Origin of the sequence: Streptomyces sp. NPDC046197, assembly GCF_040646295.1 — a bacterium.
Taxonomy (GTDB): Bacteria; Actinomycetota; Actinomycetes; order Streptomycetales; family Streptomycetaceae; genus Streptomyces.
In genome coordinates, this window is sequence record NZ_JBEYZY010000002.1 from 1 (window position 1) to 114,962 (window position 114,962).

At 70.2% G+C, this 114,962-nt stretch carries 103 protein-coding genes and 3 pseudogenes (1 of these 106 running past the window's edge); 62 read left to right on the forward strand and 44 right to left on the reverse strand.

From position 1 onward, the window contains the following. Positions 1-91: 91 nt before the first annotated feature. Entirely contained in the window at positions 92-1,018 is a 927-nt protein-coding gene (locus tag AB0A61_RS02700) for an HAD-IB family hydrolase (RefSeq protein WP_361285021.1), read from the reverse strand. Positions 1,019-1,239: 221 nt separating this feature from the next. On the opposite strand from AB0A61_RS02700, the gene AB0A61_RS02705 reads away from it, so the two are divergent. The 6 genes from AB0A61_RS02705 to hemB all read left to right on the forward strand — a co-directional run bounded on the left by AB0A61_RS02705 (position 1,240) and on the right by hemB (position 8,194). Continuing rightward, positions 1,240-1,524: a glutaredoxin family protein gene (locus tag AB0A61_RS02705; protein ID WP_361285024.1), complete on the forward strand. Its 285-nt coding sequence runs from the start codon at positions 1,240-1,242 to the stop codon at positions 1,522-1,524. A gap of 289 nt (positions 1,525-1,813) precedes the next feature. Beyond that, the gene (locus AB0A61_RS02710; RefSeq protein ID WP_361285027.1) at positions 1,814-2,578 is read left to right on the forward strand and encodes a redox-sensing transcriptional repressor Rex; all 765 of its coding nucleotides are present in this window, start codon (positions 1,814-1,816) and stop codon (positions 2,576-2,578) included. Next, positions 2,575-4,350, forward strand: coding sequence for a glutamyl-tRNA reductase (locus AB0A61_RS02715; protein WP_361285030.1), 1,776 nt, complete (start codon positions 2,575-2,577; stop codon positions 4,348-4,350). Before AB0A61_RS02710 ends, AB0A61_RS02715 begins: the two co-directional genes overlap by 4 nt. Further along, complete coding sequence (hemC, locus tag AB0A61_RS02720) at positions 4,347-5,372, forward strand: hydroxymethylbilane synthase (protein ID WP_361285033.1); 1,026 nt, start codon at positions 4,347-4,349, stop codon at positions 5,370-5,372. Before AB0A61_RS02715 ends, hemC begins: the two co-directional genes overlap by 4 nt. Then, positions 5,369-7,075: a uroporphyrinogen-III synthase gene (locus tag AB0A61_RS02725; RefSeq protein WP_361285036.1), complete on the forward strand. Its 1,707-nt coding sequence runs from the start codon at positions 5,369-5,371 to the stop codon at positions 7,073-7,075. Before hemC ends, AB0A61_RS02725 begins: the two co-directional genes overlap by 4 nt. Before the next feature lie 126 nt (positions 7,076-7,201). Then, complete coding sequence (gene hemB, locus AB0A61_RS02730) at positions 7,202-8,194, forward strand: porphobilinogen synthase (protein WP_361285039.1); 993 nt, start codon at positions 7,202-7,204, stop codon at positions 8,192-8,194. Positions 8,195-8,215: 21 nt separating this feature from the next. Here the strand turns inward: hemB and AB0A61_RS02735 are convergent, their stop codons facing one another. The 7 genes from AB0A61_RS02735 to AB0A61_RS02765 form a co-directional block, all read right to left on the reverse strand. Beyond that, the gene (locus tag AB0A61_RS02735) at positions 8,216-8,407 is read right to left on the reverse strand and encodes a hypothetical protein (protein ID WP_361285042.1); all 192 of its coding nucleotides are present in this window, start codon (positions 8,405-8,407) and stop codon (positions 8,216-8,218) included. Between the two features lie 305 nt (positions 8,408-8,712). Then, positions 8,713-10,692 (reverse strand): glycoside hydrolase, encoded by a 1,980-nt coding sequence (locus AB0A61_RS02740; protein ID WP_361285045.1) that lies wholly within the window; start codon positions 10,690-10,692, stop codon positions 8,713-8,715. Between the two features lie 33 nt (positions 10,693-10,725). After that, positions 10,726-12,132, reverse strand: coding sequence for a HAMP domain-containing sensor histidine kinase (locus AB0A61_RS02745; RefSeq protein ID WP_361285049.1), 1,407 nt, complete (start codon positions 12,130-12,132; stop codon positions 10,726-10,728). After that, positions 12,129-12,815, reverse strand: coding sequence for a response regulator transcription factor (locus AB0A61_RS02750; protein WP_361285052.1), 687 nt, complete (start codon positions 12,813-12,815; stop codon positions 12,129-12,131). The genes AB0A61_RS02745 and AB0A61_RS02750 overlap by 4 nt, the downstream gene beginning before the upstream one ends. 40 nt (positions 12,816-12,855) lie before the next feature. Beyond that, positions 12,856-13,641, reverse strand: a complete 786-nt coding sequence (locus tag AB0A61_RS02755) for a DUF4253 domain-containing protein (RefSeq protein WP_361285055.1) — start codon at positions 13,639-13,641, stop codon at positions 12,856-12,858. Positions 13,642-13,693: 52 nt separating this feature from the next. Beyond that, on the reverse strand, positions 13,694-13,936 hold the full coding sequence (locus AB0A61_RS02760) for a DUF397 domain-containing protein (protein ID WP_361285058.1): 243 nt from the start codon (positions 13,934-13,936) through the stop codon (positions 13,694-13,696). After that, entirely contained in the window at positions 13,933-14,760 is an 828-nt protein-coding gene (locus AB0A61_RS02765) for a helix-turn-helix transcriptional regulator (protein ID WP_361285061.1), read from the reverse strand. The genes AB0A61_RS02760 and AB0A61_RS02765 overlap by 4 nt, the downstream gene beginning before the upstream one ends. 112 nt (positions 14,761-14,872) lie before the next feature. On the opposite strand from AB0A61_RS02765, the gene AB0A61_RS02770 reads away from it, so the two are divergent. Continuing rightward, on the forward strand, positions 14,873-15,277 hold the full coding sequence (locus AB0A61_RS02770) for an ATP-binding protein (protein WP_361285064.1): 405 nt from the start codon (positions 14,873-14,875) through the stop codon (positions 15,275-15,277). 52 nt (positions 15,278-15,329) lie between these two features. On the opposite strand, the gene argS is transcribed toward AB0A61_RS02770, so the two are convergent. Continuing rightward, positions 15,330-17,099, reverse strand: a complete 1,770-nt coding sequence (gene argS, locus AB0A61_RS02775) for an arginine--tRNA ligase (protein ID WP_361285067.1) — start codon at positions 17,097-17,099, stop codon at positions 15,330-15,332. Between the two features lie 226 nt (positions 17,100-17,325). Between argS and lysS the strand changes: the two genes are divergently transcribed. Further along, complete coding sequence (gene lysS, locus AB0A61_RS02780) at positions 17,326-19,068, forward strand: lysine--tRNA ligase (protein ID WP_361285070.1); 1,743 nt, start codon at positions 17,326-17,328, stop codon at positions 19,066-19,068. An 89-nt stretch (positions 19,069-19,157) separates the two neighbouring features. On the opposite strand, the gene AB0A61_RS02785 is transcribed toward lysS, so the two are convergent. From AB0A61_RS02785 to AB0A61_RS02795, 3 genes are all read right to left on the reverse strand, one after another. Further along, positions 19,158-20,396 (reverse strand): DUF2637 domain-containing protein, encoded by a 1,239-nt coding sequence (locus tag AB0A61_RS02785; RefSeq protein WP_361286200.1) that lies wholly within the window; start codon positions 20,394-20,396, stop codon positions 19,158-19,160. 131 nt (positions 20,397-20,527) lie between these two features. Further along, complete coding sequence (locus AB0A61_RS02790; RefSeq protein ID WP_361285073.1) at positions 20,528-21,421, reverse strand: DUF3558 domain-containing protein; 894 nt, start codon at positions 21,419-21,421, stop codon at positions 20,528-20,530. Between the two features lie 133 nt (positions 21,422-21,554). After that, positions 21,555-22,436 (reverse strand): DUF3558 domain-containing protein, encoded by an 882-nt coding sequence (locus AB0A61_RS02795; RefSeq protein ID WP_361285076.1) that lies wholly within the window; start codon positions 22,434-22,436, stop codon positions 21,555-21,557. A 202-nt stretch (positions 22,437-22,638) separates the two neighbouring features. Here AB0A61_RS02795 and AB0A61_RS02800 point away from each other — a divergent pair, with 202 nt between their 5' ends. Then, positions 22,639-23,832, forward strand: a complete 1,194-nt coding sequence (locus tag AB0A61_RS02800; protein ID WP_361285079.1) for an RtcB family protein — start codon at positions 22,639-22,641, stop codon at positions 23,830-23,832. A 58-nt stretch (positions 23,833-23,890) separates the two neighbouring features. Here the strand turns inward: AB0A61_RS02800 and AB0A61_RS02805 are convergent, their stop codons facing one another. From AB0A61_RS02805 to AB0A61_RS02820, 4 genes are all read right to left on the reverse strand, one after another. Then, positions 23,891-25,156, reverse strand: a complete 1,266-nt coding sequence (locus tag AB0A61_RS02805; RefSeq protein WP_361285081.1) for a GNAT family N-acetyltransferase — start codon at positions 25,154-25,156, stop codon at positions 23,891-23,893. A gap of 35 nt (positions 25,157-25,191) precedes the next feature. Further along, entirely contained in the window at positions 25,192-25,374 is a 183-nt protein-coding gene (locus AB0A61_RS02810) for a hypothetical protein (RefSeq protein ID WP_361285084.1), read from the reverse strand. A 2-nt stretch (positions 25,375-25,376) separates the two neighbouring features. Next, on the reverse strand, positions 25,377-26,150 hold the full coding sequence (locus AB0A61_RS02815; protein WP_361285088.1) for an SDR family NAD(P)-dependent oxidoreductase: 774 nt from the start codon (positions 26,148-26,150) through the stop codon (positions 25,377-25,379). Between the two features lie 89 nt (positions 26,151-26,239). Further along, positions 26,240-26,578 carry a YnfA family protein gene (locus AB0A61_RS02820; RefSeq protein ID WP_361285091.1) on the reverse strand — a complete coding sequence of 113 codons (339 nt, stop codon included), beginning with the start codon at positions 26,576-26,578 and terminating at the stop codon, positions 26,240-26,242. Positions 26,579-26,808: 230 nt separating this feature from the next. Between AB0A61_RS02820 and AB0A61_RS02825 the strand changes: the two genes are divergently transcribed. From AB0A61_RS02825 to AB0A61_RS02840, 4 genes are all read left to right on the forward strand, one after another. Beyond that, positions 26,809-27,999 (forward strand): LLM class flavin-dependent oxidoreductase, encoded by a 1,191-nt coding sequence (locus AB0A61_RS02825; RefSeq protein WP_361285094.1) that lies wholly within the window; start codon positions 26,809-26,811, stop codon positions 27,997-27,999. Then, positions 27,996-28,619 carry an FMN reductase gene (locus AB0A61_RS02830; protein ID WP_361285097.1) on the forward strand — a complete coding sequence of 208 codons (624 nt, stop codon included), beginning with the start codon at positions 27,996-27,998 and terminating at the stop codon, positions 28,617-28,619. The genes AB0A61_RS02825 and AB0A61_RS02830 overlap by 4 nt, the downstream gene beginning before the upstream one ends. A gap of 246 nt (positions 28,620-28,865) precedes the next feature. Further along, positions 28,866-29,585 (forward strand): response regulator transcription factor, encoded by a 720-nt coding sequence (locus tag AB0A61_RS02835; protein WP_361286203.1) that lies wholly within the window; start codon positions 28,866-28,868, stop codon positions 29,583-29,585. After that, complete coding sequence (locus tag AB0A61_RS02840) at positions 29,586-31,085, forward strand: HAMP domain-containing sensor histidine kinase (RefSeq protein ID WP_361285099.1); 1,500 nt, start codon at positions 29,586-29,588, stop codon at positions 31,083-31,085. A 205-nt stretch (positions 31,086-31,290) separates the two neighbouring features. Here the strand turns inward: AB0A61_RS02840 and AB0A61_RS02845 are convergent, their stop codons facing one another. Both AB0A61_RS02845 and AB0A61_RS02850 read right to left on the reverse strand, forming a co-directional pair. Then, positions 31,291-33,102: a phosphatidylglycerol lysyltransferase domain-containing protein gene (locus tag AB0A61_RS02845; RefSeq protein WP_361285102.1), complete on the reverse strand. Its 1,812-nt coding sequence runs from the start codon at positions 33,100-33,102 to the stop codon at positions 31,291-31,293. Positions 33,103-33,307: 205 nt separating this feature from the next. Beyond that, positions 33,308-33,673: a hypothetical protein gene (locus AB0A61_RS02850; protein ID WP_361285105.1), complete on the reverse strand. Its 366-nt coding sequence runs from the start codon at positions 33,671-33,673 to the stop codon at positions 33,308-33,310. A 280-nt stretch (positions 33,674-33,953) separates the two neighbouring features. On the opposite strand from AB0A61_RS02850, the gene AB0A61_RS02855 reads away from it, so the two are divergent. Genes AB0A61_RS02855 through AB0A61_RS02865 form a run of 3 tightly spaced genes read left to right on the forward strand, consistent with a single transcriptional unit; the run spans position 33,954 to position 38,682 of the window. Further along, positions 33,954-36,332 carry a toll/interleukin-1 receptor domain-containing protein gene (locus tag AB0A61_RS02855; protein ID WP_361285108.1) on the forward strand — a complete coding sequence of 793 codons (2,379 nt, stop codon included), beginning with the start codon at positions 33,954-33,956 and terminating at the stop codon, positions 36,330-36,332. Between the two features lie 41 nt (positions 36,333-36,373). After that, positions 36,374-36,784 (forward strand): hypothetical protein, encoded by a 411-nt coding sequence (locus AB0A61_RS02860; RefSeq protein WP_361285111.1) that lies wholly within the window; start codon positions 36,374-36,376, stop codon positions 36,782-36,784. Then, on the forward strand, positions 36,781-38,682 hold the full coding sequence (locus AB0A61_RS02865) for a hypothetical protein (RefSeq protein ID WP_361285114.1): 1,902 nt from the start codon (positions 36,781-36,783) through the stop codon (positions 38,680-38,682). Before AB0A61_RS02860 ends, AB0A61_RS02865 begins: the two co-directional genes overlap by 4 nt. A gap of 27 nt (positions 38,683-38,709) precedes the next feature. Here the strand turns inward: AB0A61_RS02865 and AB0A61_RS02870 are convergent, their stop codons facing one another. Beyond that, positions 38,710-38,865: a hypothetical protein gene (locus tag AB0A61_RS02870; RefSeq protein ID WP_361285117.1), complete on the reverse strand. Its 156-nt coding sequence runs from the start codon at positions 38,863-38,865 to the stop codon at positions 38,710-38,712. A gap of 1 nt (position 38,866) precedes the next feature. Between AB0A61_RS02870 and AB0A61_RS02875 the strand changes: the two are divergent. Both AB0A61_RS02875 and AB0A61_RS02880 read left to right on the forward strand, forming a co-directional pair. Further along, positions 38,867-39,081: pseudogene (locus tag AB0A61_RS02875) on the forward strand (undecaprenyl-diphosphate phosphatase); the annotation flags it as partial. Between the two features lie 125 nt (positions 39,082-39,206). Next, positions 39,207-40,340 (forward strand): MFS transporter, encoded by a 1,134-nt coding sequence (locus AB0A61_RS02880; RefSeq protein WP_361286205.1) that lies wholly within the window; start codon positions 39,207-39,209, stop codon positions 40,338-40,340. Between the two features lie 183 nt (positions 40,341-40,523). On the opposite strand, the gene AB0A61_RS02885 is transcribed toward AB0A61_RS02880, so the two are convergent. Continuing rightward, positions 40,524-40,796 carry an SHOCT domain-containing protein gene (locus AB0A61_RS02885; protein WP_361285120.1) on the reverse strand — a complete coding sequence of 91 codons (273 nt, stop codon included), beginning with the start codon at positions 40,794-40,796 and terminating at the stop codon, positions 40,524-40,526. Positions 40,797-40,883: 87 nt separating this feature from the next. On the opposite strand from AB0A61_RS02885, the pseudogene AB0A61_RS02890 reads away from it, so the two are divergent. The 4 genes and pseudogenes from AB0A61_RS02890 to AB0A61_RS02905 form a co-directional block, all read left to right on the forward strand. Continuing rightward, positions 40,884-41,252 (forward strand): annotated as a pseudogene (locus AB0A61_RS02890) (FAD-dependent monooxygenase); the annotation flags it as partial. Positions 41,253-41,932: 680 nt separating this feature from the next. Next, a complete protein-coding gene (locus AB0A61_RS02895; RefSeq protein ID WP_361285123.1) occupies positions 41,933-42,697 on the forward strand; it encodes a nuclease-related domain-containing protein in 765 nt (254 codons plus the stop codon). A 337-nt stretch (positions 42,698-43,034) separates the two neighbouring features. After that, a complete protein-coding gene (locus AB0A61_RS02900) occupies positions 43,035-47,414 on the forward strand; it encodes an AAA domain-containing protein (RefSeq protein WP_361285126.1) in 4,380 nt (1,459 codons plus the stop codon). A 1-nt stretch (position 47,415) separates the two neighbouring features. Then, on the forward strand, positions 47,416-48,378 hold the full coding sequence (locus tag AB0A61_RS02905) for a hypothetical protein (RefSeq protein ID WP_361285129.1): 963 nt from the start codon (positions 47,416-47,418) through the stop codon (positions 48,376-48,378). Between the two features lie 101 nt (positions 48,379-48,479). Here the strand turns inward: AB0A61_RS02905 and AB0A61_RS02910 are convergent, their stop codons facing one another. From AB0A61_RS02910 to AB0A61_RS02950, 9 genes are all read right to left on the reverse strand, one after another. After that, positions 48,480-49,832, reverse strand: a complete 1,353-nt coding sequence (locus AB0A61_RS02910; RefSeq protein ID WP_361285132.1) for a hypothetical protein — start codon at positions 49,830-49,832, stop codon at positions 48,480-48,482. A 175-nt stretch (positions 49,833-50,007) separates the two neighbouring features. Further along, positions 50,008-52,893 carry a TrlF family AAA-like ATPase gene (locus AB0A61_RS02915; RefSeq protein ID WP_361285135.1) on the reverse strand — a complete coding sequence of 962 codons (2,886 nt, stop codon included), beginning with the start codon at positions 52,891-52,893 and terminating at the stop codon, positions 50,008-50,010. A gap of 121 nt (positions 52,894-53,014) precedes the next feature. Beyond that, on the reverse strand, positions 53,015-54,067 hold the full coding sequence (locus AB0A61_RS02920) for a serine hydrolase domain-containing protein (RefSeq protein ID WP_361285138.1): 1,053 nt from the start codon (positions 54,065-54,067) through the stop codon (positions 53,015-53,017). Positions 54,068-54,155: 88 nt separating this feature from the next. Beyond that, positions 54,156-55,253: a glycosyltransferase family 4 protein gene (locus AB0A61_RS02925; RefSeq protein WP_361285141.1), complete on the reverse strand. Its 1,098-nt coding sequence runs from the start codon at positions 55,251-55,253 to the stop codon at positions 54,156-54,158. Continuing rightward, the gene (locus AB0A61_RS02930) at positions 55,250-55,786 is read right to left on the reverse strand and encodes a deoxycytidine triphosphate deaminase (protein ID WP_120051345.1); all 537 of its coding nucleotides are present in this window, start codon (positions 55,784-55,786) and stop codon (positions 55,250-55,252) included. The genes AB0A61_RS02925 and AB0A61_RS02930 overlap by 4 nt, the downstream gene beginning before the upstream one ends. Continuing rightward, positions 55,783-56,322 (reverse strand): dCTP deaminase, encoded by a 540-nt coding sequence (gene dcd / locus AB0A61_RS02935; RefSeq protein ID WP_120051344.1) that lies wholly within the window; start codon positions 56,320-56,322, stop codon positions 55,783-55,785. The genes AB0A61_RS02930 and dcd overlap by 4 nt, the downstream gene beginning before the upstream one ends. Further along, a complete protein-coding gene (locus AB0A61_RS02940) occupies positions 56,319-57,548 on the reverse strand; it encodes a metallophosphoesterase (protein WP_361285144.1) in 1,230 nt (409 codons plus the stop codon). Before AB0A61_RS02940 ends, dcd begins: the two co-directional genes overlap by 4 nt. Beyond that, positions 57,545-58,828 (reverse strand): UDP-N-acetylglucosamine 1-carboxyvinyltransferase, encoded by a 1,284-nt coding sequence (locus AB0A61_RS02945; protein ID WP_361286208.1) that lies wholly within the window; start codon positions 58,826-58,828, stop codon positions 57,545-57,547. The genes AB0A61_RS02940 and AB0A61_RS02945 overlap by 4 nt, the downstream gene beginning before the upstream one ends. Before the next feature lie 35 nt (positions 58,829-58,863). After that, the gene (locus tag AB0A61_RS02950; RefSeq protein ID WP_120051342.1) at positions 58,864-59,301 is read right to left on the reverse strand and encodes an ATP-binding protein; all 438 of its coding nucleotides are present in this window, start codon (positions 59,299-59,301) and stop codon (positions 58,864-58,866) included. A gap of 175 nt (positions 59,302-59,476) precedes the next feature. On the opposite strand from AB0A61_RS02950, the gene AB0A61_RS02955 reads away from it, so the two are divergent. Together AB0A61_RS02955 and AB0A61_RS02960 are read left to right on the forward strand one after the other, a co-directional pair. Then, entirely contained in the window at positions 59,477-60,751 is a 1,275-nt protein-coding gene (locus AB0A61_RS02955; RefSeq protein WP_361285147.1) for a helix-turn-helix transcriptional regulator, read from the forward strand. Next, entirely contained in the window at positions 60,748-61,302 is a 555-nt protein-coding gene (locus tag AB0A61_RS02960; RefSeq protein ID WP_361285150.1) for a flavoprotein, read from the forward strand. The genes AB0A61_RS02955 and AB0A61_RS02960 overlap by 4 nt, the downstream gene beginning before the upstream one ends. Here the strand turns inward: AB0A61_RS02960 and AB0A61_RS02965 are convergent, their stop codons facing one another. From AB0A61_RS02965 to AB0A61_RS02980, 4 genes are all read right to left on the reverse strand, one after another. Beyond that, positions 61,303-62,979, reverse strand: coding sequence for a mobilization protein (locus AB0A61_RS02965; protein WP_361285153.1), 1,677 nt, complete (start codon positions 62,977-62,979; stop codon positions 61,303-61,305). A gap of 4 nt (positions 62,980-62,983) precedes the next feature. Then, positions 62,984-63,385, reverse strand: coding sequence for a MobC family plasmid mobilization relaxosome protein (locus AB0A61_RS02970; protein ID WP_174856918.1), 402 nt, complete (start codon positions 63,383-63,385; stop codon positions 62,984-62,986). 388 nt (positions 63,386-63,773) lie between these two features. Further along, entirely contained in the window at positions 63,774-65,099 is a 1,326-nt protein-coding gene (locus AB0A61_RS02975) for a DUF3631 domain-containing protein (RefSeq protein WP_361285156.1), read from the reverse strand. A gap of 520 nt (positions 65,100-65,619) precedes the next feature. Next, a complete protein-coding gene (locus AB0A61_RS02980; protein WP_189783312.1) occupies positions 65,620-65,862 on the reverse strand; it encodes a helix-turn-helix domain-containing protein in 243 nt (80 codons plus the stop codon). Positions 65,863-66,329: 467 nt separating this feature from the next. Here AB0A61_RS02980 and AB0A61_RS02985 point away from each other — a divergent pair, with 467 nt between their 5' ends. Then, positions 66,330-66,647: a helix-turn-helix transcriptional regulator gene (locus AB0A61_RS02985; protein WP_189783311.1), complete on the forward strand. Its 318-nt coding sequence runs from the start codon at positions 66,330-66,332 to the stop codon at positions 66,645-66,647. A 1-nt stretch (position 66,648) separates the two neighbouring features. Then, positions 66,649-68,004, forward strand: coding sequence for a tyrosine-type recombinase/integrase (locus tag AB0A61_RS02990; RefSeq protein ID WP_361286210.1), 1,356 nt, complete (start codon positions 66,649-66,651; stop codon positions 68,002-68,004). 66 nt (positions 68,005-68,070) lie between these two features. Here AB0A61_RS02990 and AB0A61_RS02995 read toward each other — a convergent pair whose 3' ends face one another. After that, the gene (locus tag AB0A61_RS02995; protein WP_361285160.1) at positions 68,071-68,709 is read right to left on the reverse strand and encodes a hypothetical protein; all 639 of its coding nucleotides are present in this window, start codon (positions 68,707-68,709) and stop codon (positions 68,071-68,073) included. Positions 68,710-69,091: 382 nt separating this feature from the next. Between AB0A61_RS02995 and hemL the strand changes: the two genes are divergently transcribed. The 8 genes from hemL to AB0A61_RS03035 all read left to right on the forward strand — a co-directional run bounded on the left by hemL (position 69,092) and on the right by AB0A61_RS03035 (position 77,608). Further along, positions 69,092-70,411 (forward strand): glutamate-1-semialdehyde 2,1-aminomutase, encoded by a 1,320-nt coding sequence (hemL, locus tag AB0A61_RS03000; protein WP_361285163.1) that lies wholly within the window; start codon positions 69,092-69,094, stop codon positions 70,409-70,411. Between the two features lie 89 nt (positions 70,412-70,500). Continuing rightward, positions 70,501-71,148, forward strand: coding sequence for a histidine phosphatase family protein (locus tag AB0A61_RS03005; protein WP_361286213.1), 648 nt, complete (start codon positions 70,501-70,503; stop codon positions 71,146-71,148). Between the two features lie 239 nt (positions 71,149-71,387). Beyond that, positions 71,388-72,671 carry a hypothetical protein gene (locus AB0A61_RS03010; RefSeq protein WP_361285165.1) on the forward strand — a complete coding sequence of 428 codons (1,284 nt, stop codon included), beginning with the start codon at positions 71,388-71,390 and terminating at the stop codon, positions 72,669-72,671. 66 nt (positions 72,672-72,737) lie between these two features. Beyond that, positions 72,738-73,382 (forward strand): TlpA disulfide reductase family protein, encoded by a 645-nt coding sequence (locus AB0A61_RS03015; protein ID WP_361285168.1) that lies wholly within the window; start codon positions 72,738-72,740, stop codon positions 73,380-73,382. Positions 73,383-73,388: 6 nt separating this feature from the next. Continuing rightward, positions 73,389-74,159 (forward strand): cytochrome c biogenesis protein CcdA, encoded by a 771-nt coding sequence (locus AB0A61_RS03020; protein WP_361285171.1) that lies wholly within the window; start codon positions 73,389-73,391, stop codon positions 74,157-74,159. 3 nt (positions 74,160-74,162) lie between these two features. Beyond that, positions 74,163-75,992 (forward strand): cytochrome c biogenesis protein ResB, encoded by a 1,830-nt coding sequence (locus tag AB0A61_RS03025; RefSeq protein WP_361285174.1) that lies wholly within the window; start codon positions 74,163-74,165, stop codon positions 75,990-75,992. Next, a complete protein-coding gene (gene ccsB / locus AB0A61_RS03030; RefSeq protein WP_361285176.1) occupies positions 75,989-77,092 on the forward strand; it encodes a c-type cytochrome biogenesis protein CcsB in 1,104 nt (367 codons plus the stop codon). The genes AB0A61_RS03025 and ccsB overlap by 4 nt, the downstream gene beginning before the upstream one ends. A gap of 114 nt (positions 77,093-77,206) precedes the next feature. Beyond that, positions 77,207-77,608, forward strand: coding sequence for an SRPBCC domain-containing protein (locus AB0A61_RS03035; protein WP_361285179.1), 402 nt, complete (start codon positions 77,207-77,209; stop codon positions 77,606-77,608). A gap of 72 nt (positions 77,609-77,680) precedes the next feature. On the opposite strand, the gene AB0A61_RS03040 is transcribed toward AB0A61_RS03035, so the two are convergent. The 3 genes from AB0A61_RS03040 to AB0A61_RS03050 form a co-directional block, all read right to left on the reverse strand. After that, entirely contained in the window at positions 77,681-78,655 is a 975-nt protein-coding gene (locus tag AB0A61_RS03040) for a 2-oxoglutarate and iron-dependent oxygenase domain-containing protein (RefSeq protein WP_361285182.1), read from the reverse strand. Then, positions 78,648-78,908 carry a hypothetical protein gene (locus AB0A61_RS03045; protein WP_361285185.1) on the reverse strand — a complete coding sequence of 87 codons (261 nt, stop codon included), beginning with the start codon at positions 78,906-78,908 and terminating at the stop codon, positions 78,648-78,650. Before AB0A61_RS03045 ends, AB0A61_RS03040 begins: the two co-directional genes overlap by 8 nt. A 134-nt stretch (positions 78,909-79,042) precedes the next feature. Beyond that, positions 79,043-79,819: a MerR family transcriptional regulator gene (locus AB0A61_RS03050; protein ID WP_361285188.1), complete on the reverse strand. Its 777-nt coding sequence runs from the start codon at positions 79,817-79,819 to the stop codon at positions 79,043-79,045. A gap of 227 nt (positions 79,820-80,046) precedes the next feature. Between AB0A61_RS03050 and AB0A61_RS03055 the strand changes: the two genes are divergently transcribed. From AB0A61_RS03055 to AB0A61_RS03095, 9 genes are all read left to right on the forward strand, one after another. After that, the gene (locus tag AB0A61_RS03055) at positions 80,047-81,504 is read left to right on the forward strand and encodes a menaquinone biosynthesis decarboxylase (RefSeq protein WP_361285191.1); all 1,458 of its coding nucleotides are present in this window, start codon (positions 80,047-80,049) and stop codon (positions 81,502-81,504) included. Then, positions 81,501-82,403: a menaquinone biosynthesis prenyltransferase MqnP gene (gene mqnP / locus AB0A61_RS03060; protein ID WP_361285194.1), complete on the forward strand. Its 903-nt coding sequence runs from the start codon at positions 81,501-81,503 to the stop codon at positions 82,401-82,403. Before AB0A61_RS03055 ends, mqnP begins: the two co-directional genes overlap by 4 nt. 47 nt (positions 82,404-82,450) lie before the next feature. Beyond that, the gene (locus AB0A61_RS03065; RefSeq protein ID WP_361285197.1) at positions 82,451-83,122 is read left to right on the forward strand and encodes a flavoprotein; all 672 of its coding nucleotides are present in this window, start codon (positions 82,451-82,453) and stop codon (positions 83,120-83,122) included. A gap of 103 nt (positions 83,123-83,225) precedes the next feature. Further along, a complete protein-coding gene (locus AB0A61_RS03070) occupies positions 83,226-83,681 on the forward strand; it encodes an Lrp/AsnC family transcriptional regulator (RefSeq protein ID WP_356632422.1) in 456 nt (151 codons plus the stop codon). Positions 83,682-83,762: 81 nt separating this feature from the next. Then, entirely contained in the window at positions 83,763-84,926 is a 1,164-nt protein-coding gene (mqnE, locus tag AB0A61_RS03075; RefSeq protein ID WP_361285201.1) for an aminofutalosine synthase MqnE, read from the forward strand. A 107-nt stretch (positions 84,927-85,033) separates the two neighbouring features. Continuing rightward, positions 85,034-85,720, forward strand: coding sequence for a UdgX family uracil-DNA binding protein (locus tag AB0A61_RS03080; RefSeq protein ID WP_361285204.1), 687 nt, complete (start codon positions 85,034-85,036; stop codon positions 85,718-85,720). 16 nt (positions 85,721-85,736) lie between these two features. Beyond that, on the forward strand, positions 85,737-86,261 hold the full coding sequence (locus tag AB0A61_RS03085; RefSeq protein ID WP_361285207.1) for a GNAT family N-acetyltransferase: 525 nt from the start codon (positions 85,737-85,739) through the stop codon (positions 86,259-86,261). Positions 86,262-86,440: 179 nt separating this feature from the next. After that, positions 86,441-86,740 carry a DUF4229 domain-containing protein gene (locus AB0A61_RS03090; protein WP_361285209.1) on the forward strand — a complete coding sequence of 100 codons (300 nt, stop codon included), beginning with the start codon at positions 86,441-86,443 and terminating at the stop codon, positions 86,738-86,740. Positions 86,741-86,810: 70 nt separating this feature from the next. Next, positions 86,811-87,584 (forward strand): TetR/AcrR family transcriptional regulator, encoded by a 774-nt coding sequence (locus tag AB0A61_RS03095; protein WP_361285212.1) that lies wholly within the window; start codon positions 86,811-86,813, stop codon positions 87,582-87,584. A 108-nt stretch (positions 87,585-87,692) separates the two neighbouring features. On the opposite strand, the gene AB0A61_RS03100 is transcribed toward AB0A61_RS03095, so the two are convergent. Together AB0A61_RS03100 and AB0A61_RS03105 are read right to left on the reverse strand one after the other, a co-directional pair. Then, on the reverse strand, positions 87,693-87,962 hold the full coding sequence (locus tag AB0A61_RS03100) for a hypothetical protein (protein ID WP_361285215.1): 270 nt from the start codon (positions 87,960-87,962) through the stop codon (positions 87,693-87,695). A gap of 350 nt (positions 87,963-88,312) precedes the next feature. Beyond that, positions 88,313-89,212 carry a MaoC/PaaZ C-terminal domain-containing protein gene (locus AB0A61_RS03105; RefSeq protein WP_361285218.1) on the reverse strand — a complete coding sequence of 300 codons (900 nt, stop codon included), beginning with the start codon at positions 89,210-89,212 and terminating at the stop codon, positions 88,313-88,315. 316 nt (positions 89,213-89,528) lie between these two features. Here AB0A61_RS03105 and AB0A61_RS03110 point away from each other — a divergent pair, with 316 nt between their 5' ends. Further along, complete coding sequence (locus AB0A61_RS03110; RefSeq protein ID WP_361285220.1) at positions 89,529-91,514, forward strand: AMP-binding protein; 1,986 nt, start codon at positions 89,529-89,531, stop codon at positions 91,512-91,514. A gap of 158 nt (positions 91,515-91,672) precedes the next feature. Then, entirely contained in the window at positions 91,673-93,472 is a 1,800-nt protein-coding gene (kstD, locus tag AB0A61_RS03115) for a 3-oxosteroid 1-dehydrogenase (protein WP_361285223.1), read from the forward strand. Positions 93,473-93,509: 37 nt separating this feature from the next. Here kstD and AB0A61_RS03120 read toward each other — a convergent pair. Beyond that, positions 93,510-93,737 (reverse strand): annotated as a pseudogene (locus AB0A61_RS03120) (SAM-dependent methyltransferase); the annotation flags it as partial. 90 nt (positions 93,738-93,827) lie between these two features. On the opposite strand from AB0A61_RS03120, the gene AB0A61_RS03125 reads away from it, so the two are divergent. After that, positions 93,828-94,166 carry a hypothetical protein gene (locus AB0A61_RS03125; protein ID WP_361285226.1) on the forward strand — a complete coding sequence of 113 codons (339 nt, stop codon included), beginning with the start codon at positions 93,828-93,830 and terminating at the stop codon, positions 94,164-94,166. A gap of 125 nt (positions 94,167-94,291) precedes the next feature. Here AB0A61_RS03125 and AB0A61_RS03130 read toward each other — a convergent pair whose 3' ends face one another. Then, a complete protein-coding gene (locus AB0A61_RS03130; RefSeq protein WP_003992177.1) occupies positions 94,292-94,495 on the reverse strand; it encodes a cold-shock protein in 204 nt (67 codons plus the stop codon). A 298-nt stretch (positions 94,496-94,793) separates the two neighbouring features. Between AB0A61_RS03130 and AB0A61_RS03135 the strand changes: the two genes are divergently transcribed. From AB0A61_RS03135 to AB0A61_RS03155, 5 genes are all read left to right on the forward strand, one after another. After that, the gene (locus tag AB0A61_RS03135) at positions 94,794-95,642 is read left to right on the forward strand and encodes a menaquinone biosynthesis protein (RefSeq protein WP_361285229.1); all 849 of its coding nucleotides are present in this window, start codon (positions 94,794-94,796) and stop codon (positions 95,640-95,642) included. Positions 95,643-95,712: 70 nt separating this feature from the next. Next, on the forward strand, positions 95,713-97,533 hold the full coding sequence (locus tag AB0A61_RS03140; protein ID WP_361285232.1) for a protein kinase: 1,821 nt from the start codon (positions 95,713-95,715) through the stop codon (positions 97,531-97,533). Between the two features lie 121 nt (positions 97,534-97,654). After that, on the forward strand, positions 97,655-98,869 hold the full coding sequence (gene mqnC / locus AB0A61_RS03145; protein ID WP_361285235.1) for a cyclic dehypoxanthinyl futalosine synthase: 1,215 nt from the start codon (positions 97,655-97,657) through the stop codon (positions 98,867-98,869). Between the two features lie 7 nt (positions 98,870-98,876). After that, positions 98,877-99,326: a hypothetical protein gene (locus AB0A61_RS03150; RefSeq protein WP_361285238.1), complete on the forward strand. Its 450-nt coding sequence runs from the start codon at positions 98,877-98,879 to the stop codon at positions 99,324-99,326. A 113-nt stretch (positions 99,327-99,439) separates the two neighbouring features. Then, a complete protein-coding gene (locus AB0A61_RS03155) occupies positions 99,440-100,135 on the forward strand; it encodes a demethylmenaquinone methyltransferase (RefSeq protein ID WP_361285241.1) in 696 nt (231 codons plus the stop codon). Positions 100,136-100,335: 200 nt separating this feature from the next. Here the strand turns inward: AB0A61_RS03155 and AB0A61_RS03160 are convergent, their stop codons facing one another. Together AB0A61_RS03160 and AB0A61_RS03165 are read right to left on the reverse strand one after the other, a co-directional pair. Beyond that, positions 100,336-100,647 (reverse strand): PASTA domain-containing protein, encoded by a 312-nt coding sequence (locus tag AB0A61_RS03160; RefSeq protein ID WP_361285244.1) that lies wholly within the window; start codon positions 100,645-100,647, stop codon positions 100,336-100,338. A 120-nt stretch (positions 100,648-100,767) separates the two neighbouring features. Continuing rightward, positions 100,768-101,274, reverse strand: a complete 507-nt coding sequence (locus AB0A61_RS03165) for a GNAT family N-acetyltransferase (protein ID WP_361285247.1) — start codon at positions 101,272-101,274, stop codon at positions 100,768-100,770. A gap of 97 nt (positions 101,275-101,371) precedes the next feature. Between AB0A61_RS03165 and AB0A61_RS03170 the strand changes: the two genes are divergently transcribed. Then, positions 101,372-102,655, forward strand: coding sequence for a geranylgeranyl reductase family protein (locus tag AB0A61_RS03170; RefSeq protein WP_361285250.1), 1,284 nt, complete (start codon positions 101,372-101,374; stop codon positions 102,653-102,655). A gap of 513 nt (positions 102,656-103,168) precedes the next feature. On the opposite strand, the gene AB0A61_RS03175 is transcribed toward AB0A61_RS03170, so the two are convergent. Continuing rightward, complete coding sequence (locus tag AB0A61_RS03175) at positions 103,169-103,984, reverse strand: C40 family peptidase (RefSeq protein ID WP_361285253.1); 816 nt, start codon at positions 103,982-103,984, stop codon at positions 103,169-103,171. A gap of 863 nt (positions 103,985-104,847) precedes the next feature. Here AB0A61_RS03175 and AB0A61_RS03180 point away from each other — a divergent pair. The 10 genes in view from AB0A61_RS03180 to AB0A61_RS03225 are tightly spaced (at most 53 nt apart) and all read left to right on the forward strand, a layout consistent with a single transcriptional unit that may run on beyond the window. After that, the gene (locus tag AB0A61_RS03180; protein WP_007383963.1) at positions 104,848-105,207 is read left to right on the forward strand and encodes an NADH-quinone oxidoreductase subunit A; all 360 of its coding nucleotides are present in this window, start codon (positions 104,848-104,850) and stop codon (positions 105,205-105,207) included. A gap of 15 nt (positions 105,208-105,222) precedes the next feature. Then, a complete protein-coding gene (locus AB0A61_RS03185) occupies positions 105,223-105,777 on the forward strand; it encodes an NADH-quinone oxidoreductase subunit B family protein (RefSeq protein WP_361285256.1) in 555 nt (184 codons plus the stop codon). Between the two features lie 53 nt (positions 105,778-105,830). Further along, positions 105,831-106,568 carry an NADH-quinone oxidoreductase subunit C gene (locus AB0A61_RS03190; protein WP_361286216.1) on the forward strand — a complete coding sequence of 246 codons (738 nt, stop codon included), beginning with the start codon at positions 105,831-105,833 and terminating at the stop codon, positions 106,566-106,568. Next, positions 106,565-107,896 (forward strand): NADH-quinone oxidoreductase subunit D, encoded by a 1,332-nt coding sequence (locus AB0A61_RS03195; RefSeq protein WP_361285259.1) that lies wholly within the window; start codon positions 106,565-106,567, stop codon positions 107,894-107,896. The genes AB0A61_RS03190 and AB0A61_RS03195 overlap by 4 nt, the downstream gene beginning before the upstream one ends. Then, a complete protein-coding gene (gene nuoE / locus AB0A61_RS03200) occupies positions 107,893-108,765 on the forward strand; it encodes an NADH-quinone oxidoreductase subunit NuoE (RefSeq protein WP_361285262.1) in 873 nt (290 codons plus the stop codon). The genes AB0A61_RS03195 and nuoE overlap by 4 nt, the downstream gene beginning before the upstream one ends. Then, a complete protein-coding gene (gene nuoF / locus AB0A61_RS03205; RefSeq protein ID WP_361285265.1) occupies positions 108,762-110,111 on the forward strand; it encodes an NADH-quinone oxidoreductase subunit NuoF in 1,350 nt (449 codons plus the stop codon). The genes nuoE and nuoF overlap by 4 nt, the downstream gene beginning before the upstream one ends. Then, a complete protein-coding gene (locus AB0A61_RS03210) occupies positions 110,108-112,612 on the forward strand; it encodes an NADH-quinone oxidoreductase subunit G (protein WP_361285268.1) in 2,505 nt (834 codons plus the stop codon). The genes nuoF and AB0A61_RS03210 overlap by 4 nt, the downstream gene beginning before the upstream one ends. Beyond that, positions 112,609-113,970: an NADH-quinone oxidoreductase subunit NuoH gene (nuoH, locus tag AB0A61_RS03215; protein WP_361285271.1), complete on the forward strand. Its 1,362-nt coding sequence runs from the start codon at positions 112,609-112,611 to the stop codon at positions 113,968-113,970. Before AB0A61_RS03210 ends, nuoH begins: the two co-directional genes overlap by 4 nt. After that, positions 113,963-114,613, forward strand: a complete 651-nt coding sequence (gene nuoI / locus AB0A61_RS03220; RefSeq protein ID WP_361285274.1) for an NADH-quinone oxidoreductase subunit NuoI — start codon at positions 113,963-113,965, stop codon at positions 114,611-114,613. The genes nuoH and nuoI overlap by 8 nt, the downstream gene beginning before the upstream one ends. Continuing rightward, positions 114,610-114,962 carry the 5' portion of an NADH-quinone oxidoreductase subunit J gene (locus AB0A61_RS03225; RefSeq protein WP_361285276.1) on the forward strand. Its footprint extends 490 nt past the window's final position, so only the first 353 of its 843 coding nucleotides appear in the window; the start codon lies at positions 114,610-114,612; its stop codon lies off the right edge, out of view. Before nuoI ends, AB0A61_RS03225 begins: the two co-directional genes overlap by 4 nt.

Sequence of the window (114,962 nt, forward strand, 5' to 3'; positions counted from 1 at the left end):
CCTCATCGGACAGCACAACTTCGATGGCACGAGGACCCCGAGACATGAAAACAGGCTACAGACTTAACCGTGCAATTTCTGGCGCATCACACTAGCGACGGCGGCGGTGCAGTGCGATCGCCGCTGCCGTGCCGCCGGCGACCGCGCCGACTCCGGCCGCCGCCGGGATGCCGACCTTGGCCGCCTTCCGGCCCGTGCGGTAGTCGCGCAGGCGCCAGTCCATGGCGCGGGCATGGCGGCGCAGTTTGGCGTCGGGGTTGATGGCGTAGGGATGGCCGACCAGCGACAGCATCGGAATGTCGTTGTGGGAGTCGCTGTAGGCGGCGCACCGGGTGAGGTCCAGGCCCTCCGCCGCGGCGAGCGCCCGCACCGCCTCGGCCTTCGCCGGGCCGTGCAGCGGTTCGCCGACCAGCCGGCCCGTGTAGACGCCGTCGACCGACTCCGCGACCGTGCCCAGGGCGCCGGTCAGGCCCAGTCGGCGGGCGATCACCTGCGCGATCTCCACCGGCGCCGCGGTCACCAGCCACACCTTCTGGCCCGCGTCCAGGTGGGCCTGGGCCAGCGCGCGCGTGCCCGGCCAGATCCGCTCGGCCATGTACTCGTCGTAGATCTCCTCACCGATCGACGTCAGCTCGGAGACCCGGTGGCCCTTCACGATGGACAGCGCCGAGTCGCGCGCGTCCTGCATGTGCTCGGGGTCCTCGACCCCGGCCAGCCTGAACCAGGCCTGCTGCCAGGCGAACTTGGCCAGGTCGCGCGTCTCGAAGAACTTCCGCTTGTACAGGCCCCGGCCGAAGTGGAACAGCGCGGCGCCCTGCATCACGGTGTTGTCCAGGTCGAAGAAGGCGGCGGCCTTCTCGTCCCCGTGGACCGGGAACTCCGGTTCCGGCGCCGCGGGCGCCGAGACGTCCCCTTCCTGCGAGGACTTGCGCGCTGCCTCCGCAGAGGCCTCGCCTGCCAACACGCTCCGCGCCGTGGCGGAGCGCCTACGGGGAGTGAGCCATCCGAGAGCGGCCATGGCGTGAGCATAGCCAGTTTGTTCGGTGGTTCCGGAGTCGAGAGGTTTGAAGGCTGTGAACTCTGCGCGACCCTGCCGTTAAAGAAGTCACGCGGACGGCGTGTCGCGTACGTCCCGGACGGGGTGGCCCTCTCCGCCCGGCGCGGTGCGGGCGGGCCGAGGCGGCCCTGTGTGCACGGTGTTGTGCGGCTGGGGTTCCGTGAGGGCGTGACCGCGCGAGAATGGCCGACATGAGTTCCCTCTTCCGCCGTAGGTCCCCGGCTCCCCAGGACCGGCTGGTCACCCTCGTCCGCAAGCCCGGCTGCCATCTGTGCGACGACGCACAGCTCGTCGTCGAGAAGGTGTGCGGCGATCTCGGTGTGCCGTGGGAGCAGAAGGACATCACCCAGGATTCCCGGCTGCACGACCAGTACTGGGAGCAGATCCCCGTGGTGCTCGTGGACGGGGAGCAGCACACGTTCTGGCGCGTCGACGAGGAGCGCCTGCGCAAGGCCCTGACCGGCTGACCGACGAGTCCGAACTGGCCGGAAAGTCGCTTAGGATCGTCGGCGTTCTGGTCTCGGGGGTGGTGATCATAGAGGAGAGTGTGCGGTTTTGCCCCCAACAAGAAAGGAACGCGGGCGCGGGTGCGCCGGTTCCCCACGTCTGCGCCGGGGGCGCGTGACCCCGGTCACGTTGGCCGGGCAAATCGGACACCATCTTTGTGCACGCGTTCACAAAGACATAGCCTGCTGTCGACGGGGCGGTCCGGGAACGTATGACCGCCTGCAGCCCCGCTCTACCCGCAGGAGCACCGTGGCAACTGGCCGAACTCACCGACCGGCGACCCGCAGCCGAGGGATCCCCGAGGCCACCGTCGCCAGGCTTCCGCTGTACCTCCGAGCCCTGACCGCACTGTCGGAGCGCTCGGTACCCACGGTCTCCTCCGAGGAGCTGGCGGCCGCGGCGGGGGTCAACTCCGCCAAGCTGCGCAAGGACTTCTCCTACCTCGGCTCCTACGGGACCCGGGGTGTCGGCTACGACGTCGAGTATCTCGTGTACCAGATCTCCCGCGAGCTGGGTCTGACCCAGGACTGGCCGGTTGTGATCGTCGGTATCGGTAATCTCGGCGCCGCGCTCGCCAACTACGGCGGCTTCGCCTCCCGCGGCTTCCGGGTCGCCGCGCTCATCGACGCGGACCCCTCGATGGCCGGGAAGCCCGTCGCCGGGATCCCCGTCCAGCACACCGACGACCTGGAGAAGATCATCCAGGACAACGGCGTCTCGATCGGCGTGATCGCGACCCCCGCGGGCGCCGCCCAGCAGGTCTGCGACCGCCTCGTGGCCGCGGGTGTCACGTCCATCCTGAACTTCGCGCCGACCGTGCTGAGCGTCCCGGACGGCGTCGACGTGCGCAAGGTCGACCTGTCCATCGAGCTGCAGATCCTCGCCTTCCACGAGCAGCGCAAGGCCGGCGAGGAGGCCGCGACGCCCGACGGCGCCCACCCGGCCGCCGCCACCCGCAAGGAGTCCGCCGACCAGGGGCCCGACGGGGACGTACCCGCCGTGATGCCGGCATGAGTCTCCTCGTCGTCGGACTGAGTCACCGCAGCGCCCCGGTCAGCGTCCTGGAGCGCGCCTCGCTGAACGCGGAGGACCTGACCAAGCTGCTGCAGGACACCGTCGCCGCCGAACCGGCCGCCGAGGCCGCCGTGCTGGCCACCTGCAACCGCATCGAGCTGTACGCGGACGTGGACAAGTTCCACGCCGGTGTCGCCGAGCTGTCCACGCTGCTCGCCCAGCACAGCGGGGTCGGCCTGGAAGAGCTCACCCCTTATCTCTACGTGCACTACGAGGACCGGGCGGTCTTCCACCTGTTCTCGGTGGCCTGCGGGCTCGATTCCATGGTCGTCGGCGAGGGCCAGATCCTCGGCCAGATAAAGGACTCCCTCGCCAGGGCGCAGGAGCTGCACACCGTCGGCCGCCTCCTGAACGACCTGTTCCAGCAGGCGCTGCGGGTCGGCAAGCGCGCCCACTCCGAGACCGGGATCGATCGCGCCGGGCAGTCCCTGGTGACCTTCGGCCTGGAGCAGCTGTCCGGGGGCGCCGACGTGCAGACCTGGGCGCGCGGCAAGAAGGCCCTGGTCATCGGCGCGGGCTCGATGTCCTCGCTGGCCGCGGCCACGCTCGCCCGCGCCGGGGTCGCGGAGGTCGTCGTCGCCAACCGCACCTATGAGCGCGCCGAGCGGCTGGCCCGGATACTCACCGAGGGCGACGACACGGACGTGCTGGCCCGCGCGGTACCGATGGACGCGGTGCCGCTCGAGCTGACACGTGCCGACGTCGCCGTTTCCTGTACCGGCGCGACGGGCGTCGTACTGACGGCCGAGTCCATCGCCACCGCGGTGGAGGGCCGTACCGGCGCGGACGTCGAGGGCGCGGACCGCGAGAACGCGGGGAACGCCGAGGCCGCCGAGAGCGCGGGGGGCCGTCGTACGACGGCGAAGGCGGATCTGCGGGACACCCCGCTGCCGCCCACCAGCGTCGGCGCCGAGGAGGGCTGCCCGCTGGACCTGACCGCCGTGGAGCCCGGCTTCTCCCTGCTGGGCGAGTCCGCCGTCGCCGGCATGGACGCGGCCACCCTGGAGCAGCACGCCACCTGGGTCGACAACGGCACCGTCGACCGCCGGGAGGCGGCCCGCCGCAGCGCCGAGGCCGACGCCGAGCTGATCACCGCGCTCGCCGTGACCGCGGCCACCGTCGGCCGCATCCCCGAGCGCCGCAGGCCGGAGCCGGTCGTCGAGGCCCCGCGGCCCGAGCCGGCGCTGTTCGTCCTCGACCTCGCCATGCCGCGGGACGTCGACTCGGCGGTGCACCGGCTGGCCGGGGTCCGCCTGGTGGACATCGAGTCGCTCGCCGAGGCCTCCGCGGACGCACCGATGGCTGCCGACGTGGACCAGGTGCGGCGTATCGTCTCCGACGAGGTCGCGGCTTTCGGGGCGGCTCAGCGGGCGGCACACATCACACCGACCGTCGTCGCCCTGCGCACCATGGCCGCAGACGTCGTGGCGGGCGAGATCGCCCGCCTGGAGGGGCGGCTGCCCGGCCTCGACGACAAGCACCGGGCGGAGATCACGCAGACCGTGCGGCGCGTCGTCGACAAGCTGCTGCACGCGCCGACCGTCAGGGTCAAGGAGCTCGCGGCCGAACCCGGCGGCACCGGGTACGCGGACGCGCTGCGCACCCTGTTCGACCTCGACGCCGAGACAGTTGCCTCCGTCTCCCAGGCGGACGGCGAAACGAACGGCGAAAAGAACATGGACACGAACGGCAAGAACCGAGGGCCGGCATGAGTAGCAAGGCAGGGGGGCCCCGCAGTCGAGCACATGGGGCGCTGCGGCTGGGGACCAGGCGGAGCAAGCTCGCCAAGGCCCAGTCCGGGCAGGTGGCGGACGCCGTGAGCCGGGTGACCGGACGGCCCGTCGAACTCGTGGAGATCACCACGTACGGCGATGTGTCCCGCGAGCACCTCGCGCAGATCGGCGGCACGGGCGTGTTCGTCACGGCGCTGCGTGACGCGCTGCTGCGGGGCGAGGTCGACTTCGCGGTTCATTCGCTCAAGGACCTGCCCACCACGCAGCCCGACGACCTGGTCCTGGCCGCCATTCCGGAGCGTGAGGACCCGCGCGACGTGATCATCGCCCGGGACGCCCTGAAGTTCACCGACCTGCCCCGCGGGGCGCGCATCGGCACCGGCTCGCCGCGCCGCATGGCGCAGCTGAACGCGTACGCGCGCAGCCACGGGCTGGACATCGAGACGGTCCCGATCCGGGGCAACGTCGACACCCGCATCGGCTTCGTCCTCGGCGGCGAACTCGACGCGGTCGTGCTGGCCGCCGCCGGCCTGAACCGGATCGGCCGGATCGACGAGGTGACCGACTTCCTGTCGGTCGACACGGTTTTGCCCGCCCCCGGCCAGGGGGCACTGGCGATCGAGTGTGCCGCGGACAACGCTGACCTCGCCGCCGCGCTCGCCGAACTCGACGACCCGTTCACGCGGGCCGCCGTGACGGCCGAGCGCTCACTGCTCGCCGCCCTGGAGGCCGGCTGCAGCGCCCCCGTGGGCGCGCTGGCCGACCTTTCCCCACTCTCGGCTCCGCTCGAGCGGGGGGACCCCCAGGCCGACGGGCAGATTGTCAAGGAAATGCGCCTGCGCGGCGTCGTCGGCACGACCGACGGCAGCGCGCTGGTGCAGCTGTCCACCACCGGTCCCGTGCCCGAGACGCACGACCAAGCGCTGGCGCTCGGTCGCGAACTCGCCACCGAGATGCTTGCCCAGGGCGCGGCCGGTCTGATGGGGGAGCGAGCACATTGAGCCCCACCACCCTTCCCGCCGGTCCGGAACACGGGCACGTCACCTTCCTCGGTGCCGGACCCGGAGATCCGGGACTGCTGACACTGCGCGCCGTCGAGGCGCTGGCGAACGCGGACGTACTGGTCGCCGAGCACGAGGTGCTCGACGTGGTGCGTACGCACGCCAGGCAGGGTGTCGCCGTCGTGCACACGGACCCGGATCCCTCGTCGGACCCGACTCCGGGCACGGGCACACCCCAACTCACGGTCGTTGACGGCACGTCAACAACCGTTGCTGTCCCCGCGGTGCGGGATGCCGCACATCTTGTCATGGAGGCCGCGCGGGGCGGCAGGCGGGTCGTCCGTGCCGTGTCCGGGGACCCGGGACTGGATACGTACGCCGCCGAGGAAATGCTCGCCTGCGCCGCCGCGGGTGTTCCCTTCGAGGTCGTCCCCGGCATCGCGACCGCCGTCGGTGTGCCCGCGTACGCGGGTGTGCCGCTGCGGGACGCCGAAGGCGCCGACGTGCGGTTCGTGGACGCCCGTACCGCCTCGGACCGCTGCTGGACCGAGGTCGGCGCCTCGGACGGCACGGTCGTCGTGTCGACCACGCTGGACTCGGTCGCCGCGGCGGCCGGCGAGCTGGTGGCGGCCGGCCGCAAGCCGGACACTCCGATGACGGTGACGATCGCCGGTACGACCACGCGGCAGCGGACGTGGGCGGCGACCCTGGGCACGATCGCGCAGACCCTGAAGCAGGCCAAGGTCCTGCCGTCCCCGGACGGCGGCCGGCCTGTCATAGCCGTCGTCGGTGAGCGTTCCGCCGCCGCCCAGCGCGACCGGTTGTCGTGGTTCGAGTCCAAGCCGCTGTTCGGCTGGAGGGTGCTCGTGCCGCGTACCAAGGAGCAGGCGGCGTCGCTCTCCGACCAGCTGCGGTCCTACGGGGCCGTGCCGTACGAGGTGCCGACGATCGCCGTCGAGCCGCCGCGCACGCCCCAGCAGATGGAGCGGGCGGTCAAGGGCCTGGTGACCGGCCGGTACGAGTGGATCGCGTTCACCTCGGTCAACGCGGTCAAGGCGGTGCGCGAGAAGTTCGAGGAGTACGGGCTCGACGCGCGGGCCTTCGCCGGGATCAAGGTCGCGGCGGTCGGCGAGCAGACCGCCAGGGCCCTCATCGCCTTCGGCGTGAAGCCGGACCTGGTGCCGAGCGGCGAGCAGTCGGCCGCCGGTCTCCTGGAGGACTGGCCGCCGTACGACCCGGTCTTCGACCCGATCGACCGTGTCTTCCTGCCGCGTGCCGACATCGCCACGGAGACCCTCGTCGCCGGTCTGATCGAGCTCGGCTGGGAGGTCGACGACGTCACGGCCTACCGGACCGTGCGGGCCTCGCCGCCGCCGGCCGAGACGCGGGAGGCGATCAAGGGCGGCGGCTTCGACGCCGTGCTCTTCACGTCCTCGTCCACGGTCCGCAACCTGGTGGGGATCGCCGGCAAGCCGCACAACGTGACGGTGATCGCGTGCATCGGCCCGGCCACGGCGAAGACCGCCGAGGAACACGGCCTGCGGGTCGACGTCATGGCGCCCGAACCGTCGGTCCACAAGCTGGCGGAGGCCCTGGCCGACTTCGGCCTGAAGCGGCGCGCTGCCGCCCTGGAGGCCGGGGATCCGGTCACTCGGCCGAGCGAGCGGCGGCCGGGGGCGCGCAGGCGTCGGTCGACGACCTGAGGCCCGATCAGTGGGCCGCCCCGAGCCGCACGCGCCGCCGTCCTCACACAGAAGACGGCGGGGCGGCGGCACGGTTCGACAGGGCGTCGGCAAAAGGGGTCTTCGGGCGGGCGTAGCGTAGAAGCCATGACGAAGTACGGATCCTTTCCCGGTACGCGTCCCCGGCGGTTGCGCACCACCCCTGCCATGCGGCGCATGGTCGCAGAGACGCGGCTGCATCCGGCGGACCTGATCCTGCCCGCGTTCGTGCGCGAGGGTGTGAGCGAGCCGGTGCCGATCGCGGCCATGCCCGGGGTCGTGCAGCACACGCGGGACAGCCTGAAGAAGGCGGCGGCCGAGGCCGTGGCGGCCGGGGTCTCCGGGATCATGCTCTTCGGTGTGCCGGAGGAGGGGAAGAAGGACGCCCTCGGTACGGCCGGTACCGACCCGGACGGGATCCTGCAGGTCGCCCTGCGCGATGTGCGGACCGAGGTCGGGGACGACCTGCTCGTCATGTCCGACCTGTGCCTGGACGAGTTCACCGACCACGGGCACTGCGGTGTGCTCGACGCCGAGGGCCGGGTCGACAACGACGCCACGCTGGAGCGGTACGCGGAGATGGCGCAGGTGCAGGCCGACGCCGGCGCGCACGTGGTCGGCCCCAGTGGGATGATGGACGGCCAGATCGGCGTCGTCCGTGACGCGCTGGACCAGATCGGGCGCGAGGACGTCGCGATCCTCGCCTACACCGCGAAGTACTCCTCGGCCTTCTACGGGCCCTTCCGGGAGGCGGTGGGCTCCTCGCTCAAGGGCGACCGCAAGACCTACCAGCAGGACCCCGCCAACCTGCGCGAGTCCCTGCGGGAGCTCGCCCTGGACCTGGAGGAGGGTGCCGACATGGTGATGGTCAAGCCGGCCGGACCCTACCTGGACGTCCTGGCCCGGGTCGCCGACGCGGTCGACGTGCCGGTCGCCGCGTACCAGATCTCCGGCGAGTACTCGATGATCGAGGCCGCCGCCGAGAAGGGCTGGATCGATCGGGACCGGGCGATCCTGGAGACCCTGACCGGCATCAAGCGGGCCGGCGCGCGCAACATCCTGACCTACTGGGCCACCGAGGTCGCGCAGAAGCTGCGGTAGCCGGGCCTCACCGAGGGGCCGTCAGGAGCGGACCGCTCCGGCGACGACGCGGGGCGGGATCCGACCCTGATGCGGGAGGGATTGCGAGGACGACACCGAGGACGGGCCCTCGTCGCGTACGCCCTGTCCGTCGTGGCAGCCCGTGAGGGTGAGCGCGGCGAGCACGAGCGCCGTGGCGGCGAGCAGTCGGGTTCGGGCCGGGCATGCGGGCATGGGCATCCCCCCTGTGGATCGGTGCACACGGTCGCCCTGGACGGGCACGGACGACCGTCGACGGGCGCGGCCGCTTCGCTCGTCGAGGCAGTGGTACGTGGTCGGCCTCAGCTTGGCCGGTCGCCGGTGCCGGAGGCCAGGTTTGCGCGTGGATCCGGGACGCCCTGGCCGCCGGGACGGCCCGGACCTGCGAAGACGACGGCGGGTGGGAGCACACTCCGGGACGCGCCGCCGGTTGTACGACGACGTCCGTCACCTCGGTATCGACGAGGTGACGGACGGAGGGCCGGCCGCCCGTCAGACCGTCAGCCCGTCGGCTGCGCCGGGCACAGCCTCCGGGGCCGTGCGTCGGTGCGCAGCCGCGCGTCGACGCAGTGGGCGGGCAGGTCGCCGTACGCCGTGGTGCCGAAGTTCGCGGTGACGGTCAGCGTGCCGTCGCCGAAGACGGTCCGCTGGACGCTGCGGTCGGCCGTCAGCAGGCGGAAGGAGCTCATCTGCTCCGTGCCCGCCGCGCGGTGCAGGGGGGAGAAGTAGCGCTGCAGGGCCGCCAGTTCAGGACCGTGCTGCTCCAGGGCCGGACCGTTGAGCGCGAAGTTGAGCGGGGTGTTGTAGAGCATCGCCAGCAGTGCCCGTGCCGTCTTCTGCTCCGGCAGCTTGTCGTACGACAGTTCCCAGCGCTCGGCGTTGACCAAGGAGCCGTGCAGCGCCGTCTCGTAGAGCGGGACGCGGTAGCGGGGGTCGTACATGGCGGTGGCGAGCTCCTGGGGCAGCCGCACCGGCTTGAAGAAGGCGCCCGGCGCGTTCGCCGGGTAGTAGCCGCCCCACGTCTCCTTGTCACGCTCCAACGGCCACAGGCCGTCGGAGACCGGTGTCGCGGAGCCGTGGTCGAAGGCCAGGACCGTATTGGCCCACGCCTGGGCCGACTCCGAGCCGAGCACGAGGTTCCGCGTCAGTGCGCCCATCCGGGCGAGCCGGTACGTGCGGTCCTGTGCCCTGGTCATCTCGTGGCCCTTGCCGTAGTCACGGAACAGCTCCCCGGTCGCGTCGACGTCGAGGAAATAGCTGTCCGCTCCGTTGGCGACCATCGTGCGGGTGCGCCGGGCGAGGTGGTGCGCGGTCGGCTCGGCCTGGTCGAAGGCACGGGAGCTGAGGTAGCAGCCACGACCGCCGAAGCCCGTGCGGGCGTTGCCGTTCGCGTCGCGTACGCAGAAGTCGGGGTAGACCCGGCCCGGCCACACCGATGTGGGGCTGTCCGCGCTCTTGGGGTCCTGGCCGTTGGCGAACGTGTCGTAGGGGCCGACGAGGTAACCCGCCCGCCGTGCCGCCTGCACCGCCTGCGCGGTCATCGGGTCGGGGCCGGAGTCGTAGCCGAGCCACATCCGGTCCACGCCCAGCCGCTTCAGTTTCGCGACGCCGTCCGCCGTCCGGGCCTCGCCCCACACGTAGGCGTGGAAGGCCCCCAGCAGTCTGCCGACGGCCGGGTTGCGGCTGATCTTCGCGCGGAGACTGCCGAGTCGGCCGTGCTGGGAGAGGTAGGAGCGGAAGTCGGTGGCCGGGGCCACCGGACTGCCGTCGGTCAGGGAGAAGGAGATCTCGTAGTCCCGCGTGCCCTCCCCGGCGTCGAAGGTGTGTCCGGCGGTGGTCCGGAGCCGGCCGTCGGCGGAAGCGAACTGCAGCCGGGTGCCGATGTCGGTGGAGGTGAGGTAGCTGACCCCGTGCCCGCCCATCGAGTAGCCCCACAGCGGCAGCGACAGGTCCGCTCCCACGTCCGCGGTCGATCCCGCCAGGCCCCCCTTGGCCTCCCCCGCATTCCAGAAGGCGTCCCGGACGGGGATGTCCAGGCCCTCACCGCGCGGCAGCTGGAGACCGGTGACCGCGGGATCGGTACCGGTCACCGGCCACCGGACCGTCTGGTCGCGGTCCGAGCTCAGGCTGATCCGCAGCCGGCCGTGGTCGGAGGCCGCCGTCACGCTCAGCCCCGTGCCGGGATAGTTCCAGTGGGCCCGGCCGCCGGAACGGGTCACCGGACCCGGCTCGCCGAGAGCGCCGGCGGCCGGAGCGGACAGCACCAGCCGGCGCCCGTCGTCGGTCCGCGCCGTCACGGCCAGTGAGGCGGGATCGACGACGGCCGTCCCGTGTGCGACGCCGAGTTCGACCCGGCCGCCGGGCTCGGCGCCGGCGGCGCTGTCGCATCCTGTGGTGCCGAGGGCGGCGGCGGTGAGTGCGAGCGCGATCGTGAGGGCGCGTTTGGCGCCCCGCGCGCCGTTCTGAGGAAGAACTGTCATGGGAAGTGGATAGTCAGCGCTTCTAAGAGACTTCTAAGGCGGGAAGGTCAGGCGGAACAGGGCTCCGCCGTCCGGCGGCCGTTCCGCGGCGAGGTCGGCGGCGTGGGTGAGGGCGATCTGGCGGGCCATGGCCAGGCCCAGGCCCGAGCCGGGCAGAGGGCGGGCCGAGGGGGCCCGGTAGAAGCGGTCGAAGATGTGGGGGAGGTCCTCGGGTGCTATGCCCGGCCCGTGGTCCCGTACGGTGACGTCCCGCTCGGTGACGGTGACGTCGACCGGGTCGCCGGGCGAACTGAACTTGGCCGCGTTGTCGAGCAGATTGCCCAGCAGCCGGGACAGCCGGGCGGGGATACCGGGATGCAGCCGGTCCGCGCCCCGCTCGGTGACCTCGACCCGGAACGTGACCTCGGGCCAGCGTTCGCTGGCGACGGCCACCGCGTCGCGTACCAGGCCGGCGATGTTGACCTGCTCGACGAGGGGCTGGGGTTCCTCGTCCCTGGCCAGCTCGATCAGGTCGTTGACCAGGCCCGTGACGTCGTGCACCTGACGGCCGAGGGCGGATGCGGCACGCTCGCGCTGTTCCGCGGTGAGCCGGTCGGCACGGGCCAGGAGCTCGGAGTTCGTGCGCAGCGCGGTCAGCGGTGTGCGCAACTCGTGGGAGGCGTCGGCGATGAGGCGGCGCTGCGCGGTGACCGAGCGGTCGAGCGCGTCGAGCATGGTGTTGAACGTCGTCGCGAGTCGCGTCAGTTCGTCGTCCCGATGGCGGTGTGCGAACGGCGTGTCGATGCGGTGGCGCGGATCGCGGGTGGCGGCCACCCGTTCCGCGGTGGCCGTGAGCCGGGCGATGGGGGCGAGTCCGGCGCGTGACACCGCATGGCCCAGGGCCCCGGCGACCACGACTCCCGTCATGCTGATCGTGACCATCAGCCAGGCCGTCTGCCGCACCCCGCGTTCCGCTATGTCGGAGCGCAGGGCGACCTGGACGGCGGTGCCGCCGCCGAACGTCGTGGTGAGCATGCGGGCCGGGTGGCCGGCGACCGTGATGTCCCGGTAGTAGGGGGCCTGCCGGCCGGCCGCCACGGCGCGGGTGGCCGGGTACACCGGAAGGGCGTACCGGTCGGCCGGGTCGTGGGCCGGGTCGCGCGGGACGATCTGCGCGCAGGCCGGTGCGCCCAGGTAGCGGCACTCGGCCCTGAGCGTGCCCGGGGAGGCGGTCCGGGACTCCTGCATCTGGTGGGCGACGAGCGTCGCCGACTGGGTCAGGTTCTGGTCGAGTTGCTGGTACAGCTTGTAGCGCAGCACGAAGAACGCCGCGGCGCAGACGCCGACGACGACCAGTGCCGCGGCGGCGGAGGTCGCCAGGGCCAGGCGCGTACGCAGACGGCGAGGACCCCGGAGGGCGTCCACCGCACCACGGACCCCGAACCGCCGTGCACCGCTCATGCCGTGTCCAGGCGGTAGCCGATCCCGTGCACCGTGTGCACCAGACGGGGCTCGCCGCCCGCCTCCAGCTTGCGCCGCAGGTAACCGACGTAGACGGCCAGGGAGTTGGAGCCGGGGCCGAAGTCGCCGCCCCAGACCCGTTCGAAGAGGGTCTGCTTGGGCAGGACCTGACCGGGATGCAGCAGCAGCTGTTCCAGCAGCCCGAACTCGGTGCGGCTGAACTCGATGGCGCGCTCTCCCCGGCGGCCGGTGCGGCTGACGGGATCCACCACCAGGTCCGCGTAGGACAGCAGGCCGCCGCTCTCCGCCGGGTCGGGGCTCGTTCTGCGCAGCAGGGCCCGGACCCTGGCGGTCAGCTCGTCCAGCGCGAACGGCTTGACCAGGTAGTCGTCGGCACCCGCGTCCAGCCCGTCGACCCGTTCGCTCACCGCGTCCAGCGCCGTCAGGACCAGTATCGGCGTGCGGTCGCCCAACGCCCGCAGCCGTCGGCACAGGGCGAGCCCGTCCAGGACCGGCATCATCACGTCGGTGACGATCACGTCCGGCTGCCGCGCGGCCGTCTCGGACAGGGCCGCCAGGCCGTCGGCGGCGCACCGGACCTCGTACCCCTCGACGGCCAGGCCGTCCTCCAGCGCGGCCCGCACCTCGGCGTCGTCCTCGACCACCAGTATTCGCTTCACCATGCCCTTCAGCGTGCCAAAGCGCCGGGAGCGGGCGCGGAGGTCAGTCCCACCAGAAGGACCACATCCGCTCGCCGACGAGCTCCTGCGCGTAGGCCCGCAGGCTCTCGTGTCCGCCCTGGGTGATGTTGTCCGGGCAGAACGCGAAGTGCTCCGCCGCCACCGCCTCGGCCGCGGAGAGGGTGGTCGGCGGAGCCGCCACCGAGACGACCAGGATGTCGAAGCCGAGCGCGACGACGCGTATGCCGAAGCGGTCCTCCCAGGAGCGGAGTACCGCGCAGAGGCGGGCCACGTCGTTCTCGTGGTTCAGGGGGCCGGTCCAGCCGATGGCCGCGGGGATGTCCGCGCTGCGGCGCGCGGGCACCAGGGCGAGGTGCGGTTCCTTGAACCACGGCGGGCCCTCGGCCAGCAGGTCGGCGACCTCGGCGGCCCGCACGTCCGGGTCGATGGTCGGCGACTGCCGCTGCGCGAGACCGGGCCACTGCTCGCCCTCCGCCGCGTACTCCTCCCAGAAGGCCGCCAGCACGTCCTCGGCGTCGTGGTCCCCGGGGTACGACATCTCTCCGGGCAGCAACTCCCACTCCTCCGGCCCGCCTTGGCTGCCGCCCAGTTCGACGAGGAGCGGGAGCAGTCCCACGCGCGTGCCGCGCGCACCCAGTGCCGCCCAGTTGCCCGGGGACGCGGCCCGCCCGGCGTACCACAGCAGCGGTTCGTGCCACGGCCCCTCGTCCGTCGCGTCGAGCAGTACTCCGGGCGGCAGTTGCAGCCCGAGCGAACGCCCACTCGGGTCGGCAGCCAGCTTCGGCAGGGGGTTCGGAAGAGTCGCCATGCCGGTGACTGTAGGCGCAGCCACTGACAATGGGGTCGTGGCGCCGGGGTAGTTATCTGACGGCGACGAAGGCGGCCCAGGCCTCTCGGCCGACCTGGAGCGTGGGGCCGCCGTCCTCTGGGTTCTTGGAGTCGCGGATGTGGATGGTGTGGGGGCAGGCGGCGACCTCTATGCATTGGCCGCCTTCACTGCCGCTGTACGTCGACTTGCGCCACGCGTAAGCGACTTCGAGGCACTGGCCGCCTTGGTCGCTGCTGTAGGTCGACTTGAACCACTGACGTGTGGCGGCGCTCATCGGTCTCCTAGCAGACGGTCCAACAGGCTTCTGGAATCCTCAATGGTGAGGGCCTGCGTCCGCAGCATCGCATACTTGCGCGCCAGGATGGACACCTCGTTCGGGTCGGAAACCCACTGGCTGCCTCGTTGGGATTCGGTGTAGGCGAGATGCTGGTGGTCCGGTGTCTCCAGGAGGGTGAACGGACCCGCTGTACCGACGTGTGAGGCACGGCTCAGCGGCAGGATCTGGAGGGACAGGCCGGGGAGTTCGGCGAACTCGCGCATTCGTAGCAGCTGCACGCGGTGTGTATCGCGCCCACCGATGGGCATACGTAGCGCCGGCTCCCAGACCACGAAGCTCATGGTTGGCGGTACCTTGCGTTGCAGGATCTCCTGGCGGCTCATCCGCGCGACGATCTTCGTCTCCAGCTCCTCCTCGTCGAACGGAGGTAGGTGGCTGCCGAGTACTGCACGGGCGTACGCCTCCGTCTGGAGCAGACCAGGGACGACCAGCGCGTCGTACCAAGACAGAGCGATGGCTTCCCGCTCATGCTGGACGTACAGCTCCGCCCACATCGGAAACTGATCGATCTCCGGCAGATGCGCCACCCCGGCCGACAACAACCCCTTCGTCCCCAGAAGTTGATCCAGCAACTCCGCCAGATCAGGCTTCAGTGGACGCCGCCCCTGCTCGATGCTCGCGATCGTCTCCTCGTCGACCATCACCCGTTCCGCGAGCGCCCGTTGGGTGAAACCGGCCGCGCGGCGGGCCGTGGCGAGCTGGACGCCCAGCATCTTCATGGCCGAGAGGTTCTTCTTCCGCGGAGGCTTCCTGGAGTTCATGCTGGTCCAACTCCCCGTGCGTCCCGTACGCGACCCCGTACGAACCCGTACAAAAAATCCGTACGGGTTCACTCGGTGATCCAACGTAGTGACTCTCCGCAACTCTCGTCCCATGAACCACGCAATCCAACTGCCTTGCCTGCGTGACCGGTTCTTCCCTCGCGACCGCAGATCCGTGCCCGCGGCCAGGAAGTTCACGTACCAGGCGCTGGCCGGATGGGGACTGGCCGGGGGCGAGCGCGCCGACGACGTGTCGCTGTGCGTGAGTGAGCTCGCCACGAACGCGTTGCTGCACGGGGTGCCGCCGGGAAGGGGCTTCCGGCTGTTCCTGCGCTACGACGGCGACGTCCTGCGGGTGGAGGTTCACGACAGTGGCGCGGGCGTGCCGCGCATCCCCGACGGGGCCGACGAGGGCGGGCGGGGACTGCTGCTGGTGGCGGCGCTCGCCGACAGGTGGGGGGTGGGGGAGCGGGATCCCGGCAAGGTGGTGTGGTGCGAATTCGCAGGCTGTTTCTGAAACAACCGCGGCCCGCCCTCCCGGAAGGGAGAACGGGCCGCGGTCCGTCGTCTCAGAGCCGCTCGGGCGTCCTGATGCCCAGCAGGGCCATGCCCTGGTGCAGGGTGCGGGCCGTGAGGTCGACCAGGAACAGGCGGTTCTCCACCTGCTCCGGCGTCTCGGCCTTCAGCACCGGGCACTGGTCGTAGAACGACGTGAGCAGCGTCGCCAGCTGGTACAGGTACGCGGCCAGCTTGTGCGGCTCGTGCGCCGCCGCGACCTCCAGGACCGTCTCGCCGAACTGGTCCAGGTGCAGGCCGAGCGCGCGCTCCGCCGGGACCAGCGCCACCTCCGGGTGGGGAGCGGGGCGGGCCTCGCCGGCCTTGCGTAGGATCGACCGGATACGGGCGTACGCGTACTGGAGGTAGACGGACGTGTCGCCGTTCAGCGAGACCATCTCGTCCAGGTCGAACTTGTAGTCCCGCACCGCGGACGTCGACAGGTCGGCGTACTTCACGGCGCCGATGCCGACGTACCGGCCGTTCTCGACGATCTCCTGCTCGGTCAGGCCGACCTTCTCGGCCTTCTCGCGGACGACGGCCGTGGCGCGTTCGACCGCCTCGTCGAGGAGGTCCTCCAGCTTCACCGTCTCGCCCTCACGGGTCTTGAACGGCTTGCCGTCCTTGCCCAGGACCGTGCCGAAGGCCAGGTGCTGCGCCTGCACGCCGTCGCCCAGCCAGCCCGCCCTGCGGGCCGTCTCGAAGACCATCCGGAAGTGCAGGGCCTGGCGGGCGTCCACCACGTACAGCAGCGTGTCGGCCTTGAGGTTGAACACCCGGTCCCTGATCGCGGACAGGTCCGTCGCCGCGTAGCCGTACCCGCCGTCGGACTTCTGCACGATCAGCGGGACCGGATTGCCGTCCGGGCCCTTGACGTCGTCGAAGAAGACGCACAGGGCGCCCTCGGAGCGCACCGCGACGCCGGACTCCTCGAGCAGGCGGCAGGTCTCGGCCAGCATGTCGTTGTAGCCCGACTCGCCGACGATGTCCGGGTCGTGGATCTCCATGTCCAGCTTGTCGAAGACGGAGAAGAAGTAGATCTTCGACTCGTCCACGAACTTCTGCCACATGGCGAGCGTGTGCGGCTCCCCGGCCTGGAGGTCCACCACCCGGCGCCGCGAGCGCGTCTTGAACTCCTCGTCGGAGTCGAAGAGCTTGCGCGCCGCCTTGTAGAGGCGGTCGAGGTTCGACATCGCCTCCTCGCCGGTCACCTGGGCCGCCTTGTGGTCCAGCTCGTGCGGGTGCTCGTCCAGGTACTGGATGAGCATGCCGAACTGCGTGCCCCAGTCGCCGATGTGGTGCCGGCGGACCACGTTCTCGCCGGTGAACTCCATCAGCTTCGCGACCGAGTCGCCGATCACCGCCGAGCGCAGATGGCCGACGTGCATCTCCTTCGCCACGTTCGGCTGGGCGAAGTCGATCACCGTGGTGCCCGGGTGCTCGGCGTGGGGCACACCGAGCCGGCCGGTGTCGTCCGCGTAGCGCGCGGCCAGGTTCTCCGTGATCGCCCGGTCGGCGATGGTGATGTTCAGGAAGCCGGGGCCGGAGACCTCGACGTCCTCGATCACCTCACCGGTGACGACCCGGGAGACGACCTGTGTCGCCAGCTCGCGCGGGTTCGCCTTCGCCTTCTTGGCCAGCGCCAGGATGCCGTTGGCCTGGTAGTCGGCCCGGTCGCTTCGTCGCAGCAGCGGGTCCGCGCCGGCGGCCTCGGGCAGGGTGGCCGAGAGGGCGGACGCGAGATGCTGCTGGACGGAGTCGCTGAGGGACGTGACCGAGGCCATAGGTGTGGGTGCCGTTCTCCTCGTGGGGATGGATATGCACGGCCAGTATCCCATGCGGGTAAAGCGAATTTTCCGGTCGCCGAGTGAACGCCGGGCCGCCGTCACTCGTCCCCAGGTGAGGGTGGGGTAGGTCCTTGAAAAGGCGTTTTCGTGGTTGTGGACCGACCTGGGAGAATGGAGCGGTCAGCCGTGTGACCGTAGCGGCTGCCCCTGACGAAAGAAGGACGTGCCGATCGTGGCTCAGAGCACCGAGACCACCGACTGGGTCTCCCGTTTCGCGGATGAGGTCATCGAGGAGTCGGAGCGTCGGGCCCCGGGCAAACCGGTCGTGGTCGCGTCCGGCCTCTCGCCGTCCGGCCCCATCCACCTGGGGAACCTGCGCGAGGTCATGACCCCGCACCTGGTCGCCGACGAGGTCCGCCGTCGGGGGTACGAGGTCCGGCACCTGATCTCCTGGGACGACTACGACCGGTACCGGAAGGTGCCGGCCGGTGTCACGGGCATCGACGAGTCGTGGGCGGAGCACATCGGCAAGCCGCTCACCGCCGTGCCGGCCCCGAAGGGCTCCGCGTACCCGAACTGGGCCGAGCACTTCAAGGCCGCCATGATCGCCTCGCTCGCCGAGCTGGGCGTGGAGTTCGACGGCATCAGCCAGACCGAGCAGTACACCTCCGGCGCGTACCGGGACCAGATCCTGCACGCGATGCGGCACCGCGGCGACATCGACGCGATCCTCGCCCAGTACCGGACCAAGCCGAAGGCGGGCAAGAAGCAGCAGCAGAAGGCCGTCGACGAGGCCGAGCTGGAGGCCGAGGAGGGCTCGGGCGCCGCGGCCGAGGACGACGGCAGCTCCGGCTCCGCCGGGTACTTCCCGTACAAGCCGTACTGCGGCAACTGCGAGAAGGACCTCACCACCGTCACCGCCTACGACGACGACTCGACCGAGCTGACGTACGCCTGCACCTCGTGCGGCTTCTCGGAGACGGTCCGGCTCAGCGAGTTCAACCGCGGCAAGCTGGTCTGGAAGGTCGACTGGCCGATGCGCTGGGCGTACGAGGGCGTGATCTTCGAGCCCAGCGGCGTCGACCACTCCTCGCCGGGGTCGAGCTTCCAGGTGGGCGGCCAGATCGTCGGGATCTTCGGCGGCAAGCAGCCGATCGGCCCGATGTACGCCTTCGTCGGCATCTCCGGCATGGCGAAGATGTCCTCCTCGCGCGGTGGCGTGCCGACCCCGGCCGACGCGCTGCAGATCATGGAGCCGCAGCTCCTGCGGTGGCTGTACGCCCGGCGCAGGCCGAACCAGTCCTTCAAGATCGCCTTCGACCAGGAGATCCAGCGGCTGTACGACGAGTGGGACAAGCTCGCCGCCAAGGTGGCCGACGGCTCGGCCCTGCCGGCCGACGTCGCCGCGTACACCCGTGCGGTCGGCACCGCCGCCGGTGAGCTGCCCAGGACGACCCGCCCGCTGCCCTACCGCACGCTGGCGTCCGTCGCCGACATCACCGCCGGCCACCAGGACCAGGCGCTGCGCATCCTGTCCGAGCTCGACCCGGCCAACCCGCTCGGCTCCCTGGACGAGGCCCGGCCGCGGTACGACAAGGCCGAGGCGTGGATCAACACGCACGTCCCCGCCGACCAGCGGACCATCGTCCGCGAGGAGCCGGACGTGGAGCTGCTGAAGTCCCTCGACGAGGCCTCCCAGCAGTCGATCCGGCTGCTGCTCGACGGGCTGCAGGAGCACTGGTCCCTGGACGGGCTCACCCACCTCGTGTACGGCGTGCCCAAGGTCCAGGCCGGGTTCCCCGCCGACGCCACGCCGAAGGAGCTGCCGCCGGAGATCAAGACCGCCCAGCGGACCTTCTTCGCCCTGCTCTACCACCTGCTGGTGGGACGTGACACCGGTCCGCGTCTGCCCACGCTGCTGCTCGCGGTCGGGCAGGACCGGGTGCGGACCCTGCTCGGGGAGTAGGAGCGGTTCTACGACGACGGGGCGCCCGGCCTTCGCCGGGCGCCCCGTCGTCGTCTGCGCGTCCTGTTGCTCGTCGTCTGCGCGTGCTGTTACGCGATGTGGTCCTCTTCCAGCTGCGCGGTGTGGCGGTTGGTGAAGCGGTTGACCATGCGCTTGGCCTCTTCCACGGGGAGGGTGATGCGGAACTCGGCGTCGACGTTGTCGCTGAACTCGCGCGGAGTCGGGTAGCTGCCGTTGATCGACTGCTTGAAGACCGTGTAGTAGGCCTCCTCGTCCGGCTCCGGGGTGCCGCCGCCCTCGCCCAGTTCACGGGTGCGGTTCGGGCCCACCGGGATCGGGAAGCTGCCGGTGTCCTCGGGGGACGGCTGCTCGAACTGATCCGGCTGCTGCTCCTCGTACCACTCCTCGTACGGGGGTTCCGGTTCGTAGGTCGGGTCGTAGCCGCCGTGGTAGTCGACGTGATGAGGGGCCTGGAACCAAGGGCTCTGGTCCTCGGTGACCTGCTGCGGGTATTCCGGTCGCCCGGTGCCGGGGGGGCCGGCCAGTCCCGGGAACTGCCCGCTGTGCGGCGCCGCCTGCCGCGGGACGGGCGCCATCTGGGCGGCACGAGCACCCGCGGCCGCGGCGGTCACCTCGGCCCGCGGTGCCGCGGGTATGAGGGCCGGTTCTATCCCCGCCGCCGCCAGTCCCGACGCGGCGGTCTCGGCCAGGGGCACGCCGTACCTCGCCAGCCGCAGCGGCATCAGGGACTCCACCGGGGCCTTCCTCCGCCACGCCCTGCCGAAGCGGGAGCGCAGGCGGGCCTGGTAGACGAGACGTTCCTGCTCCAGCTTGATCACCTGGTCGTAGGAGCGCAGCTCCCACAGCTTCATCCGGCGCCACAGCAGGAAGGTCGGGACGGGGGAGAGCAGCCACCGGGTCAGGCGGACGCCCTCCATGTGCTTGTCGGCCGTGATGTCGGCGATGCGGCCGATGGCGTGCCGGGCCGCCTCGACGGCGACCACGAACAGAATCGGGATCACCGCGTGCATGCCGACACCGAGCGGGTCGGGCCAGGCCGCCGCGCCGTTGAACGCGATCGTCGCCGCCGTCAGCACCCAGGCCGTCTGGCGCAGCAGCGGGAAGGGAATGCGGATCCAGGTCAGCAGCAGGTCGAGGGCGAGCAGCACACAGATGCCCGCGTCGATGCCGACCGGGAACACATAACTGAAGTTCCCGAAACCCTTCTTGATGGCGAGCTCGCGGACGGCCGTGTACGAGCCCGCGAAGCCGATACCGGCGATGATCACGGCGCCCGACACGACCACGCCGATGAGAACGCGGTGCATCCGAGTCAGCTGCAGTGGCGCGGCCACCCGTACTCCCCTCCCATTGCGTGTTGTTGCGCGCAACAGGGTGGCACATCCGTACGGGGAACGGGTGGCCGGTCCGGTTGCTCAGCTGTAACGGCTGGGGCCGCTCAGCCCTGGCCGGCCGCCTTGGACGCCGAACCCGACGGCGAAGCGCTCGCGGACGAGGGCGACTTGGACGCCGACGCCGAAGGGGAGGCCGGCTTCCCGGGGGCCTTCGAGGCCGGGGCCTTGCCGGTCGCGCCCCCGTTGGCCGCCGCCACGGCGGCCAACGCCTCCTTGGCGGCCTGCTCCGCGGCCTTGGCCAGGTCGTCGGCGCTCGGGGTGGCCTCACCGGCCAGGCCGGCGCCGTTGTAGTCGAGGGTGACGACGACGTTCTCCACCCGGGCGACGACCGTCTGCTGCTTGAAGTCGCCCTCCTTCTTCTGCAGGTCGTAGCGCACCAGCATGGCCTCGTCGCCCGTACCCGAGACGGCCTGCGACTCGGTGTTCTTCGCACCGGCCGTCGACCGGGCGTCCTGCACCTGCTTCTGGTAGTACGCCTGGGCCTGCTTGTTGCCCTCGCCGCGCGTGGCGTCGGACTCGAAGCGCAGCAGGGCGACGTTCAGCCAGCGGAACTGCGAACCCTTCACACCGTTGTTGGCGAGGCTGTTCCAGGAGCAGCTGCCGCGGGTGGAGTCATCGCTGGAGGTGCCGTCCTTGGCGGACTTCACACCGTTCGGGACCAGGTCGCCCAGCGTCTTGTCGGACAGCACCTTGCACGCCTCCGGAAGCTTTCCGTAGGCGGCCGCCTGCACCGTGGGCGAGGCACTCCCGCTCCCGCCCGCGGAGCCCTTCGCGCTGCCCGACGGGGTCTGCTTGCCGCTGTCGGAGGAACCGGAGTCCGAGGAACAGGCCGCGGCGAAGAACATCACGGGGACGGCGGCCGCACAGACAAGGACACGGTTCAGACGCTTCGCTCGCGGGTCACGGTCACGCTGGTCTCGCTGGGCTGCTCGCTGCATGGTTCCTTCACTCAAGACGCTCGTGGTTCCTGCGGTCGGATCGGGTCCGAGGGGCCACGGTACGCGGTGACACAGCGGCGTGGTTCCGCTTCGCGCGCTTTGCGCCGGGGCGCCGAGCGCCGGGCAACGGAGGTCAGCCGCCCAGCGAATCGGCCAGCTTGGCCGCCAGTTTCCGGGCCTTGTCCTGCATTTCCCTGCTGTCCGGGACGACGCCGACGGCGGCGGACTGCTCCTCGTACTCGATGGTCACAATGACGTTGGACGTGCGGAACGCCACAGTCACCGTCCGCTGCTTGGCCGTCGAACCGGAGCTGCTGAGCGTGTCGTCGAGGAACGCCTCGTCGCCCAGATTGTCCAGTGTGCGTGGCTGGAGGTCGGCCGGGGTGCCGTCCGTGGACGGCGAAGTGGACGTATCGGGTGCGGACGTGGGCGCCGAGGCGGACGCCGACGAGGGGGAGGGGGAGGGCGAGGCGGCGGAGGGCGAGGCGGAGGAGGACGGGGGCCCGCCGGCGGCGCCGGTCTGCGCGCCGGACGCGGACGCCGGGCCGGAGCCGGTGGTGGTGGGTTCGGGGAGGTCGGCGGCCGCCTGCTTGGTCGCGAAGACGGACTGCGCCTGGCTGTCGTCGCTCACGGCGTTGTCGTAGGAGACGACCCGCTCGAAGTCGACGGAGAGGTGGTCGGTGGCGTCCGTCGACTCCACCTTCCAACGGCAGCCGACCCGGCGGTCGGTGTCGTAGGTGAGCGCTGCCTCGCCCTGGTACGCCTTGTCGCGCTGGTCCACGTCCGTGATCTGCCTGATGCCGGGCAGCAGCGAGTCCAGGGTGCCGTGGCCGATCGCGCCGCAGGGCTCCGGGAGGGTGCGGTACTTGCCCGGCTGCGCCGCGGGCGTCGTCGTCCCCCCGCCGTCGGGGTTGGCGTTGTCCGCCCGGGTGCCGCCCGATGAACCGCCGGTGCAGCCGGCCAGCAGGGCCACGAGGAGCGCGGCCAGGCCGGGTACGTATGCCTTCCGCTGCACGGGCAGGCTCCTCTCGACGATGTCCGTTCGGTGGTGGTCGGTGGTCCCCGCTGGTTAATCGGTTGCCGGGCGGGGGCGCCCCCTGGAGACAATGTGTATCGCACGCAATGCCGTGGACGCCGGTCCGTTGTCCCTTTCGTCGACCTTGGCGCCGGTATTGCGAAGAGAGACTTCTGTACGTTTTCGGGGGAATGAGGACTTTATGTCGTACGTGGAGATGCCGGGCGCGAAGGTGCCGATCCGCATGTGGGCCGACCCCGCGACGATCGAGGGCGCCGCGATGCAGCAGCTCCAGAACGTCGCGACCCTGCCCTGGATCAAGGGCCTCGCCGTCATGCCGGACGTGCACTACGGGAAGGGCGCGACGGTCGGCTCGGTCATCGCGATGCGGGGCGCGGTGTGCCCGGCGGCGGTCGGTGTCGACATCGGCTGCGGAATGTCCGCGGTGAAGACGTCGCTGACGGCGAACGACCTGCCGGGGGATCTGTCGCGGCTGCGGTCGAAGATCGAGCAGGTGATTCCGGTGGGCCGGGGGATGCATGACGATCCGGTCGATCCGGGGCGCCTGCACGGCTTCGCGACCTCCGGGTGGGGCGACTTCTGGGGGCGTTTCGACGGGGTGGCGCAAGCGGTCAAGTTCCGTGCGGAGCGGGCCGCCAAGCAGATGGGGACGCTCGGCTCCGGGAACCACTTCGTAGAGGTATGCGTAGATGTGTCCGGTTCCGTGTGGCTCATGCTCCACTCCGGATCCCGCAACATCGGCAAGGAACTGGCCGAGCACCACATCGGCATCGCCCAGCAGCTCCCGCACAACCAGGGCCTGGTCGACCGCGACCTCGCCGTCTTCGTGGCGGACACTCCGCAGATGGCGGCGTACCGCAACGACCTGTTCTGGGCGCAGGAGTACGCGAAGTACAACCGCACGATCATGATGGCGCTCCTGAAGGACGTGATCCGCAAGGAGTTCAAGAAGGCGAAGCCGACCTTCGAGCCGGAGATCTCCTGCCACCACAACTACGTGGCCGAGGAGCAGTACGAGGGCATGGACCTCCTCGTCACCCGCAAGGGCGCGATCCGTGCGGGCTCCGGCGAGTACGGAATCATCCCCGGCTCCATGGGCACGGGCTCGTACATCGTGCGGGGTCTCGGTAACGAGAAGTCCTTCAACTCCGCGTCGCACGGCGCCGGCCGCCGCATGAGCCGCAACGCCGCCAAGCGCCGCTTCTCCACGAAGGACCTGGAGGAGCAGACCAAGGGCGTGGAGTGCCGCAAGGACTCCGGCGTGGTCGACGAGATCCCCGGCGCCTACAAGCCGATCGAGCAGGTCATCGACCAGCAGCGCGACCTCGTCGAGGTCGTGGCACAGCTCAAGCAGGTCGTGTGCGTGAAGGGTTGACACGCCCGCGACCAGGAAGGGGCCCGGACCGCCCAGGCGGTCCGGGCCCCTTCCGCCGTCATCCGAGCCGTTTCTCCAGCAGGGTCACCGCGTACGGGCTTCCCGTGCCGTCCGTCTTGGCCGGTTGTTCGCCGGCCACCCGGTAGCCCGCCGACTCGTAGTAGCCGCGCAGGCGGGGGTTGGAGGCGAGGCAGTCGAGGCGGGCGAAGGCGCGGCCCTCGGCCGCGATGCGGGACTCCGCCCGTGCGAGCATCTCGCGGCCCGCTCCCCGCGGGGCGGTGTGCGGGGTGGTCATCAGGCGGTGGATGTAGCCCGCGTCGGCCGGGCGGGGGCCCCAGGCGGCCGGGTCGTCCCACCACAGTTCCCAGGCACCGGCCAGGTGGCCGCCGCAGTGGGCCAGCCAGACCTCGCCCTCCCGCATCCGGGCGAGGAAGTGGGTCTCGCCCTTTTCCCCCGGCTTCCACTGGTCGATCCCGCGGGCCAGTTGCCACAGCGCGGCCGAGTCGCGCAGGCGGACCAGGGCGGGGGCGTCGGCGGGGGTCGCCCTGCGGTGGGTGAGCGGGGGCCAGGTCGTGGGCGTGGGCTCCAGGAGGTGGGTGCGCAGGGTCCGGGACAGGGCTTCGGCGTCCAGGTCCAGGGCCTCGGTCACGTACGACTCGACCGAGCCGTAGCGCGTCTTCAGGGCGGCGAGGAAGAGGCGCATCACCGACTCCGGGGCGCGGCCGTAACCCGGCCAGGCGGGTGTGCGGCCGCCGTTTCTTGCCCGCCAGTCGGCCAGCAGGGCCTTTGTGGCCAGTTCGGTGAGGCTGAAATCCTCGATGATCGTGGGCTCGGGGACGCCGAGGAGGGCCAGTACCAGGGAGGCCAGCTGGCCGGTGCGGTCCTTGCCGGACGCACAGTGGAAGACCAGGGGGGTGTCGGAGGCGGCCGCGTCGGAGATCAGTTGCAGCGCCCGGCGGATCTCCTTGGTGCCGTCCTGCGCCACCTCCATGTAGCGCTCCGCCAGGTAGGGGCCCGGTTCCACCTCGGGGCCCAGTGCCGGCTGGTCGTAGGGGCGGTGCTCGATGCTGAGGTTGTGGTACGTGAAGGACGGGTGCTCGGGGACGCGGCCCTGGCGCTCGACCTCCCAGCCGTGCCTCAGGTCGATCACCGTGCCGACGCCGAGGGCGAGGAAGCGGTCCCAGTCCGGGGTGTCCGGGTGCAGCTTGCCGAGGCCGTCCGAGCGGAACAGGCGGCGAGGGCGGACCCGCCGGCCGTCCGCGGTGCGGTAGCCGCCCAGGTCGCGGAGGTTGTGCAGGCGGTCGAAGGGTATGTGTCTGTCCACGGTCAATGACACTAGGCGGCGGCCCTCGTGCCCGGTTACTTCGCGTGTCGTACCGCGTAGATCATCACGAACGCGACGATGTGGATGCCGAACAGGAAGTAGCCGAGGTAGTACCAGACGTAGCGCTCGCGCTTCTTCTCCAGGGACAGGCGTTCCTGTTCGGCCCGTCGCTCGGCCTCGCGTCCGGCCGTGCCGGCCTGTTCGGGCCCGGTGGTCACGGCTACTCCCGGTGGACCTTGGTGTTCGAGGCCTGGGCGCGCGGGCGCACGATCAGGAGGTCGATGTTGACGTGGCTGGGGCGGGTGACCGCCCAGGTGACGGTGTCGGCGACGTCGTCGGCGGTGAGCGGTTCGGCGACGCCCTCGTAGACCTTGGCCGCCTTCTCGTGGTCGCCGCCGAAGCGGGTCAGCGCGAACTCGTCCGTCCTGACCATGCCGGGCGCGATCTCGATGACGCGGACCGGCTGTCCGACGATCTCCAGGCGCAGGGTCTCCGCGAGGACGTGCGTACCGTGCTTGGCGGCGACGTAGCCCGCGCCGCCCTCGTACGTGCCGTGACCGGCCGTGGAGGACACCACCACGACCGTGCCGTCGCCGCTCGCCACCAGCTTGGGCAGCAGCGCCTGGGTGAGGTTCAGCGTGCCGATGACGTTGGTCTCGTACATCGTGCGCCAGTCGGCCGGGTCACCGGTGGCGACCGGGTCGGCGCCCAGTGCGCCGCCGGCGTTGTTCACGAGCACACCGATGGTCTTGAAGGCGGTGGCGAACTCGTCGACGGCGGCCCGGTCGGTGACGTCCAGCTGGTACGCCGTCGCGGAGTGACCTGCCGCGTTGATCTCCTCGGCGAGCGCCTCGATGCGGTCCTTGCGGCGCGCGGTCAGCACGACGCGGTAGCCGGCCGCGGCGAGCTGCCGGGCCGTGGCGGCGCCGATGCCGCTGCTCGCACCGGTGACGACGGCGATGCGGGAGGCGGCGGACGGTGCGGCGGTGGCCATGGGGCTGCTCCTCGGGCGTACGGCGATCGGTCTGTGCCCAGGGTAGGTGACCTGGGCGGCGCGCGGCCGGGCCGTCCGGCCGCCGGTGCTCAGCCGCCGTTGCGCGGGGCCCACATGATCAGGGCCATGCCGGCGAGGCAGACCAGGGCGCCGGTCACGTCCCAGCGGTCGGGCCGGTAGCCGTCCGCGACCACGCCCCACAGAATCGAGCCGGCGACGAAGATCCCGCCGTACGCGGCGAGGATGCGGCCGAAGTGCACGTCCGGCTGGAAGGTGGCGACGAAGCCGTACGCGCCGAGCGAGAGCACGCCCCCGGCCACCCACAGCCAGCCGCGGTGCTCACGCACGCCCTGCCACACCAGCCAGGCGCCGCCGATCTCGAACAGCGCGGCGACGACGAAGAGGGCGGCGGAGCGGAGGATGAGCATGGCGGCAGCTTCGCACGCGGGGAAATCGGGCGGGCGGCGCGGGGTGCCGCGGTCGGCGCGGTCGGGGCGGTCGGGGCGGTAGGGGCGGAGGGCCCGACCGGTTTTGGGGTGCGGGGGCCACACCGGCCCCCGACGGCGATCGGGATCGCCGGTCGCTGGAATAGCGGCGGTGGTGTGACCGTTGACGGGGCTGTTAGTTTAACGGTCAACCAATTGGAGGGTGAGCGGCCATGCAGTTCGGGATCTTCAGCGTCGGCGACGTCACGCCGGACCCCACCACCGGCCGTACGCCGGCCGAGCGCGAGCGCATCAAGGCCATGGTCGCCATCGCGCTGAAGGCCGAGGAGGTCGGCCTCGACGTCTTCGCGACCGGCGAGCACCACAACCCGCCGTTCGTGCCGTCGTCCCCGACCACGATGCTCGGCTACATAGCCGCGCGGACGGAGAAGCTGATCCTCTCCACCTCCACCACCCTCATCACCACCAACGACCCGGTGAAGATCGCCGAGGACTACGCGATGCTCCAGCACCTCGCGGACGGCCGGGTCGACCTGATGATGGGCCGCGGCAACACCGGGCCGGTCTACCCCTGGTTCGGCCAGGACATCCGTCAGGGCATCAACCTCGCCATCGAGAACTACGCCCTGCTGCACCGGCTGTGGCGCGAGGACGTGGTGAACTGGGAGGGCAAGTTCCGCACCCCTCTGCAGGGCTTCACCTCCACCCCGCGCCCGCTGGACGGGGTCCCGCCGTTCGTCTGGCACGGCTCGATCCGGTCGCCGGAGATCGCCGAGCAGGCCGCGTACTACGGTGACGGCTTCTTCCACAACAACATCTTCTGGCCGGCCGACCACACCAAGCGGATGGTCGAGTTCTACCGGAAGCGGTTCGCGCACTACGGGCACGGCACGCCCGAGCAGGCGATCGTCGGGCTCGGCGGCCAGGTGTTCATGCGGAAGAACTCCCAGGACGCCGTCCGTGAGTTCCGGCCGTACTTCGACAACGCGCCGGTCTACGGGCACGGGCCGTCCCTGGAGGAGTTCACCGAGCAGACCCCGCTGACCGTCGGCTCCCCGCAGCAGGTGATCGAGAAGACCCTGAGCTTCCGCGAGTACGCCGGTGACTACCAGCGCCAGCTGTTCCTGATGGACCACGCGGGACTGCCGCTGAAGACCGTCCTCGAGCAGCTCGACATGCTGGGCGAGGAGGTCGTGCCGGTGCTCCGGAAGGAGTTCGCCAAGGGCCGTCCGGCGGATGCGCCGGAGGCGCCGACCCACGGTTCCCTCCTCGAGAAGAGGAACACCGAGAACGCCGAGAACGCCGAGAACACCGAGAACACCGAGAACACCGAGAACACCGAGAACACTGAGAACACCGAGAACAGTGAGACCACTGAGGGCAAGGAGGTGACCGTCGCATGAAGCTCGTCGTCGTCTCGGCGGGACTGAGCGTCCCGTCCTCCACCCGGCTGCTCGCCGACCGGCTGGCCGCCGCCGTGGACCGCACGACCCCGGTGGACATCCAGGTCGTCGAGCTGCGCGAGCTCGCCGTGGAGATCGCGCACAACTTCACCAACGGGTTCCCGGGGCGCGGGCTGGCGGCCGCGCTGGACGCCGTCACCGAGGCGGACGGGCTGATCGTCGTCACGCCGGTGTTCTCGGCCTCGTACAGCGGGCTGTTCAAGTCGTTCTTCGACGTGCTGGACAAGGACGCGCCGGCCGGCAAGCCGGTGCTGATCGCCGCCACCGGCGGCACCCCCCGCCACTCCATGGTGCTGGAGCACGCGCTGCGGCCGCTCTTCGCCTACCTGCGGGCCGTGGTCGTCCCGACCGCGGTGTACGCCGCCTCGGAGGACTGGGGCGCGGAAGGCCTGCCGGAGCGGATCGAACGGGCGGCGGGCGAGCTGGCCGCGCTGATGGCGGGGCCGTCGGCGGGGCGCCCCGCGCGGGCGGGCGACGGCTCCGAGCCGGCGCCGGAGGCGAGGATCGGCGCGTTCGAGGTGGTGCCGTTCGAGGAGCGGCTGGCCGCGCTGCGGGCGTGAGCGGTGCGGGTGCCCGGTGCGGGTGCCCGGTGCGGGTGCCGGATACGAGTGGCCGCAGCTCGGGGGCGCGCTGCCCGGCGCCGGCGGTGCGCCTCGCGCAGGCGCCGCGAATGGTGAGAGGACGGTGGGCGGCCGTTCAGGGTTGCGTCCGTGCCGGTGAGAGGCGGGTAAAAAGGGTGATGGTAGACCCGCTTGCCCCGGCCAGAGGGTCACAGACCTTGGCAGACTGGACGCGTGCCTCAGACTGTGCTGCTCGCCGAAGACGACCGCGCCATCCGCCATGCCCTGGAGCGGGCCCTGACACTGGAGGGCTACGAGGTGACGGCGGTCGCCGACGGCGTCGAGGCGCTCGCACAGGCCCACAAGACCCCGCCGGACGTCCTCGTCCTGGACGTCATGATGCCGGGCATCGACGGCCTCCAGGTCTGCCGGGTCCTGCGTGCCGAGGGCGACCGCACCCCCATCCTCATGCTCACCGCCCTGGTCGAGACCGCGGACCGCATCGCGGGCCTGGACGCGGGCGCCGACGACTACGTCGTCAAGCCGTTCGACGTGGAGGAGGTCTTCGCCCGCCTGCGCGCCCTGCTGCGCCGCACCAGCCCGGTCGCCGTCGGCGGCAGCGCTGCCACCGGCGAGGCACCCGCGAGGGAGCCGCAGCTGCCCGAGCGGCAGATCGAGGCGGCCGGCATCCGCATGGACCTCCAGGCCCGCCGGGTGTGGCGCGGCAAGCGCGAGCTGGAGCTGACCCGCACCGAGTTCGAGCTCCTCGAACTGCTGGTCCGCAACGCCGGGATCGTCCTCGACCACTCCACGATCTACGACCGCATCTGGGGCTACGACTTCGGCCCCGGCTCCAAGAACCTCGCCGTGTACGTCGGCTATCTGCGCCGCAAGCTCGACGAGCCGGACGCCCCGCAGCTGATCCACACGGTCCGCGGTGTGGGTTACGTGCTGCGGGAGGACTGAGTGGGCCGCCTCGCGCGGCTGCTGGACAGACCGCGGCCCCGGTTGTCGTCGCTGCGGACCACCTTCGCCGTCTCGTTCGCCGTGGTGACCGCCGCCGTCACCATCCTGGTCGGCATCGTGTCGTACAACTCCGCGGCCCGGCTGGTGCGCGTGGACCAGCAGTCGGTGTTCACCCAGGTCGTGCAGGACGTACAGGACGAGGTACGGCGCTACGACCGGATGCCCGCCGACTTCTCCTCCTCCCGGCCCGGACACGAGGTGGTACGGCCCAGCCGCACCGACGTCCAGGTGCTCGGCGACCAGGGACAGATCGTCGACCGCGGCAGCCCGGTGCTGCCGGTCACCGCGAAGGACCGGGGGATCGCAGTCGCCGGCCGGGCCGGGAAGACGGTCGAGTACCGGGACGTCGCGGTGGCCGACGACGTCTACCGGATCGCGACCGTCGCGCTCGGCGACGGGCGCGGTGCCGTGCAGGTGGCGCAGCAGTTCAGCGACACGGAGGACCTGCTGCGGGAGCTCCAGCAGCGAACGCTGGTCCTGATGGGCGTCGTGGTGATCGCCGCGGGCCTGTTCGGCTGGTGGCTGGCGCGCCGCATCACGCGCCGGCTGGTGGTCCTCACCTCCGCCGCGGAGGACGTCGCCCGCACCCGGCAGCTCGGTATCGAGGTCCCCGTCACCGGATACGACGAGGTGGGCCGCCTCGGCCGCTCCTTCGACCGCATGCTGGGCCGGCTCGCCCAGTCCGAGGAGGACCAGCGCCGCCTGGTCCAGGACGCCGGTCACGAACTGCGCACGCCGCTGACCTCGCTGCGTACGAACATCTCCCTGCTGCGCCGCATCGACGAACTGCCGCCCACCACCCGCGAGGAGCTGGTCGCCGACCTCACCCAGGAGGCCCGCGAGCTGACCGACCTGGTCAACGAGCTGGTCGACCTGGCGGCCGGCCAGTCCGACACCGAGCCGCCGCAGCAGGTCGACCTCGCCGACATCGCCGAGGACGTCGCGGGCGTGGCCCGACGCCGTACCGGGCGCGAGATCGTGGTCCGCGTCAGTGGCGACACGACGACCGAGGGCCGCTCGGGCCTGCTCCAGCGCGCCCTGTCCAACCTCGTGGAGAACGCCGCGAAGTTCGACCGCGAGGGCAAGGCGCCCATCGAGATCGCCGTCGCCGGGCCCGCCCACCCGCGCACTCCCGGCTCCGCTCGAACATGGGGCACTCCCGTCGGCCCGGTCCGCGTCGAGGTACTCGACCGCGGGCCCGGCATCGCCGACGGCGACCTGATCCGCATCTTCGACCGCTTCTACCGCGCCGCCGACGCCCGCTCGCTGCCTGGCTCCGGCCTCGGCCTGTCCATCGTGCGTGAGGTGGCTCTGGCCCACGGAGGAGCCCCGTTCGCCTTCCGGCGGGACGGCGGCGGCTCCGTCATCGGGTTCACGGTGGGCGGCAGCCGACGTCACCACGACGGGGGCACGACGGGGACGTCACGCGCAGGGACCTGACGGGGACGTCACACGCAGGGACCTGACGGGGACGTCACACGCAGGGACCTGACGGGGACGTCACACGCAGGGACCTGACGGGGCCGTCACACGCAGGGACCTGACGGGGCCGGTTGGTGCGCGCGCCCCGGCGGGGGCGCCCCTTCCCGGGCCAGGGGGCGGGGGAGAGGCGCCGGGCGCCGGTGCGAGGTGACCGGTGTCGCGGTCAGCGGGCGGGGCCGGTGGGCTGCTGTGCCGGGGTCTGCTCCTTGCGGCGGCTGAAGGACGGCAGGGCCGGCGGCGTGAGGAAGCCCTCGGCGCGGGCACTGGCGATGCCGATGCGCGGGATGTCGCTGCTCTTGTCGAAGAGCAGGAACCGAGGCTCCCACACGGGCCGGTACTTGGCGTTGGCGCGGTAGAGGGACTCGATCTGCCACCAGCGGGAGAAGAAGGTGAGCACCGAGCGCCACAGCCGCAGCACCGGCCCCGCGCCCAGCCGCGCCCCGCGCTCGAAGACCGACCGGAACATCGCGAAGTTCAGCGAGACCCGCCCGACCCCCACCTCCTCGGCCCGCAGCAGCAGTTCGACCACCATGAACTCCATCAGGCCGTTCTCGCTGGAGCGGTCGCGGCGCATCAGGTCCAGCGACAGCCCGTTCTCGCCCCAGGGCACGAAGCTCAGCAGCGCCCGCGGCACCCCTTCGCCGTCCCGGCACTCCAGCATCACGCACCGGCCGTCCGCCGGGTCACCGAGCCGCCCGAGCGCCATGGAGAAGCCGCGCTCGGTCGCGCCGTCGCGCCACTGGTCGGCACGCTCGACCAGCAGCGCCATCTCGTCGTCGGGAATGTCCTCGTGCCGGCGGATCCGTACCGTGTACCCGGCACGGCGGACGCGGTTGTGCGCCTGGCGCACGACGCGCATGGCCCGGCCCTCCAGGCTGAAGTCGGCGACCTCGACGATCGCCTCGTCACCCAGTTCCAGCGCGTCCAGGCCGTGCCGGGCGTAGATGGTGCCGGCCTCCTCGCTCGCGCCCATGACGGCGGGCGTCCAGGCGTGCCGGCGGGCCTCGGCGAGCCAGGCGTCGATGGCGCCGGGCCAGGCCTCGGGATCGCCGATCGGATCGCCGGAGGCCAGGCTGACGCCGCCGACGACGCGGTAGGTGACGGCGGCCTTGCCGGTCGGGGAGAAGATGGCGGCCTTGTCGCGGCGCAGCGCGAAGTAGCCGAGGGAGTCGCGCTCGCCGTGCCGGTCGAGCAGCTCGCGCAGCCGCTTCTCGTCCTCGTCGGTGAGCAGGGCGCGGCCGCGCGGGGAGCGGAAGCAGGCGTACAGAACGAGGAGGGAGGTGGCACCCATCAGGATGTTGATCGTGATGTCCACCCAGCGGGGCGCGTGCACGTGCGGGATGTGGTCGGCGAACGGGCCGACGCTGACGCCGCGCAGCAGCGCGTAGACGATCTTGTCGCCGAGGGAGGCGGCGCCGTGGGCCTTGTTGGTGGCGTCGACCAGCCAGGTGCCGATGCCGCCGGTGAGGAGGACGCCGCCGGCGCCGGCGGCCAGGGCCAGCTTGGGGTTGGAACGGTCACCGATGGCGTTGAACTCGCGCCGGCCGATGAGCAGCGCGGCCACGAACAGTCCGGTGAGCCCGGCGGAGAGCCAGTTGAAGAGGTGGTCCTGGAAGCCGTCCTGGGTCAGCGCGAGGACGTAGAGCGCGAAGAGGGGGCCGGCGAGCAGCAGGTTGAACACCCAGGCGGCGCGTTTCCTGCGTCGCATCACGGCGGCGAGGAACAGCGCGAGCACCGCCGAGACCAGGCCCGCGGTGGCCAGGTACGGGGTGAAGAACTCGCCCGCGTTGTGTTCGTGGACCTCCTCGCGGAACGGCAGCGAGAGGACCGCCACGATGTTGAGCACCGCGAGCAGCCGCAGATACCAGACGGTGGCCGCCGCGGCCCGGGCGCGCAGACGGGGCCCGGGGGAGGGATGCGCGGGATCGCGAGGAGAACGCTGTGGGGGGATGACAACCGACTGCTGTGCAGGCATGGGTTAGACGTCACCTTGGGGGTGAGCGGGCCGGCGGCACCGGCGCGGGCGGGGACGGATGGGGGCGGAGCGGGCGACCGGGCGCGCCTCCGCCGCACGCCCTCGTACGACCCTACGTTTTGTAGGGTAACGGAGGCGGGACGGGGTGTCCGCCAGCGTACTCCGGGAAAGGGTAAGAAACCTGAGAGCGGGGTTTGTGCGGGTCTTACTCGACGGGTGCGGGCGCGGGCTCGCCGGTACCGCCGGAGGGGGCGCCTTCGCCGGTGGTCGCGGGTCTGCGGCGGGTGTCTGCCGGGGCCGGGGGCCGGCGGGAGGCGGTCAGCAGCCAGGCGAGATTCCCGAGGGCCGCGCCGGCCGCCACCGTGGCGACGATCACGCCCGCGGTGGCGAACCCGTCCCCGAACAGGTGAGGCCGCCGGTCGAGGCTGTGCAGCCCGAAGCCGCACAGCTCGTACACCCCGACGGCGGCGATCGTGAGACTGACGACGAGCACCGCGACCGTCCGCCCGAGGCCGCTCTGAGCGGCCTCGCCGGGTGGGGCGCCGGGCCCCGGACAACGCACTTCCTGCATGGGTCCCCCGATGGACAGTTGAATGGCAGCCGGACCCTACAGTACGTAGGGGCGTGCGCGAGGGAAAACCGGCGACGGATCGCCGGCCCGGACCCCCTGGGTTCCCCAGGAGCCGAATTCCATGTCCCGTGGGCATGTTGATGTGCCCCGGGTCACACTAAAGGGATGGGTGCGCGGGCCCCGTTACCAGGGCGACCGGCGCCGGACGAGGGCATAATCCGGAGCCCGGCAGCGCAGGGGCGGCGCCGGGTACGGCCGTCCGGGAGGGGGACCCGCAGCGGTGAGCGACGAGGGCCGCGAGCGCACGTCGACGTACGACGCCTTCATCAGCTACAACTCCGCCGACCGCGAGGTCGTGCAGCGGCTCGCCGAGAAGGTGCGGGAGGCCGGCTTCCGGGTGTTCCTGGACATCTGGAGCCTCGTTCCCGGAGATATCTGGTACAAGGGCCTGGAACGGGCGGTGGACGGCAGCCCGTGCTGCCTCGTCATGTGCGGTCCGACGGGGCTCGGACCATGGCAGAGCGAGGAGGTCGAAGCCGCCGTACGCAAACGGGTCGATGACACCATGCGCGTCATCCCGGTCCTGTTGCCCGGCGCTTCGGACACGTTCCTGAAGTCCCATCGCTTTCTCGGCGGCCACGCCCACTGCGACTTCCGCCAGGGGCTGGAACACACCGGCGCCTTCGAGCGTCTGTGTGCCGGCATCCGGGGAGAGCCCCCGGGGCCGCCGGCCCGGTCCCCGTCGAGCACGGCGAGAGAACCGGCGCAGGCCGAATACCGGTTACGTTTCGACGTCCGGGCGGGCAACTGGCAGCGTCACTCCGTCGTGGACACCGCGCTGCGGGCGGCCGTACCCGGTGCGGCGCCGGTCGTCCTGTACGGACTGCCCGGAATGGGCAAGACCACCGTGCTGTGCGACGTGGCCGACGGGTGCCGCTCCGACCGGACCGTGCTCGCCCTCACCGCCGGCCGGACGGCAGCCGTCGAACCGCGCTACCTGGTGGAGGAGGTCAACGCCTGGCTGGGCCGGACTTTCGGCCGGGGGCTCGCCGCGGAGGAGCTGTACGCGCTCGACTGGGCGGACGCCCTTGCCGCGCTCCTCGGGCAGGTGGCGCACGAGCGGCTGCTGGTGCTGCTCGACGACCTGGGTACCGGACCCTTCGCACGCGCGGTGCTGAAGGCGTTCTCGGCACTCCCCGAATGCCTGGTGCTGTCCACCGCCCGTAGCCGCCTCGACCCGGGCCGGGACGTCAACCACGTGTTCGTCCCGCCGATGTCGCGGGAGGAGAGCGTCCGGTTCATCGCGCATCTGGCGCGGACCATGCGCCTGCCGGTCGATCCGGAAGAGATGGCCGATCAGCTTCCGCCCGACGTCCTGTCGCATCCGCTGGCCCTGCGCGCCTTCCTCGCGCACACCCAACTCCTGCCCGCGGCCCTGCTCGTGCGTCCCGAGCTGCCCTCCGACGTGCTGTCCGCCCGCGCCGCGGTGGCCGCGGTCGTCGCGCAACTGCCGGCCGCACACCGGACCGCACTGGCCTACGCCGCCGTGCTGGACGGAGTGCCGTCGGCGGACTTCCACGACGAACGCCTGCCGTTGCCTCCGGGCTTTCGCGGTGCCCTGCCGGACCTGGCCGGCCGGTGCCTGGTCGGGCACACCGCCCAAGGCCTCGAGGTGCCCGGACTGGTCGTCCAGGCACTCGACGACGTCGCCCCGTCGGCACGGCCGGCCGCGGTGCGTGACATCGCTTCCCAACTCGCCGTGGCCGTGCGGCAGATGGAGGACAGCGCCCTGCCCCTGCTGGCCCGGGTGACGCCGCCGGTGGCCCTCTCGACGATCGCCGTCGGCGAGTGGCAGGCGCTCCGCGAGACCTTTCCGGCCGGCTTCCTCGACCGGCTCAATTCCCGCGGCTTCTGGAAGGAGTACGTGCTCCTCGCCAAGGCACTGATCGCAGCCGCGGACCACCTGCGGGACGACGACGAGCGGGTACGCCTGCGCATCCGCGTGTCCCGCAAGGTCGCACAACTCGGCGACACGCGCAGCGCCTGGGACCTCGCACACGAGGCGGAGGAAGCCGCGCGGTGGCTCGGCTCGTCGTGGGCGCGTGCCGACCTGGCGGGTCTGCGGGCCTTCCTCTTCTACATCGAGGGCGAGGACACCTCGGCGCTGGCCGAGTTGAAGGTCTGCATCGACCTGCGGTCGCGTGACGGGGACGGCGGCGGCCTGTTGATCGCGCACAAACTGCGGGGCAACCTCCACCTGCGACGGGGGAAGTACAAGAAAGCCGCGGCCGCCTACCGTGCCGCCCTGGAGGCCGGTGGGGAGAAGGCCGACGCGCGGCACCGGATCGACGCGGAGACAAGCCTGGCGATGTGCGAACTACGACAGGGGCTTCAACAGGCGGCGGTGGAACGCCTCGAACGCGCGGTGCGCGACATGCGTGCACTGTCGCTGCACAGCGAACTGCCGCGGGCACTGCATGCACTCGCGCTGGTGTACGACAGCCAGGGCCTGTCGGTGAAGGCGTTGCAGTGGGCCAGACAGGCCGCGGCGGCACGGCCGCGCGACCCGGCCGTACGGGCCGCGGTGGACCGGCTGCTGTGGCGGCTGGAGAACCTGGGCGCCGGACCCGGTGGCCGGACGGACCAGGGGGACCTGTGATGTGGGCGGTACGCAGAAAGCGCCTCGCGCGGACACGGATCATGAAGTCGGTGATCCACCGGGCCGGAATTCCCGGGTACCTCGGCCAGCAGTTCCTCCGGGCGACCCCGCCCCGGCTGAGCAAGGAGACCGGGGCGCTGCTCGGCAACCGTCTGCTGCGGGCCCCCTCGGCCCGGCGGTCAGCAGTGGCCGCGGACGGCGAGTCCGTGCCGGCCGAACTGCTGGAACGGTGGTCCGCCGAGGGCGGAGACGTCACGGCGCTGCGCAAACTGCTCAAGATGTCGCAGTTCCGTGTCCGGGCACTCAGGCCGTCGTTCGGTGACCGGCAGGCCGCGGAGGCGAACACCGAGGAGTTCTCGCGTTTCTGGGCCTCCAGCGGCCATGACATCGAGGAACTGTCCACGTTTCTGTCCGAAGTCGATCAGGAGGCCGCGGATTGGCTCCCGCAATGAGGGCGAGCACAACCGAAGCCCTCGCCCGACTGCTCGGCCACGCCCGCTCGCACGTCCCGCACTACCAGGCGTCGATCCCCCCGGGGCCGGTCACGGGCGCCGACGCGATCGCCACCCTGCGCCGGCTGCCCCTGCTGGGCAGGGAAGAGGTCAGGCGGCAGCGGCCGCGCCTGTGGTCCGCCGAGGGCGACCCACGTCGTTGGCGTACCGTCCACACGACGGGGACCACCGGACCACCGCTCGAGATCGTCGTGGACGACGCCGCGCAGCAGGCGGAGGCCGCGTCACTGTTCCGGCACGTGGAACGGGTCACCGGGGCCCGGTCCGGCTACGCCGTGTTCCATCTGACGCTGCACCTCGCGTCGGTGTCCCGGACGTCGGCCCCGACCGAGCCGCTGGGCATTCGGCTGACGAAGTGGAACCTGAGCCGGGCGTGGCAGCTTCCCGACGCCGAGTTCCGGCCCGCCCTGGAGAGGCTGGGCGGACAGGTGATCACCGCGATGCCCAGCGTGATGGCCGCGTTGTGCGACCGCCTGCTCCACCACGGCGGTGTGCCCGTGCCGCCACGGCTGGTCGTCCTCTCCGGCGAACAGGTCACCGCCGGACTGCGTGAGCGCATCGCGCGGACCTTCCACTGCCCGGTCACCACGCTGTACACGCTCGCCGAAGCAGGCATCGTCGGGTACGAGTGCGGCGAGACGGGCACGTACCACGTCGACGACGACGCCTTCACCGAGGTGACCGGCGACGGGGGCGAGCCGCTGCCCGCCCGCGGCCCCGGCGAGGTCGTCGTGACCCCGCTCGCCAACCACGCCATGCCGCTCCTGCGATACCGCACCGGAGACACCGGCGTCTGGGTCGACGGGAGCTGTGGCTGCGGAGGTTCGCAACCTCGTCTCAAGCTCCTGGCCGCCCGCTCCGAGCACGTGGTGGTGACCGGGGCCCGGGGACGAGACCTGCGGATGATCGACCTGGCCAAACTCAGCAGGCACCTCGACCTCGGCGTCACGCGCGTGGTGGGTGACGCCGCCGAGGTCACCGTGGAGTACCAGGACGAGCGGCCCGCCACGACCGTGCAGCGCACGGTGATCGCCGCCGCACTCAGAAGCCTGCTCGGGATCGAGCTGACGGTGCGGATGCGGCAGGTGGCACACGCTGCGACCGGTGGCCGGCCGGCGGCACGTCCCGGGCCGGGGCTGCCCTCCCTCCCGGATCCGCAGGAGGTGGCGCACTGGGCCCGCGAGATGCTCGCACCGGAGGAGCGCGTCGTGTCGGCGGTGCTCACGGGCTCGGCGCTCGACGCCGCCGCGACCAGCCGCTTCAGCGACATCGACATGACCGTGGTCGTGGACGGAGATCCGTACGACGAGAACTGGCGCTCCCTGGCGACGGCCATGAACCGTCATGTGGCCACTTTGAGAGTGAACGTCACCCAGGCCGCGAAGGTGGCCCAAGCACCGCTCGTCGCCTGCCGCCTCCTCGCGGAACGGCATCCGGTGGTCGGTTCGCTGGAGGAGGCAGGAGTGCGGTGGCCGGCCCGGCACGCCCTCGTGGGTGAGGCGCGGTTCTGGGCGCAGAACGCCGAGAGCGTCCTGTGGACCCGGCTGACGTCGGCCGACCGAAGCCGCACGGACCCGCTGCGCGACGCCTGGCTGGCCTCCCGCTACTGCCTCGACGCCCTGCGCTACGCCTTCCTCCTCGACGGCCTGCGCACCACCGCGGCACGCCAGGTCCTGAGACTGGCCGCCGACCGCGAAGTGCCGCACGCCGAGGCCATTGCACAAGCCTTCGCCGTCGGCCGCGAACACCGGCCGCCACCCGAGGCCGGGTCCCCGGAGGCAGACCGGTTCCTCGCGGACGCCCTTGCGTGTGTGCAGTGGCTGGGGCGGTTCCTCTGAGCGTGGCGGAGCGTCTCGCCGTGGCCGCTACCAGGCGCCGACCGACCGCAGCAGGAGGTGGAGGTCGTGGGTGGCCTCCGCGGTGGCGAGCGTTGCGGCGGCCAGGACGGCTGTGGTTGCCGTGAGGAAAACCGGATGACGCCCCAGTGGCGGGGCGAGGAGCGCGGCGACACGGCGGGGCACCGGGACCTGTACGAACTGAAGGACGCCGTGGGTGCCGGAGTCGGCGCCGTACCGCTCGCCGTGGGCACCGCCGTCTCCTTCGTGGTCGCCTACGCCTCCATCGCCTGGCTGCTGAAGTTCGTCGCCAGGCACACCTTCAACGCGTTCGTGGCCTACCGGATCGTCGCCGGGGTGGCACTGTTGGGACTCCTGGCCACCGGAGTGCTGAGCGCCTGACGATCGGTAGGTGTGGTGTCGGCTGCTTTCCGGGTCGGCTCTGGGCGGTCCGAGTCCGACGGCGAAGACGAGCTGACGACACCGGAGGAGGAGCAGTGACCACGCAGGCGGCCCCGGCCCGGCAGATGTGGCCGCTGTACGCGGCAGGGTTCACCACCGCCTTCGGCGCGCACGGGATCGCCGCCAACCTCGGCGCTCACACCAAGGGCGCGGTCACCTCTTTGCTGGTGCTGGGCGGGCTGCTCGCGCTGTACGACGGCGCGGAAGTGCTGCTCAAGCCGGTCTTCGGCACGCTCGCCGACCGCATCGGCGCCCGCCCGGTGCTGCTCGGCGGGCTCGCCGCCTTCGCGGCCGCGTCCGCGCTGTACGTCGTCGCGGACAGCCCTGGTTGGCTCTGGGCCGCCCGGTTCGGACAGGGCGCCGCGGCCTCCGCCTTCTCGCCGTCCGCCTCCGCGCTGGTCGCCCGGCTCAATCCGGCGGCGAAGCTCGGGCGGGCCTTCGGCAGTTACGGCTTCTACAAGTCCATCGGCTACACCCTTGGTCCGCTGCTCGGCGGCGTCCTGGTCTGGGTCGGCGGTCTGCGGCTGCTGTTCACCGTGCTCGCGGTGCTCGGCGTGGCGGTCGCCGTCTGGGCCGCGCTCGCCGTTCCCGCCGTAGCCCCGTTGCCCAGGGCCCGGCAGACGGTCCTGGATCTGGCCCGGCGGCTGGCCGACCCGGTCTTCCTCGCGCCGACGGCCGCGCTCGCGGCGGCGACCGCGGCTCTGTCGGTGGGGGTCGGTTTCCTGCCGGTCTCCGGCCGCGCCTCCGGACTGGGCACCGTCGCGACCGGGGCGGCGGTGTCGGTGCTCGCCGGCTGTGCCGCGGTGGTCCAGCCCCGGGCCGGGCGCGCTCTGGACGAGGGGCGCCTCACCACTCGTTCCGGCCTGGCCGTGGGGCTCTTGGTCACAGCCGCGGGTCTGGCCTGCGCGATGCTACCGGGTCTGACCGGCATTCTCGTCGCAGCCGCCGTCATCGGCGTCGGCACGGGGCTGATCACCCCGCTCGGCTTCGCCGCGCTGGCCGCGAACACCCCTGCGGAGCGCCTCGGCCAGACCATGGGCGCGGCCGAACTCGGCCGCGAACTCGGCGACGCGGGCGGGCCCCTCCTGGTCGCGGCCGTCGCCTCGCTCACCACGCTCACCTACGGCTTCGGGGCACTCGCCGTGCTGATCGGGCTGGGCGCGGTGATCGCGCTTGCCCACTGGCGCTCGGGAGGCTGAACGGGCACCGGCCGCCGGGCGCCTCCGGCAGGTGCGATGCCAGTCGCGGTGAGGCGGACGGTCCGGTGGCCGCGACGCAGCGGTTGCGGCCACTGACCCATCCGATCCCTCGGCCCCAGTCGGGGTCCGGAGGGCGAAGTGCCGCGGCGTCTGGGCCTTGGCCGGTGGGCGGCCGTGCGGCGGTCATCTGGGCCTTGGCCGGTGGGCGGCGAGGCGTTCGCGGGCCTCGGCGTAGGTGTCCGCGTTGATTTCACCGGAGGCGAAGCGGCGGTCGAGGATCTCCTCGGGTGTCTCTCGTGGTGACTGCCGGGGGCCTTGCCCGCTGCCGCGATCCATGGGGTGCTGCGTGAGACGGACCACGACCCACACGAAGAGGCCGAGCAGCACGATCCACACCAGGGGCATGAAGACCATCCAGACCGAGCCACCGCCATTCCAGTACCACACTGTGCTCACCTCCCTGGGAGGCTTCCTCTTCGTACTGTCCCTCCGGACCTGTGGGCGGTGCCAGGGCTCTTCGGCCCCTGTGCCGAGCCGGTCGGTACCGCGGCCGTGCGCGCACATCTGCTGAAGATGTTCGACGGCTGGGACGAGAACCTGCTCTACCTCCTGCGGCACCACGACGGCGGGTTCGTCAACCGGCCCGTGTTCGTGCTGCCCGCCCCGCACACCTGGGAACACGTCCCGGGCATCACCCTGCTGGGCGACGCCGCGCACCTGATGCCCCCCGTCGGGCTCGGTGCCAACCTCGCCATGCTCGACGGCACCGACCTCGCCCACGCCCTCATCACCGAATCCAGCATCGACGACGCCGTCCGCGCCTACGAGAACCTCATGCTGCCGCGCTCGGCCCAGGCCGCCCAGGACTGCGCCGAGGCACTCGACAACCTCATTCCCCCGACGGCCTCCTGAGCAAGCGCCACCACCACACCAGCCATGAGCCCAACACCGCCCGGAACCGGTGCGGGACACCGACTCCGGAAACCGGTCCGTCCCCGACCTGGCCGTCACCACTGAGAATTGAAGGATCCCGGCCGAGGACGAGTGCTTTCAGTCCCAGCGTTTTGCGCTGCCGCCCAGCGAGACTGGCACCCGCAATGCGATCGATGACGCCGTCACCGAGGATCCCGGGCTGGAAGCCGAGGGCACATCACCAGTGCCTCTCCCAAACTCCCGAACCACCGAACTCCAGCTCAGGGCCACACAAGGCAATAAGGCTGATGCCCCGCCTCATGCAGCCGGTGTGAGAAGTCCTGCCACTCGTGCAGCGATTGGGGGCAGGAGGGGGCTGACCTGGGGTTTCGCGGGGGGATGTGCGTTGACCTGGGAAAACTCCTCTCGGTAGTTCTCACGGGGCAACGCCGTTTCCCGGGCTCATGTGCCCTGGATGTGCCCTCGCCGTGTCTGCAGAACCAGCTGGGGAGCGCCCGATCTCGACCACCAGCCTGCTCGGCGCAGACATGAGGCTGTCTTGCTCGCTGTTTCTGATCCTGGTCACATGGTCATTGGCCTTTGACGGGATGTGAAACGGGGGGCGCGTGAGCGGCTTACAGGTCTCCGCATGGAAGCGTTACGGACATGACCGTCTCTACGTGAATCAGTCGGACGGCAAGAAGGTCGCATGGTTCGACCGCCGCACGGGGTATCTGGAGCTCCTTGTTGAGGAACAGCGGGACGCGGTACTTGATGTCCTTGCGCCCTATCTCACTGCTTCATCTTCGCCCGTAGCGCACAAGGCACTGCATTCTGAGGACGATCTTGCCGGGAACCGTCCGGGAGACGCGCTGCAGATGAAGGTGGACGAGCTGACGCCCGGCTTCTGGCAGTGGGCGTTGGCCAGGCTGTCCGGTCGGCGTCTGGAGGCGGACAATTGGCGCGCAGGACTGGCCGGCGAGCGCCGGGTGGGAGCGGAGCTGGAGAGGCTGGCGCGGCGAGGCTGGCGAGTTCTGCACTCCATACCCCTGCCCGGTGAAGTTGACATCGACCACGTCCTGATTGGTCCGGGCGGCGCCTTCTGCTTCAACACGAAGCGCCACCGCGGAGCGCGCGTTTGGGTGGGTGATGACTCTGTTCGCATAGGCGGCCAGTCGTACCCCTACGTGCGAAAGAGCCGAGCAGAGGCGCGGCGGGCCTCAGCTGCGCTGACGAGTGCATGCGGCTTTCCCGTCGAGGTTCAGCCGGTGCTCGCCTTCGTTGCGGTGGCAGAGCTGCAGGTCGTGCCGTCACTCCGGGACGTGCGAGTCCTTCAGGAGCACGACATCTCGGCGTTCAAGCACCTCAAGTCTGGCTTGCGACCGGACAAGGTCGAGTTGGTGTACACGGCGGCACGTGATCGCCGCACGTGGGTTCGCTCCTAACGGTTGGCTGGGTTACAGCCAACTTTCGCGAAATGTGGCTTGTTCACGTCATTACTCGCCGGTCTCTGTTGATGGCGGCCCTTCTCTCCCACATCCTGGAAGGCTTTCCATCGAGCCATGACCTGGGGGATAAGTGTCTCTTCACTCTGCACTCCGTGCGAACAATCCGGAGGCGGTCCACCGTACGCGCCAACTAATCGAATATATCCGCGAATTCGTTCGCGGGTCGTACAAGCCGGTGCGGGACTGGCAGAAATATCCGGAGGTCCTCTGGCTCTCCGGCCTGCCGGACGACAGGCTCCGGCGGAACCCGGACGGCGACCGGACGCTTCTCAAGGTGGCACACCGCCCGCCTCGCCCGGCTCCTGTCATACCCGAGGTGCTGGCGGGCTGGATCGACCCTGAGGCCGCCGCCACCGCGACGCCCGAAGCGCCGCCGCTGGCCGAGTCGGGGCCGGGTCAGGGCTGGCAGGAGGATGAGAACGGAAACCTGTTCGAGGTTTCCGAAATCCGCCGGGAGGAAGCGCACGACGTGCTGCGCGCCTACACGCGATGGCTCGACGCGTGGCGCAAGTGGTCGGAGAAAGAGCGCGTCGACCGGCCTTACCGGGAGCTCTATCAGCAGCTGTACCGAATGGCGACCAGGATTCAGCAGGACGGCGAGGAATATGAGGCGGTACTAGGCACCGGATTGCTGACCGTCGGAGCCGCACGTCCGTCGGCGCGCATCGCCCGGCACATTCTGACGGCGCCGCTGATACTCACCGTGAATTCCACGAACATGTCCATCACCGTGGCCCTCGCACCCGGCGACCCGGCGCGACTGGAGGACAGAGAGTTCCTCGACGCGGACGAGGGCTACAGCACCCGTCTGCTGGGCCCGCTGCGGGAACGTGTCGATGCGGAAGGATTCCATCCGCTGTCCCCGGACTCCCAGGACATGCTCGGTGACTGGTCGGAGAGGGCGTTCGGCACCGATCGCGCGGTGGCGTTCCACCGCGGCTGGGGCCGCCCGCCCGCCGACCTGGCGCTGCCGGTGCCCACGCTCGGATTCGCGCCGGCGATCATTCTCCGTCAGCGAGGCCAGGGCGCCCTCGTGAACTTCTATGACGGCATCGCGAACCGCCTCGCCCAGCCCGGTGCAATCGCGCCACTGGGCCTGGCTCAGTTGCTGTACCGGCTCGAAGCGGAAGACCGCAGGGTGTGGGGTACGGCGGCGGGGGGCCGTGACGTGCCGCCCGCCCTCGGCCCCGACCCGCTGTTTCCGCTGCTGTCGAACGAAGCCCAGCGGGAGGTACTGAGGCGCCTACAGACCGATACCGGCGTTGTCGTTCAGGGACCGCCTGGCACGGGAAAGACGCACACCATCGCCAACCTCGTGTGTGCCTTGCTGGCGGACGGCAAGCGAGTGCTCGTGACGAGTGAGAAGGGCCAGGCGCTGAAGGTCCTGCGGCAGCAACTGCCTCCTGAGCTGCGCAGCCTGTGCGTCCTCCAGGGCGACCGACGCCAGGACGGCAGCGACGACCTGGAACAGTCCGTGCGCGCGCTCTCCCAGCTCAGTGCCACCCAGTCGACGGAGCGGCTCAACGTAAGGATCAAGGGCTATGAGGCGCTGCGCTCTGAACTGTCGGACACCCGCGCGCGGCTCCGTGACGATCTGCGCGCCATACGTGAGGCGGAGTGGTACGAACACCTCGACGTGGCACCCGGATACAAGGGGCGGCTCGTGGAGATCGTGGAGACCGTCGCAGCCGGTGCATCGAAGTACGACTGGATGCCCGACCTGCCCGCCTCGGCACCGCGACAACCTTCGCTGAGCCAGGACGAGGCCCAGCGCCTGCTGGGTCTGGTATCCCGGCACGGGGCCGGAGTGCTGGACGAGCATGCCGCCCGCTGCCCGGACCCCGCAGACTTCGTCCCACCCGTGCTGTTCGAAGAGGCGGTCAATGCCCTAGACGCCGCTGTACGTGCCTGTGCTGCGCCGGCGTCTGACACACTCGCCCTCGAACTCGCAGATTGCGGAAATGAGTTGATCGCGACACTGGTCGGTCTGCTGGACGCGGCGGAACACGCGCTGCAGAGCGAGGGACTGCCGGGCGATCCTGCTGCCTGGCCGCCCGAGGAGTGGACCACGCGTGCCTTGCAGGACGGAATGGCGGGCCGACGGCAGCAGCTGTGGGAGGGAGTGCGGCAGGCGTCCGCCCGTGCCGAAGACGTTCAGAGCGTCCTTCAGCACACGCCCTTCGCCGTGCTCGACGTACCCGACGTGGCGCTTGCTGAGGAATCACGTCTCATCGCCGCCGGGAAGGACCTCGAACAGTACTTGCGTGCAGGTGGCAAGCTGCGCAAGTTCGCCCCGAGGTCGGTCCAGAAGGAGGCCCAAGTCCTTCTGCGAGACTGCCGGGTGGATGGGCGGCTGCCCAGCACACCGGACGAGATCTCCGCCTTGGTGGCTCATCTGGCGGCACGCCAGTGCGTTCGGCAGCTGAACGAGCGCTGGAAGAGCGTCGACGCGCCCGAGGCCGAGGGCTCCACACAGGTGGCTCTGTCGGAGCTGCTGGACCGGGTGCCGACGCTCCGCGCGGTGGACGGATTCACCCACTCCGTACGTACGCTGCACGATGTCCTGCTCAAGGCCCGGATCAAGGCCACGGTGCGGACGGCACAGCAGTGGGATGACGTCCGTACGTCGGCGAACGCCGCGGAACGGCTGCTCCGTGCCCGTGAAGCGGAGGAGAGGCTGCGATCCATCTCCGAGCAGCTGCCGCGACCCGATGCCCGCGGAGTGACCGAACTGGCAGAGGTCCACCGGGCTGTCACCGCCCGTAATCCGCGGGCGTACACGTCCGCGATCGACTCGCTGACCGAGGCGTTCCACCGTGAGGCCGATCGTCGGGAGGCCCGCAAACTCCTGGATCGACTGTCCGAGGACCACCCCGAACTGGCGCGGCGCTTCGCCGAGTCCCCAACCGAGGCGGCCTGGGAGGCCCGCCTCGCGAACCTGGACGGAGCCTGGGCATGGCGGCGAGCACGCACCTTCCAGGACACGATGCTGACGCCTGGGAGGGAAGCTCGACTGGAAGGTGAACTGGGCGCGGTCGAGACACAGTTGAGGAACACGGTGACTCAACTGGCCGCTAGCAGAGCGCTGTATCACTGCCTGGACCGGATGACGGTCGGCCAGAAACAGGCACTGAGCGCCTATGCGTCGGCCATGGCGAACGCAGGCAAGGGAATGACGAAACTCGGCAAGCGGCATCTGAAGAACGCCCGTTCCGCGATGCGTGAGGCGCGTGCCGCGGTTCCGGCCTGGGTCATGCCGATCAAGCAGGTCGCCGAAATGATTGATCCCGAGCCGGATGCCTTCGACGTCGTCATCGTGGACGAGGCGAGCCAGGTCGGTCTGGACGGGCTGATGCTGCTGTGGCTCGCTCCGAGAGTCATCGTCGTGGGTGACGACAAGCAGTGTGTCCCGTTCTACACGGGTGGTAAGCACGAGCGGTTCGACGAACTCCTCGACTCACTCCTGCCCCATCTCATCGACTGGCAGCGGGACGGGCTCAGTCCAAAGTCCAACCTGTATGCCCTGTTGTCCGCCCGTTTTCCCGAGACGATCCGGCTTACCGAGCACTTCCGGTGCATGCCGGAGATCATCAAATGGTCCTCCACCCAGTTCTATCCCGACAACGAACTCGTGCCGTTGCGACAGTACGGAGCGGATCGGCTGCGGCCCCTCGAAGTCGTCCATGTCCATGAGGGCCACTGCGAGGGACGGGGAGACACCCTGGTCAACAGGCCCGAGGCAGAACGCATCGTCGCCACGTTGCAGAAACTCGCGGAGGACGACGCGTACGCGAAACGGAGTTTCGGAGTCATCGTGCTTCGTTCCGGACACCAGACAAGGCTGTTGGAAAATCTCATCGATACGCGGATCGACCCCGCGATCCGCGAGCGACACAACATACGTGTCGGCACGGCCGAACAGTTCCAGGGGGACGAACGGGACGTCATCCTGCTCTCGCTGGTCATCGACGCCGGCCACACCCGGGCCCTGACCGGCCAGGGGGACGGAAGGCGGTTCAACGTGGCCGCCAGCCGGGCGCGCGACCAGATGTGGCTGTTCACCTCCGTCACACCGGACCAGCTGCGCAGCAGGGACCTGCGCCACTCCCTGCTCACCTATATGCAGGCGCCGCCGGAACTCCAGGGCGCCTCTCCCAGCCTGTCCGCCGTCTCGCCCGACGAGCCGTGCAAGCCGTTCGAGTCCCTCTTCGAGCAGCAGGTCTTCCGAAGGATCAAGGAACGCGGCTACCACGTCGTTCCGCAGTGGAAGGTCAGCGGCAAACGCATCGACCTCGTCGTCGTCGGAGAGGCGGGCCGTCTCGCCGTGGAGTGCGACGGCAGCCCATATCACTCCAATCTTGACGACATCCGTGAGGACTACGAGCGGGAGCGCGAACTGCGCCGAGCGGGCTGGCAGTTCTGGCGCGTGCGCAGCAGCGAGTTCGCCTTGTCCCCGGAGGATTCGCTGGCCCCGTTGTGGCAGCGGCTGGACGCTCTGGGCATCAGCCCCGGAGTCACCGAGGAGGCGCATGGTGACGCGGGGAGCACATGGACTCCGGTCGACATCGACGACGCCGATGACACCGACCTCACCGCCGACGAACTCGACGCAATGCTCGATGAGGATGCGTCCGTCTCTCCCGAAGGAGCCTGACATGAGCGAAGTCTTCGACGACAGCACGCTGACGGAGATCGCCCACCTGATCTGCGGGGACGAGCCGCCGCTGCTCTACCGCAAGGGGTACGAGATCGCCGCGTTCTTCCAACGGGCGGGTTGGGACAACGTTCCGGAGTACGACGGCAGCACACCCAGGCACAAGTGGGCCCGGGAACTCCTCAAGGAACGGCAGGAGGAAGGCACGGATGACGCCGAGCGCGCAATACTGCGCCTGGCGAACCGCCTTGAGTACTACAACCAGCAGCACGAGTACCGCGCCACACTAAAGCAGCTCAACGAGATACTCGTGCTCGGCGGACGCCGCATCGGCGAGGACGGAGGCCAACTGGCCCTCGTCCGCTGTGAGGCCGGATTCGAGGACGAAGTACGGCAGCTGCCGCGTGTCGAGCTGAAGGTCTCTGTGACGGAGGTGGTGAGCGACCCGGAACTCGCCGCCACCGTGCAACTCCGGCTGGACGAGGCACGCACCTGCTACGAGCACGGCGCCTACACGTCGGCGGTCATCATGCTGGGCAGCCTCCTAGAGGGTGTGCTCGCGCATGCTGCGCAGGTCCGTGCCGCAGGCGTACCCATGCCGAAGCCGTTGCGGAACATGGGGCTGAATGACTTCTTGAACTTCGCGTACGAGAACAAATGGATCGAGTACGACGCCAAGCTGACCTCGGAGCTTATCCGGCAGTACAGGAATCTCGTCCATCCCCTGGCAGAGAAACAGAAGGGACACAGCCCGAACCGCGACACCCTCGACATGTGCTGGCCGGTGGTGAATGCCACGCTGAACGATCTCGCGGCGACGGCGGCAGCGCCTCCTGTACCGCCCACTCCGCGTGCGCCCACAGAACGAGGTCGTGGTCGTAATCCCAATGCCTCCGCACAACGCCCAACGCCGGCCTCTGTTGCTCGCCGCCGTCCGGGCGGTGGAACAACGGCGGGTACATGAACCGGGGTGCACTCGATCCAACGTGGGCGGAGAAAGCGCAGAGTTTCTGATGGCGTCTCCTCCGCCTGCGCAGAACATAGAACACTGAGACTGAAGGGGGGTTACGTCGAGGCGTCCTCAGTGCTCGTGCTCTTCCTTAAACGCAGTAGGCACATGGCCAGGACTGTTCCGTCTTCTTGGATCGAGACAGGGCCTCCCCAGTTCGGATCCCACGTCTGTCCTGGCCAGGTGCCGCGTCTTGCGTAAATTTCACTGCGGTACTCCTCGGCCTTCCCAGCTGAGAGGAGGGCGAAGAGATCGGCTGCGACGCCGGAGAACGCCTCTACACGCTTGTTGTTCAGCCGGAAGACGTGATCCGTGCCGACGAAGGGGATGCCGAGAAGCCTGTACGTCGCGTCTTGGACGCTTCCTGATGCCGCATGCGCGACACCGGCGTCGTAGCGTCGACTCCCCTGGTCGGTGGTGAGGTAGCGAGCGGTTGTGGCGCCATCGCCTGCGAAGGCAGTTGTTCCGGCTGTCGCTGTTCGTGCCACGACGTGCTGGAACCATGCTGAGTCCTCGGACTGGACATGGAAACCGGGCTCGGACTGGGGAACCCGGTCACCGCGCGTGGGAGGCTGGATGCCCGGCACGATGTTCCCTTTTTCGGCGGGACTGTTCACGCTTCGCAGCGGATGCTCGGGCGAGCCGTATAACCAGCCGTCCTCTCCTCGTGCGTGCAGGACATGGACTGTAACGGGTCCCTCCGAAGGGAACTCCGTACTGAAGACAAGGCATGGTGTTTCGTTCCACGCGCCGATGTGCATGGCCTCGACATGGGCTGAGCATGCGGCGAGTTGGGAATAGGAGGGTTTGGGGCCTCCATGGTTCCCCGTGGTCGCAATCGGGAAGACACGTGACGGCTCGCCCGGCTTCCAGACTTCGGCGAAAAAGTCGGGCCGGTAGGCGTAACCGACCGATCCCTTGGACCATCCAGCCCGTATGACTACATCGGCGCTGACGAAGGATACGAAGCGGTCTGGATATCGACGTAGGAGGGCCTGCCGTGCCAGGGCAAGGGCGAAACCCTGCCCCAACTCCCGCGACTGCAGACGCTTGTAGTCCCGGGCTATCCCTTTGGCTTCGGCGGACAACTGTATGTAGCTGTCCGCTACCGCATCGAGCGCCTGGCTGTACTTGAGGCTTCCCCAATGCTCGGCGAGACCACGCCCAGCGCCTTGTCGAGAGAGGGAAAGAGCCTGCGCGAGGTCGTGCAGTACATGCCACGGAGCCAGCTCTACCGACTGTCCGAGTTCCGCCCTCGGGAGAGCCTCCAGGCCGCTCTTCCGTCGGAGCGAAGTACCTTTCTCCGCACGCTTCTTGTCATCCTTGGCCACGGCCACCTCGACGCTGCCGACCAGCGCCGAATCCGACTGAACGGCTACGTTCGACGGACGCGCGAGGTCCCGTAACACGCCTTTCGTCACCCTTGGTTTCGCCTTCAACCTGCACGCCCCCAGTATCCATGCGATCTGTACACGTCAAGACGGAAGCTATGTGCCCCGTACGGGGCGCACGCAAGTGCGCACGTCTACGTGATGGGGGCACGCGGAACTCGGTGCCGTGAACATCGCACTGCCAGCCGAACTGTCAGCCGTGTAGAGCGGCTCGGTAGGTGCTGAGTTCGTTGTTGTAGCGGCGCTCCCGAGACATGAACGCTGCGGTTCCACCCTCCAGGATGTCCTGGATGTCATGACGGACCTTCGTCACTTCGATGGGGCCCACGTGCTCCTGATCGTGGTACCCCTCAGCACCTGCCACCGCAGCGCTGGTCTTGATTCGGATCCGAGAGCCGTCGTTCTCGAGGACGATCACCCGCTCCGCGTCAGCATTCACAGGAATGTTGGCATTGTGCGTGATCACGATGACCTGCCGGTGCCACCGGCTCTTCCTGATCTCCGGCACAATGAGCTGAGAGATCCACGCAGTATCCAGGTCGTCCTCGGGCTGGTCCAGCACGAGCGGTTCCGTCCCATGGTGTAGGACGAAGCTGAGCATTGCCGCGCTGCGCTGGCCTGGCGAACCGGTGGTGACCGACTGCCAGTCGGCGTCGTTCTCGGCCTTGCCGCCGTCCCGCAGGAAGAACATCACCACGGCGTCGTCCGGGAAATTCATTGCGAGACGGATGCGTTGTGTCGACTCCAGCTTCGCCAGCTTGCTCCACCAGGTGGCTTTACCGCCGGCCTCTTGACGTAGTTGCGTGAAGTCGCACGTCAGCAGGGAGCGGCGCCAGAGTTCCTGACGGCGCTGTCCGTCATTGAGTGGCGCGCTCCAAAGCCACTCAGCTAGGGCGGGGATGTCGTCGACGAACCCGCCGGATCGGACTCCGAGTTGACCACGCACGTCCTGTACCCAGCTGGTGCAGTTACCGTGCGGGACCACCTCGAAACGCAGTGATCCGCTGCGCTTGGCTACTTCTGCAAACAGCGTCTCGCGACGTCGACGCCGGCGTTCGTAGGTGCGCTTCAGGTCGGACCATGCCGCTTCCTCCGCGCTGCGTAGCCCAGGGGCAGCGGCTTCGTCATCCTCAAGCTCCCGCAGGACTCCCTGCACGGAGTTCAGTGCCTCGGTAAGCGCGAGGTAGGCCGTGGGCTCCACTCCGAGCAAGCTCAACCGTTGCTGGAACTCGATGATCTCCCTGTCCGCACGCTGCACCCGATCGGCCCAGACCCCCGTCTGCTGCCGCTGGCGGTTCTGCTCAAGTGCTTCCTTCGCCGCTATGACACTGGCTCGGACAGTCCGGTTGAGCTCGTCACGGATCTGGGCAAGTTCCGCATACAACTGCTGAGGCTCCTCGTCCAGCCCTGCTGGAGCCTTTGGCAGTGCTGCTTGCAGACGCTTGATCGTTGCCGCGCCAAGTTCGTCCACTGCGGCCTCGAACCGCGCGGCGTCGGCGCCGAGTCTGGCGTGGTCGCGTCTAATCCGCTCGCTCTCCAAACGGGAGCTCTGGCTCTCAGCATCCCCGAATGCTTCGATCTGATGGAGAAGTTCGCCGTGCCGGGCCATCTGCGAGGGGCGCTGAGCGAGCCGCGCTTCGACGCTGATCCGCTTGGCGACTCTCGTCAGGCACTGGGTCCGTGCTGCATCCAACTCGATCGCGAATCCGCCCGGAGCGGCTGCATCAGCCTCAAGGGCCGCGTCAACGAGGCTCAACAGGTGCTTGGATGCGGCAAAACGGTCCGAACGGTCATGTGCGGTCCGTTCGAACAGCTCCTTCTGGCTGAAGACACGCATCGGGAAGTGTGTTGGCAACTGCACGCCGTTGCGCTCTGTGCGTGAGCCCAGCGCGGAGCTCCACAGAGCAGTCTGCTGCTCCCGGGAGATGGCGAGTCTGTGCTGTGCGGTCAATCGTGCTTCGCTGAAGACGCCATCGACGAATGCGGTCGCTTCGTGCTCGATGGAGTCCGGCAGACTCTGGGTGCTGCCGTATAGTTGCCGCAATGCGGAGACCACGGTTGATTTGCCGGCGCCGCGGCCTCCGATAATCACGTTCAGCCGTGGGTCGAAGGAGACCCGTAGCGGCTCTGTGGAGTTGCCCAACGTGCCGCCGAGTTCGATATTCCTTACCCAGGCGTGGTCGACGACATTGGGGTCTGGGTTCGCGATCAGCCGTGGGTCCCAGCTCGGCATGATGCGGGCGTCGTGGTCAAGAAATGCCTGCCGCAGTGACTCCTTCGATGGCGTATCCATTCGGATCCATGTGTAACGCGACCCTAAACCCTCCAGGCTGTAGGCGTCTGACGTCGCGAGAAACGGCATGCGCGCAAGACATGGGAATTCGCCAAGAGCCCGGTTGAGGAACCGGGCCACGAAACTCTTCCCGGCGCGCCGTTCCTCTGTTACCTCTCCGGGGTCCACCGCGCTGAGCCGGTCGTGATGGAGCGCCTTCCAACGCAGATCCCCGCGCACGGTGTTCCCCGAGGCAAGACCATTGTCGGTGAGCACGTGCGGAGCAATCGCCAGCCACTGCTCAGGAAGATCATCCAAGATCTGATTGACCGTCCGGGGAGCTGGTGCGGGGTCATTTGTCCTCGGGTTCAACCTCGGGTGATCGTCGTCGAAGCCGCAAGTGCGAGCAAGCAGCACATTGATGTCCTGCTCCGTACGGTCCAGGTCGCCGATCAGTACCAGGTGAGCCCCGTCCGACCCAGAGGCCGTCGTCACCTCGACGCCGGGGAAGACGACGATGTCGTGCCTCCGTCCCGCGGCCTGCATGACAGGCAGCCACGCACCGGTGTTGTGGTCCGCCAGCGCGATCACCTCGATGCCGGATTCGCGGAGCCTCTCCATGTAAGCGTCCGCGAAGCGGGCCCTGTCCGCCTCCAGGGAGAAGTCGTATGAGCTACCTGGTGGCAGGTTGAACTTCCATGCTGGTGTGGCCACTTGGAGGTCACACTTGTACCAACGGGACGCCTTCATCACCGCTCTCGACGGGGCACATGGACATTCTGTGCGCCGGGTGGGACAGGAGCCCATTGTGAGGCAGCAGAGGCCGGAGCGCTGCTACTTTTGCGTGATCCTTCGGAGTTGCCTCGCGGACTCCGCCTTGGACTGAAGTGCGACGGTACGCCTGGTAGGTGCCCGAAACCTGCACTGTTCAGGCGAAGACTTGAGAACGGAACTCGTCGCGGACGCGGGTGAGCGGTTCCCGCTCGCGGCTGTAGTAGAGCTTGTTGGTGAGCAGAGTTGCCCAGCGGTCCTTCCTGGGGGCGAGCCACATGCCGGTGCCTGTGAAGCCGTAGTGCACCCAGACGTCGTCGGCTTCCGGCGTCGTGCCAGGTGCTGGGTGCCAGAACAGGCCCCGGGGCGGCGTCAGATCCCCGGTGTGGATCTGGAGAGATTCCTTGATCCAGTTAGTGCCGAATCCGGGTGATGCGCTCAGCTGGTTCGGATCGAGGACATAGCGCAGGAACGTGGCGACGTCGTCGAGGACGGAGAAAGCGCCCGCGATGCCGCACACGCCGCCGAGCAGGCGGGCGGAGAAGTCGTGGGCGATTCCCTTGAGATGGGTTCCCGTGCTGTCGTCGAGTTCGGTCGGTGCGCAGCGGGCCGCCGCTTCGGGACTCAACGGCCCGAAGCAGGTCTGTGTCATGCCCAGCGGTCCCCAGACGCGGTCGGCCGCGAGCGCATCGAGCCGCTGGCCGGAGAGGTGTTCGGCGAGGTAGCCGAGGATGAGGGCGGCGCGGTCGGTGTATTCCACGGCCTCACCGGGCGGCCGGTGCAGGGCTTCTCGCAGGACGCCGTCGCGGACGTCCTGCGGGTCCGTGCCGTACAGGTTCTTGAGGTTGGCCCGGAGCGGGACGCCGGCGGTGTGGGTGAGCAGGCGGCGTGCGGTTACCTGCGCCAGTGGGTGTTCGCTCACTTCGCACCACAAGTCGCCTAGTGGTGCGTCGAGTTGGAGTTTCCCGTCCTCGACGAGGCTGCCGATGGTCGACCACACCGCAAGGATCTTGGTGAGGCTGGCGACGTCGAAGACGGTGTCGCACTGCATCGGCTCGTCGGGCCGTTCGGGATCTAGGACGCCTGTGCTGCCGCTGGCCTGGGTTCCTCGGCTGTCACCGACGGCCCAGACGGCGCCGGGGTAGATCTTGTCGCGTGCACCGTCGTGGAGGAGTTGGTGGATGCGGTCGGTGTCGAGGTCGAGCGCCATGGTCTCCCGATCGATCGTGGGCCGTGAGATGTCCCGATGGTCAGCGTAGTGAGGGGGCTGGTACGAAACTGGTTGCGGCGCGGGCAGGTCAGATGAGCTGTTTGCCGAGGTCGGCCAGGGCAGCGGCGGTGGCTGTGAGGGGATAGCGAGTGGCGTTGGCGCGGCCAGCGACTTGGAGAGCCGGGAGCAGGCCGGGGGTGGAGCGGAGTCGTTTGAGGTCCTGGGCGAGGGCGGCCGGGTTGGTGAAGTCGGTGGCAAGACCCGTTGCGGCGAGGGTGTCGCTCAGCCCTGGAACGGGCTGGTAGACGACTGGTAGTCCGCAGGCTTGGGCTTCGAGAGCGACCAGGCCCATGGCTTCGAGGGTGGTCGAGGGCATGACGAGGGCGTCGTGGTCGGCGAAGGCTTTCCACAGCTGTGGACGGCTGAGCCAGCCGAGGTAGCGGGCGTGGACCTTGAGCAGGCGTAGGAGCGGGGTCAACCCATGGAACTGGTGACGCGGCGCCGCGATGCTCAGTTCGACGGCCTGGGCTACGGGCATCGCGCGCAGGAGCGCCTCGATGCCCTTCTCGGCGGTGAGGCGTCCTGCGTAGAGCAGACGGAGGTGTCCGGTCGGTCGGCGGGCAGGGCGCGGCGGTGGGGTGGTGAGCAGGTGATCGGGCACACCCCAGGGAATCTTCTCGATCTTCCTACGCTCCATTGTGGGCGCGAGCTGAAGGAGCCGATCCGCCATGGCGCCCGTCGGGACGACGATGGCGTCCGCGAGACGCGCGGTTTCCCGCAGGACACGCATCTGGTCGCGATGGGCCTCGGCGAACAGCAGGTCGGTGCCGTGGACGAGCGCGATCCGGGGGCGTGCGGGTAGGGCGCGGATCAGGGCGGGGGTACCGCCGAAGGCGAGATGCTGGAGGTGAAGGACATCGATGCTGGCCGGGTTGATGCCCTGCGTCAGGGCCCGACGCAACGCGTTGACGTACGCCGTGAAAGGCGGCCCAGCGAGGCATTTGCCGGGCACGGTCAGCAACTCCAGCCCCGAAGGTACGTGGGGTGGAGGCGCCTGCGGGGCGAGCATGAAGGCGCGGGCCGGCACCAGCGGGTCCTCGCCGGTGTAGAGGTCGAGAAAGAGCTCGACGCTGCCGCCGGCGCTGCCGAAGGGCAGGTCGAGGACGGTCGCTACCCGAGGACTCATGTGGCACCTCCGGCGAGCTCTTCATAGAGCCGCGAGATGTCGATGCCTGCGGTCGCCGCGTACTTGAGGCCGTGCTGTTGGTAGCTGGCGGGGGTTCCGAGGCAGCGGAGGAAGACGAGCTTGCCGAAGGTCATCCGGGGATAGACGCGGACGGGTCTGGCGGCGCGGATCTCCAGGGTCCAGTGGATGGCGTGGCCTTGGTGGCCGAGGGGCGCGGAGACGTGGACCCAGATGCCGAGCGCGCCGGTGGTGCGATTGCCGTTGAGGAACTGGGCGTACGCCTCCGATCCGGTCCTCTCGTGGGTGATGCCGAGGTAGAGCACGCCGGGGTGCAGGACATATCCGGAGTCCGGGATGGCGGTCTCGGCGTACGGCGTTGGAGAGGCCGCGTCCAGATCGGTGTCGCAGATGCGCAGGGTGTCGCCGAGGCGCCAGTCGTAGGCGTTGGGGGAGAGGCGGGCCGGATCGTACGGGTCGATCACGATCTCGCCTGCGGTTTGGGCGGCGGCGATCGCGGGTCCGGTGAGGATCACGAGGCCACCGCCCGGAGCTTGGTCACGTCGCGCCAGTAGGCGGAGGGCTGCGGGCCGGTCGCTGCCTGGTACTTGCCTTCGTATGGCGAGATGGGGCCGGCGGAGGCGAAGAACATGATCTGTCCGATCCGCATGCCCGCGTAGACGCGCAGGGGGCGGATCGGCGTGAGCATCAGGGTCCACTGGCCGTGGAAGCCGATGTCCCCGATCGGGGCGGTGATCTCGACGAACAGCCCGAGCCGGCCGACGGAGGACCGGCCGAACAGCAGCGGGACGAACACGTCGGAGCCGACCTCTTCGAGGGTGTGGCCCAGGTAGAGCTCGCCGGGTTGGAGCACGTATCCGTCCGGTCCGATCGCGAACTCGGTGGTCGGGTTTGGTTGGTGGGCGTCCAGGACGCCTTCGGCGTAGGCGAGCAGGGTGGGGCCGAGCCTGACGTTGTAGCTGTTGGGGTTGACCTGGTCGGGGGCGAAGGGCGTGATCCGTAGGCGGCCGTCCTGGGCGGCGGCGGTGATCTCGGGGCCGGTGAGGATCACCGTGTGCCTCCTTGAGCGGGCGTGGTGAGGACGTGTTTGAGGGCCTGGCTGAGGAGTAGTCCTGCGGCGTGGGAGCGGCCCGCGAGGTAGTTGTCCGCGAGGTAGTCGGTGGTCAGCACCGTGGTGACGCCGTCCGGCAAGGGGTCCGGAAACACGACGAGAGGACCGGCCTGTTCTGTGAGGAAGGCCAACAGGCCGGGCAGGTCCTGCCAGAAGTCCACTGGGACGCGGGCGTGGACGAGCTGGTTGTCGAAGGGCTCGATGGCCAGCAGATCGCCCAGCGTGAGGATGTCGCCGAGTGGGACGGTCCGCAGCGCGGTGTCGTTGAGGATGATCGCGTCGGCACCGAGCCCGCTCCTCAGGCGGGCGGCCAGGTCGACGAGCAGGCCGCGGCGATCGAGTGTCTGGTGTTGATACGTCCGGGCGATCGGCCCGATAGCCATCGCCAACTCCTTCCTGGCCCGGCCGATCTCCTCGATCGCCTCCGACAGCTCGGCGGCGAGAGCAGCTGGCGTCCGGTCCGGGAAGCTCGTGGAGCCGGCACCCCAGCCCGGCCCGACCGGTGTGGCGACCGCGTACCCGTCGGCGAGTTCCTGTCCTTTGACGATGAGCGTGTCGCCCACGCGCGCCGGGCCGTACTGCTCGGTGTGGCAGTGCCCGGCGAAGATCACATCAAGGAAGGGGCAATCAGCTGCCAGTTTGAGGTCTTCGTCGAATCCGGAGTGGCTGAGCAGGATCCAGCTATCCACCTCGTGGTGGTGGGCGAGCAACAGCTCGCGCAGCGCCTGGACTGGATTGATGACGCGGTGTTCGGCGCGCTCGCCGACGGGAATCGAGTGGAAAGCCTGCTGACCGATCACCGCCGCGATGCCCACGCGTCGGCCGTCGATCTCGACGATCCGCATGCGGCGGAAGAGCGCGTCGCCGGTGTCGGCGTGAACGGCGTTGGCGCAGACGGTGAGCCGGTGGAGATCCGGTTCGAAATGGTGCGGCCAGCCGTGGTTGCCGGGCGCCAGGATGTCGTACAGCTTGAGCAGGATCTTGCGCTCGATGGCGCCGTGGGCGAGGCGGTAGTAGCCGGAGCCTTCGAAGAAGTCGCCGCAGTCCACGATGAGCGAGGTCGGACGGAGAGCGTGGAGGTGGGCCAGGAACGGGGCGGCGTTGTCGAGGGCGGAGTGGACGTCGGTGGTGGCCACGATCTGTCGCAAGGCGCGGGCGGCGGTCATGGGGTGACCTCGCAGACGTCGGCGCCAAGAGCGCGAAGCTTGCCGGGCAGATCGGCGTGGCCGCGGCGGAGTTGGTCGAGGCCGCCGACGGTGGTGACGCCTCGCGCGGTGAGGCCGGCGACCATGAGGGCGGAGCCGGTGCGGATGTCGGTTGCCTCCACGCCCGCTCCGGTCAGTTGCTGAGGCCCGGTCAGGCGGCACTCAGTGGGGGCGATCTCCTCGATCTCGGCCCCCAGGCGGGCCAGTTGGGGCAGCAGGTTGCCGTGGCGGCCGGGATTGATCGCGTCGGCGAACAGATGCGTGCCGGGCAGGCCGAGGGCGAGTGCCATCAGGGGCGGTTCGAAGTCAGCGTCCAGTCCGCCGGGGCTGAGGGTGGCGATAGCTCGCAGGGGGCGGCTCGTCGGCCGTGTGTCCTGGGCGTGGACGCGGAGGGCGTTGTCCTCTGCGCTGGCCGGGATTCCGAGGCGGCGGAGGGCAGTTACGAGTGGGGTTACGTCCTTGCCGTGCACGCCGTTGACACGAGCGGTACCTCTGGTCGCGGCGATTGCGCAGGCCAGTGTGCCGGCCTCGATCTTGTCGCCGGGCACCTGCCAGACGACGGCGTCCTTCTGGCCGACAGAGGGCGGGGAGAGCGTGAGGAGGTGCGCGCTGATCTGGGTCTCCCAGCCCACCGAGCGGAGGGCGTCGAGCACGGACAGGACTTCTGGTGAGAGGTTGGGTTCGCCCAGCTGCAGGGGGCGACCGGTTGTCACGGCGCGCAGCACTGCGGCCACGGTCGCCCCACGGGAGCGGAACGGCAGCACCAGGGACACGGTGCCGGTGCGGGGTGTGACGGCCTCGATGCGGTAGCCGGAGTCGTCCTGTGCGCTCCGGTCGCCGAACGCCTCGTACACCTTGAAGTGCAGATCCATGCCGCGAGCGCCGATCCGGCAGCCACCCGGCCAGGGAAGTCGGGCCTCGCCGTGCCGGGCGAGCAGGGCGGGGACCAGGTAGTACGAGGCGCGGATGTGGGCGGCCTGCGGCAGCTCGGGATGCGTGTGTCGGCTCTCGGTCGGCATGAGTACTGCGGTTGTCTGCTCGCCGACGGGACGGGCAACGTGCCAGCCCGCCTGCTCCAACAGGGCCAGCAAGATCTTGACGTCCGTGTTCGCAGGGATGTTGCCCAGCCGCACAGGGCGGCCAAGAGCCCCTGCCGCGGCCAGCAGCGGCAGAGCGGCGTTCTTCGAGCCATCCACGGTGACGGTGCCGGTGAGTGGCGGGCCGGGGCGTACGGCGATCACCTCGGCGGCCCGAGTAGAGGTGCTGGTGGGCACGGTCAACTCCTTTGTAGGGGAAGGGAAACGGTCGTCTTCGTCGCCGGGCGGACGGGCAGGGCGATCTCGGCCCAGCACCGCTTGCCCGTCGGCGTCAGTTCGGCGGCGTACCGGTCGGCAAGAGCGGCGACGAGGAACAGGCCGCGACCGTTCTCGCCGTGCTCGTCCGGGAGGCCGGGCCGAGGCAGCACCGGACTGGAGTCGCGCACCTCAACGCGCAGGACGGCTGCGAGCAGCTGCACTTCCAGCGAGACCTGACCTCTGCCGGCGTACCGGACGGCGTTGGTGACCAGCTCGCTGATCACCAGCTCGGCCGTGTGCACCACCTCGTCGTCCAGATCCACCTCCCAGCCCTGTATCGCCTCCACGGCCTGGTGCCGGACGGAGGCGACCGCGGTGGGGGTAGCAGGTACGGACAGGGTGAGCTGGTGCGCTGCCATGAGCGGCCTCCCGACGTTGGTGCGGCCACTTCACGCAACCAGCTCGTAGCAGTGGGTGGTTAGTCCAGGTGCCGGCGGTGCATCGGTTATGCAGGAGCTGCATCACGGCGAAGTACGGCTGACCTACGCTCGGTTGAGCAGGCAGGATCGGCGACGGCAGAAGGGGCCGTGGCAGATGGCCGAAGCACACAGGGAAGCGAGACGGATCGGCGAAGTGATCCGTCAGGCACGAGTGTTACAGCGGCGCTCGCAGAAGGACGTCGCCGCCGCGCTCGGCTACCACCAGTCCAAGGTGAGTCGTCTGGAGGGCGGCCGTGGCACGGAGGACATCCGTGTCCTGCGTGCCGTCGCGCAGGAACTCAAGATCCCTGCCCAACAGTTGGGTCTTGCCACTGCTGTTCCCGACGCCTCCGCCACCGATCCCGAAGCAGACGACATGCACCGCCGTACCTTCCTCGCCGCGAGCATCGCCGCGCTCGCGCCCCCTGCCGCCTCGGCCGCCGCCCACGACGATCTCGTCCAGGCCCTCCTCCCGGGACTGAGCGCGGCAGGTACCGACGCCCCCTTGGACACGATCGCGCTCCGAGAGCGGGTCGGGACTGCCCGCAAGCTCTTCTACACCTGCGACTACGCAGAGCTGGAGCGCACCCTGCCCGGCCTGATCGCCGACCTCAGACTGGCATCCAGCAGCACGACGGACAGCGATGTGCTGTCCGCGCTGCTGGCCACGACGTACCAGACTTCCACCAGCCTGCTACTCAAGCAGCACGACCAGGGCAACGCCTGGCTCGCGGTCGGCCGTGCGATGGCCGAGGCCGAACGCTCAGGCGACCCCATAGTGTTGGCCTCCAGCGTCCGCGTACAGGCCCACGTCCTGGCCCGCGAGAAGCACACCGCCCAGGCCGTCACCCTCGTTCGCCACACGGCCGATCAGCTCACCGGCTCGTACGACCGCCGCTCTCCGAAGCATCTCGCAGCCGTTGGGCTGTTGCTGCTCCGCGGTGTGACCGCAGCCAGCGGCGGTGGCGATCGCGCGGCCACTGAGGAATTCCTCGCCGAGGCCAAAGAGGTGGCCCGGTACGTATCCCTCGACCAGCCCGATGCCTGGGCCAACTTCAGCCCGACCAACGTCGCCCTGCACGAGCTCAGCGCCCTGGTGGCCTTCGGCGACTCCGGCCTCGCACTCCAGGCCGCCCGCCCGCTCATGCGTCGGCACATCCCGGTCCCCGAGCGGCGGGCGGCCCTGTGGGTGGAGACAGCCCGCGCCTACAGCCAGCAGGGCCGCCTCTCCGACGGCTACCAAGCCCTGCGCATCGCCGAGACCTGCGCCGCCCAGGACGTCCGCCGACCCGCCGTCCGCGACCTGGTCGCCGACATGGCCGCCCGCGACCGCCGCCGTACTCTGCCGGAACTGCACCACTTCAGCCGCCAACTGGGAGTCCCTGCGTGAGTGAGCCGACCGACCCGGAGAAGAAGCCCTTCCTGTACGTCGTCGTCTGCGCCTGCGGCATCGCCGACGACGTCGGCAAACTGATCACCGCTGCGCAGGGGCAGCACTGGGACGTCGGCGTCGTCGCCACGCCGCAGGCACTGGGCTTTCTCGACACCGAGGCGATCGAGGCGCAGACCGGCTACCCCATCCGCTCCGCCTGGCGAACGCCCGGCGAGGCCCGCCCACTGCCGCCCGCCGATGCCATCGCGGTCGCGCCGGCCACCTTCAACACGGTCAACAAGTGGGCGGCAGGGATCTCCGACACCCTGGCACTGGGCATCCTGTGCGAGGCGTACGGCATGGGCATCCCGACCGCCGTCCTGCCGTATCTGAACTCGGCGCAGGCCGCCCACCCCGCCTATCGCCGCAGTCTGGACTGGCTGCGGGAGATGGGTGTGCTGATCGGTTCGTACGAGCCGCATCGTCCGAAGGCCGGGGGCGGGGCGGACCGCTTCCGCTGGGAGGAAGCGGTGGAATTGCTCACCCCCAAGCTGTCCGCCCAAGCCTGATCAGCGCTGTCGTGTCGAATGCGGCGGAGATTGGACGGGTGGGGTTGGGCGCTGCGTGCCGCTGAGCTTCGCTGCTTGGGCTTGGGGACTGGGTGCGTGGCGTTCGCCGAGGCGGCGGATGCGCCAGGTCAGGGCGCGGGCGGGACTGTGGGCGTCGTCCAGGGTGCGCTGGCCGAGGGCCTGGTCGAGGACGGTGGCTGCGTTGTGTCCTGCTGCTTCTGCCTCGGCGAGCACGGTGGCGAGTGCACCCCAGGCGGGATCGGCCAGGATGCGCTCGGCGTGTTGCGGTACTGCCTCCTGGAGGTGGTGGGCGTAGCGGCGCTTGGTCTGCAGGCTAGGGGAGCGGCGTGCGAGGTCCGTTAGGGCCGGGCCGGCGACCGGCGCGTACGCGACCTGCAGATGGACGAGGGCTTGTTCCGCTGCTGCCTCCTGTTGGGCGTGCTGGCGGGTGCGGTGCCAGTGGATCGCGTAGGCGACCGCGGTGAGCGCGACGTCCAGCAGCATCGCCAGCCCGGCACCGTCCCCGTGCTGTGTGGGGTCCTTCCAGATCGCCTGGACGCTGCGACGCAGAGCGCGGGTGCTGTCGAGGTCGGCGGCGATGCGGGAGCGGGTGGCGCGCTCGAAGACGGCCGCGGCCTGTTCGAGTTCGGCCTTCAGCGTCGACGGTGCGGTGACCGGCAGGAGGTCCAGTGCCGCCCCGAGCGCGACCAGCTGTCCCTGCCCCGTCGGGTCGTCGCCGTGGGTGAGGTGGTGGGGGATGCGTTCGGTGGCGTTGGTCGCCTGGTGCCACGGGTTGCCCGGCCGGACGGTGGCCCGTTCGGGGCTGGTGGTGGCGAGACGCCGGCGGATCTGGGGGAGGGAGAGGTCGGGGGCGAGGGTGGAGCCGGAGTAGAAGACCGGCTGGCCCTTGTCGTTGGTGTCGCCGGGCAGGGCGAAGTTGCAGCCGAGTGCGTCGCCGGACGGGCCGTGCTTGAGGCGCACGTTCACGCCGGTGGCCTCCAGCAGGGCGAAGAACTCGGCCTCGTCCGCTGCGGCGGCGACGGCTCGGCGGACCCGCAGGCGCAGGACGTCGCGGGAGGTGGCGTCCTGGCCCAGGCGCTTGGCCTTGAAGTGTTCCTTGCTGGTGGGGCGTTTGGCGGCGGTGCCGTCGCCCGGCTTCAACCGCCTCAGCCCGTAGTCGATTTCGATCTTTCGGGCTTCGCGTTGGACGGCGCGCTGGTCGTAATCGCGCTGGGGGCGCCTGCCGTCTTGCCGTACGAGGGTGGCGGCGATGTGGATGTGGTCGTAGGCGTGGCGGACGGCCACCCAGCGGCAGGCTTCGTCGTCGCCTGCGGGGGCGATGCCGGCGGCGGCCACGATCCGGCGGGCGATGTCGGCCCACTGGGCGTCGGTGAGGATCGGGTCTTCGGGTGCGGCACGGACGGGGCAGTGCCACACGGTGTACTTGGGTGCCTTGTCGCCGAGCATCTTCACGGGCTGGTCGAGCTGCGCGGCGAGCTGGGCCTCTACTTCCTTGGGGTCGCGGTGGGGGCTGCGGCCGGGGTCGGGGGCGAAGTTGTTCCAGGAGGCCACCAGGTGCGGGTCGATGTGCTCGTTGGCCCGGCCCTTGCCGAAGAGGTAGCCGATCGTGCGGCGCGTGGCCTCTGGCCCCTTGCCGAGGATGATCTTCGGGATCAAGGGCTCACCGCCCCTCGGTGATCTGGGCGACCGCGGTGTCCACCTCGGCGATGGACGCCTCGACACGCTCCAGGAGCCGTTGGACGGTGTCGGGGTGGGGCCAGGCGCCGTCCTTGTTGAGGTGCCAGGTGAGCTGGTTGAGGTTGTTGCCGATGCCGCCGAGCTGCCGGTTGGCGGCCATCAGCGTCTGCACCATGGCGCGGTAGTCGGCGACGGTGGCGGTGGGGTCGTCGGCGCGGGCGGCGGCGAGCGCGCACTCGGCGACGTAGCCGCCGGGCTGCATGCGGCTCAGGGCGGCGGCCTTCTGGACGAGGGCGAACTCGTCGTCGTTGTAACGGGGGTGGACGCGGTGCTCGCGCAGCTGTTTGTCACGCAGACGGCGACGCGGCGCAAACTGCTGTGGCACATTCGACGACGACTCGCTGCCCCCACTCCCGGTCGGCTCCCCCGGGCCGACCGACTCCGGTGCCCCTGCGCCGGATGCCTCCGCCCCCTCCAGGGCGGGAGCCGGGTAAGGACTCCTTACCCGACAACTTGCTGCGCGTGTGACGGGGGTGGTGGCCATCTGTTCCTGGGGCATGCGGTGTTCGGGGTGCAGGTCGCGCATCGGAGTACTCCGTTGTTACGGGGCGGCAGGTGTGTCACGTGCGTCGCATCCGTCCCATGCCTGGTCAGCACAGGTACGGACACTCGGGCAGGTACGGAGAAGTCCGTCCCGGCGAGGACATCCGTCCCCGCGCTGACCTGCGCGGGGACGGATGCGACGCATTGATACGGACCCTGAGGGAGGCGGGTCAGCGGGCGGGCGTGGGGCCGGTGGGGCCGTCGGGCGGGCCGACGGGCAGCTGGCCCGCCGGGGCGGCGGGCGGCTTGCCCTGGGCCCGGTGCGCAGGTGTGGCGTCGTGCGCGGGGGCGGGCGCCGTCTCGGTGAGGTCGGGGCAGTGCCGGGCCCAGCTGTCGAGGAACCGGTTCCGGGCGTACCCCTTGGCCTGCCTGCCCTTGTCGAAGCGGTAGTTGGCCGGGCTGATGCCGAAGTCCCTCAGCATGTTGCCCAGGTGGTGGGCGTTGAGTCCCTTGGTGCCGTGTTCCGCCCAGGGGGCGTCGGCGTCCTGGAGCAGGGTGGTGACCAGATCCAGGGAGGACATGGCTTCGGGGTTGCCGTGTGCCTGGAAGATGCGGTGGATGTCGCGCAGCAGCCTTGTCTTCAGGTTGGTCTGCTCGTCCTGGACGGCCTCGTAGCGGGTCATCGCGACACAGGCCGCACGGGCACGGGCGGGCCAGTGGCCGCAGGCCAGGTCGGCGATGATGACCAGCGGTTCCCAGGTGTCCGCCGCCCGGTCCTCCACCGGCATGGTCGGCACCATGCGGCCAGCCGTGCCGCGCAGCGGTCCCAGCCAGGCGGCCAGCTTGTCCCGCAGCGCGTTCAGTTCCGGTGTGGCGTAGCGCGAGCGGAACGGGGTCACCTTCTCGCCGGGCTTGCGCTTTTGCATGCGGAGCACGACCGCCCGGTCCGTGATCGTGTCGGGCAGGTCGCCGATCGAGGCCAGTGCGGCCATGGCGAAGGTCGGATACGGGGTCGGCTTGTGCTCCGGACCGGAGATGCGCCAGGCGGGCCGGTTGCGCTGGTGTCCGGCGTTCAGCAGGCCGCGCAGTTCCTCGTTCTCGCCCGCCTTGCTGAAGATGGTGTCGGCCTCGTCCACCAGGATCGTGCGCGGGTTCTTGCCGATGACACGGAAGAGCACGGCCGTGGACATGTTCACCGTCATGATCGGCTGGTGCACGGTCTCGTGGAGCACGTCCAGCACCCGGGACTTGCCGCAGCCCTTCGTCGGGCCGACGACCGCCAGGCGCGGTGCGTGCTGCAGAACGCTCTGGATGTGCGTGGCCGCCACCCACAGGGTGACCGCGGTCAGCGCCTCGTCACTGGGCAGCACGACGTACTTGCCGATCGCCGCCCGCAGCTCATCCAGCAGTTCCGCACCCTCACCGGAACCCTGTTCCGAGGGGGCTGCCGGTCCCCGAGGAGGTCGGGGACCGGCCTCCTGATCCGGTCCCCGTGCGTCGACGGGACCGGTCCCCTCCTGCTGGGCGGTTCCCGCCACGAGGGTGTCGGTCCCCACCGACTGGCGGGGACCGTGCTCACCGTCCCCACTGCGGTCCCCTGGTGCAACTACCGCCTCTTGGGGACCGGTCCCCGATTTCCCGCCGCTGGCCTGCGGGTTTGCACCGGATGTCGATTCGGGGACCGGGACGTGCGGGGACCGAGTGCCGGGCACGTCGCGGGGACGGTCCCCAACTGCAGCATCGGCAGACGTCTGGGGACGGTCCCCGTCTGCTTCCGCTTCTGCTGGGTGTTCGGCGGTCCCCGACGCGGGGGACTGTGTGTCCTGCTGATCGCTGCGGCGCCAGGGGATGCCCTCGCCGGGGACCGCGGGAGTCGGCCAGACGGTGGGGGAGGTGTTCGTGGTGCTGGGGGACGTAGAGTCCTCCATAGGCGTTCCTCTCCGGTGAGGGGCAGGACGGGCAAGGTCCCGCCCCTCACCAGCTCGTTCGTTCAGGGATGGGCGATCGGCAGGGGAGTCTTCGGCCCTCGGCGTTGGCGCGCCGGGGGCCGCTTCGTTGTCCGCGTCAGATGCGGGATCAGGCCGTGAGGTCGTACGACGTCTGGGCGTCCAGCCACGCGTCCACCTCCGGCCAGCGGTAGCGCAGGTGACGGCCGACCTTGTGGACGCTGGGGCCGATGCCCCGGTACTTCCACTGGTAGAGCGTCTTCACCGGCACTCCGAGATAGGCGGCGACCTCCGCAGGGGTGGCAAGCGGGCCACGCTGGGCAGCCGCAGCGGTGGCAGGGGCGTTGGTGCTGCGGGGAGGGGTCTTCGGCACAGGGCTCCTTTTCGGTCTTGAACAATGGGCTGGACAACACAGCCACACCACCCGGAGAAAAGTCCAGAGTTGGTTCTGAAACTCCTCACTACTTCTTTCGGTGTGGCCGGGGAGAGGGAAACAGTAAGGGTGGATCCCCGGTTGCCGAAATCGCTCCCGCCGGGCCCGAAATTTTCTAGCGGCGAAGCAACCCGCCGAGGTGCCGGAATCCGGTACCTCTGCAGCTCAGAGGTGACACATGGCGGTCAGGGATGACGTGACTGACCCGCCGGGCATCATGGCTGATGTGTGCTCAAATCACCCATATCGAAAACGGCGAGGGAAGGTAACACGATGCCTCGGCCGAAACGCCTCGCGAGGTACCGGAATTCGACGAGACGAACGCCACTTCGCCCCCGAGCGACTATTGGAGAGTTTAAGAGCTAACTCTTGCCATGGCGGCCGGCTGCAAGTTACAGCTATCTGTCATGCCCAACCGACCTGTCGAAATAGGCCCCGCCGGCCTCCACGCCGCCCGCGCCATCGAGCACCTACGTCTCGTGCGCGGCCTGACCCAGCACCAGCTCGCCGCCCGCTGCACCCAGCTGGGCCGTCCGATGGCCAACACCGCCCTCAGCCGCACCGAACGCGCCCGCCGCCGCTGCGACGTAGACGACCTCGTCACGATCGCCACCGCGCTCGGCGCCCCTCCCGCAGCCTTGCTGCTCCCGTGGCCGACGCACTCCCCGGTGTCGCACGCCACCTCCCACTTCCTCATCCCCACCCAGGAGGCCCTTCTTGGCTGACGTGTACGACCGCTGGCACAAGTCCCACCCCAAGCCCACCGAGGTCGAGTGCGGCGAGCACAAGAGCCGTACGAAGCGGATGGTCCCGACTGCCGACCACGGCATCGGTAAGCGTTGGCAGGTCCGTTACCGCGACCTGGACGACCGCCAGCGCAAGGAGAACTTCCACACGAAGGCCGAGGCGGACAACCGCGCCGCCGAGGTCGACGTCGAGATCCGGCAGGGCTCCTACGTCGTCCCCGCTGAGACGAAGCAGACGCTCGTCGCCTACGCGCAGAAGTGGCTCGACGCGAACTCCGTCGGCCCGACGACTGCGCTCCGCTATGAGGCGACGGTCCGCAACCACATCACCGAGCACCTCGGCCGACGCGAGCTGCGATCCCTCAACCAGCCCTCGGTCATCCAGGGTTGGATCCGCACACTCCAGGACGGCGGCCTGGAGGTGTCGACGATCGAGGGCATCTTCGACATCCTCTCCAGCATCCTCGGCGCGGCCGTGGAGGACGGGCTGCTGCCGAAGAACCCGTGCAAGGCGAAGTCGGTCAAGCTCCCGACCGCGACCAAGAAGAAGATCATCCCTTGGCCACTGGAGCGCGTCCGCGGGGTCATCACCGGACTGCCGAAGCGCTTCCAGGCCGGCGGCAAGCTCGCCTTCGGCTGCGGTCTGCGGCAGGGCGAGTTGTTCGGCTTCGCCGTCGAGGACATCGACTTCAAGGGCGGCTGGATCCACGTCAACCGCCAGGTGCGGCTGGTCGGTACGAAGCCCGTCTTCGCCCTGCCCAAGGGCAACAGGATCCGGTCAGTGCCGCTGTCGGCTCAGCTCGCCGCCGCCCTCAAGGCCCACATGAAGGAGTTCCCGCCGGTCGAGGTCACCCTGCCGTGGACCAAGCCGGACGGCGAGCCGAAGACCTTCCGCCTCCTCTTCGTCGACAAGAAGGGGCGGGCCTACAACCGCAGCGTCTTCAACATGGGCGACTGGAAGCGCGCCCTGGCCGCCGCCGGCGTGATCCCTCCCCGCGAGCGCGGAGCGCGCTACCTCCAAGCGGCTCCGGAAGACGGCATGCACGCCCTCCGGCACGCGTATGCCTCCGTGCTCCTGGACGCGGGAGAGAGCATCAAGGCGCTCTCCGAGTACCTCGGACACTCGGACCCGGGCTTCACGCTGCGGACGTACACGCACCTGCTGCCGTCCAGCGAGACCCGCACCCGCAAGGCGATCGACGACGCCTTCACAGAAGCCGAGGGAGAAGCCGAGGCAGAAGCCGACGCAGAAGACGAGGACGACCGGCCCGACACCCAGGGCACATCAGCGCCCCCAGCAAAACCCATGTGCCCTCAATGTGCCCTGGCCGCCTGACGGCCTCTCTCCGCACATGACGAGGGCGGGGTCAGAAACCCCGCCCGAAACCCCTGATACCCCAGGTCAGGGCCACACAAGGCAATAAGGCTGATGCCCCGCCTCATGCAGCCGGTGTGAGAAGTCCTGCCACTCGTGCAGCAGCTGGTACACGTTGAAGGCGTCGCGGGGGCCGCCGCGGTCGGGGACCGTGGACCAGATGAAGGCGGCCGCGCCGACCGCCTCCTCGCCGATGTCGCGGAGGGGGTCGACCACGGTCATCGGGAGCTTGACGACGGCGTAGTCCGGGTGCAGGACGACCAGCTCCAGGGGCGGCACCTTGTGCAGGGGTACGCCCTCGATGCCGGTCAGCACCATGGCGGCCATCGTCTCCGGCTTGATCTTGGTGAACATGCCGTTCATGCCGAGCTCGTCGCCGCCGAGTTCCTCGGGGCGCATCGAGATCGGGACCCGGGCCGCGGTCGCGCCGTCGGGCGCGCCGAAGTATTTGTACGTCACCCCCACTCGACCACCATTCCTGCTCCCCGCCCGGAGGCGGTCCACCCGGCGGTCGATCCGCCGGTCGACCCACTCGGGCTCACCCGGTACACCGTGCGCCTGACGTGTTTCGGCTGCTTCCTCCGCCTCGCGTCGGTGCCTTCCCCGCCGGGCACGTCGAGGACCCAGGTCATCAGTCCCCTCGCCCAGTCCGCCACCGCGATGCATATCTCCACCCGACTGCTTTTCTAGGACGCGTGGCCCCCGCCGCGCAACCCGATCATCGTGTCAGTGACCTCCCCCACGGCCGCCCGCCGAAACGTGCGCTGAACCATTCTGTCCGCAGGATCTTCGCGGCCCTCGACACGACCCTTCGCCATGTCTATACGTACGCGGAGCCCAGTTTCGCAGATGGGCGGGGACAAAGCCGCTCGTTGCGCGGGTCAGTGGTCAAGTGGTCGCTGCGCGTCGCGGTCCGGTCGCGGCGCGTCTCCCGGGTTGCGCGGCCGGACCGCCGCCCCCGGTGCACCGTCCCGGCTGGCCTACCCTGAGGAGGTCACTGCCCACCGGATTTCCGAGAACCCCCGAGAAATCGGAGAAGTCGCAGGTCATGAGCGAACTGCCCTATCCCTACGAAGCCCCTGCCTCGCAGGCGCTGTTCGACCGTGCGGCGGCCGTCACGCCCGGCGGCGTGAACTCGCCGGTGCGTGCCTTCCGTGCCGTGGGCGGTACGCCCCGGTTCATGGTGTCCGGCAGCGGCCCGTACCTGAAGGACGCCGACGGACGGGAGTACGTCGACCTCGTGTGTTCCTGGGGGCCCATGATCCTCGGGCACGCACACCCCGAGGTGCTCGCCGCCGTCCAGGAGGCGGTGGCGCACGGTACGTCCTTCGGTACGCCCGGTGAGGGCGAGGTCGCACTCGCCGAGGAGATGGTCGGCCGGGTCGAGCCCCTCCAGCAGGTGCGGCTCGTCTCCAGTGGGACCGAGGCCACCATGTCGGCGATCCGGCTGGCACGCGGATACACCGGTCGTACCAAGGTGATCAAGTTCGCCGGCTGCTACCACGGGCACGTCGACGCGCTGCTCGCCGCCGCCGGCTCCGGCGTGGCCACCTTCGCGCTGCCCGACACCCCCGGCGTCACCGGCGCCCAGGCCGGCGACACGATCGTCCTGCCGTACAACGACCTCGACGCCGTGCGTGCCGCCTTCGCCGCGCACCCCGGCGAGATCGCCTGCGTGATCACCGAGGCCTCGCCCGGCAACATGGGTGTCGTACCGCCGCTGCCCGGTTTCAACCAGGGGCTCAAGGACGTCTGCGCCGAGCACGGCGCCCTGTACATCTCCGACGAGGTCATGACCGGCTTCCGCACCAGCCGGGCCGGCTGGTTCGGGGTCGACGGGGTCCGGCCCGACCTGATGACCTTCGGCAAGGTGATGGGCGGCGGCTTCCCGGCCGCGGCCTTCGGCGGTCGCGCCGACGTCATGGCGCACCTGGCCCCGGCCGGGCCCGTCTACCAGGCCGGCACCCTGTCCGGGAACCCGGTCGCCACCGCCGCCGGCCTCGCCCAGCTGCGTCTGCTCGACGAGGCCGCGTACGGCAAGGTCAACGCCGTGTCGCACCAGATCCAGGTGCTCGTCTCCGAGGCACTCACCAAGGAGGGTGTGGCGCACACCCTGCAGAACGCCTCCAACATGTTCTCCGTGTTCTTCACGGACCGCCCGGTGCGCAACTACGACGACGCCAAGGCGCAGGAGTCGTACCGCTTCACCGCCTTCTTCCACGCGATGCTGGCCAACGGCGTCTACCTGCCGCCGTCCTCCTTCGAATCGTGGTTCGTCTCCACCGCGCACGACGAGCGCGCCCTTCAGCGGATCGCCGACGCCCTTCCGGCGGCGGCCCGGGCGGCTGCGGAGGCGACGGCGGCATGAGCGAGAACCAGAGCACCAACGGCACCGGAAACAGCGGCACCGGAAACAGCAACACCGGGAAAAGCGACGACATCACCGTCGTGCACCTCATGCGGCACGGCGAGGTCGAGAACCCGGACGGCATCCTCTACGGCCGGCTGCCCGGCTACCACCTCTCAGAGCTCGGCCGGCAGATGGCCGAGCGGGTCGCCGAGCACCTCGCCTCCCGCGACATCACCCACGTCGTCGCGTCCCCGCTGGAGCGGGCGCAGGAGACGGCGACGCCGATCGCCAAGGCGCACGGGCTGGACCTGGCCACCGACGAGCGGCTGATCGAGGCCGAGAACGTCTTCCAGGGCAAGACCTTCGGTGTCGGCGACGGTGCGCTGCGCCGGCCCGGCAACTGGAAGCACGTGATCAACCCGTTCAAGCCGTCGTGGGGCGAGCCGTACGTCGACCAGGTGGTGCGCATGACGGGTGCGCTCAACTCGGCGAAGGACGCGGCGCGCGGGCACGAGGCGGTGCTCGTCAGTCATCAGCTGCCGATCTGGATCGTGCGCTCCTACGTCGAGCGGCGGCGGCTGTGGCACGACCCGCGCAAGCGGCAGTGCACACTCGCGTCGCTCACCACGTTCACGTACCGGGGCGACCGGATCGTCTCCGTCGGCTACACCGAGCCGGCCCGCGATCTGGTGCCGGCTCATCTCCTCGCGGGCGCCAAGCCGGTGAAGGGCCAGGGCAAGGCGTTCGGCGCGTAGGGACGGACCCGCGGTCCCCGGGCACGGCGCCCGGGCGCCGCGTCCGGTCACGGCGCCCGGGTGCGGCGTCCGGCGCGTAAAGACCGGGCAACGCACCGGATACGTACGGGACAAGCCTCGAGTACGCACTAAAACATTCGTTACATTTATTACGAAAAACGTATCGGGCTGCGGAACCTCCCCGATCGTCATGCCCTCTGACTGAGTGACACCAGAGGACGTGAAGAATCGGGGATCTCATGCGCACCTTCTCCCGAAGGGGAATGCTCGGCCTTGGCGCGGGCACCGCTGCCGCCGTCGGGCTTGCGGGCTGCGGCAGCCTCAACTCTTCGGACGGCTCGGGCCACGCCGGCGGTTCCGGGGACGGGAGTTCGCGCGGTTCGACCACCCCCGCCCGCCCCATCGGTGACGGGTCGACGTCGTTCACCGGCAAGCAGCCGTTCCAGCCGGCCAAGCCGGTGCCGCTGGAACCGGGCCAGACCCCGCCGCAGTTCGTCATCTTCTCCTGGGACGGAGCCGGCGAGGTCGGCAACGGCCTGTTCCCGCGCTTCCTGGACCTCGCCAAGCAGCACGGCGCGCACATGACCTTCTTCCTCTCCGGGCTGTACCTGCTGCCGGAGGGCAAGAAGCGCATGTACGACCCGCCGAACAACCCGCGCGGCGCCTCCGCCATCGGCTACCTCGCCGACGACCACATCAAGTCGACGCTGGCCAACGTCCGCCGCGCCTGGCTCGAGGGCCACGAGATCGGCACCCACTTCAACGGTCACTTCTGCGGTGAGGTCCACGGCTCGGTCAAGCACTGGACGCCCCAGCAGTGGCGCAGCGAGATCGACCAGGCCAGGTCCTTCGTGAAGCAGTGGAAGACCAACACCGGCTGGCACGACCTGCCTTCGCTGCCCTTCGACTACGACAAGGAACTCGTCGGCGGCCGCACCCCCTGCCTGCTCGGCCAGGGCAACCTGCTGCCCACCGCCCGTGAGCTCGGCTGGCGCTACGACGCCTCCTCGCCCGGCGGCCTCCAGGTGTGGCCGGTGAAGAAGCACGGGATCTGGGACCTGCCGTTGCAGCAGATACCTTTCCCTGGACGCCGCTTCCAGGTCCTGTCGATGGACTACAACATGCTGGCCAACCAGTCCGTGAACACCACCAAGGCCCCGGCCTACAACTACCCGGGCTGGCGCCAGCAGTCCGCCCAGGCGTACATCCAGGGCTTCAAGCGGGCATACGAGACAAACCGGGCGCCCTTCTTCATAGGCAACCACTTCGAGAAGTGGAACGGCGGTATCTACATGGACGCCGTCGAGGAGGCCTTCAAGCACATCGCGCGGGAGAAGGAGAAGGGCGCGGACGTGCGCCTGGTCTCCTTCCGGCAGTTCGTCGACTGGATCGACGTCCAGAAGCCGGAGGTGCTCGCCAAGCTGCGCACCCTGGGGGTCGGGCAGCAGCCCAGCGGCGGTTGGAAGACGTTCCTCCAGGACGTCGGCACGCAGAGCACGAAGGGCACGCCGAGCGCGGCCTGAAATGCGCTTTTCCGCCCGAGAGGGGGGTGCGCAAGATCCCCGGAACGGACATGCGAAACTTTTCACATGAGTGCCGTCAGCCGCGCCCCCCTGGGTTCGAACCGCACCCGCCGCACGCCCCGCGCCCGTAGCCGCGCGGCCCTGCTCTCCGCCGGGGCCGCCGCCGCGCTGGCGCTGACGCTGTCCGCCTGCGGTGCGGGCGGCACCTCCGGCGGCTCCGGCAACACCAACTTCATCACCGGCTCCGACGGCATCGCGACCGTCAAGAAGGGCGAGCGCAAGCCCGCGCCCGACCTGTCGGGCAAGACCGTGGACGGCAAGCAGGTCGACGTCGCCGGCTTCAAGGGCAAGGTCGTCGTCCTCAACGTGTGGGGCTCCTGGTGCGCCCCCTGCCGGGCGGAGGCGCCCAACCTGGTCAAGGTGGCCAAGGACAGCGCCGCCAAGGGTGTGCAGTTCGTCGGCATCAACACCCGCGACACCAGCACCCAGCCCGCCGTCGCCTTCGAGAAGCAGTACGGGGTTCCGTACCCGAGCCTGTACGACCCGACCGGCAAGCTGCTGCTGCGCTTCAAGGCGGGCACCCTCAACCCGCAGGCCATCCCGACCACCATCGTCATCGACCGGGACGGCAACATCGCGGCGCGTGCGCTGCAGGCGCTCAGCGAGGACAAGCTGCGTGAGATGCTCGACCCCGTCGCCGCGGAGAAGTGAGCCGTCGTGCTACTGGCCGCCATCAACGATGTCCCCGCGCCCAACCAGACGGTGTTCAGCGGAGCCCTGCTGCTCGCGCTGCCCGTCGCGCTGCTCGGCGGGCTCGTCTCCTTCTTCTCCCCGTGTGTCCTGCCGCTCGTCCCCGGCTACCTCTCCTATGTGACCGGGGTCACCGGCACCGACCTCGGTGACGCCCGCCGGGGCCGGATGGCCGCGGGAGCCGCGCTGTTCGTGCTCGGCTTCACGGCCGTGTTCGTCTCCGGCGGGGCACTGTTCGGGTCCTTCGGGCACACCCTGCAGGAATACAAGGAAACCCTGAGCAAGGTGCTGGGCGTCCTCATGATCTTGCTGGGTGTCCTCTTCATGGGGCTGATGCCCTGGCTCACCCAGCGCGAGTTCCGCTTCCACAAGCGGCCGACCACCGGACTGGTGGGCGCACCCGTCCTGGGGGCGCTGTTCGGGATCGGCTGGACACCGTGCATCGGCCCGACCCTCGCCTCGGTGATGGCGCTCTCCTCCGACCAGGGGAGCGCCGGACGCGGGGCCCTGCTCATGGTCGCCTACTGCGCCGGTCTCGGCATCCCGTTCGTGCTCACCGCGGTCGCCTTCCGCAAGGCCCTCGGTGCCTTCGGCTGGGTCAAGCGCCACTATGTCTGGGTGATGCGCATCGGCGGCACGATGATGATCGTGACCGGTGCGCTGCTGCTGACCGGTGCCTGGGACCGCCTGGTGCAGGAGATGCAGACCTGGTCCGACGGCTTCACTGTGGGGATCTGATCGATGAGCAAGACCACGACGAACGAGCAGACCCCGGCAGCCCCGCCCCCCGGCGACGACGAGCTGGGCGCCGCCGGCTCCCAGCTGTCCACCGCCCCTGTCGAGACGGCCATCCCCGGCTCCTTCGGCGGCAGCCGCGCACCCGGCCCGAGCGGCTGGTTCGCCTGGACGGGGCGCGAGATCCTCGGCTGGGCCCGCTGGTTCTGGCGGCAGCTGACCTCCATGCGGGTCGCGCTGCTGCTGCTGTTCCTGCTCTCCCTCGGCGCGGTCCCCGGCTCGCTCATCCCGCAGACCGGCAGCGACGCGATGAAGGTGCAGGCCTTCAGGGACTCCCACACGACGCTGGCGCCGATCTACGACAAGCTCGGCCTCTTCCACGTCTACAGCTCGGCGTGGTTCTCCGCGATCTACATCCTGCTGTTCGTCTCGCTGATCGGCTGCATCGTGCCGCGCACCTGGCAGTTCGTCGGCCAGCTGCGCGCCCGCCCGCCGGGTGCCCCCAAGCGGCTGACCAGGCTGCCCGCGTACGCCACCTGGCGCACCGCGGCCTCCCCGCAGGAGGTCCGCGACAGCGCTCTGCAGGTCCTCAAGCAGCGCCGCTTCCGCGCCCACCTCGCCGGTGACGCCGTCGCCGCCGAGAAGGGCTATCTGCGCGAGGCGGGCAACCTGGTCTTCCACATCGCCCTGATCGTGCTGCTGGTCGCCTTCGCCTGGGGCCAGCTGTACAAGACCGAGGGCAACAAGCTGATCGTCGAGGGCGACGGCTTCGCCAACACCCTCATCCAGTACGACGACTTCAAGTCCGGCAACCTCTTCAACGACGACGACCTGGTGCCGTTCAGCTTCGACCTGGAGAAGTTCACCGCCACCTACGAGCGGAACGGGCCGAACAAGGGAACCCCGCGCACCTTCCAGGCCGACCTCTCCTACAGCCGGGGCGCCGAGGGCAAGGACACGAAGACCACCATCAAGGTCAACGAGCCGCTGGAGATCGGCGACGCCAAGGTCTACCTGGTCAGCCACGGCTACGCCCCCACGGTCACCGTCCGGGACGGCAAGGGCGACGTCGTCCTGCACCAGGCGGTGCCGCTGCTGCCGATCGACTCCAACGAGACCTCGCAGGGCGCCATCAAGGTCCTCGACGGCTACCGGAACGCCCAGGGCCGGTCCGAACAGCTCGGCTTCGCCGCGTTCTTCGTGCCGACCTTCGCCGGGGCCGGCAAGGGCACGATGTTCTCCCAGTTCCCGGCGCTGGACTACCCCGTACTGGCCCTGTCGGGGTACCACGGCGACCTGGGTGTCGACGCGGGCGTCCCGCAGAACGTCTACCAGCTGAACACCAAGAACCTGAAGCAGTTCAAGGACGCCAAGGGCAACGTCGTCAAGGCCCGTCTGCTGCCCGGCGAGACCATGACACTGCCGAACGGCGCCGGCTCCATCACCTTCGACAAGGACATCAAGGAGTGGGCCGGCTTCCAGATCGTCCAGCAGCCCGGCACCGGCTGGGCGCTGGGCGGTGCGGTCGCAGCCATCTTCGGTCTGGCGGGCTCCCTGTTCATCCAGCGCCGCCGCGTCTGGGTGCGCGCCGTCGAGGGGCCGGACGGAGTGACGGTCGTCGAGGTCGCGGGTCTGGGCCGCAGCGAGTCCGCGAAACTCCCCGAGGAGATCGGCGACCTGGCCGCCCTCGTGCACGACGAGGCGCCCAGCAGGACCGACGACCTCGATCCCGACCCCGACACCTATTCCGACACCTATTCCGACCCCGACCCCGACACCGCCAAGGAGCCGGGCGCCGACACCTCCGTACCCGCCGAAGGGGCTGAGAAGAAGTGACTCTCGCCGCCGCAACCGAGCTCGCCACGGCGACCAACGAACATCTCGCGAACATCAGCAACACGCTGGTCTACTCCGCGATGGCCGTCTACACCCTGGCCTTCTTCGCGTACATCGCCGAATGGCTGTTCGGCAGCCGCAGCAAGGTCGCCCGCACGGCGGCCGCGCTGACCGCCCGGACGGAGGAGGCCCGGACGCAGGGCCCCGCGGTCACGGTGAAGTCGGCCGGGGGCACGGCCGTCATGGAGCGCCCCAAGGTCGTGGTGCGTTCCGCGGCCGGCGCGCGTGACGTGCCCGACGGGCCGGGTGCGCACGGCGGCGACGAGCAGGGCGACCTGTACGGCCGGATCGCGGTGTCCCTCACCGTGCTCGCGTTCCTGGTCGAGCTCGGCGGCGTCGTCGCCCGCGCGGCCTCGGTGGAGCGGGCGCCGTGGGGCAACATGTACGAGTTCAACATCACGTTCTCCACGGTCGCCGTCGGCGTGTACCTCGGGCTGCTGGCGCTGAGGAAGAACGTGCGCTGGCTCGGTCTGTTCCTCACCACCACGGTCCTGCTCGACCTGGGCCTGGCCGTCACCGTCCTGTACACCGCCAGCGACCAGCTCGTCCCCGCGCTGCACTCGTACTGGCTGTACATCCACGTCTCCACGGCGATCTTCTGCGGCGCGGTCCTCTACGTCGGAGCGGTCGGCACGCTGCTGTACCTCTTCAAGGACTCCTACGAGAACAAGCTCGCCTCCGGTGGCCGGCCCGGGACCTTCGCCACCTCCGTCCTGGAGCGGCTGCCCGCCGCCGCGACCCTCGACAAGTTCGCCTACCGCGTGAACGCAGCCGTCTTCCCGCTGTGGACCTTCACGATCATCGCGGGCTCCATCTGGGCCGAGTCCGCCTGGGGCCGCTACTGGGGCTGGGACCCCAAGGAGACCTGGGCCTTCATCACCTGGGTCGCCTACGCCTGCTACCTGCACGCCCGTTCCACCGCCGGCTGGAAGGGCCGCAAGGCGGCCTACATCGCGCTCATCGCCTTCGGCTGCTGGCTGTTCAACTACTACGGCGTCAACATCTTCGTGGGCGGCAAGCACTCCTACGCGGGCGTCTGAGCCCCGGAGCCGAGGCCGGTTCCCCGTGACGCAGGTCAGGGGGGCCGGCCTCCGGCGTACCGGCGGCGCACGCAATCACGTGCGGAAGCCCGCGCCACGAGTCAGGCTGGTGTCATGACCGGATCCATAGCACAGGGCAGCAGCCAGACCCACGGGAACACGCACATCATCCACTTCTTGATGCGGTTCCCGCGGCCCATGGAGAAGGTCTGGCCGGCGCTGGCCACCCCGGAGGGACTCGGGGACTGGTTCACCGCCGTCGATGAACTGGAGCCCCGGCTCGGCGGCGCGGTCACCCTGCGTGGCCTCGGCAGCGGACGGATCACCGCCTGGGACGTGGACCGGGTCGCCGAGTACACGGTGGAGGGCGGCGGCCGCATCCGCTTCCATCTGGAACGCGACGGGGAGGACGGCTGCGCGCTCCGCTTCACCCACGAGTTCCAGGGCGAGGCGGAGTCCGAGCCCCGCTGGCGGGCCCGCTTCGAACGGCTGATCGACAAGGTTCGGGGGACCTAGGTGTGCTGTCCCGGCCCAGGGGGTGTCGTTCTCGCGGCCGCCCCGCGACAGGGCCCAGGTGTACTGACCCGCTCACCCGACGGTGATCGAGTCCAGCTTCTGCCGCAGGTACACATGCGAGTCGACCGGTTCGTACGCCACCCGCCCCACCGGCGCCGGGACCGACTCCACGAGCGTGCCCGGGGTGCACTCCCCGAAGTACACCAGCGACATCAGCTCCTCGGCCGGCTCGTCCGCGGGCGGAGGCAGTACCCGGTGCCGCCCCGGCCGCCACCGGTCACCGGTCCACCGGGCCAGCAGATCACCGATGTTGACGGTGAACGCCTCGGGGTCGTACGGGGCGTCCTCCCAGCCGGCTTCGTCGGTGAAGACCTGCAGTCCGCCCTTCCCGGCCTGCCGGTCCAGGATCGTCACCGTCCCGAAGTCGGTGTGCGGCCCGATCCGGAACTGCCCCGGTTCCGGTGCGCCGGTCACCGCGGTCCCCGGGTACCAGTTGATGTTGAAGCCGTACGTCGGGTGCGCCATGTGCCGGGTGAAGAAGTCCGCCCGGAGCCCGAGGGCCGCGCCCAGCAGCCGGAGCAGCAGGTTCTCCAACTCGGCCATCCGCGCCAGGTACTCCTCGCACAGCGGCCTCAGCTCCGGCACCTCGGCGGGCCACACGTTGGGCGCGTACCACTGGGCGTTGACGGCCGGGTCGTCGAACGGCTCCTGGGTCGCGAAGGTCAGCGACTCCTTCAGGTCCGGCGGTGTTTCGGTCCCCTCCGCGTACCCGTTCGCCTCCGCGCCGGGCCCCAGCCAGCCGCGCCCGCCGACCTTCGCCGCGTAGCGCTCCTTGACCGGCGCGGGCAGGGTGAAGAACGCCCGTGCCACCTGCCGGATCCGGGACCGCAGCCCCGGATCCACACCATGCCCGGTGACCAGGAGGAACCCGGCGCTCTGCAGGGCCCGGTCGACGGTGCGGGCGATCCCGCCGCAGGCCCCGGCGGCGCCGGAGAGCCAGGGGCGCAGGTCGATGGTCGGGATGCGCGGGGCGCTGGTGCTACTCACCGATGTCCTCGTTCCACAGATCCGGATGGTCCCTGACGAAGCCGCGCATCAGCCCGGCACACTCGGGGTCGTCCAGGAGCACGACCCGCGTCGACGGGTCGCCGTCCTGCGCGCGGCGGGTGCGGCCGCGGCCGAGCAGCGTGCCTTCGGCGCCGTGGAGCGCCGCGCCGACGGGGATGCCGCCCTCGGCCGGACCCGCGCGGGCCTCGGCGAGGGCCGGGGCGAGCCACGCCCGCGCCTGTACCCGGTGCATGTCCTCACTCTGCGGGTGCCGGAGCGCCGGGGCAACGGCACGGGCCCGCCGTCCCGGAGGGCGGACCGGGAAAGGGCCGCGGAACCCGGGAGGGGCCGAGGTGACCCGGTGGGTGCTCGTCGCCCTCGCCGCGATCACCCGGGTGATGGTCCCGGCCCACCTGCTGTCGATCCTGTCGTCGTCCCGGCTGCGCTGAGCGGGAGATCAGCGGCACTGCCGAGGTAGTCGTCAAGCCGGCCCGCCCCCTCCAGCATCGCCCGCGTCCGCGCCGTCAGCGCCTCCCCCCGGGCCGTCACCGCCGCCCGCAGCGCCTCCGTGCTGCCCTCGCGGCGCAGGCCGTCCACGACCGGGCGGATCTGGTCGAACACGTGGTGGCTGAGGCGCAGCGTGTGGATGATCCGGGCGTCGCGCACGTCCGCCGGGCCGTACGTCCGGTACCCGGTGCCCTGCTCCCGCCCGGGCGTCAGCAGCCCGGCCGCCTCCCACACCCGCAGTGCGGACGTCCGGACGCCGAGCAGCGCGGCCACCTCCCCGATCCGTAGTCCGGCCTGCGGCACGGCGTCCAACGGCCGCCCGGTGAGGGTCCGCAGGGCGTCGCCGGTCGCCCGCAGCGCGGTGCGCTCCTGGTGCAGCCCCGCGTGTGCGGCGTCCACGAGGGCGAGCGCGCCCGGTACGTCCCCGGAGTGCACCGCCTGCATGATCCGCGCCGCGACGACCGGCCCGTACCCCTTCCCCAGGGTCCGGTACGTCAGCAGTGCCCGCAGGTGCACATCCCGGAAGATCCGGTAGCCGCACGCGGTACGCGCGGCCGGGGGCAGGACGCCCGCGTCCTCGTAGTTGCGGATCTGCTGCGTCGACACCCCGGCGCAGCGGGCCAGGTCGACGGGTCGGAGACGATCGTCGTTCCTCATGGAGTTGAAGGCTATGGGGTCCCGTGGCCCACGGCTGCACCCTCGACGCCGGTATCCGGTCGGTGAACCGGCCGTATCCGCAAACGACTTGCTCCTTTGCGGCGGGAAAGCGTGAACGCCGCGAAGCCGGGCGGACGGTGACCGGGGCCGTGGGACGGCCCCGGGAACCCGGGCCGAAGCAGGGGTCGGCGCAGGAACAAAGCGGACCCTCGGCGATACTGGGACACATGGCTTACGACGATCTTCGCGCCCTGCTCAGGGCGCTGGAGCGCGAGGGCGACCTCAAGCGCATCAAGGCCGAGGTCGACCCGTATCTGGAGGTCGGGGAGATCGTCGACCGGGTGCAGAAGTCCGGCGGTCCCGCGCTGCTCTTCGAGAATGTGCGCGGTTCCGCCATGCCGCTCGCCATGAACGTCTTCGGGACCGACCGGCGGCTGCTGAAGGCCCTGGGCCTGAAGTCCTACGGCGAGATCTCCGACCGGATCGCCGGCCTGCTCAAGCCCGAACTGCCGCAGGGCTTCGTGGGGATGCGCGAGGCCTTCGGCAAGCTCGGCGCGATGGCGCACGTACCGCCGAAGAAGGTGAAGTCCGACAACGCGCCCGTGCAGGAGGTGGTCCTGCACGGCGACGACGTCGACCTGGACCGGCTGCCCGCGCTGTTCACCTGGCCACAGGACGGCGGGTCCTTCTTCAACCTCGGGCTCACGCACACCAAGGACCCGGAGACCGGGATCCGCAACCTCGGGCTGTACCGCCTCCAGCGCCACGACAAGCGCACCATCGGCATGCACTGGCAGATCCACAAGGACAGCCGCAACCACTACCAGGTGGCGGCGCGCAGGGGCGAGCGCCTCCCGGTCGCCATCGCCTTCGGCTGCCCGCCCGCCGTGACCTACGCCTCCACCGCTCCGCTGCCCGGCGACATCGACGAGTACCTGTTCGCCGGGTTCGTCGCGGGCAGGCGGATCGAGATGGTGGACTGCAAGACCGTGCCGCTGCAGGTGCCGGCCAACGCCGAGGTCGTGCTGGAGGGGTGGCTGGAGCCCGGGAAGATGCTCCCGGAAGGCCCGTTCGGCGACCACACCGGTTTCTACACCCCGCAGGAACCCTTCCCGGCACTGACCATCGACTGCGTGACGATGCGGAAGCGACCGCTGCTGCAGTCGATCGTCGTGGGCCGGCCGCCCACCGAGGACGGACCCCTCGGCAGGGCGACGGAGCGGTTCTTCCTCCCCCTGCTGAAGATCATCGTGCCGGACATCGTGGACTACCACCTGCCGGAGGCGGGCGGCTTCCACAACTGCGCGATCGTCTCGATCGACAAGAAGTACCCCAAGCACGCCCAGAAGGTGATGCACGCGATCTGGGGGGCGCACATGATGTCCCTCACGAAACTGATCGTGGTCGTCGACTCCGACTGCGACGTGCACGATCTGCACGAGGTCGCCTGGCGGGCCCTCGGCAACACGGACTACGCCCGCGACCTCACGGTGGTCGAGGGCCCGGTCGACCACCTCGACCACGCCTCGTACCAGCAGTTCTGGGGCGGCAAGGCGGGCATCGACGCGACGAAGAAGTGGCCCGAGGAGGGGTACACGAGGGACGGGGGCTGGCCCGACATGGTGCTGTCCGACCCCGAGACGGCGGCGAAGGTCGACCGCCGCTGGAAGGAGTACGGCCTGTGACCAGCGCCTCCGCCGCGATCGGTCAGCCGGGACGCACCAAGGCGTTTCTGCGCCTGGTGATGATCGAGCACTCCGTCTTCGCGCTCCCCTTCGCGTACATCGCCTCGCTGACCGCCATGTACCAGTGGGACCGCACCATCCACTGGAGCTGGCTGTTCCTCGTCACGCTCGCGATGGTGGGCCTGCGCACCTTCGCCATGGCCGTCAACCGGATCATCGACCGCGAGATCGACGCGCGCAATCCCCGGACGGCCCACCGCGAGCTGGTGACCGGTGCGATGTCGGTGAAGCACGCCTGGACGGGCGCGCTGATCGCGCTGGTGGTGTTCCTGGGCGCCGCCGCCCTGCTCAATCCGCTGTGCCTGGCGCTGGCCCCCATCGCGGTGATCCCGATGGTGGTCTATCCCTACGGCAAGCGGTTCACCAACTTCCCGCAGGCCATCCTCGGTCTCGCGCAGGCCATGGGCCCCGTCGGCGGCTGGCTGGCGATCAGCGGCCAGTGGTCCTGGGACGCGGTGATCCTGGGCCTCGCCGTCGGCGTCTGGATCGGCGGCTTCGACCTGATCTACGCCTGTCAGGACGTCGCGACCGATCGCGAGATCGGCGTCATGTCGGTCCCGGCCCGCTTCGGCATCCCGGCGGCGATCCGGGGGGCCCGGGTCTGCCACACGGTGACCACGGCCCTGTTCGTCTGGTACGCCCTGGTCACCGGCGCCGGTGCCTTCTTCTGGCTGGGCCTGGTGATCGTGGCCGGCGCGTTCGTCTACGAGCACAGCATCGTCCGCCCGCACGACCTGTCCCGCCTCAACCGCGCCTTCTTCAGCGTCAACGGATTCATCGGCATCGCCCTGTTCGTGTGCGCGCTGCTGGATCTGCTGGTGCGAGGGCTGACGGTCTGAAACCCTCACGGTCCGGATCTTGAGCGCCGGCGGATAGGCTCGACACCATGAATCCAGGACAAGCCCAGCGCACGCCTTGGATCGTGGGGGTGTCCGGAGCATCCGGCACGCCCTACGCGGCGGCGGTGCTGCGCGCGCTGCTCGACGCTGGGGAAAGCGTCGACCTGGTGGTCAGCCGGGCCTCGCGGCTCACCCTGCTCGACGAGACCGGCATCTCCTTCCGGGACGCCCACTGGCAGGACGACCTGCGGGACTGGCTGTCCCTCGGCGCCGACGGCAAGCCCGGGACCTTCGACGTGGACGTCGCCGGGATACGGCACTGGAGCGCCGGGGACCTGGCGGCCGGGCCGTCCTCGGGCTCGTACCCGGCCAAGGGCATGCTGATCGTGCCCGCCTCGACCGCCTGCGTGGCGGGTGTCGCGCTCGGGCTGTCCAAGGACCTGCTGCAGCGGACGGCGAGCGTGACCCTCAAGGAGGGCCGCCCGCTGGTCGTGGCCGTGCGGGAGACCCCGCTGAACGGGCAGACGCTGCGGCACCTGGTGACGCTGGACGACGCGGGCGCGACCGTGCTGCCCGCCTCGCCCGCCTTCTACGCCGGAGCGACCCACATCCAGCACCTGGTGGATTTCGTCGCCGGGCGGGCCCTCGACGCGGTGGGCGTGGCACACCGGCTGTACCGCCGCTGGGAGGGCGAACTGGGCGGTTCCCGCCCCGCGTGAGCACCGCCGGGCGGCCGGCGGCACGCAGACATCACTTCAGGAACACCCTTACTTCAGGAATCTGATCCGTCATCGGATCTCTTCAGCGGAAGGCTTCGATCGCATGGACGCGGTGGACAGGCAGCTCATCCAGGCCCTGAGGGAGAACGGCCGGGCCTCCTACGCGGAGCTGGGGCGCCTCGTCGGCCTGTCGGGACCGAGTGTCACCGACCGCATCAACCGGCTGGAGGCGGCCGGCGTCATCACCGGCTACCGCGCCACCGTGAACGCCGCCTCCCTCGGCCTCGGGGTGATCGCCCTGATCGGCATCTCGCTGTCCGACGCCGCCGACCACGAGGACGTGGCGCGCCGGCTGAAGGACCTGCCGGAGATCGAGGACTGCTGGTTCATCGCGGGTGACGACTCCTTCATGCTCAAGGTGCGTGCCACGGACGTCGACGGCCTGGAGAAGATCATCCGGCGGCTGTCCGGCACCAAGGGCGTCTCCCGCACCCGTACCACGATCGTGCTGTCCACGAAGTGGGAGAACCGGGTGGGTGAGCTGCCGGAAGAGGTGTAGGCGCGTAGCGCCGTACGGGGGCGCCGCCCGCCCGAGGGGCGGGGGGTAACGTTGGCCGAGCTGTCGTAGAAAGGTGTGAGCATGGACGTCGGGCTCAAGCGCGAGCTGGAGGAGAAGGTCCGCTCCGGTGAGCGGCTGACCCGCGAGGACGGCATCGCGCTGTACGAGTCGGACGACCTGGCCTGGCTCGGCGGCCTCGCACACGAGGTGCGCACCCGCAAGAACGGTGACGTGGTCCACTTCAACGTCAACCGCCACCTCAACATGACGAACGTGTGCACCGCGTCCTGCGCCTACTGCTCCTTCCAGCGCAAGCCGGGCGAGAAGGACGCGTACACGATGCGCATCGAGGAGGCGGTCAAGCTCGCCAAGTCGATGGAGTCGGAGAACCTCACCGAGCTGCACATCGTCAACGGCCTGCACCCGAACCTGCCGTGGCGCTACTACCCGCGTTCGCTGCGCGAGCTGAAGGCCGCCCTGCCGAACGTCTCGCTGAAGGCGTTCACGGCGACGGAGATCCACCACTTCGAGACCATCTCGGGGCTGAGCGCCTCCGAGATCCTCGACGAGCTGATCGACGCCGGTCTGGAGTCGCTGACCGGCGGCGGCGCGGAGATCTTCGACTGGGAGGTCCGGCAGCACATCGTCGACCACCGGACCCACTGGGAGGACTGGTCGCGCATCCACCGCCTGGCGCACGAGAAGGGTCTGAAGACCCCGTGCACCATGCTGTACGGCCACATCGAGGAACCCCGCCACCGCGTGGACCACGTGCTCAGGCTCCGTGAACTGCAGGACGAGACAGGCGGCTTCCAGGTCTTCATTCCGCTGCGCTACCAGCACGACTTCGTCGACGTGAAGGACGGCAAGGTCCGCAACCGGCTCCAGGCCCGCACGACGATGGCGACCGGCGCCGAGGCGCTGAAGACCTTCGCGGTCTCGCGGCTGCTCTTCGACAACATCCAGCACGTCAAGGTCTTCTGGGTGATGCACGGCGTGCAGACCGCGCAGCTCGCGTTGCAGCACGGCGCCGACGACATGGACGGCTCGGTGGTCGAGTACAAGATCACGCACGACGCGGACAACTTCGGCACCCCGAACAAGCTGACCCGCGAGGACCTGCTGGAGCTGATCCGGGACGCGGGCTTCCGCCCGGTGGAGCGCAACACGCGGTACGAGATCATCCGCGAGTACGACGGCCCGGACCCGCTGCGCCGGGAGTCCCCGCAGCCGATGCGGGTGTGACGACGGTCTGGGACGACGGCTGGGACGACGGTCTTCGGCGACGGTCTTCGGGAGGGGTGGCCGCAAGCCGGCCGTGACGCCGGTGGCCGGGCGGGTACCCGTCCGGCATGGCCACCACCAAGGCGAAGGCCGCCAAGGCCCCCGAGGACGCCTACACCGCCGAGCCGTTCGTCCCCGAACACGCCGAGCGCGCCGACCCGGCCGCGCTGCGCGAGGCCGCGGCCGGCTGCCGGGGGTGCCCGCTGCACCGGGACGCCACGCAGACCGTGTTCGGCGCCGGGAACCCCGACGCGCGGGTGATGCTCGTCGGCGAGCAGCCCGGTGACCAGGAGGACCGGCAGGGCAGGCCGTTCGTCGGGCCGGCCGGGAAGCTGCTGGACCGGGCGCTGGCCGAGGCGGGCATCGACCCCGGCGAGGCGTACGTCACCAACGCGGTCAAGCACTTCAAGTTCACCCGGTCCGAGCCCGGCAAGCGCCGGATCCACAAGGCGCCGAGCCTGCGCGAGATGACCGCGTGCGGGCCCTGGCTGGCGGCCGAGCCGGCCCTCGTCGAGCCCGGGCTGATCGTGATCCTGGGCGCCACGGCGGGCAAGGCGCTGCTCGGCTCGTCGTTCCGGGTCACCCAGGTGCGCGGGACGGTGCTGGAGCAGACGATCCACGGGCGGCCGGAACGGCTCGTGGCGACGGTGCACCCGTCGTCCGTACTGCGCGCGGACGACCGGGAAGGGGCGTACCGCGGTCTGGTATCGGACCTCAAAATCGCGGCGAGGGTGTTGTCGGGAGACAGGGTGTAATAGATACACTCGCATCATGCCCCTTACCTTTTCGCTGGATCCCTCCGTCGACCCGGCCCTGCGCGACGGAATCCTCGACCTGTGGACCGACGTGACGGACGCGGGCGGCGCGGTCGGCTTCGTGGCGCCCGCCTCACGGGAGGCGATACGTCCGGAGCTGGTGAAGCACTTCGTGGCGATGGCGGAGGGCCGCGCCCGGCTCATGGTCGGCCACGACGAGGACGGGCGTGTCGCCGCGGCGGCCTTCCTCACCTTCAACACCCACCGGCTGATGACCCACTGGCTGTGGCTGTACACGGTGATGGTGCACCCGCGTCACCAGGGCAAGGGCTACGGGCGGGACCTGCTGGCCGCGGCGGCCGACGCGGCGCGCGGCCTCGACGGCATCGAGGCGATACGGCTCACCTGCCGCAGTGGGCTGGGCCTGGAGCGGTTCTACGCCTCCTGCGGCTACAAGGAGGTCGGCCGGGTGCCCGGTGCGATCCGTGTCGCCCCGGAGGACGACCGCGACGACGTGATCATGCTGCTGCCGCTGACCTGAGCGCTTTTCCGCCGGCCTGAGCGCCGGCCCGCTGCCCCGCCGACCTGAGCGGCCCTGCCGGCCTGAGCGCCGGCCCGGGGCTTTCGCCCCCTCGGCACCCCCTTGCAAGATCGGGCCCCGGACGTGCTTCACTGGACGGTGCCCCCTTTGGGATTGTTCGAACGAAAGAGTGGATTGAGATGCTCCGCTACACGCTGATGCGCCTCGGGATCTTCGCGGGCTGCCTCGTGGTCGTCTGGGGCCTCGTCTACTCCGGCATCGTCCCGCGCGGACTGGGCGACTCCAACGGCCTGTGGATCGTCCTGCTCTCCCTGGTGATCTCGGCCCCGATCAGCTTCGTCGTACTGCGCAAGGAGCGGGACCGGGCGTCCGTGCAGGTCGCCGCCCGGGTCGACCGGATGAAGGCGAACATCGACGCCAACCGCGCGCAGGAGGACCTGGCGGACGACACGGCGCGGGCCCAGGGCCAGACGTCCTGATTCGGCCGTCCTGACCGCCCGGGACCGATCGGCCGGGCAACCCCCGGCCCGCGACCGTAGGCTTGCCCCCATGGGTGCCGTGAAGACCAGGCGGATGCCGCGGGCGGTCCGGGAACAGCAGATGCTGGACGCCGCCGTACAGATCTTCGGCCAGCGGGGATACATGGCCGCGTCGATGGACGAGATAGCCGAACTGGCAGGCGTTTCCAAGCCGTTGGTCTACCTGTACCTCAACTCCAAGGAAGACCTCTTCACCGCCTGCATCCGCCGCGAGGCCACCGCGCTGACCGAGGCCGTCCGCGCCGGTGTCCGCCCCGGTCTGCCCGCCGACCGCCAACTGTGGGAAGGGCTGCGCGCGTTCTTCACGCACACCGCCGAACACCCGGACGGCTGGACGGTGTTGCACCTGCAGGCCCGCACGCACGGCGAGCCCTTCGCGGCCGAGATCGCCGCCATGCGCACGGAGATCGTCGCGTTCGTCACCCAGCTGATCGCCGTCGCCGCCCGGGAGGCCCGCCCCCAGGCCCTCGGCCGCGCTCGAGCAGGGGACGACCCCCATGACCCCGGCCTGCCGGAGTGCGAGGCCGCCGGTCACGACCCCGGCCTGCCGGAGTGCGAGGCCGCCGGTCACGACCCCGGCCTGCCGGAGTGCGAGGCCGCCGGTCTCGCCGAGGCCCTGGTCGGCGCGGCCGAGTCCCTCGCCGCCTGGGCCAACGCCACGCCGGGCGTCACGGCCCGCCAGGCGGCGGCGACCCTGATGAACTTCGCCTGGGCGGGCCTGGGGAACCTCACGGAGAGCCGGCCCTGGAGTCCTCCGCGCCGCTCCGGCTCCGAACCGCACTAGGTCCTGTCGTCAAATCCCCGTCGTCCGCCCGAAGGGCGGGCCCGGTGGCGTCATAGGGCCCGGTGCGACGGTGGGGGCCCCGCCGCCCTTCGGCCGGGACGTCGGTGCTCAGCGGGTGCCGTGCAGTTCCTGCTGCCACAGCGCCTCGCACAACAGGTCCAGGCCCTGGCGCTGGTGGCGCCGGTAGGTGCCGTACGGAAGGCCGAGGCGGCGGGCGGCGGCCTCCTGGGTGGGCGCACCGGAGAAGTAGCTCGCCGTCAGGGCTTCGCGGGCGCGTACTCCGCGTGGGTCGCGGGCGAGGTCGTCGACGGCTTGGCGCAGCAGGGCGCGCAGTTCTTTGGCGGGGTCGGTGAGGTCGGCCGCCAGGCGGGCGCGCATCAGGGCGCAGGCGGCGAAGGCGGCCGGGTCGCGCCAGTGCGTCAGGGCTTCGCGTACGGCCTGGCCGAACTCGGTGCGCGAGACGGCGGACGGCCCGGGCTGGGCAGGGGCGTCGGTGGCCGATACGAAGCGGCCGAGCCAGGTCGGTCTGCTTCACCGTCAGGGTTGATCCGAACGGCGGCCGTACCCGACCACCGACCGACTCGGCTGAAGTACCTGAGTACCTGGTACCTGGGTACCTGAAGTACCCAAAGCGCCTGAAGCACCCCAAGTGCCTCGATGACCCCAAGTCCTTCAAGTACCTGAAGTATCAGGCATCTTGCCGTAACGATCCGCCGGTAGTCCACCATTCACATCAGCGGCGGGAGCACCTCACCCACGACGTGCACCCGTCCCCTCCCGTCGCCGCCGCGCAGCTCGAAGCGCCCGGCGCCGTCCGACGCGTACGTCACCGTCCCCGGCAGCAGCACCGGGGCCCGGAACTCCACCCGCACCGTCGCCGCTTCGGGCACGCCGTGTGCGGCGAGGCAGCGGGCCGCGGTCCACATGCCGTGTGCGATCGCCCGCGGGAAGCCGAACAGGCGGGCGGTGAGCGGGGAGAGGTGGATGGGGTTGCGGTCGCCGGACGCGGCGCCGTAGCGCCGCCCCACGTCACCGCCGAGCCGCCACTCGGCGACGGCGGGCAGCGGCACGCCCGGCTCACCGGGAAGGCCGGAGGGGCGGTCGCCGGGACGGGCCCCGGCACCGGTGCGGTGCCGGGCGAGGTATGTGCTCGTCGACTCCCATACGAGGGTCCCGCCGGACCGCAACCCGGTGACGACGGTGGCCTCCGTGCCGCGCCGGTGCGGAGCCAACCCCGCGACGTGCACGGCCAGTTCGTAGGTGCCCGTCGCGGCCGGGGCCGAGTGCCGGGTGATGTGGATGGAGGTGTGGACCAGGCCGAGCAGCGGCAGCGGAAAGTCCCCGCCGCTCATCAGGCTCATGGCCAGCGGGAAGCCCAGCACGTGCGGATACGTGATGGGCAGGGCGTCGTCGCCGGTGGCGAAGCCGCACACCCGCTCGTAGGCGGCCAGCCGTGCGAGGTCGGTGCGGACGGCGGGCAGCACGAGCCGGGTGGTGGGGAAGGCCGCGTCCGGGCGGAAGCGCTTGAAGGGCGAACGCAGGGCGCCGCGGGCCAGCAGCGGGGCCAGGGCCGGGGGGCGGGTGAGGACGACCGAGGTGAAGTCACCGGCGCCGGACGACACCGTCATGGTTCCCCCATTGCTTACTCGGAAGTAATGTTACCGGCGGTAAGTCTATGTCAGAGGTACGGAGAAGGTGGAGATGAGTCCCCTTGAGTCCCTCCTCGCCCACCCCGCGCCGGAAGTTTGAAGATTGCACAGCGCCGGCGCCGGACCATCTCCGGACCCTCCCTGAACCCGCACGAACTCCCCACGAGGGCGCCGTACGATCCCGGTCCAACCGGCGGTAACACCCAAGCCGTGCACCGCTGGTGAACGACTCGGTGCGCGCAGCGCGTACCTCATGCAGCAGTGCCGTACGTAGCTGCAGGCCTCAGGAGCTGCCATGCCCATCTCGTATTCGTCGTCGTCCCCGTCGTCCCCGTCGTCCCCGTCGTCCTCGTCGTCGCCCGTGCCGCCGCCCGCCGCGGAGTTCGACTACGACCCGGACGGCGGACCGGCGCTCGTGGAACCGGAGACACGGCGGCTGGACGGGCAGGTGCGGGAGGCGTATGTCCCGCCACTGGTACCGGCGGTGAGGCACGGCTCGCTGGCCGACCTGCCGTTCGAGAACGCGGGCGCGGACCCCGCACACCGGGTGTTCAGCCGCCGGGCGGCGGACGGCCGGTGGACGGACGTGACCGCGGCGCAGTTCGCGGCGCAGGTGCAGGCCCTGGCCAAGGGGCTGATCGCGGAGGGGCTGACGCCGGGCGACCGGATCGCGGTCATGGCCCGCACGACGTACGAGTGGACGCTCCTCGACTTCGCAGCGTGGGCCGCGGGCCTGGTCACCGTCCCCGTGTACCCCACGTCCTCCCTGTTCCAGACCCGATGGATCCTCCAGGACTCAGGCGCGGTCGCCCTGGTGACGGAGACGGCGGGCCAGGCGGCGGCCCTCGCGACCGAGCGTGAGCGCCTGTTGGGCCTGCGCCACATGTGGGTGATCGAGAAAGGTCACATCGAGCGTCTCGCGGAGCTCGGCGAGGCGACGGTCCCGGACCAGGAGATCACCGTACGCAGGGGAGTCCTCGGCCCCGACACCCTGGCCACCCTGATCTACACCTCGGGTACCACGGGCCGCCCGAAGGGCTGCGCGCTGACCCACGGCAACTTTCTGGCGGAGGTCGACAACGCAGTAGAGCTGCTGCACCCCGTCTTCAAGGCGAAGACGGCGGACGAGCCCTCGACCCTGCTCTTCCTTCCGCTGTCGCACGTCTTCGGCCGCATGGTGGCGATCGCCTGCGTCCGCGCCCGGGTACGGCTGGGCCACGCGCCCAGCCTCAGGGCGGAGGACCTGCTGGCCGACCTGGCGAGCTTCCGGCCCACCTTCCTGCCGGCCATCCCGTACATGCTGGAGAAGATCTACAACAATGCGCGGGCGGTGGCCGAGCGCGGCGGCCGGGTCTCCTCGTTCGACCGGGCGGCGGCCGTGGCACGCCGCTACGGCGAGGCGGTCGAGGCCCGCCGGCACGGCACGGGCCCCGGCCCGGCCCGCACCCTGAGGACGGCACGCGCCTTCTACGACCCGCTGGTCTACCGGCGCATCCGGGGTGCTCTCGGCGGCCGCCTCCGCCATGTGATCTGCGGTGGCTCCCCGCTCGGCCGGGGCCTGGCCGCCTTCTACGCCGGTGCGGGCGTCGAGATCTACGAGGGCTACGGTCTGACCGAGACGACGGCCGCGGCGACGGTGACGCCGCCGCAGAAACCCCGTCTGGGCACGGTGGGTTGGCCGCTGCCCGGAACCCGGGTGAGGATCGCCGCGGACGGCGAGGTGCTGCTGAGTGGGGGCCAGGTCTTCCGGGGGTACTGGGACCCGCACGCCGGCGGGGTGGTCACCGCGACGTACGACGGCTGGTTCCCGACGGGAGACATCGGCCACCTCGACGACGAGGGCTACCTCACCATCACCGGCCGCAAGAAGGAGATCCTGATCACGGCCGGAGGCAAGAACGTGGCCCCGGCCCCCCTGGAGAACTGGCTCCGCTCCCACCCCCTCATCTCCCAGTGCATGGTCCTCGGCGACGGCCGCCCCTACGTCTCCGCCCTGATCACCCTCGACCCCGACGGCATCACCCACTGGCGCCAGATGAACGGCAAGCACCCGGTGCCGCCGGAACTGCTGGTCGGCGATCCGGAGTTGACGGCGGTCCTGCAACGGGCCGTGGACGAGGCCAACAAACTGGTCTCCCGGCCGGAGTCCATCCGCCGCTTCGCCGTCCTCCCCGTGGACTTCACGGAGGAGGCGGGCCACCTGACCCCGTCCATGAAACTGCGCCGCGAGGCCGTCATGCGGGACTTCGCGCGCGCGGTGGAGGGACTGTACGAGCGGTAACCGGGTGCGGGTGCGGGTGCGGGTGCGGCGGCGGCGGCCGGCACGTGTCTTGACTTCGCAGGACCGCCGCGCCACATTCCCACCCCGCGTCTCCGCACCTCCGTACCTCCGTACCTCCGCACCTCCTCCCTTTCCTCGTCAGGTTGGAGCGACCTGCCATGGACACGAGCGCGGAACTCGCAAGACGTAGACCGTCCACCCAGGCGGCCGACCTGCCGTCCCGGCGACGGGTACTGGCCGGTGCCGGCGGGGTCGGCCTGGCCGTCGCGGCCGGAGTGGCGACGGCCGCCCGCGCCGCCGACCTCCCCCTGCTCGGCACGTACGACGTCGTCGTCATCGGCTCCGGCGCGGCCGGTATGACCGCCGCGCTCACCGCCGCCCGGCACGGGCTGAGCTGTGTGGTCGTGGAGAAGGCGCCGACCTTCGGCGGGTCGGCGGCCCGTTCCGGCGCCGGGATCTGGGTGCCCAACAATCCCGTGCTCCTCGCCGCGGGCGTTCCCGACACCCCAGCGAAGGCCGCCGCCTATCTCGCCGCGGTCGTCGGCGCGGACGTCTCCGCCGAGCGGCAGCGGGCCTTCCTCGGGCACGGGCCCGCGATGATCTCGTTCGTGATGGCGAACAGCCCCCTGCGCTTCCGCTGGATGGAGGGTTACAGCGACTACTACCCCAAGCTGCCCGGCGGTCTGCCCGGCGGCCGCTCCATCGAGCCCGACCAACTCGACGGCAACGTCCTGGGCGCCGAACTCGCCCGTCTCAACCCGCCTTACATGCCGGTCCCGGCCGGCCTGGTCGTCTTCAGCGCGGACTACAAGTGGCTCGCCCTGGCCGCGGTGACCGTCAGGGGGGCGGCGGTCGCCGCCGAGTGCCTGGCCCGCGGGACCAAGGCGGCCCTGCTGGGGCAGAAGCCGCTGACCATGGGGCAGGCGCTGGCCGCCGGCCTGCGGGCCGGGCTGCTGGCGGCCGGAGTGCCGGTGTGGCTCGACACCCCGCTCACCGATCTGTATGTCGAGGGCGGCACCGTCACCGGGGCGGTGGTCACTCGTGAGGGATCACCGGGGCTCGTACGGGCCCGGCGCGGTGTCGTGGTCGGCTCCGGCGGCTTCGAGCACAACGCGGCCATGCGCGCGCGGTACCAGCGGCAGCCCGTCGGCACCGACTGGACCGTCGGAGCCAAGGAGAACACCGGGGACGGCATCCGCGCGGGCGAGCGGGCCGGGGCGGCGCTCGACCTGATGGACGACGCCTGGTGGGGACCGGCCATTCCGCTGCCCGACCAGCCGTACTTCTGCCTCGCCGAACGCACCCTCCCCGGCGGTCTCCTCGTCAACGCCGCCGGCCGGCGCTTCGTGGACGAGGCCGCCCCCTACAGCGACGTCGTCCACACGATGTACGACCGCAACACCGGCGATCCCGACATCCCGGCCTGGCTGATCGTCGACCAGAACTACCGCAACCGCTACCTCTTCAAGGACGTCGCGCCGACCCTGCCGCTCCCCGACGCCTGGTACGGCTCGGGCGCCGCGTACAAGGCCTGGACGCTGGACGCGCTCGCCACGGCCACCGGGGTGCCGGGTGCCGCCCTGCGGGCCACCGTCGACCGCTTCAACTCCCTCGCCCGCGGTGGCGCGGACCCCGACTTCCACCGCGGCGACAGCGCGTACGACCACTACTACACCGACCCGTCCGTGCTGCCGAACTCCTGCCTCGCACCGCTGTGGCTGCCGCCCTTCCATGCCTTCCGGATCGTCCCCGGCGACCTCGGCACCAAGGGCGGCCTGCGCACGGACCCGCGGGCGCGCGTGCTGCGCGCCGACGGCTCGGCGATCCCCGGGCTGTACGCCGCGGGGAACGCCAGCGCCGCCGTCATGGGGCGCAGTTACGCGGGGGCGGGCTCGACGATCGGACCGGCGATGACGTTCGGGTACATCGCGGCGCTCGACCTGGCCGGGGCGCCTTGAGGAGGCGACAGACCCCGGCCTGAGCGGGCAGCGGCGGTCAGGGGCGCTTGCGGGCGATCAGGAACGCCTGCGGGACCAGTTCTCCGAGCGTCTCGTCCGGCTCCCGTACCGTCCGTGAGTGCGGTGCGAACCCGGCCGCCGCCAGCAGTCCGGCGATCTCCTCGGGCTGCCGCCGCTGGAAGTCCAGGGAGACCGGGTGGCCGAAGGGACGCTCGAGGCGGCGAGGCTCGTCGCCGACCTGGAAGGCGACGAAAACCGGTGACAACCGGCCGCGCCGCGAGCGCACGCGGGCGGGGCTGTCGCTGTCCGAGCCGGCCGAACGTGCGTGCCGTTCCGCGCGCTGGTGGAGCCGCCGGTGCCGGCCGTGCAGGTGATCCGCGCGGGGCAGGGGCCCACGGTCCATTCCGAGCAGTCCGGCTGCGTCGCCACCCTGCTTTCGGCGAGTCCGCCGCGGGCGCGGCGCGACATTTATTGCGTGTGGCTGGAACCCGACACCGCACGCGATTCGGAACCGCACATCCCGGGGACGGTGGAGCACATCGTGATGAGTGCCGGCAAGGTGAAGGCGGGACCGCGCGGAGAGAGCGCGGAGCCGGAGGCCGGAGACCACATGTCGTATCGCGGCGATCTGCCGCACGCGTACGAGCCGCCGACGCCCGGGACCAAGTTCGTGCCGATCATGCAACACGCCTAAGGACCGCGAGGGAAAAAGTTCGCGGAGAATTCACCACGCGCCCAACAAGGCAGGAGCCCCGTCGCCGAATGGCGCGGGGCTCCTTGGGTACTGCAATCAGATCTGTATTACTGCGCGCGGAACGCTCAGACCGGGGTGACGTTCTCCGCCTGCGGGCCCTTCGGACCCTGCGTCACGTCGAAGCTCACCTGCTGGTTCTCTTCGAGGGAGCGGAAACCGCTCGCGTTGATCGCGGAGTAGTGGACGAAGACGTCGGGGCCGCCGCCTTCCTGGGCAATGAAGCCAAAGCCCTTTTCGGCGTTGAACCACTTCACGGTTCCGGTAGCCATAAGCCCTCCTTGGGCTCAAAGGGTCGCCCTGCTCCAGAACCTGCAAGTGATAACGGCGGGGCCGCACAACTGCATGCGTCTGAAAACGACCAGAGCCCGCGGTTACATGCTCCGCAGGCTCTGTACTGCAAGGGAAACCAAACTGCAACTTGCTGGTGAGCCTAGCATGTGGGCAGCGGAAAGCAACAGAGGTCAAGATCACGTCACCCGAATGTTTGAAGCCTCTGGGGAGAGCTTGACATAGAGGAGCCGAGGGGGTGGAGCCCGGACCGCTCCGGGCAGGGTCTAGCCTCCGGACGTGGACAATTCTCGCACCCGGCCGCGCGTCGGCCACATCCAGTTCCTCAACTGCCTGCCCCTGTACTGGGGGCTCGCGAGAACGGGCACGCTCCTCGACTTCGAGCTCACCAAGGACACCCCCGAGAAGCTCAGCGAGCAGCTGGTGCAGGGAGACCTGGACATCGGGCCGATCACCCTCGTCGAGTTCCTCAGGCACGCGGACGACCTGGTCGCCTTCCCCGACATCGCCGTGGGCTGCGACGGCCCGGTGATGTCCTGCGTGATCGTCTCGCAGGTCCCGCTGGACCGGCTGGACGGCGCCCGCGTGGCCCTCGGCTCGACCTCCCGCACCTCGGTACGCCTCGCCCAGCTGCTGCTCGCCGAGCGCTACGGCGTACGGCCGGACTACTACACCTGCCCGCCCGACCTCGGCCTGATGATGCGGGAGGCGGAGGCCGCGGTGCTCATCGGGGACGCGGCCCTGCGCGCCAACCTGCTGGACGGCCCGCGTTACGGCCTGCAGGTGCACGACCTGGGCGCCCTGTGGAAGGAATGGACCGGGCTGCCCTTCGTGTTCGCGGTCTGGGCGGCGCGCCGGGACTACCTGGAGCGGGAGCCGTCCATCACCCGGCAGGTGCACGAGGCCTTCCTCTCCTCCCGCAACCTGTCCCTGGAAGAGGTCGCCAAGGTCGCCGAGCAGGCCGCCCGCTGGGAGGCCTTCGACCAGCAGGTGCTGGAGAAGTACTTCACCACGCTCGACTTCCGGTTCGGCGGCCCGCAGTTGCGGGCCGTCGCCGAGTTCGCGCGGCGCGTCGGGCCGACGACCGGGTTCCCCGAGAACGTGAAGGTGGAGCTGCTCCAGCCGTAGCAGCCGCGAGGGGGACGGACCCCTCGGCACTACCCTGCTGGGAGAGGCGTACGGGGGAGGGGTGGACGCCATGCAGCCGCTCGACGGGGACGAACCCACTGCCGTCGGGCCCTACCGGCTTCTCGGCCGGCTGGGCTCGGGCGGCATGGGCCGCGTCTATCTGGGGCGCAGCGAGGGTGGCCGTACGGTCGCGGTGAAGATCGTGCACCCGCACTTCGCGCTCGACGAGGAGTTCCGGGCCCGCTTCCGGCGCGAGGTCGAGGCCGCCCGCCGGGTGGGCGGCGCGTGGACCGCGCCGGTCCTGGACGCCGACCCCGAGGCGGCGGTGCCGTGGGTCGCCACCGCCTACGCGGCCGGGCCGTCCCTCGCGGCCGCGGTCGCCTCCGGTGGCGCACTGCCCCCGCACTCGGTACGGGCGCTCGGCGCGGGCCTCGCCGAGGCGCTGGCGGCGGTGCACGAACTGGGCCTGGTGCACCGGGACGTGAAGCCGTCGAACGTCCTGCTCACCCTGGACGGCCCCCTGCTGATCGACTTCGGCATCGCCCGCGCCACCGACGGCACGGCGTCCCTGACCTCCACCGGCGTGTCGATCGGCTCGCCCGGCTACATGTCGCCCGAACAGATCCTGGGCAAGGGCGTCACGGGAGCGGCTGACGTCTTCTCCCTGGGCGCGGTCCTGACCTACGCGGCGACCGGCGAACCGCCCTTCCGCGGCGACTCCTCGGCCGCGCTGCTCTACAAGGTGGTCCACGAGGAGCCCGAACTGGGCTCCTGGGACGGCCACTTGCGGGACACGGCGACGGCCTGCCTGGCGAAGGACCCGGGCGCCCGGCCGACCCCCGCCGAGCTGGCCCGGCGGCTGGCCCCCGAGGGCGCGGCACGACTGGTGGCGGGCGGCTGGCTGCCCGGAAAGCTGGTCGAGGAGGTCAGCCGGAGCGCCGTACGGCTGCTGAACCTCGAGGCGACGGGGACGGCTCCGGTCTCCGGCCCGGTGCAGTTCAGCAGGGCTTCGACGGCGCCGCCGGAGGCCTCACCGGGCAGCGCCGAAGCGGCTCGCACCTCCGCGGCGTCCCCTGCAATCCCCGCGTCCCCCGCGTTGCCTGCAACCCCCGCGTCCCCTGCACCCGCCGCGGCTTCCACCGGGCCGGTCGCCGGGGAGTTCGGGCCTCCGCCCGTCATGCCGAGCGCGTCTGCGGCCGTACCGCACCCGTCCGTCCCCGAGCCGCGGGACGCCCCACCGCGGGAGGCGCCGCGGCAGGACACGGACACACCGGTGTCCGGCACCCCGGATCCGGCCGACGCCCCGGTGCCGAGGCCCGGCAGGTTCTCCGTCACCGTGGCGGCCGGATCGGCGCGTGAGGCCGGCGGCCGGCGGCGGCTGAGTTGCAGCGTGGTGCTCGCGGTCGCGGGGGCGCTGGCCGCGGTGTCGGTGGTCGGGATTCCCCTGCTGGGCAGAGACGGCGGGAGCGGTGGGGGCAGCGGCGCCGCCGACGGCGGCGCCCGCCCGGCGACATCGTCCTCGGCGCCGGCCGGTGCCGTGCCCGGCGTGTACATCGGGACCTGGCGGGGCGAGGGCACGGTGAGCGCGCTCGGGCAGGACCTGCCGGGCGGCACCTACGACATCGTCATCCGCCAGGCCGCGCCCGGCGGCGTCGTCGGCTCGGTCACCCAGACGGACGCCCTCGGGGGCACGTGCGTCGACGTCCTCACCCTCAAGTCGGCCACGGACAAGGAACTCGTGGCGGTCGGCCGCGGGCAGAAGGGCAACCCGTCGCACTGTGTCCCGGACGCCCACCTGGTCCGGCTGCGCCCCGACGGCGACGCCCTCCGTTTCACCTCCGTGGATCCCAGGGCCGGCAACCCGAAGGCCCAAGTGGAGCGCGTGCGCTGAGGCGGACCACAGGCGCCGCGGGCTGACGCCGGCCGGAGAAACGGCTGGCGTAGGCTGGGCGGGTCCGTCCACACCCCTGACGAATCCTGCGAATCCTGCGAATCCTGTGAAAGGGACACCGGTGACCGAGAAGGCCGACCTCACGTCTTTTGATGTCACAGCCGTCCTCGACCGTGCCGCCGCAGGTGGGCGGATCACCCCAGAGGAAGCACTCGACCTCTACCGTCACGCGCCGCTGCACGCCCTGGGAGCCGCCGCCGACGCCGTGCGCCGCCGGAAGTACGCGGGCACCGAGCACATCGCGACGTACATCATCGAGCGCAACATCAACTACACGAACGTGTGCGTCACGGCGTGCAAGTTCTGCGCCTTCTACGCGGCCCCGAAGGACACCGAGAAAGGCTGGACGCGCGACCTGGACGACATCCTGCGCCGGTGCGCCGAGACGGTCGAACTCGGCGGTACGCAGATCATGTTCCAGGGCGGTCACCACCCGGACTACGGCGTCGAGTACTACGAGAAGCACTTCCGCGCCATCAAGGACGCCTTCCCGCAGCTGGTGATCCACTCGCTGGGCGCGTCCGAGGTCGAGCACATGGCGCGGATCTCCGGGGTGTCGGTGGAAGAGGCCATCACGCGCATCCACGCGGCCGGTCTCGACTCCTTCGCCGGTGCCGGCGCCGAGTTGCTGCCGGAGCGGCCGCGCAAGGCCATCGCCCCGCTGAAGGAGTCCGGCGAGCGCTGGCTGGAGATCATGGAGGCGGCGCACCGGCTCGGCGTGGAGTCCACCTCCACCATGCTCATGGGCACCGGCGAGACCAACGCCGAGCGCATCGAGCACCTGCGGATGATCCGCGACGTGCAGGACCGCACGGGCGGCTTCCGCGCCTTCATCCCGTACACCTACCAGCCGGAGAACAACCACCTGAAGGGCCGCACCCAGGCGACCCTCTTCGAGTACCTGCGGATGATCGCCGTCGCCCGCCTCTTCCTCGACAACGTGATGCACATCCAGGGCTCGTGGCTGACCACCGGCAAGGACGTCGGACAGCTGACCCTGCACTACGGCGCCGACGACCTGGGCTCGATCATGCTGGAGGAGAACGTCGTCTCCTCGGCCGGCGCCAAGCACCGCTCCAACCGGCTGGAGATCATCGATCTGATCCGGAAGGCGGGGCGTGTCCCCGCCCAGCGGTCCACGACGTACGAGCACCTCGTCGTGCACGACGACCCGGCGAACGACCCCGTCGACGAGCGGGTGGCGTCCCACATCTCCTCGACGGCGATCGCGGGCGGGACCGCGCATCCCGAGCTGAAGATCCTCGCCTCCAACTGACGCGGACGTGCTGACCATTCATGCGGCGCCCGAGGTCCGGTGCACCTGGGACGATCCGGAGGTGATCGAGGACGGTGCCGTGGCCGTCCAGGGCACCCGGGTCGCCGCGGTGGGGCGGTTCGCCGAGCTGCGGGAGCGGTTCCCGGGCGCGCGCGTGCGGCGCTGGCCCGCGGTTCTCGGACCCGCGCGGATCCATGACGGCCCCCTGCCGGACGCCCCCAGTCCGCGCGAGCGCGTCCACGAGGTGCTGAAGCTGGGCGCGGTGGCCGTCCTGGCGGAGTACGTCGACTCGCCCGAACTCCGGGCGGCGGCCGAGCGCAACGACGTCGTCGTCCTCGCGTGCCCGCGCCCGACGGCCATCGCCGACGCCGGGCGCGCCGACCTCTGCGCCCTCGACGAGACCGGAGCCTGTGTCGCCACCGTCTGCGCGGGGCGACTCGTCCATCGCAGACGCTGACGGCTCACCCGGCGGCACCCTGACGGCTGTGCGGGTGGGCGGAGGACGCGTCGGCGGGGAAGAAGCCGAGGCTGCCTCCACGACCTCGTACCCCCTGCTGCCACAATGGGTCCGTGACCCGCGCATCCCTGGAGAAGCAGCCGCACGAAGTCGCCTCGATGTTCGACGACGTGGCGGAACGGTACGACCTGACCAACGACGTGCTGTCGCTCGGCCAGGACCGGCGCTGGCGCAAGGAGGTCGCCACGGCGGTCGACGCCCGGCCCGCGCAGAAGATCCTCGATCTCGCCGCCGGGACGGCCACCTCCTCGCTGCCCTTCACCCGGGCCGGCGCCTACGTCGTCCCCTGCGACTTCTCCCTCGGCATGCTCCGGGTCGGCAAGCGCCGGAACGCCTGGCTGCCGTTCACCGCGGGCGACGCGACGAGGCTGCCGTTCAAGGACGACACCTTCGACGCCGTCACCATCTCCTTCGGGCTGCGCAACGTGCAGGACACCGACGCGGCGCTGCGCGAGATGTACCGGGTGACCCGGCCGGGCGGCCGGGTGGTGATCTGCGAGTTCTCGCACCCGACTTGGGCGCCGTTCCGCACCGTCTACACCGAGTACCTGATGCGCGCCCTGCCGCCCGTCGCGCGCGCGGTGTCGTCGAACCCCGACGCCTACGTCTACCTCGCCGAGTCCATCCGTGCCTGGCCCGACCAGCCCGCGCTGGGCGAGCGGCTGCGCACGGCAGGCTGGTCGAAGGTGGCCTGGCGCAACCTCACCGGTGGAATCGTGGCCCTGCACCGCGGCTTCAAAGAGGTCTGACCCGACCGTCTTGGCAGGGCCGGCGGTCTCGTCGGCCCCGGTGAGGCTCCGGGCGGTCGGTCGACGAGCGCGTACCGGTTGGCGGTCGGCCGACGACCGCGTACCGGTTGGTGGCCGGTCGACGAGCGCGTACCGGTTGGTGGCCGGTCGACGAGCGCGTACCGGTTGGTGGCCGGTCGACGAGCGCGTACCGGTTGTGGTCAGCCGACGACCGCGTACGGGTCGCCCGGCTCGTCGAGTTCGCGTTGCAGCCCGCCGCTCGGCGGACGTGGCACGCGCGGCTCGCGCACTCCCGCGCCTCCGCCGCCCTCGCCCTCGCCGAAGTCGAACCAGACGGTGACGACGGCGCCGCGCGGCACTTCGACGCCCGGCTGCGGATACTGCCGTACGACGTAGTCGACGACGGCGCGGTGGAAGTCGGGCCGGTCGGGCGCGGCGAGCAGCACGCCCCGCGCCTCGGCCGTCTCGCGCGCGTCCACGGCCATCAGTCCGACCAGCCGCGGTACGCGCACCTCAGGTGTCTTGGGCGTTATGTGCACAGACGTCACCCCCAGCGGTACAGGCAGGGTAACCCGCCCCACGCGCCCGCCGGAAGCATTGGGTGTCTTTCCGTGACATTCGACTACTGTGCGTCACAATTCGAGGCGGTAGCAGTGCCCCTGCTGCTTCGACGCGGGCGTCACGAAGGTCTCGGCGAGGCGCATGCCGAGCCGCTGGGTGACCGCGATCGACCGGGCATTGCGGGCGTTGACCATGGCCACCACACTCGGCACGCTCGCGGCCCGCAACCTCTCCAGGGTCATCTGCGCGGCCGCCGTGACGTACCCCCGCCCCCAGTGCTCCCGTCCGAGCCGCCACCCGATCTCCATCTCGCCCACCGGCCCCCACTCGCCCGGCCACGGCTGGGCACCCGTGAACCCGATGACCCGGTCCGAATCGTCCAGCATGGTCCACAGGCAGAAGCCGTGCTCGGCGTCGTGCCGCCGCTGGCGGGCGGTGAGTTCCTCGTAGACGGACAACTCCGCCGGCCTGCCGCCGTGGAACTCCATGACATCCGGGTCGTCGAAGATCCGGTGCCAGGCGACGGCGTCCTCGTCGGTGGGGACGCGCAGCCGTACGACGGGGAGAGCTCGGTTCACGGGGGCAGCCCTTCAGCCGGGTGATCAATTCTGCTGCATAGACTGCCCATGTCCAGTGCCCGTCGGCACCCAGATTTCGAACCCGGGAGATCCCGACGTGACCGAGCCCCTCTCCGACAACACCGCCGATGTGATCGTCGTCGGCGCGGGGCCAGCCGGCTCCACGACCGCGTACCACCTGGCCCGGGCCGGACTCGACGTACTCCTGCTGGAGAAGACCGAGTTCCCGCGGGAGAAGGTCTGCGGCGACGGCCTCACCCCACGCGCCGTCAAGCAGCTCGTGGCGATGGGCATCGACATCTCCGAGGAGGCCGGCTGGCTGCGCAACAAGGGCCTGCGGATCATCGGCGGCGGCGTCCGGCTCCAGCTGGACTGGCCCGATCTCGCCTCCTTCCCCGACTACGGACTCGTCCGCAAGCGCGACGACTTCGACGAGCAGCTCGCCCGCCAGGCCCAGAAGGCGGGCGCGCGTCTGTACGAGCGCTGCAACGTCTCCGGTCCGGTCGTCGACGACCGCACCGGGCGCATCACCGGCGTCACCGCCAAGCTGGGCGAGGAGAAACGCGAGGTCACCTTCCACGCGCCGCTGGTGGTCGCCGCCGACGGCAACTCCACCCGGCTGTCGCTGGCGATGGGCCTGCACCGCCGCGAGGACCGCCCGATGGGCGTCGCGGTCCGCACGTACTTCACCTCCCCGCGCCACGACGACGACTACCTGGAGTCCTGGCTGGAGTTGTGGGACCGCCGCGGCCCGCAGGACCGGCTGCTGCCCGGCTACGGCTGGATCTTCGGCATGGGCGACGGCACGTCGAACGTCGGTCTGGGCGTCCTCAACACCTCCGACTCCTTCAAGGAACTGGACTGGCGCGAGGTCCTGAAGGCCTGGTGCGCCTCCATGCCGGAGGACTGGGGGTACACCCCTGAGAACATGACCGGCCCGATCCGCGGCGCCGCCCTGCCCATGGCCTTCAACCGCCAGCCCCACTACACCAAGGGCCTGCTGCTCGTCGGCGACGCGGGCGGCCTGGTGAACCCCTTCAACGGCGAGGGCATCGCCTACGCCATGGAGTCCGGCCAGCTCGCCGCCGACGTCATCGTCCAGGCGCACGCGCGGTCGACGCCCGCCGGGCGCGAACTGGCCCTGCAGCGCTACCCGCGCGTCCTGAAGGACACCTACGGCGGCTACTACACGCTGGGCCGCGCCTTCGTGAAGCTCATCGGCAACCCGAAGGTCATGAAGGTCGCAACACAGCGGGGCCTGACCCACCCGCTGCTGATGAAGTTCACCCTCAAGCTCCTCGCCAACCTCACCGACCCGACGGGCGGCGACGCGATGGACCGCATCATCAACGGCCTGAGCAGGGTGACCCCGAAGGCGTGAACCGCGGGACGGTGTGGTGAGGATGCCGTAGTCGGCAGACACGGGGGGTTCCGGCCCGCGGAGCCCCTCCCCGCCCTGCGGTTCTCACGACGACAGAACATCCGCGGAAGCCGCCGCAGCACCGCACCCATCCGCGGAAGCCGCCGCAGCACCGCTCCCATCCGCGGAAGCCGCCTCAGCCCCCCGCTCCCACCGGCAGGCGCGTCCTCGCCGCCGTCGGGGAAGCGGTCGGCGCCGGCGGCGCGGCGAGCCGTCAACGCACTGTTGGACCCGGACAATTCGGGCGCTTCGCGCCGTGGGAGCCGGGAGCTGTGCCGCTCGCCGGAGATGGAGCCCCTCCAGCGCGTCGACGAGGTGCGCTGCCGGCTCGGCCTGCCCGCACCTTCGAGCCGGGTGAGCCGGAATGGGCCGAAGTTGCCGGAATTGCCCTGGAGGTGCCGGAGATGCGCCGGAAGGGCCGCTGCCCCCGAGCGGCTGCGGCCCTTCACCCCGTACGGCTGTTCGTGGGTGTCCTCAGAGCACCCGGACCGCGCCGCTCGGCGGGTCGTAGGACAGCGGCTTCTCGACGACACCGCTGGACGGGTTCTGCGCGCCGACGAACATGCCGTCGCCGACGTACACCGCCACGTGGTAGGCGCTGCCGGCGCCACCCCAGTACAGGATGTCGCCCGGCTGCAGGTTGCTCAGCGACACCTGGGTGCCGGCGGTCGACTGGTCCTGCGAGACGCGCGGCAGGCTGACGCCGACCTGCTTGAAGGCGGTCTGCACCAGGCCGGAGCAGTCGAAGGCGGTCGGGCCGGTGGCACCGGAGACGTAGGCCTTGCCGATCTGCGCCTTGACGAAGGCGATGACCGCGGCGGCCGAACCGGTCGCCGTGGAGGTGCTGGTGGAGGGGCTCGAAGCGCTCGCCGTGGCGGCGAGCGTGGTCCGCTCGGTGCTGCGCGAGGCGCGCTCGGCGGCGGCCTTGCGGGCGGCCTCCTCGGCCGCCTTCTTCTTGGCCTCTGCCTTCTGCTTCGCCTCGGCGAGGTCCGCCTTGGCCTGCTGTGCGGCCTTTGCGGCGGCCGCGTCACGCTCGGCCTGCAGCTGGTAGTTCGCGGCCGCCTGCTGCGTGGCGTCCGCGGACTGGGCGACCTGAGCGGCCAGGTCGGCCGTCAGGGTGGGCAGTTCAAGGGTCTGGGTCACCGGCTCGGCGGCGTTCGCCGACGAGGCCGACGCACCGGCCACTGCCAGGGTGCTGAGGACGCCACTGGCAACTCCAGCCCGCATCGCGACTTTCGACGCGCTACGGCGGGGCTTCCGGTGGCTGCGTATGTGAGCGGTGTGGGACATGGGAATAACGGGTACCAGGGGCTCCTTCATATCTTCAAGAAACGTGTGGTGCGCCACATTTACTCAACGGGGAGCCCGAAACCCGGTCGGGTGACTCTTTATTGACGCCGTAACGGACATTGCGGACGCCAGCGATCATGCCTGTGATCATGGTGTTTCGCTGTTACGCCCGAATTGCCCCGCACCTACCACTGGTTGGGGCCGTTGGCCAAGCCCGCTTCTCATGGGGCTCTCGTCGATGTGGCCGAGGTCACGGAACGGTCACCAGGACGCCCGCGTTCCGCAACAGAGCCCCGCCTTGCCCCGCGGGCCTGGGTTTGCACCTTCTGTCTCATTGGTCCCACCGAGTCGAAGCCCGCGTGGGAGGCGCCCGTGAAGACGGTGCCCGGCTTGTGAAGAGACGAACGTGTCCACTTCGCGGTTCGCCGTCCCCCTGATGTGTGAAAAGAGGTCCTATACCAAGGGGTTGACGCCGTCCGCCACTTTGCGCCGGACGCGGCTCATCTGGTAATGCGCACCCCCTCTCACCAGCGGTGACGAGCGCAAATGTCACCGCTTGTGATCACTCAAGTGCTTCGCGTGTGAAGATCGCTGCTCATCCGACTTCATGATCGTTCGTCAGGTGGTGGAGATCACAAAGGTTGGGCAATACCCCGTGTCGCAGATCACAGACCGCCGGGCATAAGATGCGAGGCAGTTGGGCTTGTGACCTGCTTCACATGTTCTCGATCTTCGCCGGGACCGGCGAGGTTCATGGGGCAGAGGAGACGGATGTGAGCCCGGCGCATCTCCCCGGGTCTCGGCTCCGTTCGACCAGGGGGGACCCGCATGCAGTCAGTGCCGACTGAGAGGAGCGAGGAGCGGTGAACGCGTATGCGCCCATCCTCGTACTGGGAGCCCTCGGGGCAGGCTTTGCGATCTTCTCCGTGGTCATGGCCACGCTGATCGGACCGAAGCGGTACAACCGCGCAAAGCTCGAAGCCTACGAGTGCGGCATCGAGCCGACCCCCACGCCGGCCGGCGGCGGGCGCTTCCCGATCAAGTACTACCTGACGGCGATGCTCTTCATCGTCTTCGACATCGAGATCGTCTTCCTCTACCCCTGGGCGGTCACCTTCGACGCCCTGGGTGTTTTCGGGCTCGTGGAGATGCTGCTCTTCGTGCTCACCGTCTTCGTCGCATACGCGTACGTATGGCGGCGCGGCGGTCTGGAATGGGACTGAGGGGCCTTTAAGGACATGGGACTCGAAGAAAAGCTGCCGAGCGGCTTCCTGCTGACCACCGTCGAGCAGGCCGCGGGCTGGGTGCGCAAGGCGTCCGTCTTCCCGGCCACCTTCGGCCTCGCCTGCTGCGCGATCGAGATGATGACCACCGGCGCCGGCCGTTACGACCTGGCGCGCTTCGGCATGGAGGTCTTCCGCGGTTCGCCCCGGCAGGCGGACCTGATGATCGTGGCGGGCCGGGTCAGCCAGAAGATGGCGCCGGTCCTCAGGCAGGTCTACGACCAGATGCCCAACCCGAAGTGGGTGATCTCCATGGGCGTCTGCGCCTCCTCGGGCGGCATGTTCAACAACTACGCGATCGTCCAGGGCGTCGACCACATCGTCCCCGTCGACATCTATCTCCCCGGCTGCCCACCGCGGCCCGAGATGCTGATGGACGCCATCCTCAAGCTCCACCACAAGATCCAGACCGCCAAGCTCGGCGTGAACGCCGAGGAGGCGGCCCGTGAGGCGGAGGAGGCGGCGCTCAAGGCCCTGCCGACGATCGAGATGAAGGGGCTGCTGCGGTGAGCGACGCGAACGGAAACGGCGCCAAGGGCGCGAGCGGGGCCGGCGCGGGCGGCGTGAACGGCCCGGCGAACGGCGTGAACCCCGAAAAGGACCTCGCCGCCGACAACCTGCCCGGCCGGCGCGGCCAGGGCGGCGAGGAGATCCGCGTCCAGCGCGGCATGTTCGGCGCCAACAACGGCGGCGACACCTCCGGCTACGGCGGCCTGGTCCGCTCGGTCCGACTCCCGGGACCGGCGAGCCGTCCCTACGGCGGCTGGTTCGACGAGGTCGCCGACGAGCTGGAGGGCGCGCTGGAGGAGCAGGGCCTCCTCCCCGGGAACGCCATCGAGAAGACGGTCGTCGACCGCGGCGAGCTCACCTTCCACATCGAGCGCGAGCACCTGGTCCGCGTCGCCCGCACCCTGCGCGACGACCCCGCCCTGCGCTTCGAGCTGTGCACCGGCGTCAGCGGCGTCCACTACCTGCACGACAAGGGCCGCGAGCTGCACGCCGTCTACCACCTGCGCTCGATCACCCACAACCGGCTGATCCGCCTCGAAGTCAGCGCCCCCGACAGCGACCCGCACGTCCCGTCACTGTCCTCCGTCTACCCGACGAACGACTGGCACGAGCGCGAGACCTACGACTTCTTCGGGATCGTCTTCGACGGTCACCCGGCCCTGACCCGGATCATGATGCCCGACGACTGGCAGGGCCACCCGCAGCGCAAGGACTACCCCCTCGGCGGCATCCCCGTCGAGTACAAGGGCGCCCAGATCCCGGCTCCGGACCAGCGGAGGTCGTACTCGTGAGCACGCAGTCAGCATCAGCCGCGTCGGCGCGCGAGACCACCGAGGGCACCGTATATACGGTCACCGGTGGGGACTGGGACGAGGTCGTCCAGTCCGCGGCCCGCGCCGACGACGAACGCATCGTCGTCAACATGGGTCCCCAGCACCCCTCCACCCACGGCGTGCTCCGCCTGATCCTGGAGATCGAGGGCGAGACCGTCACCGAGGCCCGGTGCGGCATCGGGTATCTGCACACCGGCATCGAGAAGAACCTCGAGTTCCGCACGTGGACGCAGGGCACCACCTTCGTCACGCGCATGGACTACCTGACGTCCTTCTTCAACGAGACGGCCTACTGTCTCGCCGTCGAGAAGCTGCTCGGCATCGAGGACCAGATCACCGACCGGGCGACGATCATCCGGGTGCTCCTGATGGAGCTGAACCGGCTGTCCTCGCACCTGGTGTGCATCGCCACCGGCGGCATGGAACTCGGCGCCACCACGATCATGATCTACGGATTCCGTGATCGTGAAATGATTCTCGATCTCTACGAGCTCATCACCGGCCTCAGGATGAACCACGCGTACATCCGCCCCGGCGGACTCGCCCAGGACCTGCCGCCCGGCGCGGTGGACCAGATCCGCGAGTTCGTGAAGAAGATGAAGAAGAACCTCCCGGAGTACGACAAGCTCGCCACCGGGAACCCCATCTTCAAGGCCCGCATGCAGGACATCGGCTACCTCGACCTGGCCGGCTGCATGGCCCTCGGCGCGACCGGCCCCATCCTGCGCGCCAGCGGGCTGCCCCACGACCTGCGCAAGGCGCAGCCGTACTGCGGATACGAGACCTACGACTTCGAGATCCCGACCGCCGACACCTGCGACGCCTACGGCCGCTTCCTCATCCGCCTCGAGGAGATGCGCCAGTCGCTCGGGATCGTCGAACAGTGCCTGGACCGGCTGCAGCCCGGACCGGTCATGGTCGCCGACAAGAAGATCGCCTGGCCCGCCCAGCTCGCCCTGGGACCGGACGGCCTCGGCAACTCCCTCGACCACATCAAGAAGATCATGGGTACCTCCATGGAGGCCCTGATCCACCACTTCAAGCTGGTCACCGAGGGCTTCCGCGTCCCGCCGGGACAGGCGTACGCGGCCGTCGAGTCGCCCAAGGGCGAACTAGGGGTGCACGCCGTGTCCGACGGCGGCACCCGCCCCTACCGGGTCCACTTCCGGGATCCGTCCTTCACCAACCTGCAGGCCATGGCGGCGATGTGCGAGGGCGGCCAGGTCGCCGACGTCATCGTCGCCGTCGCGTCCATCGACCCCGTGATGGGAGGCGTCGACCGGTGACCACCTCTTCTCCGCAGCGGGGCGTCAGCCTGGGCATGCCCGAACTGCCCGCGCCCGCCTACCCGGACGACGTCCGAACCCGGCTGGAGCGGGACGCGCGCGAGATCGTCTCCCGCTACCCGGACTCCCGGTCCGCCCTCCTGCCGTTGCTGCACCTGGTGCAGGCGGAGGAGGGACACGTGACGCGCACCGGGATGCAGTTCTGCGCGGACATGCTCGGCCTGACCACGGCAGAGGTCACCGCGGTCGCCACCTTCTACACCATGTACCGGCGCAAGCCCGGCGGCGACTACCAGGTGGGCGTCTGCACCAACACCCTGTGCGCGGTCATGGGCGGCGACGCCATCTTCGAGGCCCTCCAGGAGCACCTCGGCGTCGGCAACGGCGAGACCACCGACGACGGCAAGGTCACCCTGGAGCACATCGAGTGCAACGCGGCCTGCGACTACGCGCCGGTCGTGATGGTCAACTGGGAGTTCTTCGACAACCAGACCCCCGCGAGCATCAGGCGCCTCGTCGACGACCTCCGCGCGGGACGGCCGGTCACGCCCACGCGTGGCGCGCCCCTGTGCACCTTCAAGGAGACCGCCCGGATCCTGGCGGGCTTCCCCGACGAGCGGGAGGGGGCGACCGAGGCCGGCGGCAGCGCCGGACCCGCCTCGCTGGTGGGCCTCCGCCTGGCCAGGGGAGAGGACGCACCCGCGCGCGTGGTCCACCCGCGGGAGGGCGGTCCGCACGACGAACGCCACCAAGGGGCCGTGCACGAGCCGTCGCCGACGGAGCACCTCAGCTCGCACGACGCGCCGCAGGAGACATCGGCCTCCGACCCGTCCCATCCGGCGGGACCCGTGGGAGAGGAGGGGGAGTGATGACAGTGGCAGCCGAACTCAACGAGTCGAGCCCCGAGAAGCTGCTCGCACCCGTGCTGTCGGCCTTCTGGGACGAGGACAGGTCCTGGACGCTGGACGTGTACCGAAGGCACGAGGGGTACGAGGGGCTCCGCAGGGCGCTCGCCATGTCACCGGACGACGTGATCGCGTACGTCAAGGACTCCGGTCTGCGCGGCCGCGGCGGCGCGGGATTCCCGACGGGAATGAAGTGGCAGTTCATTCCCCAGGGTGATGGAAAACCGCACTATCTAGTTGTCAACGCCGACGAGTCGGAACCGGGAACCTGCAAGGACATCCCGCTCCTCTTCGCGAACCCGCACAGCCTCATCGAGGGCATCGTCATCGCGTGTTACGCCATCAGGTCGTCGCATGCCTTCATCTATCTGCGTGGTGAAGTCGTCCCCGTGCTGCGGCGGTTGCACTCGGCCGTGCGCGAGGCCTACGCGGCGGGCTACCTCGGCAAGAACGCCCTGGGCAGTGGACTCGACCTCGAACTCACCGTGCACGCGGGCGCGGGCGCGTACATCTGCGGTGAGGAGACCGCACTGCTCGACTCGCTCGAAGGCCGCCGTGGTCAACCGCGGCTCCGTCCCCCCTTCCCTGCTGTCGCGGGCCTCTACGCGTGCCCGACTGTTGTGAACAACGTCGAGTCGATCGCCTCAGTTCCCGCCATCCTGAAAAACGGCAAGGAATGGTTCAGGTCGATGGGCAGCGAGAAGTCCCCGGGCTTCACGCTCTACTCGCTCAGCGGCCACGTCGCAAGCCCCGGCCAGTACGAGGCCCCGCTCGGCATCACGCTGCGTCAGCTCCTCGACATGAGCGGCGGGATGCGGCCCGGCCACCGGCTGAAGTTCTGGACCCCGGGCGGCTCCTCCACACCGATGTTCACCGACGAGCACCTCGACGTCCCCCTCGACTACGAAGGGGTCGGCGCCGCCGGTTCGATGCTCGGGACCAAGGCCCTGCAGTGCTTCGACGAGACGACGTGCGTGGTGCGGGCCGTGACCCGGTGGACCGAGTTCTACGCACACGAGTCCTGCGGCAAGTGCACGCCCTGCCGTGAAGGGACGTACTGGCTGGTGCAGTTGCTGCGGGACCTGGAGGCCGGCAAGGGCAGCATGTCGGACCTCGACAAGCTCGCCGACATCGCCGACAACATCAACGGCAAGTCCTTCTGCGCCCTCGGTGACGGCGCCGCCTCGCCGATCTTCTCCTCGCTGAAGTACTTCCGCGAGGAGTACGAGCAGCACGTCACGGGCCGGGGCTGCCCCTTCGACCCGGCCAAGTCCACGGCTTGGGCCGACCGCACGGAGGTGAACGCATGACCGTGACCACCAGCGCTCCCTCCGGAGGGGGAGAGGCGGCGGTCCCGCCGGAAGACCTCGTCACGCTGACGATCGACGGCATCGAGATCAGCGTGCCCAAGGGCACCCTGGTCATCCGGGCCGCCGAGCAGCTGGGCATCGAGATCCCCCGGTTCTGCGACCACCCCCTGCTCGACCCGGCCGGCGCCTGCCGCCAGTGCATCGTCGAGGTCGAGGGCCAGCGCAAGCCCATGGCGTCCTGCACGATCACGTGTACGGACGGGATGGTCGTGAAGACCCATCTCACCTCGCCGGCCGCCGAAAAGGCCCAGCACGGGGTGATGGAGCTGCTGCTCATCAACCACCCGTTGGACTGCCCGGTCTGCGACAAGGGCGGCGAGTGCCCGTTGCAGAACCAGGCCATGTCGCACGGCAACGCCGAGTCCCGCTTCGAGGGCCGCAAGCGGACGTACGAGAAGCCCGTCCCGATCTCCACCCAGGTGCTGCTGGACCGCGAGCGGTGCGTGCTGTGCGCCCGCTGCACCCGGTTCTCCAACCAGATCGCGGGCGACCCGATGATCGAGCTCCTGGAACGGGGCGCCCTCCAGCAGGTCGGCACCGGCGAGGGCGACCCCTTCGAGTCGTACTTCTCCGGCAACACCATCCAGATCTGCCCGGTCGGCGCGCTGACCTCGGCGGCGTACCGCTTCCGCTCCCGTCCCTTCGACCTGATCTCCTCGCCCTCGGTGTGCGAGCACTGCTCGGGCGGCTGCGCCACCCGCACCGACCACCGGCGCGGCAAGGTCATGCGGCGGCTCGCCGCCAACGACCCCGAGGTCAACGAGGAGTGGATCTGCGACAAGGGCCGCTTCGCCTTCCGGTACGCGCAGCTGAAGGACCGCATCCAGACGCCCCTGGTGCGCAACGCCGAGGGCGAGCTCGTACCGGCCTCCTGGCCCGAGGCGCTGCAGATCGCCGCGCAGGGCCTGCTGGCGTCGCGCGGCCGGACCGGTGTCCTCACCGGCGGCCGGCTCACCATCGAGGACGCCTACGCCTACAGCAAGTTCGCGCGGGTGGCCCTGGACACCAACGACATCGACTTCCGCGCGCGCGTGCACAGCGGTGAGGAGGCCGACTTCCTGGCCGCCCGGGTCGCCGGACGCGGACGCGACATCGACGGTACGGGCGTCACGTACACCTCGCTGGAGAACGCGCCCGCCGTCCTGCTCGTCGGGTTCGAGTCCGAGGAGGAGGCGCCCGGCGTCTTCCTGCGGCTGCGCAAGGCCTGGCGCAAGCACGGACAGCAGGTGTTCGCGCTGGCCACGTACGCCACCCGGGGCCTGGAGAAGGCGGGCGGCACGCTGCTGCCGGCCGCGCCCGGCACCGAGACCGAATGGCTGGACGCCCTCGCCGGTGGTGTCGGCCTGGAGGAGAACGGCACCCGGGCCGCCGAGGCGCTGCGCGCCGAGGGCGCGGTGATCGTCGTCGGGGAGCGGCTGGCCGCAGTGGCGGGTGGTCTCACCGCCGCGGTACGCGCCGCCTCGGCGACGGGCGCCCGGCTGGCGTGGATTCCGCGCCGGGCCGGGGAGCGCGGCGCCGTCGAGGCGGGCGCGCTGCCCTCGCTGCTGCCGGGCGGGCGCCCGGCGACCGACCCGCGCGCACGGGAGGAGGTCGCCGCCGTGTGGGGCGTCGCCCAGCTCCCGCACCGGTACGGCCGCGACACGGAGCAGATCGTCGAGGCCGCCGTGCAGGGCGAGCTTCAGGCGCTGGTCGTGGCCGGCGTCGAGATCGCCGACCTGCCCGATCCGGCACGCGCGCGTGCGGCACTTGCCGAGGTCGGCTTCCTGGTGTCGCTGGAGCTGCGGCCCGGTGAGGTCACCGAACACGCGGACGTCGTCCTGCCGGTGGCGGCCGTCGCCGAGAAGGCCGGCACCTTCCTCAACTGGGAGGGCCGGGCCCGTTTCTTCGAGGCCGCGCTCAAGCCCGAGCAGATGACCCGCCGACTGGCGCCGACCGATCTGCGCACGCTGCAGATGCTGGCCGACGCCATGGACGTGCACCTGGGGCTGCCCGACCTGCGGACCGCGCACGCGGAACTGGACCGGCTCGGCGCCTGGACCGGGCCGCGCGCCACCGAGCCGCTGGAGAGCGCGGCGGTGCTGCCGCGCCCCGCCGCCGGAGAGGCCGTGCTCGCCGGGCACCGGCTGCTGCTCGACCACGGCGTCCTCCAGGAGGGCGACGAGGCCCTCGCCGGGACCCGGCACGCCGCACGCGCGCGCGTGTCGGCCGCCACGGCCGCCGAAGCGGGCGTCAAGGACGGCGACGTCCTCTGTGTGACCGGCCCGGTCGGGGCGGTCGAACTCCCCCTGGAGATCACCGAGATGCCCGACCGGGTGGTCTGGCTCCCGCTGAACTCCGCAGGCAGGGGCGTCGCCTCCGACACCGGGGCGCTGCCCGGCTCCCTTGTCCGCATCGGCCCGGCGACGCCCGTCGGTGAGGCCCCCAAGGAGGTGGAGGCATGAGCCAGTACCTCGCCGCTGAAAACCTCTCGATGTTCGGCACCGACCCCTGGTGGCTGGTCCTCATCAAGGCGGTGTTCTGCTTCGCCTTCCTGATGGTGACCGTGCTCTTCTCCATCGTCTGGGAGCGCAAGGTCGTCGCCTGGATGCAGCTGCGCATCGGTCCCAACCGGCACGGTCCCTGGGGCATGCTGCAGTCGCTCGCCGACGGCGTGAAGCTGATGCTCAAGGAGGACCTCGTCGTCAGGCGCGCGGACAAGGTCGTCTACGTCCTCGCGCCGATCGTCGCCGCCATCCCGGCCTTCATGGCGATCGCGGTGATCCCCTTCGGACCCGCGAACGACGAGATCTCGATCTTCGGCCACCGCACCGCGATGCAGCTGACCGACCTGCCGATCGCGATGCTCTACATCCTCGCGGTCGCCTCGGTCGGCATCTACGGCATCGTGCTCGCCGGCTGGAGCTCCGGGTCGACCTATCCGCTGCTCGGCGGTCTGCGCTCCTGCGCGCAGATGATCTCCTACGAGATCGCCATGGGCGCCGCGTTCGCCTCGGTCTTCCTCTACTCGGGGTCGATGTCGACGTCGACGATCGTCCAGCAGCAGCAGGACCGCTGGTACATCCTGCTGCTGCCGGTCTCCTTCATCCTCTACATCGTCACGATGGTCGGTGAGACCAACCGCGCGCCGTTCGACATGCCGGAGTCCGAGGGCGATCTGGTCGGCGGCTTCAACACCGAGTACTCGTCGATCAAGTTCGCGATGTTCATGCTCGCCGAGTACGTGAACATGGTGACGGTCTCGGCCGTGTCGACCACGCTCTTCCTGGGCGGCTGGCGGGCCCCGTGGCCGATCAGCACCTTCTGGGCGGGCGCGAACCACGGCTGGTGGCCGCTGCTCTGGTTCGTGATCAAGGTTCAGCTGCTGCTGTTCTTCTTCATCTGGCTGCGCGGCACGCTCCCGCGGGTCCGCTACGACCAGCTGATGAAGCTCGGCTGGAAGGTCCTCATCCCGGTCTCCGTGACCTGGCTGATGCTCGTTGCGACCGTACGGGCCCTCAGGAACGAGAACTACGACTTCGCCGACATCGCCCTCTACGTGGGCGGCGGAATCCTCGCCCTGCTGCTTCTGTCCTTCATCGCCGACATGTTCCGCGAGAAGGCGAAGAGGGTGGAGCGGCCCGCCGAGAAGCCGGCCGTCTTCGACCCGATGGCCGGTGGATTCCCCGTACCGCCGTTGCCGGGGCAGGCGCTGCCGCCGGTGCCCCGGCGCCGCCCGCGGCACGAGCGGTTGATTGTCAGTGGTGGGTCGGATACTGCCAGTGACGGATCTCTGGATGGAAAGGAGGCGTCCGATGGCTGAGGAGCCCAAGGAGACCGGGCAGTCGAAGCCCGGCTTCCAGAACCCCGTGGCCGGCTTCGGCGTGACCTTCAAGGCCATGTTCAAGAAGCGGCTGACCGAGCAGTACCCGGAACAGAGGAAGACCACGGCTCCGCGCTTCCACGGACGGCACCAGCTCAACCGCCATCCGGACGGCCTGGAGAAGTGCGTCGGCTGCGAGTTGTGCGCCTGGGCCTGCCCCGCCGACGCCATCTACGTGGAGGGCGCCGACAACACCGACGAGGAGCGCTACTCGCCGGGCGAGCGGTACGGCCGCGTCTACCAGATCAACTACGCCCGCTGCATCCTGTGCGGCCTGTGCATCGAGGCGTGCCCCACGCGCGCGCTGACGATGACCAACGAGTTCGAGCTGGCCGATTCCAGTCGCGCCAACCTCATCTACACCAAGGAGCAGCTGCTGGCCGGCCTCGACGAGGGCATGGTCGACACCCCCCACGCGATCTACCCCGGGATGGACGAGCAGGACTACTACCGGGGCCTGGTCACCGAGGCCGCGCCCGGCACGGTCCCCCAGGTGGCCCTGTCCAAGGGCGAGGTCCCGCAGGAGGCGTCCTCCACCTTCGGCGAGGACGAACCGGCATCGGAGAAGGTGATCGGCCGATGACCGCGCAGCTCGCCGCCTACTCCACCTCCACCGGAGAAGCCTTCCAGTTCTGGGTCCTCGGCACCGTGGCCGTCCTCGGCGCCCTGGGCACCGTCCTCATGAAGAAGGCCGTGCACAGTGCGCTCTCTCTCGCCGGCACCATGATCGTCCTGGCGGTGTTCTACCTCGCCAACGGCGCCTACTTCCTGGGCATCGTGCAGATCGTCGTCTACACCGGCGCGATCATGATGCTGTTCCTGTTCGTGGTGATGCTTGTCGGCGTCACGGCCGCGGACTCCCTGAAAGAGACCATCAAGGGCCAGCGCTGGCTGGCTCTCCTGTGTGGGGTCGGCTTCGGGATCCTGCTGTT

Coding starts and splice junctions, on each gene's coding strand:
- AB0A61_RS02700 (WP_361285021.1), bottom strand. CDS start 1,018: ATGGCCGCTCTCGGATGGCTCACTCCCCGTAGGCGCTCCGCCACGGCG.
- AB0A61_RS02705 (WP_361285024.1), top strand. CDS start 1,240: ATGGCCGACATGAGTTCCCTCTTCCGCCGTAGGTCCCCGGCTCCCCAG.
- AB0A61_RS02715 (WP_361285030.1), top strand. CDS start 2,575: ATGAGTCTCCTCGTCGTCGGACTGAGTCACCGCAGCGCCCCGGTCAGC.
- hemC (WP_361285033.1), top strand. CDS start 4,347: ATGAGTAGCAAGGCAGGGGGGCCCCGCAGTCGAGCACATGGGGCGCTG.
- hemB (WP_361285039.1), top strand. CDS start 7,202: ATGACGAAGTACGGATCCTTTCCCGGTACGCGTCCCCGGCGGTTGCGC.
- AB0A61_RS02735 (WP_361285042.1), bottom strand. CDS start 8,407: ATGCCCGCATGCCCGGCCCGAACCCGACTGCTCGCCGCCACGGCGCTC.
- AB0A61_RS02740 (WP_361285045.1), bottom strand. CDS start 10,692: ATGACAGTTCTTCCTCAGAACGGCGCGCGGGGCGCCAAACGCGCCCTC.
- AB0A61_RS02745 (WP_361285049.1), bottom strand. CDS start 12,132: ATGAGCGGTGCACGGCGGTTCGGGGTCCGTGGTGCGGTGGACGCCCTC.
- AB0A61_RS02750 (WP_361285052.1), bottom strand. CDS start 12,815: ATGGTGAAGCGAATACTGGTGGTCGAGGACGACGCCGAGGTGCGGGCC.
- AB0A61_RS02755 (WP_361285055.1), bottom strand. CDS start 13,641: ATGGCGACTCTTCCGAACCCCCTGCCGAAGCTGGCTGCCGACCCGAGT.
- AB0A61_RS02760 (WP_361285058.1), bottom strand. CDS start 13,936: ATGAGCGCCGCCACACGTCAGTGGTTCAAGTCGACCTACAGCAGCGAC.
- AB0A61_RS02765 (WP_361285061.1), bottom strand. CDS start 14,760: ATGAACTCCAGGAAGCCTCCGCGGAAGAAGAACCTCTCGGCCATGAAG.
- AB0A61_RS02770 (WP_361285064.1), top strand. CDS start 14,873: ATGAACCACGCAATCCAACTGCCTTGCCTGCGTGACCGGTTCTTCCCT.
- argS (WP_361285067.1), bottom strand. CDS start 17,099: ATGGCCTCGGTCACGTCCCTCAGCGACTCCGTCCAGCAGCATCTCGCG.
- AB0A61_RS02785 (WP_361286200.1), bottom strand. CDS start 20,396: ATGCACCGCGTTCTCATCGGCGTGGTCGTGTCGGGCGCCGTGATCATC.
- AB0A61_RS02790 (WP_361285073.1), bottom strand. CDS start 21,421: ATGCAGCGAGCAGCCCAGCGAGACCAGCGTGACCGTGACCCGCGAGCG.
- AB0A61_RS02800 (WP_361285079.1), top strand. CDS start 22,639: ATGTCGTACGTGGAGATGCCGGGCGCGAAGGTGCCGATCCGCATGTGG.
- AB0A61_RS02815 (WP_361285088.1), bottom strand. CDS start 26,150: ATGGCCACCGCCGCACCGTCCGCCGCCTCCCGCATCGCCGTCGTCACC.
- AB0A61_RS02820 (WP_361285091.1), bottom strand. CDS start 26,578: ATGCTCATCCTCCGCTCCGCCGCCCTCTTCGTCGTCGCCGCGCTGTTC.
- AB0A61_RS02825 (WP_361285094.1), top strand. CDS start 26,809: ATGCAGTTCGGGATCTTCAGCGTCGGCGACGTCACGCCGGACCCCACC.
- AB0A61_RS02830 (WP_361285097.1), top strand. CDS start 27,996: ATGAAGCTCGTCGTCGTCTCGGCGGGACTGAGCGTCCCGTCCTCCACC.
- AB0A61_RS02845 (WP_361285102.1), bottom strand. CDS start 33,102: ATGCCTGCACAGCAGTCGGTTGTCATCCCCCCACAGCGTTCTCCTCGC.
- AB0A61_RS02850 (WP_361285105.1), bottom strand. CDS start 33,673: ATGCAGGAAGTGCGTTGTCCGGGGCCCGGCGCCCCACCCGGCGAGGCC.
- AB0A61_RS02860 (WP_361285111.1), top strand. CDS start 36,374: ATGAAGTCGGTGATCCACCGGGCCGGAATTCCCGGGTACCTCGGCCAG.
- AB0A61_RS02865 (WP_361285114.1), top strand. CDS start 36,781: ATGAGGGCGAGCACAACCGAAGCCCTCGCCCGACTGCTCGGCCACGCC.
- AB0A61_RS02880 (WP_361286205.1), top strand. CDS start 39,207: ATGTGGCCGCTGTACGCGGCAGGGTTCACCACCGCCTTCGGCGCGCAC.
- AB0A61_RS02905 (WP_361285129.1), top strand. CDS start 47,416: ATGAGCGAAGTCTTCGACGACAGCACGCTGACGGAGATCGCCCACCTG.
- AB0A61_RS02915 (WP_361285135.1), bottom strand. CDS start 52,893: ATGGGCTCCTGTCCCACCCGGCGCACAGAATGTCCATGTGCCCCGTCG.
- AB0A61_RS02920 (WP_361285138.1), bottom strand. CDS start 54,067: ATGGCGCTCGACCTCGACACCGACCGCATCCACCAACTCCTCCACGAC.
- AB0A61_RS02925 (WP_361285141.1), bottom strand. CDS start 55,253: ATGAGTCCTCGGGTAGCGACCGTCCTCGACCTGCCCTTCGGCAGCGCC.
- AB0A61_RS02940 (WP_361285144.1), bottom strand. CDS start 57,548: ATGACCGCCGCCCGCGCCTTGCGACAGATCGTGGCCACCACCGACGTC.
- AB0A61_RS02950 (WP_120051342.1), bottom strand. CDS start 59,301: ATGGCAGCGCACCAGCTCACCCTGTCCGTACCTGCTACCCCCACCGCG.
- AB0A61_RS02955 (WP_361285147.1), top strand. CDS start 59,477: ATGGCCGAAGCACACAGGGAAGCGAGACGGATCGGCGAAGTGATCCGT.
- AB0A61_RS02985 (WP_189783311.1), top strand. CDS start 66,330: ATGCCCAACCGACCTGTCGAAATAGGCCCCGCCGGCCTCCACGCCGCC.
- AB0A61_RS02995 (WP_361285160.1), bottom strand. CDS start 68,709: ATGCATCGCGGTGGCGGACTGGGCGAGGGGACTGATGACCTGGGTCCT.
- hemL (WP_361285163.1), top strand. CDS start 69,092: ATGAGCGAACTGCCCTATCCCTACGAAGCCCCTGCCTCGCAGGCGCTG.
- AB0A61_RS03005 (WP_361286213.1), top strand. CDS start 70,501: ATGCGGCACGGCGAGGTCGAGAACCCGGACGGCATCCTCTACGGCCGG.
- AB0A61_RS03010 (WP_361285165.1), top strand. CDS start 71,388: ATGCGCACCTTCTCCCGAAGGGGAATGCTCGGCCTTGGCGCGGGCACC.
- AB0A61_RS03015 (WP_361285168.1), top strand. CDS start 72,738: ATGAGTGCCGTCAGCCGCGCCCCCCTGGGTTCGAACCGCACCCGCCGC.
- AB0A61_RS03025 (WP_361285174.1), top strand. CDS start 74,163: ATGAGCAAGACCACGACGAACGAGCAGACCCCGGCAGCCCCGCCCCCC.
- AB0A61_RS03035 (WP_361285179.1), top strand. CDS start 77,207: ATGACCGGATCCATAGCACAGGGCAGCAGCCAGACCCACGGGAACACG.
- AB0A61_RS03045 (WP_361285185.1), bottom strand. CDS start 78,908: ATGCACCGGGTACAGGCGCGGGCGTGGCTCGCCCCGGCCCTCGCCGAG.
- AB0A61_RS03050 (WP_361285188.1), bottom strand. CDS start 79,819: ATGAGGAACGACGATCGTCTCCGACCCGTCGACCTGGCCCGCTGCGCC.
- AB0A61_RS03055 (WP_361285191.1), top strand. CDS start 80,047: ATGGCTTACGACGATCTTCGCGCCCTGCTCAGGGCGCTGGAGCGCGAG.
- AB0A61_RS03065 (WP_361285197.1), top strand. CDS start 82,451: ATGAATCCAGGACAAGCCCAGCGCACGCCTTGGATCGTGGGGGTGTCC.
- AB0A61_RS03070 (WP_356632422.1), top strand. CDS start 83,226: ATGGACGCGGTGGACAGGCAGCTCATCCAGGCCCTGAGGGAGAACGGC.
- mqnE (WP_361285201.1), top strand. CDS start 83,763: ATGGACGTCGGGCTCAAGCGCGAGCTGGAGGAGAAGGTCCGCTCCGGT.
- AB0A61_RS03080 (WP_361285204.1), top strand. CDS start 85,034: ATGGCCACCACCAAGGCGAAGGCCGCCAAGGCCCCCGAGGACGCCTAC.
- AB0A61_RS03085 (WP_361285207.1), top strand. CDS start 85,737: ATGCCCCTTACCTTTTCGCTGGATCCCTCCGTCGACCCGGCCCTGCGC.
- AB0A61_RS03090 (WP_361285209.1), top strand. CDS start 86,441: ATGCTCCGCTACACGCTGATGCGCCTCGGGATCTTCGCGGGCTGCCTC.
- AB0A61_RS03095 (WP_361285212.1), top strand. CDS start 86,811: ATGGGTGCCGTGAAGACCAGGCGGATGCCGCGGGCGGTCCGGGAACAG.
- AB0A61_RS03100 (WP_361285215.1), bottom strand. CDS start 87,962: ATGCGCGCCCGCCTGGCGGCCGACCTCACCGACCCCGCCAAAGAACTG.
- AB0A61_RS03105 (WP_361285218.1), bottom strand. CDS start 89,212: ATGACGGTGTCGTCCGGCGCCGGTGACTTCACCTCGGTCGTCCTCACC.
- AB0A61_RS03110 (WP_361285220.1), top strand. CDS start 89,529: ATGCCCATCTCGTATTCGTCGTCGTCCCCGTCGTCCCCGTCGTCCCCG.
- kstD (WP_361285223.1), top strand. CDS start 91,673: ATGGACACGAGCGCGGAACTCGCAAGACGTAGACCGTCCACCCAGGCG.
- AB0A61_RS03130 (WP_003992177.1), bottom strand. CDS start 94,495: ATGGCTACCGGAACCGTGAAGTGGTTCAACGCCGAAAAGGGCTTTGGC.
- AB0A61_RS03140 (WP_361285232.1), top strand. CDS start 95,713: ATGCAGCCGCTCGACGGGGACGAACCCACTGCCGTCGGGCCCTACCGG.
- AB0A61_RS03175 (WP_361285253.1), bottom strand. CDS start 103,984: ATGTCCCACACCGCTCACATACGCAGCCACCGGAAGCCCCGCCGTAGC.
- AB0A61_RS03185 (WP_361285256.1), top strand. CDS start 105,223: ATGGGACTCGAAGAAAAGCTGCCGAGCGGCTTCCTGCTGACCACCGTC.
- AB0A61_RS03210 (WP_361285268.1), top strand. CDS start 110,108: ATGACCGTGACCACCAGCGCTCCCTCCGGAGGGGGAGAGGCGGCGGTC.
- nuoH (WP_361285271.1), top strand. CDS start 112,609: ATGAGCCAGTACCTCGCCGCTGAAAACCTCTCGATGTTCGGCACCGAC.
- nuoI (WP_361285274.1), top strand. CDS start 113,963: ATGGCTGAGGAGCCCAAGGAGACCGGGCAGTCGAAGCCCGGCTTCCAG.